Here is a 115,343-nt window from a genome sequence, read left to right as displayed (position 1 = left end):
CGGGCTGGCTATAAGCTGCCCCCTGAATTTGAGGATTCAAGAAAGTTAATTATTGAAGTGCCTGAGGAAAAGCTGAGATTTATCCTGGCGAAGCCGATGGATGTACCGACATATGTGGAGCATGGAGTGGCTGATCTTGGTATTGCCGGGAAAGATGTCATGCTTGAAGAGGAGCGGAATGTTTATGAGCTGCTGGACCTTCAAATCAGCCATTGCTATCTGGCTGTGGCAGGTCTACCGAACACAGTCATGAATGAAGTGGCACCTAGAATTGCCACCAAATATCCTGCCGTTGCCTCCTCTTATTTTAGAGAGCAGGGGGAGCAGGTAGAGATTATCAAACTAAACGGATCAATTGAAATTGCACCGATCATCGGACTGACAGACCGGATTGTTGATATTGTTTCTACCGGACAGACACTTAGAGATAACGGTTTAGTGGAATATGAGCGGATTGTTGATATTACCTCCCGTTTAATTGTCAATCCGGTAAGCTACAGGATAAAGCATCGAAGAATTCAGGAAATGGTTGATCGGCTGGATGAAATAATTTCTGCCGGTTCTATCTCGTAAAGCAGGAACACGAGTCCTTTATCACGAATGGGAAAGGAATAACCACTATGCAAATACGATATCTCTCAGACTATTCCATTCCTCGCCCTTCACTGGATCAGGGGAATGAAGAACAGAAGAAAAAAGTTAAGGATATTCTAGAGGATGTCCGCCGCAATGGAGACCGTGCTGTAAAAAAATATACAGCCATGTTTGATCAAGCGGAGCTCGATGCCTTTTTAGTTACGGATGGTGAAGTGGATAAAGCGGTCAGTGAAGTGGATGAAGAGACCTGGAATGTGCTGCATGAGGCCGCTGCGAATATAACGGCTTTTCATGAGCGGCAAATACAGCAATCCTGGATGACCACGCAGGAAAACGGAACAATACTAGGACAGAAGGTTACCCCTCTTGATGCGGTCGGAATTTACGTACCGGGCGGGACAGCAGCCTACCCATCCTCCGTTTTAATGAATGCGATCCCTGCTAAAGTCGCCGGGGTTAAGCGTGTCGTGATGGTGACACCGCCCGGGCCGGATGGTCTTGTGCCAGGAGGGGTGCTTGCTGCTGCGCGTCTGGCAGGCGTCCGTGAAATTTATAAAATTGGCGGAGCCCAGGCTGTCGCTGCTCTTGCTTACGGAACGGAAACGATAGAACGAGTGGATAAAATTACGGGTCCCGGCAATCTGTATGTAGCTCTTGCTAAGCGTGAGGTATTCGGTGTGGTGGATATTGATATGATTGCGGGGCCAAGCGATATTACCGTTCTCGCTGATCATACAGCTGTGGCAAGAGAAGTAGCAGCTGATTTACTGTCACAGGCTGAGCATGGAGAGCTGTCGCAGGCTAATCTCGTTACGACATCAAAGGAGTTGGCTGAGGCTGTTTCAAACGAAGTGGGGTTCCAGCTGGAGGATCTCCCTCGCAAGGAAATGGCAAGTACAGCTATTAATGAGCATAGTGCCATTTATGTGGCAGAAAGTCTTGATGAAGCGGTTGAAGCAGTTAATCGAATCGCACCTGAACATCTTGAAATACAGATGGAGGATGCGATGGAGGTTGTAGGGAAAATCCGTCATGCTGGGGCGATTTTTGTAGGCCGTTACAGCTCAGAGCCAATCGGCGATTATTTTGCTGGACCGAACCACACGCTTCCAACAAGCGGGACTGCCCGTTTTTCAAGTCCGTTATCTGTGGAGGATTTTGTGAAAAAATCCAGCATCATTGCCTATAGTCAGGCAGCATTTATTGAAAATGCGGATAAGGTTGCGCGCTTTGCAAGATTAGAGGGCCTCGAAGCCCACGCACGCGCAGTTGAATCACGTTTCTCCAATAAAAAATATGATTGATTACGTCCAGGGAGGTTCATCTAAATGAGTGGCAACAGAGAAGCATCATTTCATAGAAAAACAAATGAGACCGATATTAGTCTATCCTTCTCGATCGACGGAGAAGGAAAATCAGCTATTAAAACAGCTGTGCCTTTTATGACCCATATGCTGGACCTTTTCACAAAGCATGGTCATTTTGATGTCACCATTGATGCAAAAGGTGATACGGAAGTTGATGACCATCATACAACTGAAGATATTGGCATTGTACTTGGACAGGCGTTGTTGGAATCGCTTGGGGATAAAAAGGGAATTCGCAGATATGGAAATTCCTTTGTGCCGATGGATGAAGCATTAGCTCAAGTGGTAGTGGATTTAAGCAACCGTCCGCACCTTGAAATGAGAGCAGAATTTCCTACAGACCAGGTAGGAACCTTTGATGTAGAGCTCGTTCATGAATTTCTTTGGAAGCTGGCACTTGAAGCAAGAATGAATCTTCATGTTATTGTTCACTATGGCCACAACACCCACCATATGATTGAAGCCATCTTTAAGGCGCTTGGCAGAGCCCTGGATGAAGCAACCACCATCGACCCGCGTGTCAAGGGAGTGCCATCAACGAAGGGGATGTTGTAAATGATCGGAATTGTAGACTACGGCATGGGAAATTTGTTCAGTGTCAGTAAAGCGCTCGAACGGCTTGAGGCTCCCTATATCGTCAGTGATAATAAAGAACAGCTTGCCCATGCAGAGGCACTGATCCTTCCTGGAGTTGGGGCATTTCGCGATGCAATGAAGCTGCTGAATGAAACCGGTCTTGCTTCTTTTATTGTTGAACAGGCGAAGCAGGGCAAGCCGGTATTAGGGATTTGTCTTGGAATGCAATTACTGTTTGAAGAAAGTGAAGAAAACGGACTTCATACGGGTCTCGGACTCCTTAAAGGAAGAGCTGTTCATTTTGATGGCAAAGATGAAAAAGGTGAAGCCTACAAGGTTCCTCATATGGGCTGGAACAAGCTTGAATTTCATCGGGAATCTCCTCTTACAAAGGATGTTGAAGGAGACCATGTATATTTTGTGCACTCGTATTATATTTCAGGGGAGTCCCCTGAGGCTTTAATTGCCTCTGCTGATTATTTTGGCACGGTTCCGGCAGTTGTTGGGAAAGAGAATGTGTTTGGGATGCAGTTTCACCCTGAAAAAAGCGGCGATTTAGGAATGAGTCTATTAGGGAACTATACACGCTATGTAAAAACGATGGAGGCGATTAAATGAGCTTCACAATCTATCCGGCGATTGATATGAGAGACGGGAAATGTGTACGATTAACCCAGGGAGACTATAACCAGGAAACGATCTATGGGGATTCTCCATTTGATATGGCTAAACAGTTTGTTGATGAAGGGGCAGAATGGATTCATATGGTTGACCTTGACGGCGCGAAGAACGGCAAAAGAATCAATGATGAATCTGTGCTCCGGGTTGTTAAAGAACTTCCTGCAAAGGTTCAGGTGGGAGGAGGCATCCGCACGGAAGAGGATGTTGTTCACTATCTTGATCAGGGAGTCGACCGGGTCATTATCGGGAGTCTTGCCGTTACGAATAAAGAGCTTGTGAAAGAATGGCTTGGCAAATACGGAGACCGGATTGCAATTGGACTGGATGCAAAAGACGGTTTTGTGGCAACGCATGGCTGGATTGAAACCTCAACACTGCGTGCAGTGGACCTTGGACAGGAACTCGCTGATGCCGGTGCCAAAACCTTCATTTTCACAGACATTGCCACAGATGGAATGCTTGGCGGACCAAATGTTGATGCTGTGCTTGAATTAGCGGAAGCAACAGGAGCTGAGATTATTGCTTCAGGCGGTGTAAGTTCGCTTGAAGACCTGCGAATTCTTCAGGCAGTTTCCGGCAGCGGGGTAGCAGGAGCGATTGTAGGAAAAGCAATCTATACGAATAAATTTACTGTGAAAGAAGCGGTGGAGGAGGTCTCGTAATGCTGACAAAACGGATTATTCCCTGCCTGGACGTAAAAGAAGGACGGGTTGTGAAGGGAATTCAATTTCTGGAGCTCCGTGATGCAGGAGATCCTGTCGAGCTTGCAAAGGCCTATGACGAGCAGGGGGCAGACGAGCTCGTTTTTCTTGATATTTCCGCTTCACATGAAGGCCGTGAAACGATGGTGGACGTTGTCAGAGACGTAGCTTCACAGCTTGCGATTCCGTTCACAGTCGGCGGCGGCATCAAGACACTTGAAGATATGAAGCGGCTGCTTCGGGCGGGGGCAGATAAAGTTTCCCTAAATACCTCAGCCCTTCTTGACCCGCATCTGATTACAGCAGGGGCAGATTACTTCGGGTCCCAGTGTATCGTTGTAGCAATTGATGCCAAGTGGGATGAAGAGCTCGGAAGCTGGAGAGTTTATACGCACGGCGGCCGTAATCCGCTTGATAAAGAAGCGGTAGCATGGGCAAAAGAAGCGGTTGACCTCGGTGCTGGAGAAATCCTGCTTACAAGTATGGACAGTGATGGCGAAAAGCATGGGTTTAATCTCGCCCTCACAAAAGCTGTCAGCGAAGCGGTGACTGTTCCGGTTATTGCAAGTGGAGGTGCCGGCCGGTCAGAGGATTTTACCGAGGTATTTAAAGACGGGAAGGCAGATGCTGCACTGGCCGCTTCCATTTTTCACTATAAAGAAACGAGCATTGCAGAAGTAAAACAGCACCTAAGAGAAGAAGGAGTGAATGTTCGATGAAGGATGATATTACGCGCATTCGCTTTGACCAAAACGGCTTAATTCCAGCTGTTGTTCAGGATGCAGACACAGGAGAAGTATTGACGGTTGCTTATATGAATGAAGAATCCGTTCAAAAATCAGTCGAAACAAAAGAAACCTGGTTTTGGAGCCGTTCCCGTAACGAGCTTTGGCATAAGGGAGAAACAAGCGGGAATACGCAGCGAATCGTTGAAATGAAGCTTGATTGTGATCAGGATGCTCTTGTCGTGCGTGTCCTGCCGAATGGTCCGGCCTGTCATACAGGCGAGCGCTCGTGCTTTTATGAAACGTTTTTTCAAAATGATGAAGCGGCCGCAGCAGAACAGCCGGGTTCCATTTTATCAAAGCTCGAAAGGCTGATCGCAGAACGGGATGAAGAACGTCCCGAGGGTGCCTACACGACGTATTTATTCGAAGAAGGCGTCGATAAGATCTTGAAAAAGGTTGGCGAAGAGGCATCTGAGGTTATTATTGCCGCTAAAAATCGTGATGCAGAAGAGTTAAAATGGGAAACAGCCGATCTGCTTTATCACACGATGGTGCTGCTTCGGGAGCAAAAGCTTCCATTTTCTGAAGTTCTGAATGTACTAGAGGAACGGCACAATAAGCCTGCAAAATAATCCTCCACAAACTATATAAAGTTTAATTGAGATGAAGATTCCCGGTATGGGGTCTTCATCTTTTTTTAGCTGGTTACCCATTCAGTCCATTTGATCATATGCTGTTAAATAGGGATTTTTGCGAACCTGAAAATGGAATAAGAGGTTTAAATCTTTTTAAAATGATCAATAGTATTTACAACAGCCCAAACGAAAAATATGCTATCATTGATTAGTTACTACAAGTTCGGAGGCTATACATGAAAAAAGGATCTAAGCAAACGGAAATTAAGGGAAAAATATACCCGTTTCATCCAACAGGTGAAAGTTATTATAGAAGAGGCATGGCTATGTATCAACGTGGTCAGTTAGATAAAGCAATCAAATACTTAAAGCGCGCACATGAACTGGAGCCTGAAGAGCCGATGATTCCTCTACAGGTGGCCATCATTGAAACCGAAATAGGCGAGTTCAGCCAGTCAAATGACCGGCTGAAACATATTCTCGACAAACTGGATTCAACCATGACAGAGATCCATTATTTTATGGCCAATAACTTCGCCCACCTCGGATTATTTCAAGAGGCCTATAAACACGCTACTGCTTATTTGTCCCAAAATGAAGACGGAGAATTTGCTGAGGATGCGGAGGATCTTCTGGAGCTCATTTCGCTTGAGGAAGACGAAGAGGAATGGGATGATGATCCTGCTCAGGATGAGTTAATTATTCATCAGGAAAAAGCAGGGGAAATGCTTGCTGAAGGAAAGTTTAAAGAAGCGATTGAACTTTTGGAGGAAGTGGTTGAACGCTTCCCTGATTACTGGTCTGCTTACAATAATTTAGCGCTTGCTTATTTTTATTTTGGCGAGACAGAGCAAGCCACTGCGCTTTTAACAGAGGTGCTTCATCGAAACCCTGGAAATTTGCATGCACTGTGTAATCTGGCTGTTTTTTACCATTACGAGCAGCGTACGGATGAACTCGACCAGCTAATGGATGCTCTTGAACATGTGCGTCCGTTTTTGTTTGAGCACCGGTTTAAGCTTGGGGCTACCTTTGCGCTTGTTGGGCGGCATGAAAAAGCGTATGCCTGGCTAAAAAGCTTAGTGAAGCGGGGCTTTGAAGGAGATGCCGGGTTTTATTTCTGGCTTTCCCATGCAGCCTGGCACTCAGGTCATGAGAAGGTAGCGCGCGATTCCTGGAAGCGGGTTATTGAAGAGCAGCCTGAAAAGGAAGGGCTTGAGCCGTGGAATGGTCAATCGATTAAAAAAGATGATTCTCTTCTCGAATCCATGTATCCTGAGGAGCGTTTATTTGCACTCTATAGAAACGCAGGAAATAACTCGTTGCTTATTAAAAACAATGCGCCTAGCTTTCTTACGTCAGTGGAAAAGGAATACGTTGACCTGCTCAAACAATTGAATGATAAAAAAGCTCAGCCCAGCGCTTCCGGACCATTATATCGTGCGCATGAAGTGGCAGGCAGACTGAACCACTCATTTGACCCATCCCATCAGCCCCATCAAGGGTTATTTTATATGTGGTTTCACATCGTATTTTATGGAGCAAAGGACAATTATCCTTTCACAAATATAAATGCATTGGCAGCATCGGTTGAGTACTTGTGGAAAAAAATCAAAGCCGAGAAAGTTTCTCAAAAAGAAATGGCGCAAAAATACGATATAAACGTTTCGACTATGCGCAAATACCTGAATGAGCTGGAGGCTTATCTGCCTTAAGCAGAATAGTGGACGGGTTTCCCGTTCTGTCTTACGATAAATATGGATTCATTGGAGTTTGGATAAAGGAGTGTAGAAACATGACTGAAGAAAAAATTTATGATGTAGTAATTATCGGTGCCGGACCTGCTGGAATGACAGCTGCCGTTTACACCTCCCGCGGCAATCTGTCTACCCTGATGCTAGAACGGGGAGTACCTGGCGGGCAAATGGCGAACACAGAGGATGTAGAAAATTACCCTGGTTTTGATCATATTCTTGGTCCCGATCTTTCGAATAAAATGTTTGAGCACGCAAAAAAATTCGGCGCTGAATATGCCTATGGTGATGTAAAAGAGATCATCGACGGCAAAGAATACAAAACAATTAAAGCAGGCAAAAAGGAATACAAAGCACGCTCCATCATTCTGTCAACAGGAGCTGAGTATAAAAAGCTTGGCGTACCTGGTGAAAAAGAGCTTGGAGGACGCGGAGTATCCTACTGTGCAGTATGTGACGGAGCTTTCTTTAAAAACAAGGACCTTGTTGTTGTCGGCGGAGGAGACTCAGCTGTTGAAGAAGGTGTCTACCTTACCCGCTTTGCCAATAAAGTAACAATTGTGCACCGCCGCGATAAGCTACGCGCCCAGCAGATCCTTCAAAATCGTGCATTTGATAATGACAAAATCGATTTTATCTGGAACAGCACAGTAAAAGAAATCAATGAAGAAAATGGAAAAGTCGGTTCAGTAACGTTAATGTCTACTCAGGACGGAAGTGAAACGCCGTTTAAAGCAGACGGTGCGTTTATCTATATCGGCATGGTTCCGCTGACAAAGCCGTTTGAATCCTTAAATATTCTGAACAACGAAGGATATATTGAAACAGACAGCACAATGGAGACGAACGTGCCGGGTATTTTTGCTGCGGGGGATGTGCGCGACAAAACCCTTCGTCAAATCGTCACAGCTACTGGGGACGGAAGCATCGCTGCTCAGGCAGTCCAGCATTATGTAGAGAATTTGAAAGAATCTTTGAAAGTTAGCCAATAAATTAATCTTGTCTATACAAAATTTTATTTAATCGTTACTAAGCTGTAACAGCTATGCAACAATAAAGGGGTATAGTGAATTTGTAAGTAATTAACCCCCTTTAGTATATAGATTACTTTCTGGCATGGACGAACCCGGTCCATGCCCTTTTTTTGTGCTTAAATGAATCACAAATCGCTTTCCCGAATACCAATACAAAAGGGGGAGCGAATGTCTCTAATTGTTTGAAGCATTAAAAGAATGTATAATAAATTGAATGAGCAAATTTGAGCAGGTGATAAAATGCAGCGAATAACGAATTGTGTTTATATACAGGACAATAAAGCCTTGCTTCTTCAAAAGCCGAGAAGAGACTGGTGGGTGGCACCGGGCGGCAAGATGGAGCCTGGAGAATCAGTGCGCGATGCGTGCATCCGGGAATACCGTGAAGAAACCGGGATTTATCTTAAAAATCCGGATATAAAAGGAATATTCACATTTATCATTAAGGATGGAAACGAAGTAGTCTCTGAATGGATGATGTTTACCTTTCTTGCTACAGAAGCTGACGGTGTACAGTTAAGTGAATCACCTGAAGGCATCCTGAAATGGCAGCCGCTTGAAGCAATCCAAACGCTGGATATGGCAGAAGGCGACAGACACATATTGGATTATGTAGTCCACGGCCAGGGTGTCATGTATGGCACGTTTACGTATACCAAGGATTTTGAGCTTATTTCATATCGATTAGACCCAAATTAATGGTTCACAATAAAAGGAGGGGTATTCATGTCTGCAGTTAATGATGTAGAACTCGTAATCATAACCGGAATGTCCGGCGCTGGTAAAACAGTGGCTGTACAAAGCTTTGAAGACCTTGGATTTTTTTGTGTGGATAATCTCCCTCCAGCCTTAATGCCAAAATTTTTAGAGCTGATGAAAGAATCCAATAATAAAATGAACAGAGTAGCCCTTGTAATGGATTTACGAGGAAGAGAATTTTTTGATTCTCTTTTTAAAGCGCTCGATCAATTTAATGAATCTGACTATGTAACCCCTAAAATTCTTTATCTTGATGCTGACGATGACGCATTGGTCAGACGCTACAAGGAAACACGACGTTCACATCCTCTTGCACCGCTTGGTCTCCCCCTCCAGGGAATTGAACAGGAGCGTCTGCTTCTTCAGGATTTAAAAGGGCGGGCCCAAATGATTTATAACACATCAGACCTGAAACCCCGTGAGCTTCGTGAAAAAATTCTTGCCGAATTTTCTGCGAATAAACAGTCTTTATTTACTGTAAATGTAATGTCCTTTGGCTTTAAATACGGTATACCGATCGATGCAGATCTGGTATTTGATGTTCGATTTTTACCTAATCCTCATTATATCGACCATATGCGCCCGCAAACCGGTCTTGATGAAGAGGTCTCGACCTATGTAATGAAATGGACAGAAACACAAAAGTTTCTGGAAAAAACACTGGATCTTTTAACCTTCATGCTGCCGCAGTATAAACGTGAAGGTAAGAGCCAGCTGGTGGTTGCCATCGGATGCACAGGAGGCCAGCACCGGTCTGTAGCGTTGACAGAGGAGATTGCCCGCTCCTTTGCAAAGGATTACCATACACGGATTACCCATCGTGATATAGAAAAACGCAAGGGGAAAACAAGTTGACGCCTAAGAAATCGCAGCAGGGAAAAGTAGTTGTCATCGGAGGGGGAACAGGGCTTTCTGTTCTTCTCCGGGGATTAAAAAACCATCCTGTCGATATTACAGCAATCGTAACCGTAGCAGATGATGGCGGAAGCTCAGGGCGCATCCGGGAGGATTTAAAAATCCCTCCTCCGGGTGATATACGGAACGTTCTTGCAGCGCTTTCAGATGTTGAACCGCTCGTAGAAGAAATGTTCCAGTACCGGTTTGCGAGTAAGAACGAATTAAGCGGGCATGCTTTAGGCAATCTAATTATTGCGGCAATGACCTCCATTACAGGAGATTTCGCTCATGGAATTCAGGAAATGAGCAAGGTATTAAACGTAAGGGGAACCGTACTCCCATCAGCAAATCAGAGTATTCTGCTGTCTGCTGAAATGGAGGACGGATCAGTGATCAAGGGAGAATCCAAGATCCCATTCTCAGGCAAGAAAATCAGCCGGGTTTTTCTTTCACCTGAACACGTGAAAGCGTTGCCTCAGGCGGTTGAAGCCATCGAAGAAGCAGATATGATTGTCATTGGCCCCGGTTCTCTTTATACGAGTATCCTTCCTAATCTGCTCGTAAAAGAAATTGGGAGAGCCGTCATAAAATCAACTGTTCCGAAGGTTTATATATGCAATCTGATGACACAGGCAGGGGAAACACTCAACTATACTGCAGCTGATCATATTCGTGCGCTTTATAAGCATATGGGTGAACCATTTTTTGATTATGTACTCGTTAACAATGAAGAAATTCCGACAGAAGTGAAATCACTTTATGATAAAGAAATGGCAGAACCCGTACAATTTGATGTCGATCGTCTGCACGGCATGGGGCTGAAGGTAGTTTATGATAAAATTATCACTTACCACAATGGCCTCATTCGTCATGATACCGAGCGGGTAGCTGCAATCATTACAAAATTAATGGAAGAAAAACATAAAAGATCTTCTCATGCTTAACAGAGAGAGGGTATAAGGAAAGGCTGGTGAATGATATGTCATTTGCTTCAGAGACAAAAAAAGAGCTGACTCAGATTGAAGCAGCCGACTGCTGTGCGAAAGCTGAGCTTTCAGCCCTTATCCGTATGAACGGATCTCTTTCCTTCTCCAATCGACTGCTTGTCGTTAACATACAAACTGAAAATGCAGCGATCGCCAGAAGAATTTATACATTGATTAAAAAGAATTATTCCATTCAGGTGGAGCTTCTCGTTCGTAAGAAAATGAGACTAAAAAAGAATAATGTTTATATTGTCCGTGTGGTTGAAAGAGCCGAGGAAATTTTACGGGACTTAAAAATCCTTGATGAAGGCGTCGGCCTAAATCACCAAATTTCTCCTTCCGTGCTCGGGAAAAAATGCTGCCAGCGCGCCTATCTTCGCGGAGCATTTTTAGCCGGGGGTTCTGTTAATAATCCGGAAACCTCTTCCTACCATCTGGAGATTTTCACCTTATATGAAGAACATAATGAATCCGTTTGTAATCTTATGAATACATTCGGGTTGAATGCCAAAACGATTGAACGAAAAAAAGGTTTTATTACGTATTTAAAAGAAGCTGAAAAAATCACAGAGCTTTTCAGTTTAATCGGGGCTCACCAGGCGCTTCTTCGTTTTGAGGATGTAAGAATCGTCAGGGATATGAGAAATTCAGTCAATAGACTGGTCAATTGTGAAACAGCGAACTTAAATAAAACAATCGGCGCTGCACTGCGGCAGGTTGAAAATATACGCTTTATTGAGCGGCATGCCGGCCTCAGTATCTTACCGGACAAGCTCCGGGAAATTGCTGAGCTGAGAGTTGCATATCAGGATGTAACGCTAAAGGAGCTTGGTGAAATGGTTTCCGGAGGCAACATCAGCAAATCAGGAATTAATCATCGCTTGCGAAAGATTGATGAGATTGCAGAAAAGTTACGTAAAGGTGAAATGGTTGAAAATTAAGATTAGCCGCTAGATTTTGTGGTAAAGTGAATGAATACATGCAAATTAACGTAGGATACTACCTTTTAAGGGGGATGTTAAATGAAACAACAGAACGTTACCGTAAAATTGAAATCAGGTCTACAGGCAAGGCCTGCTGCACTATTTGTGCAGGAGGCCACCCGCTACCAATCAGACGTCTTTATTGAAAAAGACGGAAAGAAGGTAAATGCAAAAAGCATTATGGGATTAATGAGCCTGGCACTGGGACCCGGCACGACCTTTACATTACTCACTGATGGTAGTGACGAAGACACTGCACTGCAATCGCTTGCATCGTTTGTTGAGGAAGAGCAATAATAATATAAACAGAACCCCGCTAACTCAAGCGGGGTTTTTTTATGAAGGAAGGGGGGAGTTTATGCAGCTTTGCACTCTTATCTTTTTAACTCTCTTAGATAGAAAATTTAATGGCATTCTCCTCATGCTGCATATCATTCTTTTTATTATTGCAATAAGCACATACTCTTTTAAGAAAAAAGAACATAAAAAAGCCGGTCAGCTTATCTTAAGCTAACCGGCTTAGTAAAAGTTATTATTTTGTTTCTGTAATATCGTTTCTTTCCATGATGTGATCAATTAATCCGTAATCTTTTGCACGAGCAGACGTCATGAAGTTATCGCGCTCTGTATCACGCTGTACAGTTTCGAAATCCTGTCCAGTGCGATCTGCAAGAATTTGGTTTAGTTTATCACGAAGGAAAAGAATACGCTTAGCTGCGATATCAATTTCTGTCGCTTGACCCTGTGCGCCGCCAAGAGGCTGGTGAATCATTACCTCTGCGTTTGGAAGTGCATAGCGGTGACCTTTCTCACCAGCTGCCAGAAGGAATGCTCCCATTGATGCAGCCATACCAATACAGATCGTGTGTACCTTTGGTTTAATAAACTGCATTGTATCGTAAATGGCCATACCGGCAGTAATGCTTCCGCCTGGGCTGTTAATATAAAGGTAGATGTCTTTTTCCGGATTTTCTGCTTCAAGGAAAAGAAGCTGAGATACGATGGAGTTTGCTACATTATCATCAATTCCGCTTCCAAGCATAATAATGCGGTCTTTCAGCAGACGAGAGTAAATATCATAAGCACGTTCTCCTCGGTTTGTTTGTTCAATAACTGTTGGAATTAAATTCATCTTAAATCCTCCTTCTTCTCTCTAAATTAAGTAGTGAGATTATGTATTTAATGATACAACTAAGGTCAAAAAAGGTCAAACAAATTGCTTCCTCTTTCCTCCTTAAGCTATTAGTACCATCATACCCATTAATCTATACGTTTAACAAGTGTGAACCATTACATTTAAACTTCGACATTGTGGTTGCATAAGTAAACATCCTGAATTATAATGGTTAAGTGTCGTGAAGAGAAGCGATTGCTTCTATATTATAGATTTCGAGCTTTGGAGGTTTAAATCCTCTATCTGTTTCCGCTTTTTTTATTCGAGCTGTCGGAGCTGGTCGAGTCGCTTCCGCTTTAAACTAGTTAGTCGAGCTACGGAGGGCAACTCCTCGGATCGTAAGCCACTCAACCCAGCAGGCAAAAAGCGCCTGCAAGTGTTGAATGTCTTACGTCTGTCGGAGCTGAACGCCCTCCTTCGCATCCTTTTTTGCCCTCGTGGTGTAATGGATAACACGTAAGATTCCGGTTCTTGAGATAGGGGTTCGATTCCCTTCGAGGGCGTATATACCATTATGTACGTTGTTTTAAATAAGTAGTCATAAAAACCAAAAACGTTGCTATATCAGCGTTTAAGGGGATTATGACTACTTTTTATTTTGCTTAAGAAAGCTACCAGTTCTATTAGGTTTTTAAAGGTTTCTACACATTTTCTACACATCGACGACAGCAAAATGAACATTTAAGCGAGATCTTCTACTAATCGTTCGTTTTCTTCTGTTAATTGCTCCTTTAGGAGGTGGGAATATACCCTGAGGGTTGTTTCAATATCTCTATGGCCTAAGCGCTTAGAAATAAATTGAACCGAATATTTACGGTAAAGCAGAACGCTGCAGTGAGTGTGGCGTAATCCGTGGAAGGTGATATTTTTTATCTCCAGCGTAGAACATAACTTCTTTAGGATCTTATTAACCCATGCATTTGTAATCACATGAGATTTTTGGGAAGGGTTGAAGAACACCAGGTCATTTACATTGGGAGGAAGGTTTTTAAATAATTCTTTGAAAGCAGCCATAGTAGTTTTATCAACGGTAATCATCCGCTCAGAATCCTCGTTTTTCGTTTTGGTCATTCCTCTTCCTTCTTTATAATCCCAAGTCTTATCCACTTTTATCGTGCTTTCCTTGAAATTAAAGTCTTTTCTGGTCAATCCAACAATCTCAGCGAACCTCATCCCCGTTTTTAATCCCAGCAGTATGGCGTAGTACCCCAGAGAATCATTTAAACGCTCGCTGACAGCTTTAAGAAGCTTCGAGTAGTCATTGTAGTCTAAATACTTCTCATCGGGTTTCTTGGCTTCCACAGAGCCAGTTATAGTGACTCCATATGTGAAGTCCTTAGTGATCAGTTCCTGGAATATAGCTTCTTGAACACATGCTCTAATTTGGGTGTTCACTTTTCTCACAGATTCTTTCGCTCGAGTGCGGCCGTAATCCTTCAGGAAATGCACGTAATCGTCTTTTGTGATGTCTTGAAGGTTCTTGTTCAAAAAGTACTGCTCCACCGTATTGAGCGTGTTCTCATAGCGTTTTTTAGTAGCCGGAGAGACATGGCTTTTATGAAGCTTGATCCAGGACTCAAAGTATTCAGGAAAAGGTGTCTTTGCGAATTGCGGGTTCTTGCCCAACATTAGCGACTTTTCTACTTCAGCTGCTGCTATTTGACACTCCTTTTTAGAAGTAAATCCACCTTTACGTATTGGTTTATATTTGCCGTTAATCATCCGACTGACAGTGTATTGATAAGTCTTTCCAATTTTACTTATACTGGCCATAATCTGTCCTCCGTTTTTTAACTATTGTTTATTAAGAATCACTTCGAGCATCGTTTCGATCTTTACTTTTTCTTCATTGGTCAAAAGCCTGTCTTTATAATAGATATCAGTAAACTGTTGGTTGTTAAGAATATAGTGTAGATCAAAAAACCTTCTTTTTAATTCTTCTTTACTGATGGAGTTTTCTTCTTCAATCCCATCTAAATTAAGTTCAAATGTTACAGATACTATCTTTTGGTTTCCCTCTTTATTCTGATCGGGCTCTGTAATGTAGCCTGCCCAAAGCATTAACTCGTGATAATCGACACCTAAACCATTTGAAAGCTTCCTTATTAATTCCGGTTTTGGAGCGTCCCTTTTACCACTCTCCAGCTGAGAAATATATGCATGGGATACACCTGAGCGGTCGGCAAGCTTCCTCATCGATAATTTCTTTTCTTTTCTCATCAACTTTAATTGTTCTCCAAAATAATCTCCAAAATCATCCCTAAAATTAGTCAATGTGTTACCTCCTTGTAAAGTTGTTCACAGGAAATATTATATCCTAGTGGTAACAAAATTAAAACAAGTTTTAAAATAATTTAAATAATGGTTGCAAAAGTTACCGTTCGGTTGTATTATTAGATTACTGACGGGAGGTGCTATTAAATGTTTGTCTTAATAACAAAAATCAAACAAGGAAGCGTTAGACTGCTCATTGCTAAAAAAGGTATGAGTCATAGAGATTTTGCTAAGTCAATTGGGATTTCTCATTCATACCTCTCTCAACTGGTTAATGGTAAAAGAAAACCCTCTCCATCTACTGCTGGGAAGATTGCTTTAGGACTGAACGTGGATTTGAGTGAAATTTTTTTATACAAAGTGGTAACAAAAGATAACCACCGGGAGGTAAAAGAGAGAAGCGTGGAGGTGAGGTAGGAGATGCAGCAATTAAGTGTAAACCTAATAATCCCCATCCCAGAGGACTCTGTGATTATAAGCCGAGTTGAATGGGATCGGTTGAAGGAGAACGAATTGTCAGGAGTGTACTGGACAATGGCTCTGTTAGAGCAACGGACGGGTAAGAAGCGGCAATGGCTGCAAGAGCACATTCTTTATCAGCCTAAGTTTAAAAAGACACTCAGTAAATTCGTATACTATCCCACATCAAAAGGGGACAAGTGGAGTTTTAACGCAAAAGAGATGGCAAGTTTCTTAGATCGCCATTTCACTGAAATCTATAACGGTGCAATTAAAAAATAAAAAAGGAGTGGGACATATGAAAACTGTAAGTAAAGGCAATAGAAGTGCAAACAACGTGGGCGGGGAGAAAGAAGTTATTGACCTGACACATTTTATTAAGGAGTTAAGAAGACTGGCGGAGGTTAAAACAGCTATTCAAGCCGTCGGTACAGAAGGAATAGAAGTATTGATTCAGGATCAAGTGATTACTAAAGAAGAGATTCAGATGTTGAGTATTTTCACAAAGTCTTCTGGAGGATCTACTCATTCCGTCAGCAGTGAATGTAGGGGGTAGAAAGGTATGGGATTTAAAGAGTGGATTGTCCGCTATAAGGACAGAAATTCAAGACGTGGAGACCTGGCCTATGATATCTATCATGATTCTAAGTTCCCTAGAGGAAGCGATAAAGCAGTTTTGCTTAATTACTTAAAGTGGGTAAGACGTGCTCATCCAGACTGCCTGAAAGCCTTTAGGAGTGCGTGGAGGTCATACAGCCATTTCTTAAAAAAATCTTTTGACGGAGAGCTGGTCCGTGAAAATGATCGATTGCATGCAGAAATCCTTGCGTTAAAAGAGCAGTTAAAAAATAGCCAAAAAAAAGAGCCCTCTGGTGGAGAAGGCTAGCTTTAAAAAGAATTGCATCGAGACCATGCAGTAAGCCGGCAAACAATTCTATGAAGCTAATTGTATTCTATATTCACTGAAAAATCAATTATCTGCATAGAAATTTCAGTTGTTTGTTGGATAAAAAGGTTGTGAATCCATGGCAATTATTGATAGTAAAAACGATTACTTGAAAACAGTTGAGAGAATCCTTCCAGGGGGAAAAGTTTTCAAGTTAAAAGGTTATTCAAACGGAAATACCGATTACCAAAAGGCTAAAAGATCCATTGTTAAAGGCTTTACTACTGATGCAGCTGTCCATTTAAATGACAGCCAGATAAAGCAGCATTTAGACCAGGGCGGCTGGTGTGGCATCCTGATACCTAAAGGATCCATTGTCATCGATGTTGACGATCACGGTTCAGCAGAAAAGCTGCAGCAGCTGCTTGAAGGTGAAGGGGTAAACCATCATGCAATTATGACCCCTAATGGCAGACAGTTTATATTCCAGTGCCGGTCAGAAGTGAATAAGGCCATAAAGCAGGACTCGAAGCTGTTTACCACGATAGGAGTCACGGTTGATACAAGAGTGATGAATAAGGGTTACATAGTGATGCCCTCACCTAACACTGAAAATCGAACGATCATTGCTCAAAGTATGGATGGCGCGGACGAGCTGCCTGAGTATTTACTGCCGATAAGGAGGAAAGCCAGTTTAAAAGACGCTAATTATTCGCTGCCGATCCCTTTGCAGGATGGCAGTAGAAACCAAGAATTCTCCAAGTGGGCAGGGTATCTCCGGGCGTGGGAAGTTCCAAAGAAGCTGCTGATCTACTCAATGAAGTTGATTCACCGATACTTTGTTGAAGATCACGGAACCTTTACAGAAGAAGAAGCACGCGCAACCATCCGGTCTGCAGTTAACTGGCAGCCAGAACAACCGGCCTCCAAGCGTCTCTCAGCTGCGGATGATTTCGATGTTATCCCAACCAATATCGGCTATTTCGAAGGAAAGAAGTTCATCCCTCAATATTTAGCAGAAGAGATTATGGCAGAAAAGCCGATGGTCTTTGAAGGGAAGACACTATTCGCTTATGAAGATGGTGTTTACCGGGAGGTTAGTGACTATGTTATACGCAGCTTGTGTATGGAGAAATTGGGAAAAGATTTCCGAAAAACCTATGCAGACGAAACGATTCATTTTATCCAGGTTGCAACCTTCCGTCCAATTGGGGAGAGATCACCTTCTATTGAATTTATTAACGTGAAAAACGGCTTATTAGACTGGCGAGAGGAAAAACTGCATCCTCATACCCCAGATTATTTTTCTACCAGTCAGCTGCCGATCACTTACAACCCTGAGGCTTCTTGTCCTGGTATCGAAAAATTTTTTAAGAGTGTTGTGCCGCATGATGCAATCCCGCTCGTTGAGGAGTGGTTCGGGTACTGCATGCTGCCGACAGCTAAGTACGGTAAAGCTCTCATGTTGATCGGATCCGGTAGCAACGGTAAAAGTAAATTCATTGATCTGTTTGAAGCTTTTATCGGAGCAGAAAACCTTACGAATGTTCCATTACAAGACCTTGAACATAACAGATTTAAACTGGCGAAGCTTTACGGGAAGCTGGCAAACACATCAGCTGATCTCTCAGCAGAAGCTCTCAAGACATCCAGCACCTTTAAGAATGTAGTGACAGGCGACCGGGTGAGTGCTGAATTTAAAGGAAAAGATAGTTTTGATTTTCGACCCTTTGCACGTTTGATATTTTCTGCTAATGAGCTGCCACGCTCGAGTGACTTAACACCAGGCTTTTTTAGGCGGTGGGTGATCATTCCCTTTCCAAATAAGTTCGGACCAGGTGGAAAGCCGGCGGATCCGGATCTACTGGAAAAGCTGACAGTGGAAGAAGAGTTAAGTGGGCTGCTTAATGTAGCGCTGCAGGGGCTCCTTCGTCTTGAGTTTACCTCTGAATTCACTAATAACAAGACAACCGAGGATGCATTGGAGAAATACAGGAAAGAGATTGATAACGTTGTAACTTTTATTGAGGAAAAGTGCTTGCTGGATCCTGAAAAGGTTACGCCAAAGCAAGAGGTGTTTGCTGAATACCAAAGCTGGTGTATGTCGAGTGGCTATAAGTCACTAGGGAAAGTGAAGTTCTACCATCGGTTTGAGGCGCAAGCAGCTGTGATGGAAGTGAGACTTGATAAACAGAGTGAGCGATCTTACAAAGGGGTGGAAATTGTCTCTTTCTTATAAGGATGAGGCAGTTCCGCCAAAGTTTCCGCCAAAGATTAAGGCTTTCCGCCAAAGTTGCGCCAAAGTTAAAACGGCATCAGTCTTACTGCGGCAACGGTTCCGCCAAAACCGCCAATCTTTTTTAACTCCTTAGAAGATTTTAAAGGTTAAGTAGTTAAGAAGTTTTTAAAACTATTAAAAGTTATAAATGGAGTTGAGATTTTCTGGCGGTTTTGGCGCTGCGTTGATATGACGGGATTTTACCCTCGAAAAACCCCTAAATTTTTGGCGCAACTTTGGCGGTAACTTTGGCGCAGAGTTTAGTAACGCTACTGCTGAGAGATGATGGCGAATGATGGCATATTCGTACCGTTTTTGCTGAGAAATGCTGAGATACCAAACGGAACAGCTCGCAAAATTGATTATGGTTTTTCATGGTATTCAAGCAGAAGAGATACCTAGCAAACCCTAGCATTAAAAGGTTCTTAACCATAGTAGAAAAAGGCACTTAACCCTGTAAATGCAACCCTTCCGATTGGTTGTAGCTTTAAAAAAGGTTGCAACGCTAAACCAAAAAGGTTGCAACGCTAAACCAACAACGTTGCATGAAAAAGAGGGGAAAAGTGCTGACCTGGAAGGAGTGATTTGTATGTAGAGCCCCCTAAGAAATACTAAGAACTTCCGAAACGAACACGGTGTGTAAAAACTATCCAGCAGATTCTCCAGAGTAACCAGAACGGAGGACCGGTCTGCTCCAGCAACATATAGAACTGAGGTGATTCTATGCAACAACCTTGTGAGAGCGCCCCGCAGATCAACCTTTATGATGTTAAGTATTTTGCGGCCGCGCCTGCAGAGGCGGAACGGCTTATTAAAAATAGAAATTTATACTTTGAAGCTCTTTATGAAGATATTTCTCCTGCTTTAACTTACATCAATGAGGAAGAAGGAGTCCTCCAAACACGGGGGAATCGTACCGAGAGCATGGCTCTAATGATTATAGATCAAAAGCAGGGATACGATCGGCGGATTAAGTCTTTACAATGGCGTCAGGAATGCTGGGAGAGCGTTTTGGCTGACTTGAATGATGAAGATCGGTTCAAAAGCATACAAGCCTTTCAGCAGGAGATTTATTTTTCAGATAGTGAGATTGATATGCTGCTTGATAAGCTGGCTAAACCTTTTTCAAAAATGCTTGAAGAACGGGAGAAATGTAAGAGGAAAGCTCATCAGGCAGAGTTGAAGAAGTACCGCGAACTAGAAAGCTTGTGGCTACAAAAAGAAGGTAAAAAGCTAACTGATCCCAATGAAGGGAAACGGCAGTACTTCCTAAAAGGCAGGTTTGTGTATTTAACAGAGGCTGAAATAGAGACCTATGAAAACATGATCCAAAAGAAAGCAAATGAAGCAGCATTTGCGTGGGGTGGCTGGGGTCCCGCTCAAGGCAATTAAAAATTAAGAGACAAGAGGAGAATGGATAATGACTATTAATTTCAATACTACAGACATGCAAAATAAGTGGAAAAATCAACTAAGTAACGCTAAAAAGAATTACAAAAAAGAAAGGCTTGTAAGGGAGTATGACTTAATAATTAACGAAATCGATCGGTATAAAGAGAATATTCAGCAGCAGGCAAATGCGCAATTAGAGCGCAATGAAAACCAGCTGAAAAGTATTGCAAAGCCAAAAGAACCGGAACGGAAAAAAGGTTTAGACATTGAGAATGTTCAACTCCTATCCTATTACGCTAAGATCATTCAATCTAAGCTTTCAGTTGAAGCAGATAACCAAGTATCCTTTTTGAAATTGATCGAGGAAATGCGTAATCACAAGGAGGAAGATATGAAGTGGGCCCTACTGGATAGCTACCATGAAATATTAGCAGCAGGCAGAGCGCTTACAACCAGAATTGAAAATCAGATGGACCAGGCGACTGATAAATCAGTTTCAGGAGGTAACTTCAGCAGAGTTGGGATTGATAGTGAAGTAACTTTTGAGAGCAAGTTAAGAGAGCAGTATGTTGCTGTTAAGCAATCATTAAAGGATCCTGCCCAGGTGAAGCGCGAAGAAGAAAACGAGCAGAACAGAGGGCAGATTGAAAAGGATAATTTTCATATCAATATTAGTCTTAGCCAGGCAGTCGATGCTCTAAATAGTACCAAAGCTAATTATCAACGGGAAAAAATCTTTACTGAGGATGAGAAAAAAGGCCATTACTTTCATTAAAAGCCTACAAAACAGAGAAAGGGGGTGGTGCTGTGGGCTGGGAATCAAGTTTAGCTCAATATTATGGGTTGGCCATAGCTGCTCAGAAAGTCGTTTCGGATAAAAGTTCTATTGAATCTTACATTAAGCATCTTCATTACCGAAAATGGACTGATGTCAATGAAAAGATAGCCCGTTCCTTTCTAAGTGTCTTATGTTTAAGTGTTGTGGATCAATATTTAAAAGGTACGTCAATGGAAGAAAACGCGTCTATGCATCAAATCTCTAAAGACTCAGTTGTAGATTATTTGAAGCTTTCAAGCAGAGTGTTTAAAAAAATAATGGAATAACGAAAGGGGACGATGAGAATGGAAACTAAAAACATACTTACGGAAGGAGGTCTATTCCAATGAATCAAGATTTTAGCGCTAAAATTGGAGCAAACATTAAAGAGTTCACAAGAAAGATGCGTGAAATAGATCGAAAGGTTCGAAAGACAGCGATGGGTGCGACAAAGCCGATCGATGCGAATATAAAGAAGTTCCGTGCAAAGCTGGCTGAGGTTGAGGCTTTGTCTAAATCCATGCTCCATAAAGAGGATAAAGAGATAGGCGCAGATATTTCTGAGTTCATGCGAAAAGCAGCACAGCTCATGACGGTTGCGAAAGCGATGGAACGACGACCGATTACAGTTAGAATCCAAGCGAGAATTGAAAACTTCCAAAATAAGTTGAGTAAGATTGCCACAACCATGCGGAGCTTTGGGGAGGTGAGCGCTGCCACCTTCCAGGGAATTGGGATAGCCATATCTTCTGGAATCGTACCAGTCATTGCTACACTGACCTCAAATATCATGACATTGGGTGCCATGCTTGGCACGGTTGGCGGATCCACCTTTGCCCTGGCATCAGCATTCGCCACAGCAGGGATCGGAGCTGCAGGTTTTGGGGCGATAGCCGTCACTAATCTAAAAGGTGTTTTCGGGGCATCAGAAGAGCTTAAAAAGTTGAATGAAAAACTTGCCCAAGCAGACACAGAAAAGCAGCGTTTAAAGATTCTAAAAGACATAGAACAAGTACAGGCAAGCATTAATAAAGAACAGGCCAAAGCTTTAAAAGCAATGGACAACTTAAAGTCCACCTGGTCAGACATTGCAGGTGCCTATCAGAGTGAGACCATCGATATATTTACGCGCACACTGGGCTTGCTTGAGAAGGTTTTAGTTCGTTTAAAACCAATGTTTGCAGGTGTCATGGATGCTGCCATGAACCTGATGAGCAGCTTGGAAAAGACAATCGACTCCAAACCTCTACAGGACTTTTTCAACTACTTAAATAAATCAGCAGGACCAATGATGGAAACCGTCACAAAAGCCGTGGGAGAGTTTGTCCAGGGCGTACTGAACATGATGGTGGCATTCGGGCCGCTGGCTCAAGCAACGGCAGACGGGTTCTTAAAGATGGGTCAGGGTTTTGCCGATTGGGCAGCTGGCTTGTCGGAGAGCAAGAAGTTTGAGTCATTTGTCAATTACGTTAATGAAAATATGCCCAAAATACGGTCTATCTTCAGTGATGCCATACAAGGGATTATAAATATATTTGCTGCATTCGCTCCATCCTCAGCGGATATGATGACAAGTCTCGAGGATATGATGGAGCGCTTTAAAGAGTGGTCAGCTAATCTGTCACAGAATGAAGGGTTTAAGAAGTTTATCACCTACATTCAAGAGAACGCCCCTAAAGTAGGGCAGCTGATCGGAAACATTACTGATTTTCTTGTGAACTTAGGGATCGCTCTGGCACCGATGGGCTCTAAAGTGCTGGATATGGTGAACGGTTTCCTTGAGTGGACCAATGCCATGATGGAAAGCCATCCGATGGTTGGGAAGATCATTGCAGTCGTTATTACGCTCGCAGGTATGCTGCTCGCCATCATCCCGAACGTAATAGCGTTTGGCACTCTGTTTGCTGGGTCCGGCGCCATGATCGCTAAAGCTGCAACGGTTATAGGTTCAGCTGCAACAGTGATGAGTTCAAGGTTTCTCCTGAGTATGGGCTCGATGATCAAATCAATGTATTTGACCACTTCTCAGATGATAATCACCTCAGCGAAGTTTATCGCGCGTTGGGTCTTAATGGGTGCACAAGCACTTATTCATGCAGCAAGAGTAGCAGCGGCTTGGACACTTACAACAGGAGCCGCAATGGCAAGAGCGGTTGCTTTGATGATCGTAGCTGCAGCACAGATGATTGCAAGATGGGCGTTAATGGCAGGTCAAGCCCTGTTACATGCCGCAAGATTCGCCGCTGCTTGGCTCCTTACAACCGGAGCCGCAATGGCACGAGCGGTCGCACAGATGATCGCAACAGCAGCCATATTTGTTGCACGCTGGACATGGATGGCAGTACAAGCACTCGCTCAGGCAGCACGTATGGCCGCTGCGTGGTTTATCGCACTCGGCCCGATCGGATGGGTAACAGCAGCTATAATCGCACTTGCCATTTTAATCATTGCAAACTGGGATAAAATTTCTACCTGGACGAAAAACACTTGGAATAAAGTGTGGACATGGATTAAGGATACGTGGTCCAAAATCAAGGCGGGAACAATTGCAGGAGCACAGGCAATCCTTTCGACCGTGATCACAAAATTTGCTTCCATTGTCTCGAACGTATCGTCAAAAATGACCGCTGCGAAAAACTATGTTTCAAATAAGTGGCAGGAAGCGAAGAGCGCAGCACAGTCAAAACTGAGCAGTATGTTGACATCCGTGATATCGTTCTTTACGCGAATAGGTACAAATGTTTCGACAAAGATGACCGCGGCGAAAAACTACGTAACGAATAAATGGGAAGAAGCGAAAAGCGCGGCACGTTCAAAACTTTCTGAAATGCTTTCATCGGTTGGAACTTTCTTTACTAACATTGTTTCAAAAGTACGTGAAAAACTATCAGAAGCAGTGCGGATTGTTGGTCAAAAGATCGGTGAAATGCCTGGTAAAGTGCGAGGGTTTGTCAGTGATATGATCTCAGCCGGTAGTGATTTAGTCAGCGGTTTAATTAGCGGAATAAAAAACATGGGGTCAGCGGCGATTGAATCCATTGCCGGGGTTGTCGGCGGCGTCGTTGACAAGGCTAAGAATCTACTCAAAATAAAGTCTCCTTCCCGTGTCATGATGGAAATAGGGAAGTTTGTCGGTCAAGGTTTAGCAAAAGGGGTAACAGGGACAAGTAAGCAAGTAACAGCTGCCGGTGCTTCTCTAGCATCCAAGATCACGAAAGCTATTCAAGCCAAAACAACGACGTTAAAACAAAAAGCGGCATTGCGTAATGTGCAAAGTTATGCGAACCAACAAATTTCCGTATTGAATAACGTTGCTAAACAGCGGGAATCATTAGCAACAAAAATTAAAGCAGCCGGTGAAAAGCTAAACGATGCGTTGAAAGTACGCAATGACTTTGCAAAATCAGTAAAAGAAAGCGCAATGAGCTTTGCGTCTGTCAGCAACATTGACGCAAAAACGGATCTTGATTTATCCACGCAACTTAAAAATAGATTAGCGGCTATTAAGGCGTTTCAGGCAGATGTAACAAGGCTGCAAAAAGCCGGTTTAAATAATACGACTTTGCGTGACATTGTTGACGCAGGAGTTGAAAAGGGCGGGGCGCAGGCTGCAATGCTTGCTAAATCATCCACGGATATCATTAAGGAAATCAATAACACGCAAGCGGCTATTAATAAGGCATCATCAAGCTTTGGGAATAGCACAGCTAATCAGTTTTACGGTCTGGGCGTGGATGCAGCACAGGGCATGGTTAAAGGGTTAGAATCCCAGGCGAAAGCCCTTGAAGCTTCAGCGAATAAGATTTCACAATCGCTTATCAAAGCAGTTAAGAAAAAACTTGATATCCATTCACCTTCGAGAGTATTTGCTGCACTTGGCAGGTACGTAACGAGAGGGTTGGCTGTAGGTGTTGCAGATCGTGCGAAGGTTGCCATTAAAGCTATTTCAGCAGTAGCGCAAGATATGACAAGGGCATTCGCGCCAAAACTTGCGATGGCAGAGATGCAGGCAAACGCGACGCTCACTACGAACATCAAGCGGGCAGACTTGCAAGGGGTTAAACATTCATTCAGCGCTGATATCAACGAGCTCGATCTCCAGCAGCCGGATACAGTCCTGATGGTTGACGGCAAGGAGCTCGGGAAAGTTGTAGCAAAACCAGTTAAAGAGGAGAACGAAAGGTATGAGAACATGGTACGCATCGGAAGGGGGCGACGATAAGCATTGAATAACAGAAACTGTGGTAACAATATGTACAGAGATAAGCAAACGGGAAAATTTCTGAAAGGCAATCGATTTGCTGTTGGAAATAAAGGAAACAGAAAATCTAAATGGGGAAACAGTAATGCGGTAAAGCATGGATTGTACGAGAACTTAGCAGTTTACTTTCTGACGGAGAGTGGTTTTCTTCAGATAAGAAGCAGAAACGGCGGAGTTTTCTTAATCCCGCCAGAGGCTTTTGAAAATCACAGGTTAGGTATGTTGATCCGTGAAGACATTGCTCAGATCCTAGAGCAAAACGGAATCCGATTAGAAGTTTTAAACTAACTAGCATGATAAGTGGGCTGCTCCTCTATTAAAGGTGCAGCTCATTCTCTGTTTAGTAAAAGGGAGTGTACTGACTGACTAAAAGTCGAAAAAATCATCTGCTCTTATATCTGATTTAATTTCCCTCAAGGCGGCCAATAACTTTTTCATAACCGCCGGCGAAGGGACATAGTTTGGGTCGTTACAGAGTTTACTTATCGTCGTTCTTCCTATACCAGTAGCTTGCCTTAAGTCCTCTTGAGAATAGCCTTGTCTATCAATAAATTTTCCCACTTCACTTCTTTTCTTCCCTAAACCTTCCCAGGTGGTCATAATAAACTCTCCTTCGATTAATTTTGAGAAACTATTTCAAAAAGACGAAAACTTTTTTAATAAATTGATCATAACGGACAAGCGGCCCTCAGTATATTGTTCCAAAGAGGTTGCCAAACATCCTTCCAGAAGGATTTCCAGGCTGGAATTTCAATTAGTCATAGAAAAATGGGCTCTTTATTCAATTCAACATAAATTTAAATTGTCCTTTAAGGAGGAACTATACTTCGTATTGAAAGGGTGGCGCTGCTTAATGATTTTTGAAATTTTATCTTCTGCTGCAGTCGGGGGGTTTGTAGGCTATCAAACACTCAAGTCTAGAGGTATGGGGGATGAAGGGAAGAAGATAGCAAGGATTTTTACTAATTCAGGATTAACTGTGAAAGAAAATGGTCACATCAAAACTGCACACCTCCAGAGAAGTACTAAAAAGGAATGGGGGGTGGAATATGCCTTCCGGATCCCATTAGGACTATCGTTCAGTGACTTCGAGAAGCGCATAGACAATATCACTGACGGACTTAATGGTACGGGAACCTTTGATATACACCAGTTCATAAAAGCGATTAGAAAGCTGAAAATAACTAAGTCAATTCTCGATGATGTAAAGGTTCTGTTGGCAAATAAATCAGTGAAGAAGGAAGTAGAGCTCTCTTACAACGGGCTGTTAATTGTGAGAGTGTTTGAATCGACCTTGCCAGAGCGATATACAGCCGATCAGGCAGAATTAGAGCAGCTTCCTGCTTGGAATATCATTGCTGGACGGACGCGTGATAAGATAGTTCTCCATGATTTTGAGGAACATAGCCATTTAATCGTTGCTGGATCCACTGGATACGGAAAATCAGTATTTCTTAAGAATATCATTACGACATTGGTCCATAAGCAACCAAAGCACACAAGGCTTTTTCTTATGGATTTAAAAGGAGGACTTACCTTTAACCGTTATATTTCCTTGGAGCAAACTAAAGGGGTTGCAAAGACACCAGAAGAAGCATTTGAAATGCTTGAATCTGCTCAAGGTTTAATGGAAGAACGGATGAACCACTTACTAAAAAATCAACATGAAGATGTCCAGGAGGCAAAGATCAAGGATCGTTTCTTTGTCATCATCGATGAAGCTGCTGATTTATCTGACCATAAGGAATGCCAGGCGATCATTAAGGATATTGCTCGTAGGGGCCGGGCTGTTGGCTTTCGCTTGGTGTATGCTACCCAATACCCTACAAATGAGACAATCAGCTCTCAGGTGCGCCAAAATTGTTCTGCGCGTATCTGCTTTCGATTGGGTACAGGTGTGGCCAGCCGTGCAGTATTGGATGAAGAAGGAGCAGAGAAGCTCCCGCTTATTAAAGGTCGGGCTATCTATAAAACAGATCGGATCCAGGTCATTCAAACTCCTATACTCGACTGGACAGTAATCGAAGGGTTAATTAAACCGGATGGAGGGTTAAAAAATGACGGTAAGCAGGTTACAGCGAGAAGAGAACATACTCTTATCATTGAAGAAACTACACTTTCTTAGCCGGTCACAGCTTCAGCAGCTGCATCGATTAGGAAGTGTACGGAATGCTAATCGGATCTTAAAAGAGATGAGTGACTATCTCCATTCATTTCGAGTTAATGAAAACGTCTATTACCTAAGCAAGGAAGGAAGGGACCGTGTGGACTGTGACAGAGTTACACGTAAAACGCTCCAGGTCGAGCATTACTTAATGAGAAATGCACTCTATATCCTCTTTAACTGCCCTCATAACTGGCGCAATGAAGTACGGCTGTCTATCCCCTCTAAGGTTTCTGTCGTTGCAGACGCACTTTATGAAACAACCTCAAACTACTACCTCATTGAAATAGACCACCTTCAAAAGATGAAATCCAATCGTGATAAGGTTGCGAAATATCGTCAGCTGATTGAGTTAAATGTATTCAAGAAAACCCCTGTATTGGTTTGGGTGACAACCACTGAATATAGAAAAAAGGAGTTAATTCGTTTGTGTGAAGGGCTGCAGGTACGGATTTATCTTGCTAAAGATCTTTTATAAAAAGGGGGCACCAGATATGTTTAAAAAAGAGAAGATAACGTCTATGTCTTTTAAAGAATTTATGAATAGCAAGAGGCAGCCGGTTACAGAAAACAAGAAGCAAAGGCAGTTGGCCACCGCCTTGATTGTCGGCTCAGTTTTCCTAACCGCTCTCTTTGATCCCACTGCAGCATCGGCAAATGCGGTTGATGGGATGGTGGCAGAGAAGGTTGTAAGAGCGTTTGACCCCGTAATCCAGCTTGTGCAAGCCTTAAGCTACCCAGTGGGATTAACCATGATGCTCGGTGGTGGTTTATTCATGATGATCGGGAATAGTGAAAGAGGGTTAGCGATGATCCAGAAAGCGGGCATGGGGTACGTGTTAATACAAATGCTTCCTTTACTGATGGATTTGCTTGTTGATATTGCAGGATCTATGTAACCAAAAAAGTCTACTTAAGGGATCTGGAGGCCTTAGAGAACTATTTTCACCAAAGACGCAGGTAATCTTGCCACATTACTACAGAATAGAATTTTAAAGATTTTTATACGGATTATCGGAGTAATGCGATTTAGCCAGTAGGAATATATAGTGGGGTAGAAATTAAAAAGGAAATTCCACCTTCCCTGTCGAATATTGGTTGTGCAGAGGGGGAGTAATTATGACAAGAAAACAATTAACATTGTCTGAACAATTGATGCACTCTACGGTAAGAATCGAATGTGTACTTGGAAACGGATCAATTAGTACAGGAACTGGATTTATTTATTACTATTATTTCGGGGAAGTGTTGTTGGCGTTTATAGTAACTAATAAGCATGTAGTGGAAGGAGCGGTTTCATTTAGAACCAGGATAACCTGTGCTGATGAAGATTTGAATCCTCTATTCAAGGAACATTTTATCTGGGAGACGAGTAATTTTGAAAGAGATTTGGTAATGCATCCAGACCCTGACATAGATTTATGTTTAGTATCAATGATTGATCTAGTTGGGAAGATGTCTCATGAGGGTAGGACTCCTTTCATAAGGAATTTAGGCTCGCAATATATACCAATCGAAAACGAATTGTTCGACGGAATAGAAGATATCACTATGATTGGTTATCCAAACGGATTATGGGATCAAATAAATAATTTGCCAATCATAAGAAGAGGAATTACCGCTACTCACTTAAACCGGAATTATAATGGTAAGGAAGAATTCGTAATTGACGCAGCTTGTTTCCCTGGTTCTAGTGGTTCGCCTGTATTTTTGATAGACGAAAATGGATACAACGACAGATCAGGAAACATTATTATAGGTGCTCCAAGATTTAAGTTATTGGGTATTCTATACGCGGGGCCATTAACCACAGCCGAAGGAGAGATCACTGTTCAAAATATCCCTACCAGAAATGTTCCTATAGCAAGAACGAAGGTGATGATGAATTTAGGTTATGTTATTAAATCACATAAACTAAATGATTTTGAAGCTATAGTTGCAGCTAAATACTTATCAAGTTAATTTCTACAAGCATCCCAGTGTGAGGGGTTGCTTTTTTTATGGACAAAGAAGGTTCGTATAAGCACTCCAAACGGGGTGATTTTTGTTTTATATAGATCAAATACAGAGAGATTGACAGCGAAGGGAGGTTGGTATGCTATAAAACGGAGAGGTGTCAGTAAAATGAAAAAGGATTTGATTTTTACCTGGCTGTGATGAGTATCTTCATGTCTGGTTGGCTGATCATGAAGGCAGTATTTTTTATCACCCACAAATGCTTCCCTTGCTGATGGATTGCAGGATCTAAGTAATCAAAAAACCTCTACTGACTGTTAGTAGAGGTCTCGTTTTGTTGGATTTTTTCCTGGTTGGCCTGAAGCAGCTTGGCTATGTCCGTTTCTAAATAAGGGTATTTCTCATGGAAAAATGAAATCGGCACTTTCCCGCTTTCTGTCCAGTATCCCTGTGCTTCTAGTTCCTTGTTTAAGCGTTGTATCCTGGCATAAGCGGTTCGTACTGTTCCGCATCCAAGTATAGCTTGAACATCTTTCGCATCGTAATAAAGTTTGGTCAGCATCTGAAAATCCTCATCTCTATGTATGTGATAAAGTTAAGTCGACGGATAGATTATAGCAGAAGGGGGTATTCTAAATGAATAAAGAAATGACAGAAGAAGTCTTGGCTCGTCTAAAAGAGGACGTTGAGTATTTTGGTGAAAGCGGATTTGACAATACAAACCCAATTAACCGCCATACATCCGTTTTGCGTACGGACTTAGAAATACTGCTTACTGAATATATTAAATTGAAAAAGATCGTCGATAATAAAGAATAACGACTCTTTTCGCTTCACCCTTTCCGGTATTGTTACTTCGAGTAATAGTTGTCGTATGGACAAATTTATAAAACAACACATTTAAGAGGTTAATTAAAATTCCTTTTTTTGAGCAATTTACCATTCCAAGAGCGAAGGTATTTGTCTTAATTACTGTAGTAACCTCTTTTATACCAAGTTGAACAAATACTAAAACCCTTCAAGCATAAAAATTGAAGGGTTTTAGTATTTTAACTTATATAATCGTATATAGAGTATTGGTAGTTATCTTGTTTCGAGTTATTGCTGATAAAATTATCAAATTCTTCTAATGTAAGTACGTCTGTATATTCCTTCATTATATTAAAAGCTTTAATCTCAAATTCACTATCCATTTCAGTATTATTTATGACAACTTTTATATTATTTACATCCCTATCTTGAAAATGTTGTAAATCAAAAAGGAAGGATTTTATCTCAGTGTACAATCTGTTCTCTTGACGATAGTCAAAGCTTAATGCTTTTATAAAAAGATCTCTTTCGCCTAGCTGAACTGAGAAGTCAAAAGGTGTTTGATTAAATTTATTCTGTATCGATGGGTTTCGATTTACTACTTTGTTTAGCTCTTTTTGAGTAAACATTTTTGAAACCAATGTCTTTACCCTGGCAGAATCGATCCTTTCTGATTTCTTTTTATCATAATATAAATACATATCGAATAAATCATTTATATCGCTCTCCAAAGATTCGGTATGAAGAGATCGTATCTCACTAAATTGCAATTGATTCACAAAGAAAACAGTTTCTGATTGTAAGAAGTCACTACTACTTAAACCAGTTCTGTTTTGGGATAGGATCTCCTTTGAGCTAAATTGAATTTCAAGTGATTCAAGCATAGCTTTTATAAGATCACTTTCAATTTCATCATCGAAATGTTTAATTCTACTTAAGTTTTTTGTCCGAAAGAATTTTAAATACTTATCCTTAGGAATATGAACCACTATTCCAATATTAACAAATTCATCACGTAAGATATCCGGGACGTATCGGCAAACAGCATAGTGCATGATTTTAGGCTCCAAAAGAGATTCCTCCTTTCCAATGTGGACATTGCTCATGAAGTAATACCAACAATGACTCGACATTCTCTATTCTATGCCAAATAAATTCAATTAATGCATTTTTCTCAGCAGTACTCAATTCCCAACCTTCAGGAATTATATCAAAGCATTCCTCAATTTTTGTCTTATCAATGTTGCTCAATCTTTGTAATGCTGTATTAAACGGATTGTGACCATTAACATATTTTAATAAAACGCGATAATTATGTCCATGAAAATCTCTTACTAGACAGAATTCTTCATCTTGTATTTGTCTCAAATGAGTTTCATTCCAAAGAGCACCAATCTTAAAGGGATGACTGTGATCTATGGCAACAATTTCTCTTTCCTTCAAGTCGAATAGTATATTTCCTTTGTTTTCTGTCCTGTCATTATTGTAAATGATTTGGTCGAACAAAATTATTGAGGGGATGTCCTCAGTGTTTTTAGCTAAATTTAGATATGGCTGTTGAATTGAAGGCTGGGCCTTTTTTAAAAAATGACTTCCAAAATGAATCCCTGGCTTCACTTCCATTTCTTGCAGCCTTTCGTCGGCATCTATTACTTCTTGTTCAACGTTAATTAAAGCAGCTTGTGGAATAGGTACTCCCATCATAACAGCAATTTGATAACAAATTATTTCGTTAATTAAAACTTTTATGCCATCTGCATTTTGAGAAAACTTTACAACATAAAATCCTTCATCAGTTTTCATTAATGCCGGTTTTGTTTTTCCATTAGTAAAAAATTTTTCAAGTTTCTGAGCATTCTGAGTTGGAATGTCTACTAAATTCAATTTTGTTCTCACACCCTATCCATAGTAAAACCTTAGTCGACATGTAATGATAAGATTTTACCATAGCAGTGGGTAAATTAGACAGCAATATTTCATTTAATTGGTATTAGCTCTTTCTATTGCCAATGAAAAATTTGAATTACCCTTAATTACATACTATAGGGGCTTTTATTGAGAATTGACAACAATTAGTAATTGTTATACGATTATCTGTACTAAAGTGCATAAAACAACACTCCCGAGCGTATAATATCACATTATCTTACTTATAGGTGGTGTGTTATTTGGGAAAGAAAAGGAGGAAACGAAAAATGTTGGGAGTCACTAAAAAAAGACCTACGGAAACAGCTGTTACAAATTCACATGCAGCTCGTAGCAGGTTGGATAAAGAACGCTACAACATGGACCTTTCTTCCAAGATCGACATTGATGCGTTACTTAAAAAGAAGAATATTAAGCCGCTAAATATTGATGAATCTGGCAGGATAAAAATAGATCATTCTGATCCAACACAAGCAAAGCTTGCTGAGGATTGGCTCCGTGAATAGACCACTTCATGCAGGAGCTATTATTGATACCTATATGGAGTATGGTGGGGGACGTATAGATAATTACGGGCGGGCTGGTAAAAACAGGCCCGCTCTCGTTCTGAGTGTTGATAAAAATATTATGGTGCTCTTGGCAGTCAAAATTACGGGATCAGGACCAACTGAAGACTTCAAAAACAGGATTGAAATAAAAGAGTGGGGAAGAGCCGGTTTGTCCAAAAAGTCTTATGCAGACTTGGACGAAGTCTTGCCAATAACCGGTGATTTTTCAAAACTAAAAGTTACAGGCAGACTCATGACTGGTGATTTTAGAAAGATTCTCCATGCATACATAACTCTACAAAATGAATAAATTCTACAGATTTTCTACACTTTTGTAAATGGAAATACAATTATATCAAGCATTGATCGGTCTAATCAAACTCCCTTCGAGGGCGTATATACCATTATGTACGCACAAAATTAAACAGCTGTCATCAATGAGCGCTAGCCAGTGTTCATTGATGACAGCTGTTTTTTCTTTAAAATGATAACTTTATAATCTCAAGATAATCACATTTAGCTTTTGTAAAGTTGACTGTAGTGGAGGGCGGGAACTCCGGGAGGATTAAGCGGGAAGGCTGAGATCCACTTGCGTTAGCAAGTTAGCTCAACTCCCGCCCTCCGGAAAGCCTCCGCCCGCAACGGAAATCAACCCTCGTATAAAAGAAACACTTCCTAACACAAATTTACTATTACCCTCATCTGTATATAGCCTTAATCTTATTCCTGTGATTGATTCACAGCCTAATGATACACTAGTATATATCAAAATTCTGAAACCATCAGAAACGGGGGATCCAAATGCCAAAAGGACTGCACGGAAGAAAAGTCGTCATCGGCGGCGGACGTAAGATAGAAGAAATAAGCACCTTGATCGAAAAGCAGGGAGGCATTCCGATCAGCCGTCCTCTCCAGGGAACCGTATTTTTAGCAGAAAAAGAAGTAGAGCCTTCTTTAAGAAAACTCGTATACGAAGGAGCCGATCTGCTGATTTTCACAACAGGCATTGGATTTGAAACCCTCCTAAGATTATCAAAGGAGCTTGGTTTTGAAGAAGCATTTTTACATAGAATAAAGCACACGCCGGTTGCATCAAGGGGTTATAAAACGCTGAATGCATTAAGACGTACCGGAATTAAGCCAGTGGCAGTTGACGAAGACGGCACCACCCAGGGCCTCATTAGGGGATTGGAGGGTATCGATTTATCAGGCAAGCACATCATCGTTCAGCTCCATGGGGAATCCGCACCAGCGCTGATGGATTTTCTAAAAAGCAGGGGAGCTGCAGTTGAAACCATTCTGCCGTATCAGCATATCCCGCCCGAGCAGGAAACCATTGACCTCCTCTGCCAGGAACTTTTAGATGGAAAAGTGGATGCAGTCTGCTTTACAACGAAAGTACAGGTACACTCTCTTTTTGCATATGCAAGGGAGAAAGGGATTTCCGATCAAATTTCATACGCCTTAAAAAGTTCCGCTGTTCCTGTAGCAGTAGGGAAAGTAACAGCCGAAGCCCTGCGCGAAGAAGGCATTAATGAATATGTAATCCCCGAGCACGAGCGGATGGGCGCCATGATTGTAGAGCTTTCCAATTACTTTGATCAATAAAATTACTTTACTATTACCAAAAATCTTTTTCGAGATCTTTTCGCCAGCATTAAAATTTCAAAGAACATCATAAAGTACTACGAGTTGATTGCAGCGGAAATCAGCCCAGGTTTTGAAGAAAAATTTTTATTCTAAATAACAGCGCTATTCTTAACACTAAAATTTAGAAGAACATAATAATTTTACTTACGAGTTGATTGCAGTGGAGGGCGGGGACTCCGGGAGGAATAAGCGGGAAGGCTGAGATCCACTTTCGCTAGCAAGTTAGCTCAGCTCCCGCCCTCCGGAAAGCCTCCGCCCGCAGCGGAAATCAACCCCCATTTAGATGAAATACACTAAATTAAAGGAGCGTTCCAATTGAAGGTAGAATTCTACACCCGCCCTAACTGTGGACTATGTGATGAAGCAAAGCTAATGCTTTCACTCGTACAGGAGGAAGTACCATTTACACTTATCGAGCATAATATAGAAGAACGGGATGACTGGACTGAAGAATACGGCTTACTGATCCCTGTGGTAAAAGTGGACGGAGAAGTGGTGCAATATGGAAAAGTGGATTATGTAACGCTTAGTAAACGTTTGCAGAAAATCACTTAACTTTATCGCTTGAAACCTTTAAAAATCCCTGTTATGATGAACCTTGTAGCAGGGATCTTTTTTTTACTCCGAATGGGACATTTTTTGTCTTGCGGGGACAATTTTAGTCCAGCCTGTTAATTTACTTATTAATGGGGAATAGTAAAAAAATAACCACCAACTTATAAAAGGAGCTTTTTTATGCCAGGGTTTATTGACATCCAAAAGCGATTGGTGCCGGACCTGCTGGATGAGTTACAACGTAGATATCACATTTTGCGATCTGTTCGATTTCTGCAGCCTGTAGGGAGAAGGAGCCTGGCTCAGTCTCTCGGTATGACCGAGCGGGTATTGCGGAGTGAAGTCGAATTTCTCAAATCACAGGATCTGCTTCGAATTCATTCATCCGGGATGAGCCTGACAGAAGAAGGGCTTGATATCTTATTGCCGCTTGAACGCTTGATGAATGAAATAGCGGGTATAAACGTAATGGAGGAAGCGGTAAGAGATAAGCTTGGTGTTAAAAAGGTTTTAATCGTACCTGGCAACAGTGACGATTCTCCGTGGGTGAAAGAGGAGCTTGGACGTGCTGCTGTTAAAAGCATGAAAGCATGTGTGAGTGACCGTACCATTATCGCTGTAACAGGCGGTACGACAATGTCAGCCGTTGCTGGAATGCTTACACCGGATTTTGCTTCGCCTGATATGTTATTTGTACCGGCAAGAGGCGGTATCGGGGAAGAAATTCAAAACCAGGCAAATGTTATTTGTGCCACAATGGCTCAGAAATCAGGAGCCAGACACCGTGTCTTATACGTTCCTGATCAGGTAAGCAGGGAAATGTATGAGTCCATTATGAAAGAGCCATCGATTAATGAAGTTATGGGGTTAATCACTTCTGCATCAATCGTTCTTCACGGCATTGGCGACGCTGCCACAATGGCAAAGCGCCGAAATACAAGTGAAGAAGACCTTCAGACGATTTTAGAAGGGGAAGCAGTGGGAGAAGCTTTCGGCTATTATTTCGATGTGCATGGCAAAATTGTTCATAAAGTGAAGACAATTGGTCTTCAGTTAAAGGATCTGGCTTCGATCCCCAACGTTTTTGCTGTTGCGGGAGGACCATCCAAGGCAAATGCCATCCAATCATATTTTAAAGGTGCACCGCATTCATCTTCAACATTGATTACAGATGAAGGTGCAGCAAAAGAGCTTTTGAAAGGGACATCCCTTTTAAAATAGATAAAATTCATCCCCAACATTATTAAGGAGGAACTTATTCATGACAGTTAAAATTGGTATTAACGGATTTGGACGTATTGGTCGTAACGTATATCGTGCTGCTTTAAATAACCCGGAGGTGGAAGTTGTAGCTGTTAATGATTTAACAGATGCAAATATGCTTGCACATCTTCTTAAGTATGATACTGTTCACGGAACTCTTGACGCTGAAGTTACAGTAGACGGAGACGATCTAGTTGTAAACGGTGAAAAAATTAAAGTTCTTGCTGAACGCGATCCTGCACAGCTTCCATGGGGCGACCTTGGCGTACAGGTAGTAATCGAATCAACTGGCCGTTTCACTAAGCGCGCTGACGCTGCGAAGCACCTTGAAGGCGGAGCGAAAAAAGTTATTATCTCTGCACCAGCTTCTGATGAAGATCTTACACTTGTAATGGGTGTTAACGAAGATAAATACGATGCTGATAACCACCACGTTATCTCGAATGCATCTTGTACGACTAACTGCCTGGCTCCATTTGCAAAAGTGCTTAACGACAAGTTCGGCATTAAACGCGGTATGATGACAACTGTTCACTCATACACAAATGACCAGCAAATTCTTGACCTTCCGCACAAAGACTATCGTCGTGCGCGTGCAGCTGCAGAAAACATCATTCCAACATCAACTGGTGCTGCTAAAGCTGTTTCTCTTGTACTTCCAGAGCTTGAAGGTAAATTAAACGGTATGGCTATGCGTGTACCAACACCAAACGTATCACTTGTTGACCTTGTAGCTGAATTCGATCAGGACGTAACTGCTGATCAAGTAAATGAAGCACTTAAAGAAGCTGCTGAAGGCGATCTTAAAGGAATTCTTCAGTACAGCGACGAGCCGCTTGTATCTACTGACTACAACGGCAACACTTCTTCTTCAATCGTTGATGGTCTTTCTACAATGGTTCTTGAAGGAAACATGGTAAAAGTACTTTCTTGGTATGACAATGAAACTGGCTACTCAAACCGTTGTGTTGACTTAGCTGCTTTCATGGCTGAAAAAGGACTATAAAATACAGCCCTGATTTAGAGGAGATTGTTTGGTTTTAACCACTCAATCCTCTATAATAAGAGGGGATTACGGGGAGTGGGGAGTGATCCCCCTCCCTTTTTTCAAAGTACCCCTCAACCCACCATAAGGAGGCCTTTTGCAATGAACAAACAGAGCATGAGAGAAATTGATCTTAAAGGGAAACGCGTTTTTTGCCGTGTAGACTTTAACGTTCCAATGAAGGATGGAAATGTTGCGGATGATACACGTATCCGCGCAGCACTTCCGACGATTCAACATCTGACAGATGCTGGAGCAAAAGTTATTTTAGCCAGCCACCTTGGCCGCCCTAAAGGAGAAGTAGTGGAAGAGCTTCGTCTTACACCTGTCGCTGAGCATTTAGGCGATCTTTTAGGAAAAGACGTTAAAAAAGTGGACGAGGCGTATGGAGAAAAAGCACAAAACGCTGTAGCTGAGCTTGAGGATGGAGACGTTTTGGTACTTGAAAACGTCAGATTCTACCCGGGTGAAGAGAAAAATGACCCGGAATTAGCGAAGGAATTTGCAGCACTTGCTGATGTGTATGTGAATGATGCTTTTGGCGCAGCTCACCGCGCACATGCTTCGACTGCAGGAATTGCTCAGTACTTACCGGCTGTATCGGGCTTATTGATGGAAAAAGAACTTGATGTACTTGGCAAAGCTCTTTCAAATCCTGAGCGTCCATTTACAGCTATTATCGGCGGAGCAAAGGTAAAAGATAAAATCGGTGTAATCGATAATCTTTTGGACAATGTCGATAATCTGATTATTGGCGGCGGACTTGCTTACACATTCTTAAAAGCGCAGGGCTATGAGGTTGGTAAATCATTATTGGAAGAAGACAAAATTGATTTAGCTAATCAGTTTATTAAAAAAGCAGAAGACAAGGGCGTAAAATTCTACATGCCTGTAGATGTTATTGTTGCGGATGATTTTTCTGACAGTGCAAATACCAAGGAAGTAGGAATCGATTCAATTCCTTCTGATTGGGAAGCACTGGATATCGGACCAAAAACACGCGAGCTTTACAGCGATGTAATTAAAGACTCCAAGCTTGTTATTTGGAACGGACCTATGGGTGTATTTGAGCTTGAAACATTCGCAAACGGAACAAAAGCAGTAGGACAAGCCCTGGCAGATGCAGAGGATACATACTCTGTCATCGGAGGAGGAGACTCAGCTGCTGCGGTTGAAAAATTCGGCCTTGCAGATCAAATGAGTCACATCTCAACAGGTGGCGGTGCTTCTCTTGAGTTTATGGAAGGCAAGGAACTTCCAGGCGTTGTCGCTCTAAACGATAAAGAGTAGTCATAACAAGTTGGATCCGTAAAGGTTATCCTTTACGATAACCATAAATATTGTACTAACTAAGAAAGGACGTTGAGTATGCGTAAACCAATTATTGCTGGAAACTGGAAAATGAACAAAACAGCTTCAGAAGCACGATCTTTTACAGAAGAGGTTGCATCGAAGGTCCCTTCTAATGATAAAGTGGAGTCTGTTATTTGCTCCCCGTCATTATTTTTAGAAAGCCTTGTGAATCTTACTTCAGATTCACCTGTAGCAATCGGGGCGCAGAATATGTACTTTGAAGAGAGCGGTGCTTTCACCGGTGAAACAAGCCCGGCGGCACTTAAGGATCTTGGTGTTCAGTATGTCATTCTTGGCCACTCAGAACGCCGTGAGCTTTTCAATGAAACAGATGAGTCTGTAAACAAAAAAACGAAGGCAGCATTTGCACACGGCCTTGTACCGATCGTTTGTGTTGGAGAGACATTAGAGCAGCGTGAAAACAACGAAACAAAAGATTTTGTCGGCGGTCAGGTTAAAGCAGCTTTAGAGGGCTTATCTGATGACCAGGTAAAACAGACGGTTATTGCTTATGAGCCGATCTGGGCAATTGGGACCGGAAAATCTTCTACAGCACAGGATGCAAATGAAGTTTGTGCACATGTGCGCTCAGTAGTTGCAGAGCAATTTTCACAGGAAATCGCTGATGCAGTGCGCGTTCAGTACGGCGGTAGTGTGAAGCCTGCAAACATTAAAGAATATATGGGCCAAAGTGATATTGACGGAGCACTTGTTGGTGGTGCAAGCTTAGAAGCGGAGTCTTTCCTCCAATTACTGGAGGCTGGTGCAAATGACTAAAGCACCTGTTGCCTTAATTATTCTTGATGGGTTCGCTCTTCGGGATGAAGTAGAAGGAAATGCTGTTGCGCAAGCCAGCAAACCGAATTTTGACCGTTACTGGGCAAACTTTCCCCACAGCACACTGATCGCAAGCGGTGAAGCAGTGGGCCTTCCGGAAGGTCAAATGGGCAACTCTGAGGTTGGGCATTTGAACATTGGGGCGGGGCGTCCTGTGTATCAGAATTTAACCCGTATTAATATTTCCATCCGCGACAAGGATTTTTTCTCTATCCCTGAATTTCTTTTAGCGGTTGAAAATGCTAAGCGTCACAACAAACCCCTCCATATTATGGGGCTGCTTTCTGATGGCGGTGTTCACAGCCATTATAACCACCTCTTTGCCTTGTTGAAATTAGCTAAGGAGCATGGACTGACGAAGGTATTTGTTCATGGCTTCCTAGACGGACGCGACGTTGGTCCTACAACGGCATTGAAGTTCATTAAAAACACAGAGGCTCAAATGGATGAGCTTGGTGTGGGAGAATTTGCTTCCATCTCAGGCCGCTATTATGCGATGGATCGAGATAATCGCTGGGAGCGTGTTGAAAAAGCATACCGTGTAATGGTAGATGGTGTTGGTCCGGCCCACGCCTCTGCTATAGAAGGTGTTGAAGCTTCCTATGAAAAAGAAGTTCACGATGAATTTGTAGAGCCTTTTGTCATTGAAAAGGATGGAGAACCGGTTGGCCGTATCCAGGATAATGACTCTGTTATTTTCTTTAACTTCAGACCAGACCGCGCCATCCAGCTCTCAGCCGCTTTATCAGACCCTGGGTTTGACGACTTTGATTTAGGCCGCTACAAGCCGATTGATCTTCAATTTGTGACCTTTACGCATTACAGTGAAAGGGTTCAGGCTGATGTAGCATTTAAAAAAGAAGACTTGAAGAATACTGTAGGGGAAGTGTTATCTGCTAATGGGCTGACTCAGCTGCGCATTGCAGAAACAGAAAAATATCCACATGTTACGTTCTTTATGAGCGGCGGACGTGAGGAAAAATTCCCTGGTGAAGAAAGAATCCTGATTGATTCACCTAAAGTGGCAACCTATGACCTGAAGCCTGAGATGAGCGCTTATGAAGTGACGGATGCGTTGCTTGATGAGATTACAAATGATCGTTTTGACGCGATCCTGTTAAACTTTGCGAATCCGGACATGGTCGGCCACAGCGGCAAGCTTGAACCAACGATTAAGGCAATCGAAGCAGTTGATGAATGCCTTGGCAAAATCGTTGATTTGATCCATGATAAAGGCGGCTATGCAATTATAACTGCCGATCATGGAAACTCAGATGAAGTCAGAACGCTTGAAGGAACCCCTATGACGGCTCACACGACAAATCCCGTGCCGGTGATCGTAACAAAACAGGGTGCTGAACTTCGCGATGGCGGAATTCTGGGTGACCTTGCACCAACCTTACTTGATCTATTGAAAGTAGAACAGCCTGAAGAAATGATAGGCGAATCATTAATTAAAAAATAACTCATATAAAGGAGAGTTTTACATGCCATTTATTACTGATGTATATGCCCGCGAAATTCTTGATTCACGCGGCAACCCAACAATCGAAGTAGAAGTTTATACAGAAAGCGGTGCATTTGGCCGTGCACTAGTTCCATCAGGCGCTTCAACTGGAGAGCACGAAGCAGTTGAGCTTCGCGATGGAGACAAAGGACGTTACCTTGGTAAAGGTGTTCTTAAAGCAGTAGAAAACGTAAATAATGTTATTGCTCCTGAATTGATCGACAGCTTCTCTGTTCTTGATCAGGTTTCAATTGACCAGGCAATGATCGCACTTGACGGCACTGAAAACAAAGGTAAACTAGGCGCTAACGCAATTCTTGGCGTTTCTATGGCAGTTGCACATGCTGCTGCTGACTACCTTGATCTTCCACTTTATCAGTACCTTGGAGGCTTCAATGCGAAACAGCTTCCAGTACCGATGATGAATATCGTTAATGGCGGCGAGCACGCGGATAACAATGTTGATATTCAGGAATTCATGGTTATGCCTGTTGGAGCTGAAACGTTCCGTGAAGCACTTCGCATGGGAGCAGAAATCTTCCACGCACTTCGTTCAGTTCTTCAAGGAAAAGGCCTAAACACAGCTGTAGGTGATGAAGGTGGATTTGCTCCAAACCTTGGATCAAATGAAGAAGCACTTTCAACCATCATCGAAGCGATTCAAAAAGCCGGCTACAAGCCAGGAGAAGAAGTTCTTCTTGCAATGGACGTGGCTGCTTCTGAAATTTATAACAAAGAAGACGGCAACTATCACCTTTCTGGTGAAGGCGTTGTTAAAACATCAGCTGAAATGGTTGACTGGTACGCTGAACTTGCTGACAAGTATCCAATCGTTTCAATCGAAGATGGTCTTGACGAAAACGACTGGGACGGCTTCAAGCTCCTAACAGATCGCTTAGGCGACCGCGTTCAGCTTGTTGGAGACGACTTGTTCGTTACAAATACAACGAAGCTTGCACAAGGAATTGAGCAGGGAATTGGTAACTCAATCCTGATCAAAGTTAACCAAATCGGCACATTGACTGAAACATTTGATGCAATCGAAATGGCAAAACGCGCTGGCTACACTGCAGTTATCTCTCACCGTTCCGGTGAAACTGAAGATGCGACCATTGCTGATATCGCTGTAGCTACAAATGCTGGTCAAATCAAAACTGGTGCTCCTTCTCGTACAGACCGCGTTGCTAAATACAATCAGCTTCTTCGCATCGAAGACCAGCTGGCTGAAACTGGCGGTTACCTTGGAGCGAAAACGTTCTATAACCTGCGCTAATTAGTGCAAAAAATATCCCGATTCTCAGCGCATTCCGGCTGACTGAGAACACAAGAAAACACCGTATCCTTCTCAGGGGATACGGTGTTTTCATGTTGTATTATAAAAGCTTTACCCATTTTGAGCCGGTGTAACATTCACCAATATAATCAGAAGTCTCCGACACAGAATAAGCAGCTGTAGACGCGGAGGCAGCTTCTAATGCTCCCGTTCCAACGACATTTTCTTTTAGATATAAATGACCGTTAACAAGATAACAAAAGCCATTTGCGACAAGATCGACTTCAATGACACCGCTAAACAGTTTGTCCCTTGCTGAAAGCTCAAGAAGCAGTGGTTTTTGGAGTGTATTAATCCAGCCGAGGGAACCATTTCTGCACAGCTTAACAATGACGATTAATGGCACGCTGTAGGAGTTGACGGAGAGAGTCAGCTTTTTCTCAACCCAGGAGCATGAAGTAGCCAGAGAGACAATTTTATCAGGAGCCCTGCATTCTCTTTTAAGCTGTTTAATTGACTTGCCCGAAATTTCTGCTGCTCTTATAAGGGCCTGTTCATGAGTCAACTCAATTGCATAATCGATCTTTGAATTTCGAATGGTCTTTAATTCTTTTTCGCTTAAGGGGCTAAACGGCTGGGCAGGATCAATAAAGGTGTGTTTTTTCTTTTTAGATGCTTCGACTAGTTTTTTAAGCACTGGTAAATGGGAGAACAGAATACTTGTCATGATGATGCCAACTGCCAGTTTCTTCATAAGTAGTTTGCCCCTATTCTTTATGTGTTACTTATATGTATATTCAGGGCATGGTTATTTCAGTATAAGTTTTTGAAAATTGGCTGTGATTTCTGTTTAAAGCGTTTGTTTTCCTCGGGGGTTCAGGGCTTGTGAATATAAATAAAGAGCTAGAAACAAATTCTCTAACTCTTTAGCCCGGCTCACTGCGCTTCAGGGGGACGCTTTCCGCGGGGCGGGGCCTTTCGCTAACTTGCTATAATGCCTTTGACTGCCTCTACATTTCCATTAAACGTTTTTATTACATTGTCAACGAGAATAGCCTGATTCATTGCGCTCACCTCTTCCGACAGAAGTGTCGATCATTTACTGATTATAGTTTAGTCCTATTAGTACGGATTTACAATCGTGGATGTTGTCTTATTATGTTAGATGGGGATAAAGGTTATTCTTCTCCTATTGTGTACAGGGAAGCGCTGTGATAAAATTGATTCATTGTGATGTTCGTTGCAGGAGGTGGGACTCATGGAAACTTTATTAACAGTGTTGTTGGTTATTACATGTATTTCGTTGATTGTTGTTGTATTATTGCAATCCGGTAAAAGTGCTGGTCTATCAGGTGCGATCTCAGGCGGTGCTGAGCAGTTGTTTGGTAAACAAAAAGCGCGTGGAATTGACTTAGTATTGAACCGTATTACAATTGTGCTAGCTGTGTTATTTTTCGTTTTGACGATTTCAGTAGCTTATGTAGTTCAATAATAAATTTGCGTCCTGATCAAATTATTTGGTCAGGCTTTTTTGTTTTTATTAAAAATTTTTGGGTTAAATGATTTCTTGCTCTAAATGTGGGTTGATTTCCGCTGCAGGGGCATGCTTTCCGCGGGGCGGGGCTTGAGCTAACTTGCTGCTGCAAGTGGATCTCAAGCTCCCGCTTCATCCCGCGGGATCAGCCCCTTCCGCTGCAATCAACTTGCAGGTAAACTTTAATGATCTTTGGAATTTGCATGTTAAAGGGTCTCGTATTCTAACACCACTTCTGCTTTGGTTGTGGTAGAGGAATGTACTCTAAATAGGGGTTGATTTCCGCTGCAGGGGCATGCTTTCCGCGGGGCGGGTGCTTGAGCTAACTTGCTAGCGCAAGTGGATCTCAAGCACCCGCTACATCCCGCAGGAGTCAGCCCCTTCCACTTCATCAACTTGCGAATAAACTTAAAATGATCTTCGGAATTTGCATAGAACCAAATTTTGTTTTGAAAGTAAAGGTTATCTGTATAAGTAAGTGGGTTTTTTAGAACTATATAATAAGGATGAAAAAAGGCTGGTGAAGGGGTTAAATCAGATGAATGGCGTTTCGGGCTGTTCTTTACTAAAATAGTAGTATTGATTTGACTATACAGGAGTGGATTATAGATGAAATTGAATTTGCCGAAGCCATTTACATTTGAAGGAGGAAAGCGGGCTGTTCTGTTGCTGCATGGATTTACTGGTAATTCTTCAGATGTGCGTATGCTTGGCCGCTTTTTAGAGAAAAATGGGTATACCTCACATGCACCTCATTATAAAGGTCATGGAGTGCCGCCTGAGGAGCTTGTGAAAACAGGACCTGCGGATTGGTGGAAGGATGTTATGCGCGGGTATGATCATTTGAAGAGTCTGGGGTATGATGAAATTGCCGTTGCAGGTCTTTCATTAGGAGGCGTATTTTCGCTTAAATTAGGTTACACTGTACCTGTGAAGGGTATTGTTACGATGTGTGCTCCGATGTACATAAAGAGCGAAGAAGTGATGTATAAAGGGGTCCTTGAGTACGCCCGAGAGTTTAAGAAATACGAGGGTAAAGAAAAAGACCAGATTGAAAGCGAAATGGAGAAATTCGCCCAAACTCCTATGGAGACACTTAAGGCTCTGCAGGCATTGATCAAGGATGTCCGAAACTCGGTGGATATGATTTATACGCCGACGTTTGTCGTACAAGGACGCCATGACCACATGATCAATATGGATTCTGCTAATATTATCCATGACGGTGTTGAAACGGATGATAAGAAATTGAAATGGTATGAAAAATCAGGCCATGTGATCACGCTCGATAAGGAAAAGGAGCAGCTGCATCAGGATGTGCTTGAATTTCTTGATGGGCTTGACTGGTCTGAAGACAAATAAGTAAGTACCCAATTGCAGCAGAGGAGGGTTTGGCCAATGGATGATAAGACAAAAAAGATGATGGACAATCTGTTAACCTTTATGCGTGAAGAAGCGTATAAGCCGCTAACAGTCCAGGAGCTCGAGGAATCATTTAAGATTACAGACTCGGATGAATTCAGGGATCTGGTAAAGGCACTGGTCGTTTTAGAGGAAAAAGGACATATTGTCCGCACAAGAAGCAACCGCTACGGGCTTCCGGAAAAAATGAACCTTGTACGCGGAAGACTTTCAGGACATGCGAAAGGGTTTGCCTTTTTAATCCCTGAGGAGCAGGGCCAGGACGATGTATTTATTCCACCGAACGAGACCGCTAATGCTATGCACGGCGATACCGTTTTAGTTCGTGTCTCCAAGGAATCGTCTGGAGATCGCCGCGAAGGAACTGTCGTAAGAATTCTAGAGCGTGGCGTAAAGCAGGTTGTCGGGACCTACACAGAAAGTGCGAACTTCGGTTTTGTAATTCCCGATGATAAAAAAATGACAAGCGATATCTTTATTCCGAAAAATGCGAACAAAGGAGCAGTTGAAGGACATAAGGTAATCGTACAAATTACGGCTTATCCTGATGGCAGAAAAAGTGCTGAAGGGGAAGTATCAGCCATTCTTGGACATAAAAATGATCCAGGTGTTGATATTTTATCCATTATCCATAAGCACGGAATAGAAGTAGAATTCCCGGATGAGGTATTAAAGCAGGCCAACGAAGTGCCGGATGAGATTGATCCTTCAGATTTGGACGGACGCCGGGATTTACGGGAAGAAGTAGCCGTAACGATTGACGGGGCGGATGCAAAGGATCTAGATGATGCGATTTCCCTCAAAAAGCTTGATAACGGCAACTACCTGTTAGGGGTTCATATTGCCGATGTCAGCCATTATGTTACTGAAGGCTCTCCGCTTGATGAAGAAGCCTATGATAGAGGCACGAGTGTTTATTTAGTTGATCGAGTAATCCCGATGATTCCTCACCGTTTATCAAATGGGATTTGCTCATTGAACCCGCGTGTGGACAGATTGACGCTTTCCTGTTCAATGGAAATCGATCAAAACGGCGGAGTCGTAAACCATGAAATTTTCCAAAGCGTTATCCGTACAAATGAACGTATGACGTATGGGGATGTTAACTCAATCCTGGTTGATAATGATGAAGCGTTAATTGAAAAATACAAACCGCTTGTTCCGATGTTTCAGGAGATGGAAAAGCTCGCAGCGATTTTGCGCGGTAAGCGTTTTGGACGCGGAGCGATCGATTTTGATTTCAAAGAAGCAAAGGTGCTTGTTGATGAAGAAGGTCATCCAACAGATATCGGCATCCGTGAACGCTCTGTTGGGGAAAAGCTGATTGAGGAATTTATGCTTGCAGCCAATGAGACAGTAGCAGAGCATTTCCACTGGATGAACCTGCCTTTCATCTACCGTATTCACGAGGATCCGAAGGAAGAAAAGCTTCAGAGGTTCTTTGAATTCATCACCAATTTCGGGTTGGTTGTAAAAGGCTCCGGTAATGAAATTCATCCGCGAGCTCTTCAGGAAATCATTGATGATGTGACAGGGCGTCCAGAAGAAATGGTTGTTTCTACTATGATGCTTCGTTCGATGCAGCAGGCAAAATACGATGAAAACAGTCTTGGTCACTTTGGTCTTGCGACAGAATTTTACACTCATTTCACATCCCCGATCAGACGATATCCGGATCTAATCGTTCACCGCTTAATCCGTACGTACCTGATTCATAAAAAGGTTGATGAAAGAACACAGCAAAAATGGAATGCAAGACTTCCTGAAATTGCCGCCCATACCTCAGGCCGGGAACGCCGTGCAGTAGATGCTGAGCGTGAAACGGATGAGCTGAAGAAAACTGAATACATGCTTGATAAGATCGGTGAGGAATTTGATGGTGTAATCAGTTCTGTCACAAACTTTGGTATGTTTGTTGAGCTTCCAAACACGATTGAAGGACTTGTCCATGTCAGCTATATGACGGATGATTATTACCGCTTTGACGACCGTCATATGGCGATGATCGGTGAGCGGACAGCCAATGTGTTCCGTATTGGCGATGAGATCACTGTACGTGTCATCAATGTAAATAAGGATGAACGCGCCATTGATTTTGAAATTGTCGGGATGAAGGGAACACCAAGACGCGAGCGCCGTGATTCCGCAAGAGTCATTCAAAGCGGAGGCCGTGGAGGCTCACGCTCAGGTTCTGATTCTAACAACAAAAAGCCGCGCAAAGGCGGAGAACGTCCTTCTGATGCTTCTTCAGAAAAACGGAAAAAGAAAAAGCAGAAGTTTTATGAAGGAATTCCAAGCAGTGCGAAGAATAAAAACAATAAGAACCAAAAAAGCCGCAAGAAAAAGCGGAAATAATGTATGATGAGCATGCGGCAGTGTACTTTCACTGCCGCATTGCCCGCTAGAAGGAGGAGTCACTTATGCCAAAGGGTTCTGGAAAGGTAGTGGCGCAGAATAAAAAAGCCAGCCACGATTATTTCATTGAAGAAACGTATGAAGCAGGGATTGTGCTAAGAGGCACTGAGATCAAATCAATCCGCAACGGCAGAGTTCAACTAAAAGATTCATTTGCCCGGATCAGCAACGGAGAGGTTTTCTTAAACAATGCCCATATCAGTCCATACGAGCAGGGGAACCAGTTTAACCATGATCCGCTGCGTGAACGAAAGCTATTACTTCACCGCCAGCAGATTAATAAATTAATAGGCGCCACAAAACAGCAGGGCTATTCCATTGTTCCTTTGAAAATGTATTTGAAGGACGGTTTTGCCAAGGTGCTGATCGGTCTTGCAAAGGGTAAAAAGAATTATGACAAGCGTGAATCTCTTAAGAAAAAAGAAGCCACCCGTGAAATGGCACGCGCATTTAAAGATAGCCAGCGATAAGCGAAGTAGTTGAAAAAATCGCAGGATATGGTATACTATTTATAGTCGCAAATGCGGCAATGCAGCTTAAGTTCCCATTTTACTTGGGAATCCCGTACAAGAAAGCAGATCACATCTTCTTTCTTCCTTGATCAAGGGGACGTTACGGATTCGACAGGAATGGTTCGAGCTTAAGTCGCGAGCCGGAGGGATCGTCTTCGTCATCAACGTCAACACAAATAGTTAACAACAAACAAGATTTAGCTCTAGCTGCCTAATACGCACTTGAGGCCTCACCTGTCTATCGCCCATGTAGACCTGAATGAGGCTCACTTATCAGTGGGATACGCTGTTCGGCCACCATCTGAGGTCGACTGAAGAGACCAATCAGATTAGCCACTTGGACGCCTGTCAATCGGCATAAGAGCTGGCGAAATGCGAATAGATTGAATACGCTCGTAGACGCTTAAGTGTGAAAGTTTCTGGACGTGGGTTCGACTCCCACCGTCTCCATATTTAATAATGTGGAGCATCAAAAAGAGTACAATCTGTTAAAACCCTTGCTTATCAAGGGTTTTTTATTTTGTGAAAAATGTATTTGTGTGATCAATCCAGATCTTTGCTTGTGTTCTCTGGAAGTGAGTTGATGTTATTTTTTGTTAAAAAAGGGGATGGATTAGTGTTATAATTCTTCTACTGAATGGAGGGATCCAGTGAAAAGGTTAATGAATCTAACTACGGTATATATTGTGGCGGGCATAATTGCCATTGGTTTTTTATTTATTTTCCCAATGATAGAAACATTAAAGGCTCGAGCTCAGGGCGTAAGTTATTATACAAATAACATTGAAAACTATCACATTAATTCCTACCCAATTGAAGGTGAATACACGGTGGATATTGACATGAATAACCTGGAAAATAATCAAGGAAAAGTGCTTTTTGACGATGGTGAAAACCAAGTTTACGTTTCGAAGGTTATTGCTCAAACTGAAGGCGGGTATGAATTGTTCTTTTCTCCAAGTGCGACTTATCGTACAGGCGGAGCAACAGAAGTTTCAGGTGTGGCATATTCCTATTCAAATAATCGTCTATTAAACGAATTTAAGGCAGACGCAAAAGCCTCCTATAACGATGAGACAATTGAATTAAAGCCTTCTAGTTTTACTCCAGATGAGTTTAGCTTTTATATGGAGCCGCAAGGCGATCTGAGCAGCGAAGTGCAAGAAGAAGTGATAGAAGTGGCAGTTTCAAATTTATATATAAATTATTGGACAAAAAAGTAGTTTTCTTTTAACGCAAAAAAAAGCTGACGGGCAGCTCTTTAATTAGTCCATATATTTTGTAATAGGTTTTGGGTTTGTATGACCTACATACATCACCTCACCATCAAACTCATAGGTAATGAGAATAGTATCCTCTTCGATCATTTTTTCAGAGGAATAATCGATTTCACCCGTTTCACCTGTCGTGATCTTGAAGTTAAATACTCTATGATAGGCTACTTTCTCCGCTTCTTTGGGTATTTCTTCATTTTTATCTATTCTTTCTTCAAATTCCCCCGGTTCCTCGTTCATGATGTATCTGAACCTAAGGGACATTTTAGATTCCATGTTTGTCTCATCAAATTCATCAATCGCCTCTGCTTCATACCAGTCAAAGTACGTATTATTTTTTTCATCATCTGAAAGTGGCAGCTGTTCTATCGCATTTTTTATCACTTCTATTACTGAAGCCACATGTACTTCTTCTCCGGACTGATTGTACACAGTCAGTTTGTCTTCCTCTGTTTCAACGATTATAAATTCTCCCTGTTCAGAATAAGCGATCGCTCCATCCATATCCACATTGTATTTTTGTTCTACTTTAGAAATAGTGGAGGATTGCTGCAATTCAATCAATGCCACTTTAATATGACCTATTCCTAGAAAAGGCAGGATGCAGGCAACTAACGTACTAAAGAAGATGATCGATATCTTCTTTTCCCAGGAAATAGGATTTAAGAACGAAATAATGAAAATACTCGCAACAAAAACCACTAGTACAAAAAAAATTGAAGCAAATACTGAACTTAGCCCCCAGGGATCATTTGATGGGTCGGATGGATATTGAGAATAAAAAACAAATAGTCCCATTGCAAAAATAATGAAAATTCGGAAGAATTGAGTTTTTAAAAGTTTAATAAGAATACCCCCTTTTCAAAAAAATGTATGTATCATTCCTACTTCATTATATCCTTTTAAGATCTTCCTGTTCTTTTATTTACCAAAAAATAATTGGCTGTAATTATAGCTAATTATTCTACTTTGCTGCGGCAGAGAACTAAAATTAAAGAGAGTCTAAGTCTTGACTTTCCACATCCTTCCGCTATAATTTAAAGGAAATTCCGATTAATTTTATAGGTTTTAATGAATTAAGGCAGGTGGAGGTATGTTTTTAACGATTAACAATTTGAATAAATCCTTTATAAATAAAGGCAGCTCAGAGCTTGTCCTTTCAAATATTAACCTAGATGTAAGAGAAGGGGAGTTTGTTTCAATTCTTGGTCCTTCCGGGTGCGGCAAATCAACACTGCTATCGATTGTAGCTGGTTTGACATCTGCTTCAGAAGGAAACATCGAGCTTTCAGGAACTCCGATTAAAGGACCCGGGAAAGAAAGGGGAATGGTTTTTCAGCAGGCGGCCTTATTTCCATGGCTCACCGTTTTGGAAAATGTTATGTTTCCTCTATTGCCTGTGATGTCAAAAAAAGAAGCAGCCGAAAAAGCGAAACACTATTTACAAATGGTTCAGTTAGGCTCTTATACGAATCATTCACCTCATGAAATTTCAGGAGGCATGCAGCAGCGTGTTGCAATTGCACGTGCTCTTGCGATGGACCCCGCTCTATTATTAATGGACGAACCCTTTGGTGCACTGGACGAACAAACCCGTTCACGGCTGCACGAAATTTTAGAAAATATTTTCATTGAAACAAAGAAAACCATTTTATTTGTCACTCATAGTATTGCTGAATCGTTAAAGCTTTCTGACCGGATCGTTGTAATGGGCACTCAGCCTGGAACGATTTTGGACATTATTGAACTGGACTTTCCGAGACCCCGCTCCCAATCCAAGGAAGAACTATTATCTTATGAAGAAAAAATTCAGGCGTTATTAAAATCTGAGATTGATAAGGTAACGGAAAAGGAGCAGAAGCATGCAGCCAGCCGTTAAACGAATCATTTTTTATGTACTGCTTTTTGCTCTCTGGGAGGGAGCGGTTTATGTCTTTGAAGTGTCGCCGGCGTTGCTGCCTGCCCCTTCAGATGTTTTTGTTTCACTTTATGAAGGCTTCAGCAACCGCACATTGATTTATGATCTGGGTGCGAGTTTTCGTAGATTATTTCTTGGACTTGCCATTGCACTACTACTAGGTGTCCTGCTTGGTGTTTTATTAGCGAAATCAAAAACAGCAGATGAAACGCTTGGATCTCTTATCCTGGCCCTTCAATCTGTCCCAAGCATCGTCTGGCTTCCTTTGGCAATCATGTGGTTTGGACTGAATGAAACTGCGGTTATCTTCATTGTTGTTCTAGGAGCAACGATTGTGATGACGATTAATATACGGACAGGAATCATTAATGTTCCTCCGCTCTTTATAAAAGCAGCGAAAACGATGAACTATCGCGGACTCCGGTTATTTACAAAAGTCACGATGCCGGCATCTATTCCTTATGCAGTCACTGGGCTGCGCCTTGCCTGGGCATTTGCCTGGCGGGCACTGATGGCTGGTGAGCTATTAAGTGCAGGTCCGGGACTCGGCTATTCCTTAAGGTTTGCTTCAGATTTTGGCGATATGGCCCGGGTAATTGCCATTATGATCTTAATCATGCTGATTGGCATTATCGTTGATTTATTATTTTTCCAGCGTGTTGAAAGAAAGGTCCTTAGAAAATGGGGACTTGCTACAGACTAATTTTTTGGAGGTACAATTATATGAAAAAGAATTTCCGTTTATTATTCCTGCTTGCAGCATTCACGGCGTTAGCGCTGTCTGCTTGCGGTTCAGACAATTCATCCGGCTCCAGTGATGAAGTGGTTATTGGTTATTTTCCAAACATAGACCATGTTCCGGCAATGGTTGCTAAGGAAAAAAAATATTTCGAAGATGCACTTGGGGAAGATAAAACAGTTACCTACAAAACATTCCCTGATGGCGGAGCATTTATGACTGCCTTAAAAACAGGTGATATAGATGCAGGATTTGTTGGACCGGGACCTGTGATGAACAATTACGCAAATGGTGCAGACGTTAAAATCATTGCAGGGGCTTCATCAGGCGGGACCGTTGTTGTTGCCAGTGAACAAAGCGGGATCGAAAGTGTGGATGACATTGAAAATAGCACCTTTATTACGCCGGGAGTTGGGTGTACACATAATGTACAAATGGAAACATCACTTAAAGAGCAAGGCATTACATCAGCACGGATCGGCGGAACTTTAAAGCATGTGACAGGAAACCCCGCACAATACCAGTCCATGTTTGAGTCAGGTAAAGTGGACCTTGCTGCAGTTCCTGAGCCATGGGCTTCAACACTTGTAGAAAATGGAGCAAAAATCATTGTCGATACAGATGAAATTGCTTACGGCAAAACACTTCCGAACACCGTTTTAGTTACGAGCGGAAAACTTCTTGAGGAACAAAATGAAATGATTCAGCAAATTGCTGAAGCTCATGAAAAGAGCATTCAATTCATTAACGAAAATCCTGAAGAAGCTCAAACGATTGCAATCGACTCAATTGAAGACATCACAAATCAGCGCATGGATGAATCTATTATTGCAAGTGCGTGGGAACGCGTAACCTTCACGTCTGAGGTTGACTCGGATGTTATTCAGGCTTTTGCAGATTCATCATACGATCTTCAATTTTTAAACGAACAGCCTGAATTAAGCGATCTTGTTATGACTGATAGCGTAAAGCTGACCAGTGCGCAGCAATAAGTTTACCCCTTAATAGATCAAAAAAGTAATTAAAAGTGAACATCTAAAAGGAACCGGGTAAAAGATGCTGGGACGACACACATTTGTCGTCCCAGCATCTTTTTTTGATGTTTTCTTTACCCAAAAGAAGAGTATAGACAACCAAAAGGCATGAATAAAAGGAGGAAACGAAAATGGATTCAATCGAATTCTCATATATCACTGTCAATGGTGTGACCCTACATACAGCCACTGCAGGACTGAAAGAGGGACCGCTTGCCATCTTGCTTCATGGCTTTCCAGAGTTTTGGTACGGCTGGAGAAAGCAGATCGAGCCATTAGTAAATGAAGGCTACCGTGTTGTTATACCAGATCAGCGCGGATATAACCTGAGTGATAAGCCGGAGGGGGTCGAAAGCTATCAGCTTAATGTCCTGAGAGATGATATTGTAGGAATAATAAGGTATTTTAACCGAGAAAAATCAGTGATCATTGGACATGACTGGGGTGGAATCGTAGCCTGGCATTTAGCTGCTACAAAGCCTGAGTATGTTGAAAAGCTGCTGATATTAAACAGCCCTCATACCGGAATAATGAAAAAGGGGATAATGAAAAATCCGCTGCAAATCTTTAAAAGCTCGTACATTTTATTTTTCCAAATCCCGGAGCTTCCGGAAAAAATGCTGTCCGCCAATCAGTATAAATCTTTACGAAAATCGCTGACTGACTCCAGCGATCACGAAACCTTTGACGAAAAAGAGCTTAAGCATTATACCAAAGCCTGGTCACAGCCCGAAGCAATTACATCGATGCTGAACTGGTACAGAGCACTACGGTTCGAAGCAGACAGCCCTTCAACGATCGATGTCCCGGTCAAAATCATCTGGGGCTATAGAGACTCTTTCCTCTCAAAGGAGCTAGCTGAAGAAAGCGCAAAGCAATGCACCAACGCAGACATCGTCCTTGTCGATGCAACCCACTGGGTCCATGTGGAACAGCCGGAAATCGTCAACAAGTTTATGCTGCAGTTTCTTTCCGCTCCGTAAATAGGCTTTATTTTGCTCGATTTTATAAAGATTACTCATACATTTAGAGACATTCACTCTTCACAATATAAATTTGAAAAACCAAATAAATTCCCCACCGAGTTGATTGAAGTGGAAGGGGCTGACTCCCGCGGAAAGCATGCCCCTGAAGCGGAAATCAACACGCGATATTTAAAGGCATTAACTCCCTAACACTCCTATTTTAAAGAACCAAACAAATTCCCCACACAGATGATTGTAGTGGAAGGCGGGGACTCCGAGAGGATTAAGCGGGAAAGCTGAGATCCACTTGCTTTAGCAAGTTAGCTCAGCTCCCGCCCTCCGGAAAGCCTCCGCCTGCAACGAAAATCATCCATCATTTAAAGCACACACTCATAACACTAAGGTGAAATAAGAACTTATCCTTTAAATCTCCCCCCAAATGTTATATAATATCGGGTGATGCAAATTAACCGTAACGACTACAACCAACATTAAAATAGATCGCTTTGTCACTGAACTATAACAAATTTGTCTATACTAAAACAGCAGACAAATTCGAAAAGAGGGTTTTATCATGAACAAAACATCCATCTATGGATTAACATCAGACCAGCTCACAGCCTGGCTGACCGAGCGCGGTCAAAAAAAATTCCGCGCAGCCCAGGTTTGGGACTGGCTCTATAAAAAACGCGTAACCGACTTCTCCCAAATGAAAAACGTTAACACCGAATGTATCGCACTTCTCGAGGAAAGCTTCTACATTCAATCCCTTAAAGAAGAAGTCGTACAAAAATCAGAAGACGGCACGATCAAATTCCTATTCAAGCTCCAGGACGGCAACCTGATCGAAACTGTCCTCATGCGCTTCAATTACGGTTTATCCGTATGTGTAACAACACAGGTCGGCTGTAACATCGGCTGTACATTCTGTGCAAGCGGACTGCTGAAAAAGAACCGTGACCTTTCAGGCGGTGAAATCGTTGAGCAGATCATGAACGTACAGCACCATTTAGACAGCATGGGCAAAGACGAACGTGTCAGCCACATCGTTGTTATGGGTATTGGAGAGCCGTTTGATAACTACTCAAATATGATGGATTTCTTCCGTGTCATCAATGATCAGAAGGGGCTTTCAATTGGAGCACGTCATATTACCGTATCAACAAGCGGGCTTGCCAATAAAATTTATGACTTTGCTGATGAAGATATCCAGATTAATCTGGCTGTATCACTTCACGCGCCAAACAATGAATTGCGTACACAGATTATGAAAATCAACCGAGCGTATCCACTTGAAAAGCTGATGCCGGCAATTGATTATTACCTGGAAAAAACAAACCGCAGAATTACATTTGAGTACATTTTGCTTAAGGATGTCAACGATCATAAAGAAGAAGCGATTCAGCTTGCCAACCTGCTAAGCAATAAACGCCACCTTTCTTATGTGAACCTGATTCCGTATAACCCGGTAGATGAGCATAACCAATACGAGCGAAGCACGAAAAAAGCGATCGTTGAGTTTTATGAAACGCTTCTAAAACGCGGCATTAACTGTGGTGTGCGTGTAGAGCAGGGCTCTGATATTGATGCAGCCTGCGGACAGCTTAGAAGTAAACAGATTAAAAAGGATAAAGTAACGAATTAAACGATAAAAAAGCTCAGAGCGATTTCGCGCTCTGAGCTTTTTTGAGTCCTTACCTATTCCAAATTCGCGTGATTCCCATACATTTTCCCGCTATCAAGACCCTGTTTTTCCATAAAGCGCAGAATGAGCGCATCATAGAACACAAGCAGGGTTTGCTCAAACAGCGAGCCCATTGGCTGGATCGTTTTATAATCACTTTCTGACTGATCCTTTGGAGAACCGGGCAATGTAACAGTAAAGGTTGCAAGAGAACCGATCGTTGACTGAGGATAAATGGTTGCAGCAACGATCGTGCCGCCGACCATGGTGGCTTTTTCCGCAATTGATACAAGGCTTTTTGTTTCACCTGATCCTGAACCGATAATTAATAAATCATCCTTTGTAAAGGTAGGCGTAACGGTTTCACCGATGACATAAGCGTCTATGCCCAAATGCATCATTCGCATAACAAAGGCTTTGGCCATAAAACCGGATCGTCCGCCTCCTGCCACAAATACCTTTTTAGCGTTCAAAATTCCATCAACTAATCTCTCAGCCTCTTCGTCAGAAATTAAGCCAACCGAATTTTGAAGTTCTTCACTTATCGTTGCAGCAAATTCTGTTGTCTTCATATCAGGCACTTACCCTTGTTTGATAAGTTCTTGCATAGCTGAGGCTGCAGCTTTCTTATCTTCCTGTCCGGTAATTCCGCCACCAACAATCACGAGGTCAGGCTTAACCTTTATGACTTCAGGAAGGGTGTCGAGCTTTATACCGCCGGCAATTGCCGTTTTAGCATTTTTTACAACATCTTTAATCGTTTGAAGATCTTCAAATGAATTCTTTCCTGCTGCCTGAAGATCATAGCCTGTATGAACACAGATATAATCAACACCTAATGCGTCAATTTCCTCTGCACGCTTTGCAAGATCCTTCACTGCGATCATATCAACAAGGACCTTCTTGCTCTGTTTTTTAGCTTCTTCTACAGCACCTTGAATAGATGCGTCTTCCGCTGCGCCAAGAATGGTAATGATATCAGCGCCTGCTTTTGAAGCCTGGCCGACCTCGTAGCCTGCTGCATCCATGATTTTAAGATCTGCTAGTACTTTCAAATTAGGGAATGCTTCTTTAACCTGCTTTACTGCAGTTAGTCCTTCATTTATAACGACAGGCGTACCGATTTCAACAATATCGATATGCTCCTCGACTTCTTTAACCAATTCGATTGCTTCCGGTATGTTGACTAAATCTAATGCTAATTGCAGTTCCATTTCCGCGTCACTCCTAATAGATTCTTAGTTATAGTTCAAATAAATGAACCATTAGAGCAAGTATACTAGGTACTTTTTTAAATTAAAAATATGCACTCTTAAGGTACATAGTGCTAAAAAGTATACTGTCTGATACAATAGGCTTTGGAGGGATTTAGATGAACCGAATGCAAAATAAGAAGTTTAATTGTGAGAAGGAATTAACTCTTTCTGTGATTGGAGGGAAATGGAAAATGCTTATCTTATGGCATCTTGGCAAGGAAGGGACTAAGCGTTTTGGGGAATTGAAATCACTTATGCCCGGGATTACCCAGAGGATGCTGGTGAATCAGCTTCGGGAGCTTGAACAGGATCAGATTGTTCATCGTGAGGTTTATCCGGTTGTTCCGCCAAAGGTAGAATATTCTCTCACAGTGAATGGGGAAAGTCTGATGCCGATTCTTGACGCAATGTATACCTGGGGAAAAGACTATACAGCGAATGTTGTAGAGAAGAACAGTCAAAAATCCCTGCTTAATTGAAAATATTTTCATTATATAATACGAATCTCACAAAAGAGGTTCGTTTTTTTGTGCCTATTGGTATAATTGACTAACAAGAGTAAAGAGAGTTTTTAACTTTATTTTATTTCGTTAAAAGGAGTCCAGCTATGAGGTATAAACGAAATGAAGCGTTTCGCTTCTCATTTGATCATCCTATTGATGGGCAATTTTCCATCTATGAAATTAATGGGAAAGAGCTTCGTACAGGTGAAGGGAAAATGAAGGTGCTTGATCTTAGCCCAAGCGGTGCCAGAATTCAGTCAGGTCTCAGCATTCCTTTTACCGAGAATCAATCCATTAAAATTCTGCTCCATTTTTATTTAAATGATAGTTTTATGATTTTCAGAGGTAAAATTGTTTGGGGAAAAACAGACAACCATATAAATACCTACGGTGTTCAATTTTTGAATAATGAAAACCTGCAGGAAGAAATCATTAGACAGTTAAAGGTGTATGTGAAAGAACAGTAAAAAATTGAATAAGAAGACAGAAGGCTGTCTCCTCATGCGGGAGACAGCTTTTTTATGTTAGTAAAGTATTAGGTAATGACCTTAACATGATATTTCCTTTGCCTTGGACCATCAAATTCACAGAAATAAACTCCCTGCCATGTTCCGAGCAGAAGTTCGCCGTCCTGGATCGTTAACGTCTGGGCGTGACCGACTGTACTTGTTTTTAAATGGGCCGCTGTATTACCTTCCCCGTGCATGTCCATTTTATGCTCCCATGGATAAACCTCGTCAAGCCGCATCAGCATATCCGTTTTTACATCAGGATCAGCATTTTCATTAACGGTAATTCCTGCTGTTGTATGAAGGGAGGTAACAACAGCAACGCCATCCTCAATGTCATTCTCCTTTAGAAAGCGCTGAATTTCATCCGTAATATCAATCATTTGATCTCTTGAATTTGTGCGAAGATGAAAAGTTTTATGCATCTTATTTATCCTTCCTTTCTATTTTCATTTCTCCTTATCAGTGTAACTCATTGAAATCAAGAACCATATAGTAAGGAGAGAGGTGTCGTGATGAAAAGGCTTATTGATTTTTCATTTTCCAGTATTCTCCTTGTTGTATTGCTTCCCCTATTTGCTCTTCTTTCCCTTTTACTGTATTGCTGCCTGGGATCTCCTATCCTCTTTAAGCAAACACGTTCCGGGCTTCACGGCCATCCATTTGTGATTTACAAATTCAGAACGATGACCAATGCAGTTACGTTGGAAGGTAAGCCTCTTTCAGATAAGGAAAGACTTACCCGCCTGGGGATATTTATGCGGAAATATTCACTTGATGAAATTCCTCAGCTAATCAATGTGTGGAAGGGGGATATGAGCTTTATCGGCCCAAGGCCTCTGCTAATGGAATATATTCCCTTGTATAACCAGAAGCAGGTTAAACGGCTGTTTATTAAACCAGGATTAACCGGCTGGGCGCAAGTTAACGGACGAAACGCTATTTCATGGGAGGAAAAGTTCGAACTGGACGTCTGGTATGTAGAAAATCGAACTTTTCAACTTGATGTAAAAATTTTGTGTATGACCATACTCAGAGTTTTTCAACCGGTTGGAATCAGTCATCCTGCTTCTGCTACGATGAAACGCTTTACCGGATCAAAAAAAGAGCCTTCAGCATAATGTAAAAAACAATTGGTATCTGTAAGTATTTTTTGAAAGAAAGGAAGAAGAAAATGAAAGAAGAAAAATTAAGTTTCTCTCGATTTTTTTCTATTGTATTACAAAGAGTATGGATCGTTATTGTTTTTACAGTGGCTGCAGTTATTGCGAGTGCTTATGTTTCCTACCAGGTAATTGAGCCAACGTATGAATCAAAGGTGGATATTCTGATTGCAGGAAAACAAACAAAAGAAAGTCCCGTTTTAACAGGTCACATCGACGACTCCTTAAAGCTGGTTAATACGTATCAGGATATTATAAAAAGCCCCTATATTCTCAATGATGCAAAAAAACGCCTGCAAAATGACGGTCATATGATTAATTTTGATGAAGATGATGTGTTTGTATCAAGTAAGCAGGATTCTCAGGTCGTTCAGCTGCGGGTTGAATACTCAAGCCCTCTTGAGGCTTCACTGATTGCAAATGCGATTTCCTTCTCCTTTGATCAAAAAGTCCAGCATATTATGAACTTATCTGAAAAGAATTCCAAGGTGTTAAATAAAGCAACTGTAAATCATGATCCTATTTTCCCTCAACCGCTTCTCATTATTGGCATCACTTTTGTATTGTCGTTTATCTTCTCCCTCTGGCTGACATTTGCTGTTCATCGTTTCAGAAAGAACTAAGAAAAAGCCATTCCAGGTCAGTAGGAAAAATTGAAAATGCCTGGTAAGGAGTTTGTAGCGTAATGCCTGGTAGAGAAAATCCATCAAGCCTATTTATTGTTTCAGCGTGTTCAGCAGCCATTAGTTTTATTACGGGAATTTGGATACGAAATATTCTGGGTCCTGAAGAATACGGATTGTGGCTGATCTATTCACTGTTTTTAGTATATGGCTATTATTTGCAGTTTGGGATTTTGGAAGGATTCAGCAGAGATGTACCCCGTGTTTTGGGGCAGGGCAACACAGGTCAGGCAATCAAAATAAGAAGCACCGTTTACACATGGATGTTCCTCTCGTCAGGAGGCTCCATTCTTGGTGTACTTGTTTTACTTGTCCTTCCTTTAACATATACCGAAACGGCTCTAGGCATTATCGCCATGCTTCTTGTCCCGATTCAAAACCTTGTCCTGTTTTATAACCACTATTATTTAACGAGTCAGCAGTTCTCAAAAGTGGCTGTGATCCAGTTGATCATCGGTTCTGTCCAATATGTCATTATGGCGTTATGCGCTTTACTCTTTGGGATTTACGGGCTGTTTTTAGGGGTGTTCATTGGAAGCTTAGCTGCTCTAGTATACAGCAGGATAAAACTGAAACAAAAACCGGCAATGAAGATTGATAAGAAACTGCTGAAAAAAATGCTCGCCTACGGATTCCGAATCACATTGATTGGACTGCTGCTCAGTCTATTTACTACAATGGACCGGCTGCTCGTCTTTACGTTTTATGATTCTGAATCGGTCGGGCATTATGGAATGATCGCTTTTATTTATCAGGGAATCATGGTGCTTCCGGCTGTATTCCACCAGGTCATGTATCCTAAAATCAATTACCATTACGGGTTAACGGGTGATAAGAAAGCCCTGATGCCAATTATTCTTCAACCGACCATTTTGCTGTCTTATGCCAGCCCGGTTTTATTAGGGATTGCATTCTTTGGATTTCCATGGTTTGTCGAGCTTTTAATGCCGGAATTTGTATCCGGTACAACGGCAGCAAGGATCGTTATCGTTGGTTTGTTTTTTTTCCTATGGGCAATGCTTTACGCCCATTATCTGACCGTCGTTCACAAGGAATGGAGTTACTTTAAAGTATTGTGCTGTGGCATTTTGATTAATTTAATTTTAAATCTGTTCATGATACAAAACGGATTTTTCATCAATGGAGTAGCTCTTGGTACTGCTATATCCTATATGGTTTATCCTCTTTTGTTAATGTTTGTTTGTTTTCGGGATATGGAACTGAATTGGAAGGAATACCTGCGGCACTTTACGATTGTTCTGCTTCCATTTGTCGTCATGGTCAGCCTTTTAATCGGAATAGAACAAACACAAATTCATTTCCTGCTTCAAATCGTCCTATATTTAAGCAGTTACAGCATCTTTTTAATTTTATCATCAAGGAAAATTAACTTTTTGCTGCTTCTAAAAGGTCAAAGCTTTCCGCTTCTGGACAAAATTAAAGCCAGATGGAAAAAAACGGACCATTAACAGCTGGTGCAACCTCCAGCTAATACAGTATTCAGCGCCTGTTTAAAATGGGCGTATGAATCTATATCGTCATTATGTCCACCAAAGATTGGTAGGTGATTAAATGCCAAAACTAAGTTTTATGACCGATCGGGTGCAATGGCTTACGTTTATCATTGGCTTAGCTGTATTCAGCGGGGCGCTCGTGGCATTTATCGGTCCCACAGGAGGAATGTATTTTTTAATCGTTTTAGTATCCACTCTAATTGCCATCGCATTTTCTGCTTTTTTTAAACATCCATCATTTATTCTGAAAATTATCTTTTTAGCTGTTTCAGTCCGGATAGTCCTCTTTATTCTGTTAAAGCTTTACTCTTATCAGTCAGGACTGGACGGATTTTTCCCGGGTGATATAGATGCACTTGCGTATCACGGCGATGCGGTTAAAGCGTTGGCAACTCATTCCTGGACGGAGGCTTTGCAAGGGAATTTAAACTACACCATTTTTGTCGCGTATCTTTATAACCTCTTTGGAATTGATATGAATATCCCGCAGCTTATTAATCTCGGGGTTTCAGTTATTATTGTTCCCCTTCTGTATGAGCTGGGTGCACGGGTAGGAGGCGAGAAGGCAGGAACTGCTGCCGCGTTATTATGGAGCCTGTTCCCAAGCGCTATCTTCTGGTCCATTTCTCTTTTAAAGGATGCTTTTGTGGTGGTAGGAATGGTTCTGGCAGGCTTTTTTGTTCTGGCGCTTAGCAGGAAAAAGATTCAGGTTAGTGATTTACTGATTGGTCTAAGCGGGATCGTCATGATCAGCTACATGAGGCCTCAGTTTCTGCTCGCCATTTCGCTTCCGATCGTGATCTACCTTGCTATTCAGTTTTTTAGAGGAAGAAGCAGCTTTCTTCGTAACGTCTTTTTAATTCTTGCAGCTGTAGCGGTCTTCAGTATTACAACTGCAGGAGACATCGTTGTTCAGACCTTGGGAAGTTCCACGTCTGAATCAGGCGTTCAGCGAATTAATGAAATTGCTCTGGATGGCGGCTCAGGAATCCATCTTGTTACACTTTTTCCAGCTGAAGTCCGCTGGCTGGTTCAGCTGCCGTTTTCCATTTTCGCACCATTTCCGTGGCAATGGTTTTCGTTTAGCCAGGCAATTTATATCATGTCAGCCTTTGAAATGCTTTGCTGGTACGTTCTTTATTATTATATTTGGAAAAACCGTGAAGACATTTTCGCTAACCACAACGGAAAAATGATTTTTCTTTATGCATTTTCAATTTTTATTGCTGTTTCCTTCAGCTTGCCAAATATCGGGTCAATCTATCGTTACAGGCTGGCGGCTATGGCACTATTATTACCGCTGATTTTCTTCAAAAAGCTTGGATTCAATAGGAGAGCTGGTTCCACGTGAAGAGAAGAATCTTATTTGTGACCACCATTTCCCGAACAGCAGAAGCATTTTTACTTCCGCATATCCGCTATTTCCTTGATAGAGGATTTGCAGTGGGGGTTGCAGCAAATATGGATGACGGATCGATTGATCAGCTAAAGGCGTTAGGTGTCTGCCTTCACCATGTGCCGTTCAGCCGGTCTCTCTTTCACCCGGGCAATATCAAGGCTTTTTTTAAAATAAGGAGCGTGAGCAAGAATTATTCGATCCTTCATCTGCATACGCCGATTGCTTCTTTTTTAACCAGAATGGCAGCATTGAAACAGCATATCACGATTTACACGGCACATGGCTTTCATTTTAATGAGCAGGAAGGCTTTATAAAAAACGCTATTTTCAAGCTGGTTGAAAAAATAGCGAGCTATAAAACGTCAAAGCTGGTTGTAACCAATACAGATGATTTAAAAGCAGCAAAGGAGTTGTTTAAAAACACATCTATCAGCCATGTACATGGTGTTGGAGTTGATACGGATATTTTTTTTCCAAAAAAGACGACGCCGGGAGAGAAAGCCTTTCTCAAACAGCAGCTAGGTATACTGCCGGATAAAAAAGTCATTACTCATATTGCTGAGCTTAATGAAAACAAACGTCAAATAGATGTGATTGAGGCCTGTGAAAAGCTGAAAAAATCACGTTCTGATTTTGTTTTTCTTCTGATCGGAAAAGGAGATAAGAAGGAGGAGCTTGAAAAGGAAATTAAAGAGAGAGGTCTTGAAAATGAAGTTAAATGTCTCGGCTTTGTCCGTGATATCCCGTCTATTCTAAGCATCACAGATATTGGTCTGCTTGTTTCTCTGCGCGAAGGGCTTCCGCGATCGTTAATGGAAATGATGGCAATGGAAGTGCCTGTCATCGCAACGGACATAAGAGGGATCAGGGATTTAGTTGTGAATGGTCATAACGGCTTTTTAATCCCGGTTAAATCCCCATCTAGACTGAGTGAGTATTGCAGCATATTGCTTAAATTCCCCGCAATTGCAAAACGTTTCGGAAAGCAGGGAAGAAAAAAAGTAAACCAGCACTACGCTTTGCCAATCATTCTTCAAGAAATGGAAGCTGTTTATAACGAATTGCTTGAAGACCTTGAGGAATAAATTTTAATAAAAATTGCTGAAGGGCGGCGGATGACTTGGTGAAAAACCTTATTATATTTGGCTGCGGCGGTCATGCGAAAGTGATAGTGGATATCATTGAGCATCTGCCGCATTTTCGTGTACTGGGAATGATTGATGACAGTCCGAATCGATTTTCACGCTTTCAAGGGTATCCGGTTCTAGGCGATACATCCTCCATTAAAAGCATCAAGGACCCGGTTGATGGCGGGGTAATTGCAATAGGAGAGAACTGGACGAGAAGAAAAGTAGCTGAAGAGATTAAAAAATTTGATCCTGATTTCAACTTCGTCACCATCATTCATCCGACAGCCTACATCAGTCCGCGTTGTCAAATTGGGGAAGGATCCGTCGTAATGGCAGGAGGCATAGTGAACAGCGATGTCATACTCGGCAGGCATTGTATCGTAAATACACTGGGTTCTGTTGCTCATGATTGCATGATGGGAGACTTTTCAAGCGTAGGACCGGGCACACATTTGGGGGGGAACGTCATTGTCGGAGGAAATTCCGCTATTGCCCTGGGAGCGCGTGTTCTTCATGGGGTGACGATCGGTGATCACACAGTTATTGGAGCAGGAGCTACTGTAACGAAGGACTTTGGGGATTGTATAGTGGCTTACGGCTCACCAGCAAAATTCGTTCGTTTTCGTGAGAAAGAGGAGCCATTCTTATAAGCTGGGAGGATTAAGTATGAAAAGAATAATAATGATGAGGTCTCCAAAAGCTTATTTGCCTCAAATTGACGCGTCTATTCGGTATTTTAATAATAAAGGCCTGGGGTTTAAACTGGTTGATTCGGATGAAGCAGACGTCTTTATCCCCACAGAATGGGATGCGATCTGGAGCTTTCCGGGCATCATTTATAAAAATAAATCCATCCCGCAAATCCATGAATACGCTTCTTTATCTACAGGCATATTTCCTGATATGAAAAATAGGATAAAAAGAAGCATCAATACTAAGCCTGCTTTAAGAATTTTTTTAAATGAATTTGTCCAAAAGGGAATGAATTTTTCAGATGGGATCGTTTCACTTCAGCGTGATATGGGAGTAGATGATCTTTTTTTTCGTTATCAGGATACGGTTAAATCCTACGACTGTGTTTATGTTGGAGCCATAACAAAATCACGAGGCATTAATCGCCTGCTTCAGCATTTTAAGAAGCAGAAGGAAAAGCGGTCCCTGCTCATGATCGGAGCTGTTCAGGATGATCTTTTTCTTGAATTTAAGGACGTCAGCAATATCACATTTACCGGAAGTATTCCCTATGAAGACGTTCCGAAATATGCATCTCAGGCTGTTTACGGCATTAATTATATGCCTAATAAATATCCGTATAACCTGCAAACATCAACCAAATTGCTTGAATACCTGGCGATGAATTTAAAGATCATTTCAACAGATTACTTGTGGGTCCAACACTTTAAGAAAAAGCACGGATTGTCCTTCATAACGGTTAATGAAGCGCTGGATAATCTTGATCGTCAGCTGGACAAAAGCGAGCCTCAGCCCCTAAATGAAAAGCTGATTCATTCACTTAATTGGACCAACGTGATAAAAGAAGCAGGAATTGAAGAACAATTAAGTAAGCTGCTTTAAAAAAAGCCTGCTTCCACTCCACTACATTCTTTGTGGTCCAATACAACGGAGGAAAGTGATGTGAATAAAGATGGCGCATAAAAGTGAAAGGATTTATCTTTCTTCCCCGCACATGGGTTCAGCAGAGCAGCTTTTTATCGCTGAAGCCTTCGATACAAACTGGGTGGCCCCGGTAGGACCTCATATTACAAAGTTTGAAGAAGAAGTAGCCTCCTACACAGGTACTGCGGGAGCTGTTGCACTTACATCGGGAACAGCTGCCATTCATTTAGCTCTCAGAGCACTCGAAGTAGGTGTGGGGGACATCGTTTTTTGTTCAACCTTTACTTTTGTAGCAAGCGCTAACCCCATCGTTTATCTTGGAGCTGAACCTGTATTTATTGATTCAGAGCCAATAAGCTGGAATATGAGTCCCCAGGCACTCAAGCGTGCATTTGAAGCAGCCCAAAAAAACAGTGCAATGCCAAAAGCAGTAGTTGTCGTGAATTTATATGGCCAAAGCGCAGACTATGATGAAATTACAAAGCTGTGTGATCAGTATAATGTTCCAATTGTGGAGGATGCTGCTGAATCACTTGGAGCTATGTATAAGGGGAAAGCCAGTGGTTCATTTGGCAGATTCGGCATTTTTTCCTTTAACGGAAATAAAATTATCACCACCTCAAACGGAGGGATGGTAGTGTCAGACGATCTGGACGCCCTCAGAAAAATACGTTTCTGGTCAACCCAGGCAAAGGACAGTACGAAATATTATCAGCATAGTGAAATCGGCTACAATTACCGTTTAAGCAATGTACTGGCCGGAATTGGACGCGGTCAGCTGCTTGTGCTTGATGACAGGGTGGAAGCCAGAAGAAAAGTCTTTAAACGCTATGAAGAAGGTTTTAGCGGATTACGGGGAATTCACTTTATGGAGGAAGCTCCTTTTGGAAGAATGACAAGATGGCTTACTGCCCTAAAGCTTGATCCGGCCATCATTGCTGTTTCGCCGGAAGAAATAATTGAAAAGCTTGAGTCAAAGAATATTGAGGCAAGGCGAGTATGGAAGCCGATGCACCGGCAGCCGCTGTATTTGCACTGCAATTATTTTCCTCATGAAGAGGACGGCAGCGTATCAGATGAATTGTTTAATCAGGGACTTTGTCTTCCTTCCGGCTCAAATTTATCTCCTCATCAGCAAAACAAAGTAATTAGCGCGATTCTGCAGGAAATCATCTAACGTAATCTGCATTCAAATCCCTCTACTTTTCCCCCTTTTCCTCCAGACTTTATCAGGACTAGTGACCGCTCCCTGCACCTTAGGAAAGAAAGGTGATCCTGTGGATATTAAGAAGAAAATACACAATGAAATTGAAAGCTTTACGTGCCCATTTGACTACCGGATTGCTACTGTCGGTACAACCGCTAGGGATTCGCTGTCATTTGCCGTTCTTCCTAGAAGATCTGCTTTAGGCTATGAAGCCATTAATTTTCTTGTTATCAGCCCTGAAAACGCGAAAGAAGTTTTTTCTCTGCTTGATCATCAGGTTCACTATGTTTTTGTGGATATTGAATCTAAAAAAGATATTAAGCTAATGGAAATTGCCAGACAAACAATTCGTAAAGCGCGAATTGTTTCATACAAACCGAATGATACGACGCTTGAAGCAGCAGATCTATTCCTTCGCCATTATTTTAAGGATGACATTGAAGGGAAGAACATTTTGATTTATGGGGCAGGCAACCTGGGCTCGAAGCTCGCTTTAAGGCTTGCTGAGCGGGGGGGCTGTGTTTTTTTAAACTCAAGAAATGAGGAGAAAACGAAGGAAATTATAAAAGTGTTGAATTACCTTCTTCCAAAGTTTACAAATAATAAAATCAATTGGGTGAATCTGAGCGCTGAGCCTGAGGTGCAGCTGGATTGTTTAATTTCCTTTACTTCATCATCACATGTTATTCCTCCTGAGTTTTCACGGTTTTTAAAAGAGGGCGCCTTAGCATTGGATGGGGGGATTAATAACTTTACTCCACAATTTATTTTAAAAGCGGGAGAGCGAAAGATTATTAGCTACCGGCTTGATGTCAGGGCTGCATTTCCACACTCGGTGCTGTTCTTAGTTCCTTATATTCAGGAGTTTTATTCTGCCATCCAGGGTGAGAAAAAGCTGAATGGCCGTACCCGTCTGGTTGCAGGAGGGGTTATTGGAAATGAAGGAGATATTGTAGCAGACCGGATCCAAAACCCTACACAGATTGTAGGGGTGGCTAATGGAGTAGGGGGGCTAAAAGAAGAAAAAGATTATACTGGGGAAGATGTAAAGCATGTTAACAGCCTGCTTCAAGTCATAAAGAAAAAAAGTTAAGCCTCAGCTGTCTGATTAATGAACGGGGTTCATTCATTAATCAGACGGCTGGAGGCTCTTTTTTATACATGCTGCTGAAGCTATGACTATTCATGGTCAGTCAACTGATAGGAAGGGATGATTTCTTTTAGGAGCGACTTAATAACTGATTTTCCCTGATTGAAATCGTTGTTTAGACAATCCTCCAATTTTTTAATTCTCTCCGGCATATTATACGCATGAATATCTACTTGCTGAGCGATAAAGATTAATTCATGCTTTGATGAGCTGTTACCTTCCTCTGCTGACAGCAGTTCCTCATATAATTTTTCCCCTGGACGCATTCCGGTGTATTGAATCTTAATGTCCTTGTCCGGAACAAGACCTGAAAGGGTAATCAGATTTTTTGCCAGATCACTTATTTTCACCGGCTCGCCCATATCGAGGACAAAGGTTTCACCGCCTACAGACAGACCGCCTGCCTGGATGACTAATTGAACCGCTTCGGGAATCGTCATAAAATAACGGGTCATATCAGGATGTGTAATTGTTAGAGGGCCTCCATTTAAAATCTGCTGCTTAAAAAGCGGTATGACACTTCCTCTGCTCCCTAAAACATTGCCGAAACGAACGGCTGCGTAATTGGTCGGGCTATAAGAATTGATGTGCTGAATATAAAGCTCTGCAATCCTTTTCGTTACGCCCATAATGCTTGTAGGATTTACGGCTTTATCAGTTGAAACGAGAACAAATTTTTCAGCCCCGCTTTCATGAGCGCATTCAGCCATAATCCTTGTGCCAAATACATTATTTTTAATTGCCTCAGTCGGATTATATTCCATTAGCGGTACATGCTTGTGTGCTGCAGCGTGAAAGACCACATGAGGCTTGTAATCGTTGAAAACACTTTGGATCCGTTTGCGATCCTGGATATTACCAATGGCGGGATAAATGTTTTGTGATGGGAATTTACTTCTTAATTCTCTTTCGATTAAATAAATACTGTTTTCACCGTGCCCCAAAAGAACAAGCTGTTCGGGGTGAAACTGAGCAATCTGTCTGCAAAGCTCAGACCCAATGGATCCGCCTGCGCCGCTTACAAGTACGGTTTTTCCCTTTAAATAGCTTGCAATAAGCTCTAAATCAAGTTCGATCGGTTCTCTCCCCAGCAGATCCTCCACCTTTACCTCGCGTAAGGTTGTTGTAACTCGACCGTTAATAATATCATTAATTTTCGGTAGAATTTTAACGTCTATTTTATGATTTTTGCACATTGAAACGATCGAGGATATTTCCTGTCCGGATGCAGAAGGAATGGCGATAATCACAACCTCGATTTTAAGCTTTTTGATAATATGATGAATTTCATCTATTGAGCCCGCAACCGGGATGCCGTAGATCTCTGCATGATGCTTATCCGGAGCATCATCAACAAAGGCAATTGGATAAAGCGGGGAGGTAGAGGATTTTCTCAGTTCGTTTAGCACAAGACGCCCTGCATTTCCCGCTCCAACGATCAGCGTCCGTTTTCCGCTTTTATTTCCAGTTTGCTTCATGCTGTAATGCACACGAAAGCATATTCGGATAAAGGAGACGCCAAATACTATAAAAACCCAGCTAAGCAGGAAAACTAAAAAGGGCAGAGAATAACCAGTAAGCAGGCTAAGAGCAAGTTGGGAACCAAAGCAAATGATAAAAGAAATTACCGCTGCTTGAAAAATAAGATAAAACTCATGGTGACTGACAAAACGCCAAAAATTTCTGTAGACATTAAAATAAAGAAAGGCACCAATAAATGTTGAAGAATAAATGACGAATAAGTAGATTGACTCAAAAAAATAATCCATTGGATGGCCGACCAGGAACATAACACTGCTAATAACAGCTAGTAAAATAATGAAAGTATCCATAAGACTTGAAACCACGATCCGATTCCTGCTTTTCAACCTAATTCCTCCATTAAAAATACTGCCTTTTACAATCTCGTAACCTACTTACTTTATATGTGTATTCAAAGGAATTTGTGAGGGATTTATTAGAAAAAGGGCAGATAAAGCTCATGCTTCAAAGCGGGAACAACATGTCATCAAATACTGATGAAACCGCTTTAATTAGCGGAAATATTAATATATTCTGAATTCTATTGCGATTCATGTCACAAGTTAGTATGATATGACATACAAAGTCACGATTTTTCTGATCGTCTGACGAAATTGCATTGAAGAAAGGATGTATATAATGGTAAAAAAGGATATGCGTATTCGAAGCAAGGTAATCAGTGAAGGGGTAAACCGGGTTCCAAACCGCTCCATGCTCAGAGCTGTAGGATTTAAGGATGAGGATTTTAAAAAACCGATGATCGGCATTGCCAGTACCTGGAGTGAAGTAACCCCGTGTAATATACATATTGATCAATTAGCCGTTCAGGCAAAGGCAGGAGCGAAGGATGGCGGAGGCGCCCCGATGATTTTCAACACGATTACAGTCTCTGATGGGATCTCAATGGGTCATGAAGGAATGTTTTATTCTCTTCCAAGCAGAGAAGTAATTGCCGATTCCATTGAAACGGTAGCCAATGCAGAACGTCTGGACGGTGTCGTAGCAATTGGCGGCTGTGATAAAACAACGCCTGCTTGTGTTATGGCAATTGCACGGATGAATATTCCGTCAGTTTACGTTTACGGCGGTACAATACAGCCTGGTAAGCTCGATGGAAAAGATATCGATATCGTTTCATCCTTTGAAGCGGTAGGGCAGTATCAGGAAGGCCTTATCGACGATGAACAGCTGTACAAAGTGGAATGTAATGCGTGTCCAGGCGCAGGAGCGTGCGGAGGAATGTACACAGCCAACACGATGGCAGCAGCAGTTGAAGCGCTGGGCATGAGTATTCCGGGCTCTTCATCAACCCCTGCTATAAATGAATACAAGGAATCAGAGTGCCGTCAGGCCGGGGAGCTTGTTGTTTCCTTGCTAGAAAAGGAGATTTATCCAAGAGATATTATGACAAAAGAGGCTTTTGAGAATGCCATTACAGTCGTTATGGCACTCGGAGGGTCTACGAATGCTATTCTTCATTTACTCGCGATGGCTCATTCTGCTGAGGTTGATTTAACATTGGATGATTTCGAACGCGTACGTGAAAAAGTTCCTCATCTTGCTGATCTAAAGCCAAGCGGTAAATACGTTATGCAGGACCTTTACGAGGTTGGAGGGGTGCCGGCTGTTATGAAGCTGCTTCTGGAACAAGGGATTCTTCACGGGGACTGTCTGACTGTTACAGGAAAAACAGTTGCTGAAAACCTGGAGCTTGCTTCTCCTTTAAAAGAAGGACAGGATATTATCAGACCGTTTAATGAGCCGTTTAAGAAAACAGGTCCACTTGTAGTGTTAAAAGGGAATCTTGCACCAGATGGAGCCGTAGCAAAAATGTCAGGCCAGAAAATCAGCCGTTTCGAAGGGCCGGCACGAGTCTTTGACAGTGAAGATGACGCGGCTAAGGCAATTGAAGAAAACAAGATTAAAGAAGGAGATGTACTGGTCATTCGCCATGTTGGTCCAAAAGGCGGACCGGGAATGCCAGAGATGCTCTCCATAACAGCCATGATTGTCGGACGCGGGCTTGGAGGCAAGGTTGCCTTAATGACAGATGGCCGTTTCTCCGGAGGCTCTCACGGCTTTGTTATTGGGCATGTTTCACCTGAGGCTCATGTTGGAGGTCCAATTGGCCTTCTTAAAGAAGGGGACACGATTACGATAGACAGTGATTCCCAGGAAATTAACTTTAACATATCAGAGTCTGAGCTTGAACAGCGGGCAAAAGCATGGATAAAACCGGCACCTAAATACACTAAAGGCATGCTGTCAAAATATTCGCGCCTTGTGTCTTCTTCATCTAAAGGAGCAGTTACAGACTTGTATGAAGAATAATCCAAATTAAGTTAAATTTAAAGCTGCTGCAGCCTTTCAGGTGCAGCAGCTTTATTTTGTCATGTGATTATGAGCAAGTTCTTGGGGATTCTCAACAATCTATGCTTATATGGTAGTAATGACAATAAAAAGCCGGGAGAGATGATGATGAAAGTACACATTTGGTCAGACTATGTTTGCCCGTTTTGCTACATTGGAAAAAGAAAATTTGAACAGGCTCTTGATCGGTTTAAGCATAGCGATCAGGTTGAAGTGATCTACAAAAGCTTCGAATTAGATCCAAATGCTCCAATGGATGCTGTGAAGGATATGTACGAGACCCTTGCAGAAAAATACCAGATGAGTTTGGATAAGGCGAAGGAAATGACAAGAGGTGTCGCAGCACAGGCAAAAGAAGTTGGGCTTGATTATGATTTTGACAAAATGAAGCGTACAAATACACGTGATGCACATCGTCTCACACATTACGCTTCAACGCAGGGAAAAATGCAGGAATTGACTGAACGTCTGCTAAAAGCCTATTTCCTTGAAGGCAAACATATTGGAAGCCATGATACGCTCGCTCAGCTGGCGGAGGAAGCGGGACTCAATAAAGACGAAGCTGTCCGTGTTCTCTCATCAAGAGAGCATAATGATCAGGTGGAAAAGGATATTAATGAAGCTTCTAAAATAGGAGTAACAGGTGTGCCATTCTTCGTGTTTGGCGGCAAGTATGCTGTATCAGGCGCTCAATCTCCTGATGTGTTTTTAGAAGTGCTGGAGAAGGTTTGGGAAGAAGAAAATGGTTCCGGATTGATTCATGTAGGCGAAAATAATGAGAAGGATAAAGACTGCTCTGATGGGTCCTGCTCTATCTAAAAAAATCCCCCGTATGGCCTGCTTGAAAGCAGTCATATGGGGGATTTAGTTTATTATGAAACTTTATTATGCTCCTTGCGGATATCATCCCAGCACTCTGTATTTTTGATGCCTAGCTTTCCAGGGCTGAAGGTAGGGTCAAGACCATTCCTGCGCTGTGACTCGTAATCTTTTAAAGCTGTTACAGCAATCTTCGTTAATAGAAGGATTCCTATAAGGTTGATAACGGTCATCAGTGCCATAAATACATCAGCAAGAGCCCAAACAAGACCAAGTCCTGCATAAGACCCGAACATAACAAGCGCCATTGTCAGTAAACGATATACATTTACAGCGACTTTGCTTTTCTTAATAAATTCGATATTCGTTTCGCCATAATAGTAACTTCCGATAATCGAGCTAAAAGCAAACATGAAGATAGCAGCTGCTACAAAGATCCCTGCCCAGTCCCCAATTTGAATGCTTAATGAGCTTTGAAGAAGCTGAATTCCTTCAAGCCCGGATGCCTGGTAATCGGTGTTTACAAGTATGATAAAGGCTGTTGCAGAACAAACAATCAGCGTATCAACATATACACCAAGCGTCTGAATGAACCCCTGTTTGGCAGGGTGGCTTACGTTTGCTGTCGCAGCAGCATTTGGCGCACTACCCATACCGGCTTCATTGGAGAACAACCCACGCCGCACACCTTGCATAATTGCAGCACCGATACCGCCGCCAAGAGCCTGTTCAAAACCAAATGCACTGCTGATAATTGTGCTGAAGACAGCAGGGATTTGAGAGAAGTTCATGACGATAACCACCAAAGCAATTGCTACATAAAGAACAGCCATGACTGGCACGATGACACTTGAGAAGTTAGCAATGCGGTGTACGCCGCCAAAGATAATCAGTCCAGTTAATACGGTTACAATTCCGCCGACAATCAGACGGTCGATACCAAATGCACTTTCAAAAGCCAGAGAAATTGTATTACTTTGAACAGAATTAAAGATCAGGCCAAAAGTGAAGGCGATTAACACGGCAAAGATGATGCCAAGCCATCTTTTGTTTAGTCCTTTTTCTATATAATACGCCGGTCCTCCACGATAAGCCGATCCATCACGTATTTTATAGATCTGCGCGAGTGTACTCTCGATAAAGCTTGTCGCACCCCCCAGAATTGCCACAACCCACATCCAAAATACAGCTCCAGGTCCCCCTACGACAATCGCAACGGCAACCCCTGCTAAATTTCCTGTCCCAATCCTTGTTGCTGCACCAATAGAAAAAGATTTAAAAGAGCTGATTCCTTTCATCCCATCAACGACAACTGATTTGTCGCCTAAAACTCTAATCATTTCTTTCAAATAACGAAATTGTACAAAACGGGTAATAATTGTGAAAAACAGACCGGCTCCTAAAAGGCCGCCAATTACAACGTAGGTCCATAAAAAATTATTAGCCCCATCAATTAATGCCTGCATTACCAAATCACTCCTTTTTATTTGAATTATCTGAATATTGAACAATATACACATATTTAAACCTTAAGTAAATAGTAAAATAAGGAAATTGCGTGTGACTAAATGCTTCGTTTACTTTAAATAAGAAGAAAGGTAATTAAAACGTGCAATTTATTGCACGTGAATTTCCAGTCAGATTTTAGCTTTAAGTCAGTAGATTGGACTAATAAATCGTTTGCATTCTCTAAAAATTACCATTAGTAAGTCGAAATATTCCGATTTTTACATGTCGAAAAATTTTTTGAAAAAAAAAAGACGAACCCGAAAAAACGAGTTCGTCATCACGATTAGGACTGAAAAAATGTTTTAATCAGCCGCTGGTATTTTTCATTAGAAAGCTGAAGTGCTGGTTTTCCGGATTGATTGATCAGTTCTTTCGTGTTTGTATCATCAAAGGTGACTGTCCGGGAAAGATAAGAGTGGAAGACGCTCATTGGCTCGTTAATCACTGCGTCCTCAGGGGTTAAATCAGCAGAGTTATTTGTAAGTGAAAGCTGATGCACACCGCTAATGTCAATGATCCATTCCATAACCTGATCATTTTTTGGGGCATGATTATTGGCGATATGATAAATCATTCCCGGATTTGCATAAAGTGCAGCTGCCGTCAAAACATCTACTACATAATTAACAGGCACTACATTATTGGAAGCTTCTCCATTACAAAGAAGGCGAATGCTGCGATCCGAATCGATTCTTCCTCTTATGATGAGCTTCTTTAGCAGCATAATGGCTTTTAAGAGCCCGTATAAAGCAAATGTTGTATCTGCTTCTCCTGTGTTGGAATCACCCACAATAATAGCCGGTCTGAAAATGCTGATCTTCAGCTTTTCACGCTCCTGCCAAACCAGGTGTTCCGCATGGCTTTTGCTTTCTTCGTAATCATTAACAAATGAACGATCAAGCGAATGCAATTCTTCTTTTCCAAAATCCTGCATCCCAAGTGTATAGGCAGTGCTGATATGATAGAAAGCAGGAATATCTATGCTTTTTGCTAAATCCAGCGCATGTTGTGTTCCTTGCACATTCACAAAAAACGTTTTCTCCCGATCTGCAGGGTCAAACGACAAAAAGGCTGCAGTATGATAGAGGATATTAATCTTTCCTTCAAGCTTGTTTTGAACATCCGGATCAATTCCAAGCATTTGCTGTGTTATATCCCCAATAACAGGATGAACCCGGCTCTGCTGCTCTTTTGATATGGATGACATAATTTGATCTTTTTTTTGCGCACTTCGGACAAGCGGGTAAATCGTATGTCCTTCCTCCAGTAGAGAATGAACTAACTTTGTGCCGACAAATCCTGTCGCACCGGTAATCATAATATTCATAGTGATCTCCTTTGTGTCTAAGCTGCTCACATCAGTATAGCAGATGATCTTAAAAACCATAAGCGCTAACTAAACGCTTTTTAGCGGGAAAATAAGGTATACTAAACAGAAGAGGTGAATCAAGTGAAGGAATTTTTATCCCTTGGGATATCTGAAGAATTAAGCAGTAAATTAGAAAAGCAAATGATTTTGACCCCTACACCTGTACAGGAAAGAACGATACCGCTCCTGCTCGAAGGAAGAGACGTATTAGCACAAGCTAAAACAGGGACAGGAAAAACGATTGCTTATTTAACGCCCCTGCTTCAAAAAATAAACGTTGAAAAAAATGAATTGCAGGCACTAATTCTTGCACCGACCCGGGAGCTTGCTATTCAAATAACAGAGGAATGCAAAAAATTGCAGGATGACGCGGTGGCTTCGTCAGTACTTTCGATCTATGGCGGGCAGGATATGGATAGGCAAATGAAAGCCCTCAAACGGGGTGTACACGTAGCCGTAGCTACACCAGGAAGACTGCTGGATCATCTCCGAAGAGAAACCATTAATCTTTCAACGGTTTCCATGCTAGTCATCGATGAAGCAGACCAAATGCTCCATTTTGGCTTTCTTGAAGATGTAGAAGACATTATTGAAGAAACCGGCACGGATCGGCAGATGGGTTTATTTTCAGCTACTTTATCAAAAGACATTCGAAAATTGGCTAAGCGCTATATGACCAGTCCGGAAACGATCCACATTCGGGACGATTCAAATTTGGTGGAGGAAATAGAGCATTATGCAATTGAGGTAAGTGACCGTGAGAAGCTTGGCGCTTTATGTACAACTATAGATGAGACACGGCCATTTTTAGGCATCATCTTTTGCCGTACGATCAGGAGAGTCAGCAATTTATATGGAGACTTGAAATCCCGCGGGTATCTTGTCGGAGAACTGCATGGGGATCTTTCTCAATCTAAAAGAGAAACAGTAATGAAACAGTTTAAAACCGCCAAGCTGCAGCTGCTTGTAGCGACGGATGTTGCTTCGAGAGGGATCGATATTGAAGGAATCACACATGTCTTTAACTATGATGTACCTGAGGATACGGAAAGCTACATTCACCGTATTGGACGTACAGGAAGAGCAGGGGAGGCAGGAGTTGCTTTTACCCTGGCAGCACCAAAGGACAAAGAGCTAATGCGGAATATTGAGCAGGGCATTCAATACGAAATTCCACGTAAAGAAGTAGAAGTTAATGCCGCTGAATATGACCGGCACGATAAAGGAAACGAATCAAAAAGAAACTCCATGAGTGCGAAAGAAAAAAAAGAAGATAAGATTGAAAAAAACAAAAAAAGACAGCAGCGCTACAGAGGCGGCCACACTGCCCCTAAGCCGGCACTTGAAAAAAGAAGGAAGAGATAAAAAGACACACAGCCTGAAATTAGGCTGTGTGTTTTTTGCAGTTATACGGTTACTAGTAAACTTCTTAATAAATTAAGAGCCTCCAGCTTTTCTGCGGGTGTTGGCTACTTTTTTATGCTGCTGGCTTCTCATCTTCTTTTCGTTTCCCGCTCCTTGAACAGAAGAATTGCTTTGAGAATTTTTTTTCTTATTGGCAAGCTGCTGTTTAACAAGATCCTGCAAGCTTACTTTTTTTTGGTCACTCATGAATCCCACTCCTTTTTATGTAGGTGAAATAAGTATAAATCATTCTGGCTGGCAAAGGAAGCTTCTGAAGTACAGTTGATCACATAGAGAGTTCAGAGCAGCCTGTTTCTTTTTTCTTCACGAATTATTCATTATACTGATCTAAACAAGAACATTCTGCGTTAGCTTTCTAGATGATTATTGAAAACAGGAGATCGTGAGGTGAGAGGTGTTGAAGAAGACAATTCTGTTATCAATGTTAACCGGCTTAATCGTTTTTATTATAGGTTACGGCGCAATTGTTGCAGCTGAAAATTGGGGAGAGCCGGAAGCTTCAATTAATTCAGAAGAAACGGTCGAAGCTGATGCCCTGCCTTCTCCTGATGCTGAAGGAGATGAAATGCTTGGTTCAGTTGAAAATCAAAAGGCAGGGGATTCGAAGGAAGAATTTCCAATCCTTGAACGGGACCGTGAACGCTTTGAAAAATTACTGGCTGAACAGACACCCGAGACGGCATCCATTACACCTGCTGCCATAAGTATTCCCGCTCTTAACATAGAAGCACCTATCATTGAGATGGGGATTTTAGATGATGGTGCAATGGAGGTTCCGGAAAACGTCGATGAAGTTGGTTGGTTTAAGCCGGGAATAAAACCGGGGGACGTGGGAAATGCAGTGCTTGCCGGGCATGTTGACAGCTATGATGGACCAGCAATATTTTTTGAACTGCGCAGCCTCGAGCCTGGTGATGAAATAATTGTAACTGCTGAGGATGGTGAAGCTCTTACCTTTTCTGTTAAGGCATTGGAATCATATCCTACTGATGGGGCGCCAATCAAAGAAATATTCGGCCCCTCAAGCTCAAAAGGACTAAATTTAATTACCTGCACAGGCTCTTTTAATCGTGAGACCGGACAATATCCAGACCGTCTGGTAGTCTATACTGAGCTTGTTGAAGAAGAGGCAGAAGAGATCGAGTATATCCCTTACCCGCCATCTCATGTTGAAATTACAGGGAAACAGCTTTCCTGGCATGCAGTCCGGGATGCTGAGATCGTAGGCTACAGAACTTATAAAGAGCTGGAAGATGGGACAAAAGAACAGGTGAGCAGTGTCAGCTACTATGAACGTAAAAGTATTACGATCGATGATCCTGGTGCAAGCTACCATATTACTTCTGTTTCAATAGATGGTAAAGAATCTGAGGCTGCTGCACCTGGAAGTGAATAATTTAGTAAATACCGTTATTGCATACAAAAAGGAGAAGCCCGCGGGCTTCTCCTTTTTGTTAGTAAAACTAATTTCTTTACTGGTACTGCCCTGATTTCCTTAGCTCTTTTCCTCTTCTTCTGAATCTTAAAAAGACTAGGTAAAGCATTGGTACAATGACCAGGGTCAGCAGGGTTGAAAATGAAATTCCAGAAATAATTGTAATGGCGAGAGGGGTAAATAAAGCATCGCCGCTTACTGCAACTGGAATTAACGCAACAATTGACGTAATAGCTGTCAGCAGTATTGGGCGAATCCTTACTCGCCCTGACTCAATAACCGCTTCTTTAACATTCATGCCATTGCTGAGTCCCTGTTCAATAAAGTCAATTAGGACAACTGAATTTCTAACAACAATACCTGTAAGGGAAACCATCCCCATGACTGCAAGGAAGCTGATTGGAGTCTGTGTAACAAATAGCCCAAGTATTGCTCCTGCTATAGCCAGGTAGACAGCAACCAGAACTAGCAGCGGCAGAGAAAGAGAATTGAATTGGAAAGCAATGAGCACATAAACCAGGAAAACCACGATTGTAAATAAAATAACAATCTCAGAGAAAAAGTCGTCCTGAGCTTCGTTCTCGCCTCCAATTACCAGGCTATACTCATTATTATCCATTGTACCCCTAACAGACTCAACGATTTCTTCCACCTTAGAATCAAGGCTTTCAACATCGCCAGGGAAGGCACGGATGGTTACCGCACGTTCACCATCTTCATGTGGAATGCGCTGAAGCTGCTCGGTTTCCTCAACAGTTACTAATTCATCAAGTGAAACGAAAGAAGGAGGTCCTTCAGGAGGGCCCTGCTGCTGAACAGGAAGCTGAATTGTACTCAAATCGATCTCACTGCCAGCCTCCACACGATCAACCACTACTCTCATTTCCCGTTCTGTTACTCCATCATCAAAGCTGTCCATCGGTATGCCTTCAGTCACAAGTCGAATCTGCTGACTGATGTCCTGAATGGTAATGCCAAATTCATTTAACGCATCACGATCTGGCACATAAGAGAGAGTAGGCTCTTCTGCTCCGATATTATCAATGACTAAATCGACACCTAATTCATTGATTTCCTCCATGACCGTATCTCGGAGGGAAAGTAAATCATCTAGCTCAGGCCCTTTCACTGTAACGGTCACAGGAGCACCAGCCGGAGGTCCCTGCTGAATCGTTTCCATAAAAATAATCGCATCCGGATAGCTGCTTCTTAAGTCATCAGTCCACTCATCAATTAAACCTTGTGCTGTCTGGTTTTCCCGGTCTACCCGTACCGCCAGCTGTCCAGTATAATCTCCGGTTGTATCCAGTGAGCTATTAAATAAATTTGGAAGACCTGTACCGGCAAAAATTGAAATTTCCGTTACACCATCATCCTGATAAAGTGTTTCTTCTATTTCCTGCATCGTGTTCAATGTTTCTTCAAGAGGGGTTCCAATTGGCAAAGTAACATCAATCGTGACCTCTTCACGATCGGCGTCCGGGAAAAATTCGAATGGAGTAAGAACCACGAGCCCAAATAGAGCTGTTGTGAGAATTAGTCCGATAAAAGCTGTGAGAAACGGCTTTTTTGCTGTATTCACAAGCACTTTATCCGCGTAAAAATCAGAAATCCAATTTAAAGGTTTTCCAAGGAGCCCCGGTGAATTCGAGATTTTTTTCTTTGATGTCCGGTAAAAGCTATACCGCATCATTGGTACAAAAACAAGCGCGACAATTGTAGAAGCGATAATGGTTGTAATGAGAACAGTCGGCAGCGCCCGGATAAAAGCACCGTTTCCTCCTGACAGGAAGACTAGCGGTAAAAAGGTAAAGACAATAGCAAGGGAAGAGGTCACAATAGATACCCAGACCTCTTTAACACCTGTTATCACACCTGCCAGAGCTTGATCTCCATTCTTAAATCGCCGCTGGATATTGTCGTTGACCACAATGGAATCATCGACAAGAATTCCAAGAGCGATAATCACTCCAATAACAGAGATCTGGTTTAAGTCGACCCCGGCAAACGGAAGGGGAATAATACCTATTAACACTGATAGGGGAACAGCTAACGCAACAACAATCGCTCCTCCTACAGTCAATCCAAGGGAGCTTGTAACGATAACAGCTAAAACAGCAATAGCAAGCGATAAAAACAAGCCATCAAATATCGTATTAACAAGATTTGCTTGTGAATAATAAGGAACAAGCTCAATATCTGCCGGCAAGCTATCCTCCAGTTCTGCCATTTTGGCAGTTACGGCTTCATCCACGCTTGGAATATCCTGACCTTCATCAAGATATGCAGTAAATGAGACTGCCGGAGTTCCGTCAAATGTAATAAGATCTTCTGTGTCAACAGGAGAAAGCTCAACAGAGCCGATATCCCCGATCGTTACGGCATCTCCATCCGGAGATTGCCCCACAACCACAGCTTCCATGTCTTCTACGGAATCATAGGATTCAATCGCAAGCTGATAAACGGTGCCCTCAGATTCCTGTTTGCCAAGAGGCACGGGGTTGAATTCATTTTGAACGGCGTCAAGTACATCCGGAAAAGCAAGACCATTCTCGCCAAGTTCTTCAGAATCGATGGATAGAATGATTTCGTCAGGCATTATCCCTTTTACGGTAACGTCTGAAACCCCTGGAACTGAAGAGATCTCTTCATCCCAATCTTCCATTAAAGGCTCAAGGTCCGTAAAAGCATCCCGGTTTTCGCTTGTCAGCATATAAGAAACAATCGGAAAACTTCCTCCTGCTTCATCAATTGAAGGAGTGAGGACTTCTTCTGGAAAAGAGGCTGCCGCATCTGAAACCTGCTGTCTGATGGAAGAAAATACTTCCTGCGTGTCAGCTCCTTCTTCTATCGTCACAATAACAGATGAAAAGCCTGCAGCTGATGAGGAGGAGACTTCTTCAATACCTTCCACAGCTGTTAAATTCCGTTCGATAGGATTGGTGACTGTACGCTCCACAGTTTGTGGTGTAGCACCGGGATAAACGGTTGATACTGTTCCGATATTGATTTGTGTTTCAGGAATTTCCCTTTGTGGAAGCTGAATAAAAACCATGATACCTACAATGATGGATAGTACGAATAAGACCATAAATATTTTTGTTCTTTTTAGCATCCACGCATACATTCTGCCGCCTCCTTTGATGTGAGCTTTAGCCGGTTTTAAGAGAGCCATTTTCTCTTTACGGGTTAAGTGATTTTGGTGTTAATTTAGTGGGTGGGGTGTTGCAGTTAAAAGTTCCTGTGGAAGAATTAGTTTACCCTTTCTTTTTCTATTCTTTACGTTTTCGACAGTAGTGTCAAGAATAAGCCGGCTGAGGAATGTGTTTTTTGAGATTATACGGGTGTTCCCTTGTTTTAGAGGCTGGAAACCATGGACGAATGCTGCTTGGATTTTGAATGTTACGGGTGAATACCGATTAAAATGGCGTGTTGATTTCCATTGCAGGGGGACGCTTTCCGCGGGGCGGGGCTTGAGCTAACTTGCTGTCGCAAGTGGATCTCAAGCTCCCGCTTCATCCCGCAGGAGTCGCCCCCTTCCACTGCAATCAACTCCTAGTAGTTTTGTTTGATTCTGAAAAATTAGCATGTTACGGGTAAATACTTTCTAAAAATATCACTCTCAATTAAAAAAAGCCGCCGTGATTTGGCAGCTTTGGTTTATTCCCACTCCACCTGTATAGCTGAGAGGGAAGGGATCAGGTAATCGGAGGTTGCCTGAAGGGTTTGACGCATGCTTTCATGCTCGTGAACGGAAATGCTTTTACAGCCGGCAGCTCTTGCCATCATGGAATCTACAATGCTGTCTCCTACCATGAGGAGTTCATGGGATGGGACGGTGAAGTCCCGGCAGACTCTTTCAAGCATGTCCGGAGAGGGCTTGCCATGGCTTACGACTTCAGGTGTTACAATGAAATCAACTTTTCGTTCAAAGCCTAATAGCTTTAAGCATTCATAGGTCCTTGCGTATTGATCGGAAGTCACAACGCCAATTACATATCCTGCATCTTTTAAATTGGTTAATAGCTCTGCTGCTCCTTCAGTAGGAACAAAGGATTTTGAAATATCCAGTGCAGCATTACTTTCTTCAAGAAGGCGGGTTGCAAGAGCCATGCTTGTGACCCATGGGTTTTTCGTGAGCTGATAGAGCAGAGCGGTAATTGCAATTCTTTCCTCCTGCTCACCAGCAATGGCAAGCATTCCGTGATGGTCGACTTTATCCTTCTCAACCCCCATCATTTCATCCCATGCTTTGGCATGTTTAGAGCCGGCAATTTCAATAAAGCGTTTTTTTCTTTCTTCATTTAATGCCAACCAAAAGGGTTCAGCCTGAAATAAAGTCCCGTCTTTATCAAATGCAATTACTGAAGCTGAAACTGCTTCATCATTTACTTTAATTGTTCTTTTACTCAATCTGAACCTCTCCAATCAAAACAGATTCTTGTAGTTGTATGTATTTTACACGTATTTACCCTGAAAAGATAACGTTATACTTCAAATGAATTCAAAAAAAAACGGCCTATTGGGCCGTTATTTTTGCTCTTCTAGAAAAGAAGTAACCTGTTCAGGTGTTTTGGCGTGAGCTGAGTGAAGATGTGCCAGTTTTTTGCCGTCTTTGAAAATAAGCAGGCTTGGAATGCCCATAACATTATTTTGATCAGCAATCTCAGGAAGTTCATCCTTGTTCAGGGTATACCATTTGTACTCATTATATTCTTCTACAATTTCATCAATGAACATATCCATCCGTCTGCAATCCGGGCACCAGTCAGCGGTGAATTTTACTATAACCGGTTCATTTCCTTCTGTTACTTCATTAAATAAATCAGCATTTTTTATTCCTTGCATCGTTCATCCCTCCATTTCTTTGATCATAATCGTTTTTTAAAAAAATATCAAAAAATCAGTTCAGAAACTTTGGTACGCAGAGGGACCTAAATAGTGATAATGATTCTCAAAGTCATTGACGGATAGACAATTGTCCTCTAGACTATAAGGAGAATAGTTAAAGAAGTCCTGCTTGCGAAGGATCTTTCATCAAAAGATATACGCTTTTGGAGGAAAGGAAAAGGAGAATCAAAGAGTATGCTGCAGACGAATATGTTAACGCTTGGATATGGAGATTCAATTATTATAGAAGAACTGGATTTGAAAATTCCAAAAGGCGAAATTTCTGTCCTGATTGGAGGAAATGGCTGCGGAAAGTCGACATTACTTCGGTCAATGGCTCGCTTACTGAAACCGCAAAGCGGGGAAGTTACGTTAAACGGCAAGGAAATTAACCGTTACTCCACCAGAAAAGTGGCTCAGCAAATGGCGATTCTTCCTCAATCCCCAACAGCGCCGGAAGGCTTAACCGTCCTGCAGCTGGTTAAACAGGGCAGGTACCCATACCAGGGGTTTCTTCAGCAATGGTCAAAAGACGACGAGACGAGTGTTCAGCGTGCCCTTCAGGCAACTGGCATGGAGGAGCTGCAGGACCGATTTGTCGATGAGCTTTCCGGCGGACAGCGCCAGCGTGCCTGGATTGCTATGACACTTGCTCAGGATACAGATATCATCCTGCTTGATGAACCTACTACTTATTTAGATATGACCCATCAGATCGAAATTCTGGATCTGCTGTTTGAACTGAATGAAAAAGAAAACCGTACAATAGTAATGGTGTTGCATGATTTAAACCTTGCATGCCGTTATGCTCATAACTTAATTGCAGTGAAAGACAGAACCGTCTATAAGCAGGGAAGACCTGAAGATGTTATCAGCTGCGATATGGTAAGGCATGTTTTCCATATGAACTGCCAGGTTACTGTTGATCCGCTTTTTGGTACCCCATTATGTATTCCTCACGGGAAAGGGAGATGTATTGTTCAACAGGCCCCTATTACCGCAGCAGCCGCGCAATAGTGTTCAAACCGTCTATTCAGGCGGTTTTTATTTTTAATAGGGGTAATTGCTTACAGGAAGAAAGCTTCAGCTTATAAATTCAAGCGGGAAGGGTGAAAAAAATGGATACAAAAGAACTTAGCAATCAGCTCGAGGCAATGGTTGACAAGTACGCTGAGCTGTTAATAGGGGAAAAAGATGAAGAGTCGGTTGAAAAAATCAGACAGTGGATTCTTTATAATCATATTGCGAAAGCCACGCCTGCTTTGGCAAAGCATTGGAACTCCCTTTATCCTGAAGGGAAAGAAGAAATGAAGAAGGTTGTCCTAGAGATTCAGAAAAAGAACAAGGAATTAAAAGCTAAAGAAGAATGAAGAAGAGGATGTTGATATAGCAATCAATTTAGAAACGCGAGGTGAACGGAGCGGAAGGTGGCGACTCCTGCGGGATGTAGCGGGAGCTTGAGATCCACTTGCTAAGCAAGTTAGCTCAAGCCCCGCCCCGCGGAAAGCGTCCGCCTGAAGCGCAGTGAACCGGACGAAAGAGGTGAGACAAGCATTTGGCCTTACTAATCAAAACTTTTTAGTGCAAAGGCAGTTTAGTCAGGTCACTTTTTGCTTTTTGTGCAGCCTGCTGAAGAGCTTGAGGCGTTTCAGGGGTAAGCGTGTACCAGCCCTGCTGCTGCATCATTTGAAAAAGCTTATGCTGCTGATTTTGGTTTTCACGGCAGATTGATGCCAGCATGTCGTATAAAGGCTGGGTGCTTGCTTCATTTAAAGCTGTGCTATAGGAAACATTCATATGTTTTTCCAAAATCAGAACATCTGTTGACCAGTCCTGCTCTGTCATTGAAGAGGGTGTTTTCATTCCGCCTGCTGCCGAATGGGTAGTTGATTGCTGCATCGTTTTTTCCTCCTTATTGCATCTGCGCAGAAGACTGCGTATTCGATGCCAAGAAATTTGTAATCATTTCATAATGGGTTGAGTGCATTCTGCAGGCAGCTTCAAGCTCTTCTTTTACCTGAGGCGTTTGGCATTGAGTTGCAGCAAAATGAATTTTTTTTGCAGCCAGCAGATTCCATGCCAGAATATCTTCTAGGTACATGGCGTCTTTTGTAGACAATGAGTGAGATTGCATTTTAGTGTAGCCTCCTTTTTTGTTCTCCTTTACGTTTTCCAGAACCGTTTATTTTATACACTTTTATATTCAAATCTTAGGACAAATGATAGAATAAAGAAGATTCGTGTAACGATTTCTTATTTTCTGAATACAGAGAGCGCTTGCAGGATGATTTTTGCTATCAGGGGGTTTATTATGGAACGAGTGATGCGTGACTTCTTTTTGTTCCTATCTAAAAACAAGCCAATGACGAAGGTGGCTAAACAATACGGACTTCGCTTTGGTGCTGCCAGATTTGTGGCAGGCGAAACAGTCGAACAAGCAGTAGAATCCATTAAAGCCTTAAATAAAGAAGGTCTTTGCGTCACACTGGACTGTCTGGGCGAATTTATTGACAACGAGCAGGAAGCTGAAGAGATGACGGAGCTTTGTATAGAAGCGGTCCGTGCAATAGGTGTGTACGAGCTGGACTCACAGCTTTCCTTAAAGCTAACCTCGATGGGGCTTGATCTGTCGGAGTCAGTGGTGCTGGAGAATATGAGAAGAATTATGGATGTAGCTGTAGAAAACAATGTGTTTGTTACGATAGACATGGAAGACTATGAAAGATGTCAAAAGACACTTGATGTGTTTACCCAGCTAAAGTCGGAATACGAAAACATTGGTACAGTAATCCAGGCCTATCTATACCGTACAGAAGGCGATATTGAAGCGTTAAATGCTTTTTCTCCTAATCTTCGTCTCGTTAAAGGCGCTTATAAGGAATCACCTGAAGTTGCTTTTCCGGAAAAGAAGGATGTAGATGAGAATTTTAAAAAGATCATCAAAATGCATCTGCTTAATGGGAATTACACAGCAATTGCAACGCATGATGATCAAATCATCAATTATACAAAAGAGCTTGTAAAAGAGCATAATATTCCTTCAGATCAATTTGAATTTCAGATGCTTTATGGAATTTGTGCAGAACGTCAGCATGAGCTCCATAGAGAAGGCTACAAAATGAGAGTGTATATGCCTTTTGGAACGGATTGGTATGGCTACTTTATGCGGCGTCTGGCAGAGAGACCTGCCAATGTGGCGTTTGTGGCCAAGGGAATTATAAACAAATAGAAAAGAGTCGGCTGGCAAACATCCAGCCGATCATTTTTTGAAAATTTCAAGATCTTTTATTGCGAAAAGATGGAAAATCAATTATCATAAAAGAGTAAAGTAACTCGTATATTTTTTTAAACAAAAAATGAATGAGGATTCATTCAAAAAAAGAATGATTGCTGTTAAACAGCCGCGCCTCATTCGAAATAAAGTCTAAGGAGGAATCAGTTTTGGTGAAACATATTCAAAAAGCTGCCGTTATAGGATCCGGCGTAATGGGTTCAGGGATTGCAGCTCATTTAGCGAATATTGGTATTCCAGCGATGTTACTTGATATCGTGCCTCAATCTTTAACGGAGCAGGAGCAGGCAAAAGGGTTAACGCTTGAGGATAAAGAAGTCCGGAACAGGCTGAGTGAAGGAGCTATTCAAAAGCTTTTTAAGCAAAAGCCTGCACCGCTTTCAGTAAAGGGCAATGCTGCATTAATTGAGGCGGGAAATCTTGAGGATGATCTCGATCGTTTAAAAGAAGCTGATTGGATCATCGAGGTGGTCGTTGAAAATCTTGAAGTGAAGAAAAAGGTTTTTGAGCTGGTTGAAAATCATCGCAAAGAGGGCAGTATTATAAGCTCTAATACTTCTGGTATATCAATCGAAGCAATGGTTGAGGGACGGTCTGAGGACTTTAAACGGAATTTCCTCGGCACACATTTCTTTAATCCGCCCCGCTATTTAAAGCTGCTCGAGATCATTCCAACGCCGTATACTGATCCGGAAGTCATCTCGTTTATGAAGCAATTCGGTGAGGACACTCTCGGTAAAGGCGTCGTACTGGCAAAGGATACACCAAACTTCATTGCTAACCGCATCGGCACTTACGGACTTTTGGTTACCGTGCAGGAAATGTTAAAGGGCGGCTATGGAGTGGGGGAGGTTGATTCCATCACTGGACCCCTAATCGGACGACCGAAAAGTGCGACATTCCGAACACTTGATGTTGTAGGACTTGATACATTCATTCACGTAGCCAAAAATGTGTACGATCAGGTTGAAGGAGAAGAAAAGGTAGTGTTTGATGTGCCTGACTTTATGCTTAAAATGAGAGATAAAGGCTGGCTGGGAAGCAAATCAGGGCAGGGATTTTTCAAAAAAGAAGGCAAAACGATTCTTGAATTAAACCCTGACACAATGGAATACGGGGAACGAAATAAATTGCGCGCAGCTTCTGTTGATCTGGCAAAGCAGGAAAAAGGACTGCCGAATAAAATGAAAGCGCTTGTATATGCAAAGGATCGTGCAGGAGAACTGTTATGGTCTATTCTTTCTCCGGTTCTGCTTTATTCAGCAGAACTTCACGGGGAAATAGCTGATGATATTGTCTCGATTGACCGTGCAATGAAATGGGGCTTCGGTTGGGAGATGGGTCCATTTGAAACCTGGGATGCAATAGGCATTGAGCGGACCGTTGAAAAGATGAAGCAGGAGGGCAAAACTATTCCTGCGTGGATAGAAAATATGATTACTGAAGGCCATACCTCCTTCTATAAAGAAGAGAACGGGGATCAGTTCTTTTACCATAATGGAAGCTATCAGCTCACAGAAGAAAATGAAAAGGCAATCAATCTGAAGCGGTGGAAGAAAAAGAACGGGATTATCAAAAAGAATACGGGCGCGAGTTTAATCGACCTCGGTGACGGTGTTGCTCTTCTTGAATTCCACTCCCCAAGCAATGCAATTGGAATGGATATTATTCAAATGGTCAATTTTGCGGTTGAAGAGGTTTCGAAAAAATATAAAGGTCTCGTAATCGGGAATCAGGGCAAGAATTTTTGCGTAGGGGCCAATCTTGGCATGATTTTAATGGAAGCGCAGGATGATAATGTTTTTGAAATTGAAATGGTGGTCAAGCAATTTCAGCAGGCAATGATGAAATTAAAGTACAGCTCATTTCCTGTAGTCGCCGCTCCATTTGGCATGACACTCGGCGGAGGTGCGGAGGTATGCCTGCCGGCTGATTATATCCAGGCTTCTCCTGAAACGTATATGGGGCTTGTAGAAGTAGGCGTTGGACTGATTCCTGGCGGTGGAGGCAATAAAGAGCTTTATTTAAATTACTATAACAGTCTCCCAAAAGGTGTTGACTTTGATCTGCAGAAGGTGGCAAATAAAGTTTTTGAAATGATTGCAATGGCAAAGGTTTCAACCTCCGGGGCAGAAGCGAAGGAAAATCACTTCCTGACAGAGGCGGACGGAATAAGTGCGAATGGAGATCATCTTCTGTATGATGCCAAACAGGCTGTTCTCCATCTTGCTCAGCATTATGCACCGCCGGTCAAACAGCAGGTGCCGGTCGTTGGAGAAACAGGTTATGCCATGCTTCTTCTTGGGGCGCAATCAATGTACAGATCAGGTTTTATTTCTGAACATGATTTAAAGATTGCTAAAAAGCTGGCCTACGTGATTGCAGGAGGAAAGGTGCCATTTGGAACAGAGGTGGATGAGGAATACCTGCTCACACTCGAGCGTGAAGCCTTCTTAAGTTTAATACAAGAGCCGAAGTCACAAATGAGAATGCAGCATATGTTAATGAAGGGAAAACCGCTGCGTAATTAAGTAGAGACCACATTAAAGTTTAAGGGGGAGCACAATGCGTGAAGCAGTCATAGTAGCCGGTGCAAGAACACCGGTAGGAAAAGCCAAAAAAGGATCTCTTGCAACCGTGCGTCCTGATGATTTGGGAGCACTTGCTGTAAGAGAAACATTAAAACGCGCGGGAAATTACGATGGAGATATTGATGACTTAATCATCGGCTGTGCGATGCCTGAAGCAGAGCAGGGCATGAACATGGCAAGAAATATTGGCGCACTTGCAGGACTTTCTCACACAGTTCCAGCGATTACGGTTAACCGTTACTGCTCATCGGGGCTGCAGTCCATTGCGTACGGTGCAGAAAGAATTATGCTCGGCCATGCGAATACCGTAATCGCAGGCGGTGCTGAATCGATGAGTCTTGTTCCGATGATGGGGCATATTGTACGCCCTAATATCCGGCTTGCAGAAGAAATGCCAGAATACTATATGAGTATGGGGCATACGGCAGAAGAGGTAGCAAAAAAATATGGAATTACACGTGAGGATCAGGATGCATTTGCGGTAAGAAGTCATCAAAAGGCAGCGAAGGCACTGGCTGAAGGGAAATATGACGAAGAAATCGTTCCGGTTGAAGTAACGCTTCGATCGGTAGATAAAAATCATAAACTGCAGGAGCATACTTTCAGCTTTTCCCAGGATGAGGGAGTGCGGGCAGAATCAACCGTTGAATCACTTAGCAAGCTGCGTCCGGCATTTTCCCGAACAGGTTCTGTTACGGCAGGTAATGCCTCGCAGACGAGTGACGGTGCTGCAGCAGTAATGATTATGGACCGCGAGAAGGCAGAATCCTTGGGACTAACGCCTATCGCAAAATTCCGTTCGTTCGCAGTTGGTGGAGTCCCGCCGGAAATCATGGGAGTTGGCCCGGTGGAAGCAATACCAAAAGCTTTAAAGCTCGCAGGTTTATCTCAATCAGATATTGATTTGTTTGAACTGAATGAAGCGTTTGCTTCTCAGGCAATACAGGTCATCCGTCAGCTTGGGCTGAATGAAGACATCGTGAACGTAAACGGAGGGGGGATCGCGCTTGGACACCCTCTCGGATGTACAGGAGCAAAGCTGACTTTGTCCCTGCTTCATGAATTAAAAAGAAGAAAGCAGCAATTTGGTGTAGTCACGATGTGTATTGGCGGGGGCATGGGAGCCGCCGGTGTTTTTGAAATGATCAACTAAAACATCAAAGGGGAAAAGGGAGGAAATAACGATGGCAAACGAAACAACATCCATGATTAAGGGCGGTAGCTTTTTAATTGAAGATATTGAAGCTGCACGTATGTTTACACCGGAGGATTATACAGATGAACAAAAAATGATCGCAAAAACAACAGAAGACTATGTTCTAAATGAAGTAGTTCCACAGGTAGAGCATATTGAAAACCACGAGTTCGACCGCTCAGTTAAGCTGTTAAAATCAGCTGGAGACCTTGGGCTTCTTGGAGCAGATGTTCCTGAAGAATATGGCGGTCTTGGTCTTGATAAGGTAAGTTCTGCCTTAATTGCAGAAAGAATGTCACGCGCTGGAGGATTTTCGATCACACACGGCGCCCATGTCGGAATTGGATCACTTCCGATTGTCTTATTTGGTAATGAGGATCAAAAACAAAAGTATCTGCCTGCGTTGGCTACAGGAGAAAAAATTGCTGCTTATGCTCTGACAGAGCCCGGATCAGGTTCAGATGCACTTGGCGCAAAAACAACGGCAAAGCTCAATGAAGCAGGTACACATTACGTCCTGAACGGAGAAAAACAGTGGATCACAAATGCAGGCTTTGCTGATGTATTTGTTGTATACGCTAAAATTGATGGAGAGCAGTTTTCCACCTTTATTATTGAGCGGGAGTTTCCTGGTGTTTCTGTTGGGGCTGAAGAGAAGAAGATGGGTATTAAAAGCTCATCTACCCGCACATTGATTTTATCTGATGCCCAGGTGCCGGTTGAAAATCTTCTCGGAGATGCCGGAAAAGGCCATATTATTGCTTTCAACATTTTAAATATTGGGCGCTATAAGCTGGGGGTAGGGACAGTTGGTGCTTCTAAACGCGCACTTGAGCTTACAATTAAATATACAAATGAGCGTCAGCAATTTAAAACGCCAATCTCTTCTTTTAATTTAACGAAAGAAAAGCTTGCAGGTATGGGAGCTAAGCTTTATGCCACAGAAAGCTCTGTCTACCGTACAGTAGGACTTTTCGAAGACCGCATGAGTCAGCTTTCTGATGAAGAAATTAAGAATGGAACAGAAGTGGCAAAATCAATTGCAGAGTACGCTATTGAATGCTCTTTAAATAAAGTGTTTGGTACAGAGACGCTCGATTATATTGCAGATGAAGCGGTACAGCTGCATGGAGGCTACGGCTTTATGCAGGAATACGAAGTAGAGCGCATTTACCGTGATTCAAGAATTAACCGGATCTTTGAAGGTACAAATGAAATTAACCGCCTTCTCGTTCCAGGTACTTATTTACGTAAGGCAATGAAGGGCGAACTGCCGCTTTTCCAAAAGGCACAGGCGCTTCAGGAAGAGCTAATGACGATGATGCCTGAGGAGATCAGTGATGAGCCTTTAGCACAGGAGGCTTATCTGGTTAAGAATGCGAAAAAGATTGGTCTTCTTGCTGCAGGCTTAGCTGCTCAAAAATATGGGAAAGCCCTTGAAGCAGAGCAAGAGGTGCTGGTAAATATTGCTGATATTGTTTCTCTTGCGTATGCAATGGAATCGGCTTTACTTCGCACACAAAAGGCTGTTGCGAAAAATGGAGTTGAAAAGAATCAGCAGAAAATCCTTTACACACAAATCTTCTGTCAGGAAGCATTTAATGAAATTGAAGCTCATGCAAAAGAAACGGTTATCGCTGTTGAAAGCGGAGATACACTGCGTATGATGCTTTCCGCTCTTCGTAAATTTACCCGGTACACTCCGGTTAACCTCATTCCGAAAAAGCGTGAAGCAGCTGCGAAATTAATCGCTGCAGAGAAATTCACCGTGTAATACGATTTTTATCACAGCCTGACGGGGTAAAACTCCGTCAGGCTTTTTCTTTTGACATACTAAACTGCAGAAGTTATTATGTTTAATAGATTAAACGTTTAAAAGTTTAAACTAATAAACAATTCAGGAGATGATTAAATATGACCGTTTTAATTACAGGTGCATCAAGCGGAATCGGCGAGTCACTGGCAGTCAAATATGCGATGGAAGGACATCCGTTGATTATCACCGCAAGAAACAAGGATCGGCTGGATGTGTTAGCAAGCACGCTGATCAAGCGGTACGGTGTAGCTGTTACTGCCATTGAAAGTGATTTATCCAGTAAAGGTTCAGCTTTAAAATTATTCAATAAAATAACGCAAAGCGGATTAACAGTAGAAGTTCTCATTAACAATGCTGGTGTGGGGTTGTTTGGGGAGTTTCATAAAACAGACATGGAAAAAGAAGAAGCCATGATTCAATTAAACATAACCTCGTTGACTGAGTTGACTAAATTATTCGGCAGAGAAATGGTTAAAAAAGGGGAAGGTAAAGTCTTGAACATTGCGTCTACTGCGGCTTTTTTCCCGGGTCCTTTAATGAGTGTATATTATGCTTCAAAAGCGTATGTAAAATCCTTCAGTCATGCACTATCAAACGAATGGAGAGAGCACGGGGTTCAAGTATCGGTATTATGTCCAGGACCAACTGGCACAGGATTTAAGGATGCGGCGGAGCTTGGGGATTCAAAATTATTTCAAAAAGGAATAATGTCTGTGGAAGCAGTGACCGAGCATGCCTATAAAGAGTTCACTGAGGGTAAAGAAGAGATTATTCCGGGTGCGATGAATCGTATTCAAACACGTTTTGGAAAGTTCATTTCCAGTAAAAAAGCGGCTTCCATTGTAAGAAAAACGCAAGAACGAGTATAATATTGTGTATGAATAGAGGTGACAGCTATGGGAGAACAAGCCATGGAGCAATTACGTGCATGCATTCCATTATTTCAGGCATTAAGTGACACGTACCGCCAGGATATTATCTTGCTTCTGACAAAAAACGATACAATGACTGTGAATGAAATTACATCTAATTTAACCCTTTCCCGTCCTGCCGTTTCCCACCATTTAAAAATACTTCGTGAGCAGGGCATTTTAAAAATGGAACAGCAAGGGACCCAGCGTTACTACTCTCTTGCTTTTGAGGATGCAATTGAGCAGTTAAAGCAATTAATTATTACAGTAGAAGATCGTTGTTACTGATCTGCTGATTAATCTATAATAAATATGCACTGACACAGCGATAACAACTAAGAATGAGGTGGTCAAAATGGCAATTACGTATTATACCTATCCTAAATGCGGAACATGCAGAAAAGCTAAAAAATGGCTTGATCAAGAAGGTGTACCTTATGATGAAGTAAATCTGACAGAAGCTCCTCCCTCAGCATCAGAGCTCAAAAGCCTTTATGAAAAAAGCGGACTTGATATTAAAAAATTCTTTAACACTAGTGGTATGAAATACCGTGAGCTTGGCTTGAAGGACCGGCTGTCTTCCATGTCTGATGATGAAAAGCTTGAGATGCTTGCCTCAGACGGAATGCTCATAAAGCGTCCATTAACAACCGATGGCGAAACTGTGACTGTCGGCTTTAAGGAATCCGAATTTGAGGAGTACTGGAAGAATTAATCCTAAGTGAAACATTCCTTGTATTCAGGCTTTATCTATGCAAAAATGAAAGTGTAAAATGTACGCAGATTGAAAGTGGAGGGAATAAAATGAGTTCACCTAAAGAATTACGTTATTCTGAAGAGCATGAGTGGGTAAAAGTAGAAGACAATAAAGCACGCATTGGCATTACTGCATTCGCACAGTCCGAGCTTGGTGATATCGTATTTGTAGAACTTCCGGAAGTAGGCGATGAGCTAAAAGCAGATGAGCCTTTTGGCAGTGTGGAATCCGTTAAGACGGTTTCAGAATTATATGCGCCTGTAAGCGGCAAAGTTGTTGAAGTCAATGAAGAACTTAGCGACAGCCCTGAATTTGTCAACGAATCACCATTTGAAAAAGCATGGATGGTTGTTGTTGAACTGGCTAACCCTGACGAAGTAGAAGAGTTAATGACTGCAGAAAAATACGATGAAATGACCCAGGAAGACTAAGCACTACATACCGAAGCCGCTGTCCTTATTTGTTGGACTGCGGCTTTTTTGTCCCCAGCCGCTGCTCCGTATGCATCTTTTTCAGCAGAACTACAAATAATAAAGGATAAAAGCCTCTTTCTAGTGGTTGCTGTTTGCATTTCTAAAAGAAACAAGCGAAAATAAAAGCAGCATCATATACTACTAATCATTGGATCAATAACGCAAAATTTGACCACTATTGGATGATAGGGTGTGAGTCAGGATGGATGACGGGTATGATAAAGTCATAATTGTAGAAGGAAAGTCTGACAAGCGGAAGGTTTTGCCGCTTATTCGGGAATCGGTTGATATTATTTGTACAAATGGGACCATCAGCTTTTCAAAAATGGATGAATTGATTGACGAGCTGTCCAACCGGGACGTTTATATTTTAGTGGATGCAGACGAAGCGGGAGAAAAGCTTCGCAAACAGCTTAAAAGAGAATTCCCCGATGCTGAGCATTTATATATTGACAGGGCTTATCGCGAGGTAGCCACAACACCTTCAAAATATTTAGCTTCACTGCTTTTAAGTGCCAACATTGATGTGTATACAGAGTTTCTGGAAAAAAGGATGAATTTATAAATGATTAATGAATGGAATCTGGAGCATTTAAACGATAAACTGGATAATACGCAAAACACCGCATTGTATTTGTATACACCTATGTGTGGAACCTGCAAATTAGCCGGTCGGATGCTTGAGGTTACTGCTGCTGCCTTAAACAGCTATGATATAGGAAAAGCGGATTTAAATTTTGTTGAATCGCTTGCTGAACTTTATCAAATCGAAAGTGTGCCCTGCCTATTAATCTGGAAAAACGGGGAACTCACTGATAAGATTTATAAGTTTGAATCTGTACCTAATCTATTTGACAAACTGCAAAGTAATCTTTAAAGGATTAAGGCTTTGCAGAGTAGTTTGAAACCCCCTAAGCATCAAGACAATCCTGGCGCAGCATCACCGTTAAAACCGTCTTTAATGGCGGTTTTTCTTATGGAGTTACTTTCCATAAAACATTTATTGTTGACAGGAAAATTAAACACATGATACTATGACTCTCGTACTGTAAAAACGCATGAGGATGTGCATTCGCTCCCGGCGTAATAAATTTAATATTCGATGCTCTTATAGAGAGTGGTGGAGGGATGTGCCCGATGAAACCCGGCAACCGACAGTCTATGACTGGAAAGGTGCCAATTCACACAGGTTAAACTAACCTGGGATATGAGAGAAGGGACGTTACTTTTCAGCGCCTTTCTGCTTATATGCAGAAAGGCGTTTTTAATTGCTGTTTTACCATAGCATGAATAAGAGAAAGAAGGTGATGGTGTGATTTCCATCTCAAATGCAAAAAAAATATTTAAGACAAGGCATGGAGAAATAACCGCAGTGGATGATGTTAGTTTGTCGATTCACGAGGGAGAAATTTTTGGAATTATCGGCTATAGTGGTGCCGGCAAAAGCACATTAATCCGAATGCTGAATGGACTGGAATTACCGACATCAGGAACCGTTGATGTTAACGGGAAAGTGATATCAGGGATTAATTCCAGAGACCTGCGGAAGGCAAGACAAAAAATAAGTATGATCTTTCAGCATTTTAATTTGCTATGGTCCCGAACCGTGCGGGAAAATATAGCCTTTCCTCTTGAAATTGCAGGTATCAGCAAGAGCGAAAGAACAAAAAAGGTAGAAGAGCTGATCGAGCTAGTTGGACTTGATGGGCGAGGAGATGCATACCCCTCCCAGCTAAGCGGCGGACAAAAGCAGCGCGTTGGCATTGCACGTGCCCTTGCCAATGATCCGGAGGTTCTGCTCTGCGATGAAGCGACTTCAGCACTTGATCCTCAAACGACAGATTCTATCCTGGAATTACTGGTCGATATAAATAAGCGTCTCGGGCTGACAATTGTTTTAATAACGCACGAGATGCATGTTATCCGAAAAATTTGTCATCGTGTAGCAGTAATGGAAGCAGGACAGGTTGTCGAGCTTGGGGATGTTTTGGATATTTTTAAGCAGCCTAAGGAATCGATTACAAAACGATTTGTCCAGCAGGTAACAGAGCCTGAAGAAACAAAGGATACGATCGAACATTTGTTAAATGAATACAAGGATGATCTGGTTGTAAAGCTGACCTTTGTCGGGGAATCAGCAGAGCAGCCCGTTATTACAAATCTAATTCGCTCTTTTGATATTCAGGTAAATATTTTGCAGGGGAAGGTTTCGCAAACCCAAAACGGAGCATATGGAACACTGTTTCTGCATTTAAGAGGAAATTCGGATGAAGCCAAAAAAGCTGTTAACTACCTCGAACAAGCCTCCGTTGGCGTGGAGGTGATTACAAATGATTGAACAAATTTTTCCTAATGTGAACTGGGAAACAATGTGGGAAGCAACTTATGAAACGATTTATATGACAACCTTATCAGTAGCTATAACAGCGGTCTTAGGGATCCTGCTCGGACTCTTACTGTTTTTGACTTCTAGAGGTAATATTTGGGAAAATAAAGCGGTCTATGTGATTACAAGCGTGCTCGTAAATATTTTTCGCTCCATTCCCTTCATTATCTTAATTGTCCTATTAATTCCTTTTACAAGATTTTTGCTGGATACGATCAGAGGGGCAAATGCAGCATTACCGGCACTTATAATTGGAGCAGCTCCATTTTACGCTCGGATGGTTGAGATAGCCTTAAGAGAAATTGATAAAGGGGTAATAGAGGCAGCCCGTTCTATGGGTGCAAGTATGAGTACGATCATTTTTAAAGTGCTGCTGGCCGAATCAAAGCCTGCCCTTGTTTCAGGGATCACTGTCACAGCTATCGCATTAGTGGGTTATACGGCTATGGCGGGCGTGATTGGTGCAGGGGGGCTTGGAAACCTGGCGTTTCTCGATGGATTCCAGCGCAGCAGAGATGATGTAACATTAGCAGCAACGATCATCATTTTACTTATTGTGTTTGTTATTCAGTTTATCGGTGATTTCTTTACCAATCGTCTCGATAAACGTTAATAATACTAACTTAATTAAAAGGAGAAATCATCATGAAAAAATGGTTAACAGGAACAATTTCAGCAGCAAGTATATTGGTTTTAGCAGCATGCGGGTCTTCAGAAGAAGAAGCTTCGATTAGCGGTGAATTAGATCCGGATAACCCGGTCGAACTTACAGTCGGCGCTTCTAATGTTCCCCATGGAGAAATTTTAGAAGAAGCTCAGCCTCTTTTATTAGAAGAAGGAATTGATTTGAAAATTGAGACCTACCAGGATTATATCCTGCCAAACACTGACCTGGACTCAGGTGATATAGACGCTAACTACTTTCAGCATGTGCCTTACCTTGATTCCGTTTTAGCAGAAGAAGGAAACGATTATGATTTTGTCAGCGCCGGTGCAATACATGTGGAACCGATCGCTGTTTATTCACAAAAATACGATTCATTGGACGAGCTTCCGGATGGCGCAACCATTCTAATGAGAAATGCAGTAGGGGAGCACGGACGAATTTTATCAGTATTTGAAAAAGAGGGACTTATCAAGCTTGACCCTGAAGTAGATAAAGTAACCGCTTCTTTTGATGACATCGTGGAAAATCCTAAAAACCTGAATTTCGAAGCAGATTATGAAGCTTCTTTGCTCGTACAGCTTTATGAGAATAACGAGGGAGATGCTGTGGTGATCAATTCCAACTATGCAATTGATGCAGGAATCAGCCCGGTAAATGACTCGATTGCACTTGAAAGCCAGGATTCTCCTTATGGAAACATTATTACGGTAAGAAGTGGCGATGAAGATACAGAAGTTATTCAAAAGCTTGTAGAGGTATTACGCTCTGAGGAAATACAAACCTTTATCGAAGAACGCTATGAAGGCTCAGTAATTCCTGTATCAGGTGAATAATAAATAGTAAATGCCCCTGCTTCGCCATCGTGCGAGCAGGGACTTTTTGGTCTTACTTAATATTGAAAGAAAAATACGAATGACTTAGTTAAACCTGCACATATTAACACCATCCTATGTAAAAGAGGTGTTAATAATGGAAGATCAGCATATTCAGGATGAAGATGTATTTACCCTAAAAGAAGCAATTGGCGAGTTAAGTGAAAGAATACCGAATGTGATGAAGCCTTATCATTCTTTCACAGAAGAATGCTTTAAAGAAGGCGAGCTTACCAAAAAAGAAAAGCATCTGATTGCGCTTGGCATCAGCCTGGCAGCACAGGATGAATACTGTGTTCATTATCATGTAACTGGCTGTATTGACAATGGAATTACCCCGGAACAGATCCGTGAGGTCTCTGCAGTGAGTGCAGCTGTTCAGGCAGGAGCTGTAATGGCTCAAGCAGCAACAGAGGTTGAATGGACACTTAATTCATTTGAGGAAAATGAAAATCATTAAAAAATTCCAGAAAACTGGTTTATAAAAAAATAGACCGGGTAAAACAACTGTGTACAATGAAAGCATGCCACGTGAAAAAAAACGAAAAGGAATGATTCATTATCCATAAGATCAACATGGAGTACACAGGTGATATGGAAAAAGCAATGCAAAGTTCTCATGGTGTAGGGTACGAAACTTACATGACAAAGCACGATGTACGTATGGAAGTTGAAATGAGACGTGAAGAGGACTATAAAAAGGAACAGCAATTACTTCAAGAGCTTGATCCTCAGCTCCATAATAAACTATAATAAGTAACAGAGAAGAAAGTCAGTGTTTATTACACTGGCTTTTTTTCTAGTTAAGGACGGCCCTTATTTACACTAAATGAAATTCTCGAATAACAGTCGGTAAATTTGATTCTAGTTTTAATTTGTTATAAGATTAGAATGAGAATAAAGTGAGAATGGGTAGTCCATTTAATAATGCTTAAACGGAGGTAATAAGACTATGGCTTCAACATTAATCATTAAAGATCTTCATGTTGAAATAGAGGGCAAGGAGATATTAAAAGGTGTAAACCTTGAGCTCGATAGCGGTAAAATTCATGTCATTATGGGACCTAACGGAACAGGTAAATCAACACTTGCTGCTGCGATTATGGGACACCCAAAATATGAAGTAACACAAGGTGAAGTACTTCTGAACGGTGAGAATGTACTTGAAATGGAAGTGGATGAACGCGCTCAGGCCGGCTTATTCCTTGCTATGCAGTATCCAAGTGAAATTACCGGTGTTACAAACGCTGACTTCCTTCGCTCTGCGATCAACTCGCGCCGTGAGGAAGGACAGGAGATTTCTCTTATGAAGTTCATCAAAGAGCTTGATAAAAACATGGACTTCCTTGAAATGGATCAGGATATGGCTCAACGTTACCTGAATGAAGGCTTCTCAGGCGGAGAGAAAAAACGTAATGAAATCCTTCAGCTGATGATGATTAAACCGGAATTCGGGATCCTTGATGAAATCGACTCAGGTCTTGATATTGACGCACTTAAAGTCGTGTCAAAAGGGATCAACAAAATGCGCGGAGAAGATTTCGGCTGCCTTATTATTACACACTATCAGCGTCTGCTGAACTACATCGAGCCTGACTTTGTTCACGTAATGATGCAGGGCCGTGTGGTTAAATCAGGCGGACCAGAGCTTGCTCACCGTCTTGAGGCAGAAGGATATGACTGGATTAAGCAAGAACTGGGAATCGAAGACGAAACTGTTGGCCAAGAAGCGTAACCGTTAGGAGGATAAGTATGACGACTCAAACAAATTTCCAAGTTGATCAGCAAGCGGTAGAGGCTTTTTCAAAAAGCAATAACGAGCCTGGCTGGCTGTCGTCCCTTCGACTGGACGCACTTGCAAAAGCAGAGGATCTTCCTCTGCCAAAGCCGGATAAAACGAAAATTGCTAAATGGAACTTTACTCAATTTACAAATCATGCAGTAGACAGTGAAGTCTATTCTTCACTTGAAGAACTGCCTGAACGCATTAAAACGCTAATTGATGCTGATACACAGAAAAACCTGTACATTCAGCGTAATAACACGCCTGCATATTTAACGATTTCTGAAGAGTTGAAAAGTCAGGGAGTTATTTTTACAGATATTTTAACGGCTGCTAAAGAGCATCCTGAGCTTGTGGAAAAATACTTCATGACTGACGCAGTAAAAGTTGATGAGCACAAGCTGACAGCTTTACATGCCGCTTTAGTAAACGGCGGAGCATTTTTATATGTGCCAAAAAACGTAGAGGTAGCTGATCCGATCCAGGCGGTTTATATTCATGACCACCCTGGCGCTACTCTGTTTAACCATGTATTAGTAGTAGCAGACGATAATAGCTCTGTTACCTACGTCGAGTCTTATCTTGCAACTGATGACATTAAAGAATCTGTTGTTAATATTGTTTCTGAAGTTGTTGCCAAACAAAACGCACGTGTTGTTTACGGTGCAGTGGATAATTTGGCTGCAGGTACGACAACCTATGTAAACCGCAGAGGAATTGCCGGCCGTGATTCACGGATCGACTGGGCTCTTGGAATGATGAATGACGGAGATACAATCTCTGAAACCATTACGAAGCTGATTGGCGATAATTCATATGGTGATACGAAAATGGTTGTGGTCGGAAGAGGCAGCCAGAAGCAAAACTTTACGACGAATATTACTCACTGGGGCAAAAACTCTGAAGGATATATCTTGAAGCACGGCGTTATGAAAGACGCTGCATCATCCATTTTTAATGGAATAGGAAAAATCGAACACGGCGCCACAAAAGCAAATGCTGAGCAGGAATCACGCGTTCTTATGCTTAGTGAAAAAGCCCGTGGTGACGCCAACCCGATTCTTCTTATCGATGAAGATGACGTAACAGCAGGTCACGCAGCATCTGTGGGCCGTGTAGATCCTATGCAGCTTTTCTATCTGATGAGCAGAGGAATTTCAAAGCATGAGGCAGAACGTCTTGTGATCCATGGATTCCTTGCACCGGTTGTAACAAAGCTTCCTATCGAAGGAGTAAAAAGACAGCTGAGTGAGGTAATCGAAAGGAAAGTTCAGTAATGAATGTAAATGAAATCCGCAGACAGTTCCCCATACTCGATCAGGAAGTTAATGGTCATCCGCTGGTTTATCTGGATAGCGCAGCGACCTCTCAAAAGCCGCTGTCTGTGATCCAGACATTAGATGAATATTATAGAGGCTACAATTCCAATGTACACCGCGGCGTTCATACGCTTGGAACAAGAGCAACCGACCGTTACGAGGGTGCACGGGAAAAAGTGCAAAGGTTTATTAATGCTTCCTCAACGGAAGAAGTTATCTTTATGCGTGGAACGACAACTGCCATTAACACTGTGGCACAAGGCTATGGACGTGAGAATGTTAGGGAAGGCGATGAAATCGTCATTACCCACATGGAGCACCACAGCAATATTATCCCGTGGCAGCAGCTGGCAAAGGCAACAGGAGCAGCGCTTAAATATGTTCCTCTTCAGGAGGACGGCACACTGTCACTTGAGGATGTTCGCGAAACGATTACACCAAATACAAAAATTGTTGCTATGACGATGGTTTCCAATGTACTTGGCACAATGAACCCAATCAAAGAAATTACTGAAATTGCCCATGAAAATGGCGCAATAATGGTTGTTGACGGTGCTCAGGCAGCTCCTCATACGAAGGTTGATGTGCAGGCGCTTAACTGTGATTTCTTTGCATTTTCAGGTCATAAAATGGGCGGTCCGACAGGGATCGGCGTATTATATGGTAAAAAGAATCTTTTAAACATCATGGAGCCGATCGAATTTGGCGGGGAAATGATTGATTTTGTTGGCTTATACGAGTCAACATGGAAAGAGCTTCCCTGGAAATTCGAAGGTGGCACTCCGATTATTGCCGGAGCAATTGCACTTGGTGCTGCCATTGATTTCCTTGAGGAAGTTGGTCTGGACGCGATTGAAGAGCATGAACATCAGCTTGCTGCCTATGCGCTGGATAAAATGGCGCCCATTGAAGGCATGACGATCTATGGGCCAAAGGATCCGCAAAAACGGGCAGGGCTGGTTACCTTTAACATGGAAGGTGTCCACCCGCATGATCTGGCAACCGTCCTTGATTCTGAAGGAATTGCCATTCGTGCAGGTCATCACTGTGCACAGCCATTAATGAAGTGGCTGAATGTTTCTTCAACAGCCCGTGCAAGCTTTTACCTCTACAATACTGAAGAGGACATTGACAAGTTTGTGGCCGGACTTTTGAAAACAAAGGAGTATTTTAGCGATGTCTTTTAATAATCTTGATACTTTGTACCGACAAGTCATTATGGATCATTATAAAAACCCGCGCAATAAAGGTGCAATTGAGGATGGAAATGTTACAATTGATATGAACAATCCCACATGCGGTGACCGCATCCATTTAACCCTTGATGTTAAAGACGGTGTGGTGCAGCAGGCAAAGTTTGACGGGGATGGCTGTTCAATTTCAATGGCTTCTGCTTCAATGATGACACAGGTGGTCAAGGGACAAAACGTAGATACAGCTTTGAAAATGTCAGCGATTTTTTCCGATATGATGCTTGGCAAGGAGTACGATGATTCCATCGACCTTGGCGACATCGAAGCCCTACAGGGTGTGGCGAAGTTTCCTGCTCGTATTAAATGTGCAACGCTAGCCTGGAAGGCCATGGAAAAAGGAATTGACCAACAGTAATAAAAAGGAGGAATCACGATGGCGAAGAAAATGCCTGAAGTGGGCGATTATAAATATGGATTCCATGATAAAGACGTCTCCATTTTCCGTTCGAAGCGTGGGCTGACAAGAGAAATTGTTGAAGAAATCTCACGCATGAAAGATGAGCCTCAGTGGATGCTCGACTATCGTTTGAAAGCATTAGAGCAGTTTTATAGCATGCCAATGCCACAATGGGGAGGCGACATGAGCGGGTTGAATTTCGATGAAATCACGTACTATGTTAAGCCTTCTGAAAAAAGTGAGCGCAGCTGGGATGAAGTACCGGAGGAAATCAAGCGTACATTTGATAAGCTTGGAATTCCTGAAGCAGAGCAAAAGTATTTAGCTGGTGTTTCTGCTCAGTATGAATCTGAGGTTGTGTATCACAATATGAAAGAAGAACTTACGAATTTAGGGATTGTGTTCAAAGACACAGACTCAGCTCTTCGTGAGAATGAAGAAATTTTCAAAGAACATTGGGGAACAGTAATTCCTTCCCGGGATAACAAATTCTCTGCACTTAACTCGGCTGTATGGTCGGGCGGATCATTCATCTACGTGCCAAAAGGCGTGAAAGTTGATACACCGCTGCAGGCTTACTTCCGTATTAACTCTGAGAACATGGGACAGTTTGAGCGTACATTAATTATTGCGGATGAAGGCTCAAGTGTTCATTACGTAGAAGGATGTACAGCTCCTGTTTACACAACAAACTCACTTCATAGTGCGGTTGTTGAAATCATTATTAAAAAAGATGCTTACTGCCGTTATACAACCATCCAAAACTGGGCGAACAATGTGTTCAATCTGGTAACGAAGCGTGCTGTATGTGATGCAAACGCCACAATGGAATGGGTAGATGGCAACATCGGCTCTAAATTAACAATGAAATACCCTGCAGTTATCCTTCGGGGTGAAGGTGCTCGCGGTATGACATTATCAATCGCTTTAGCAGGTAAAGGGCAGCACCAGGATGCAGGAGCTAAAATGCATCACCTGGCGCCAAATACCTCTTCTACGATTGTGTCAAAATCCATTTCCAAGCAAGGCGGTAAAGTAACCTACCGCGGAATCGTACACTTTGGACGTAAAGCGCACGGAGCCCGTTCAAATATCGAGTGCGATACGCTGATCATGGATAACCAGTCAACTTCTGATACTATTCCGTACAACGAGATCTTAAATGACAATATCTCTTTAGAGCACGAAGCGAAGGTTTCAAAAGTATCTGAAGAGCAATTGTTCTATCTTATGAGCCGTGGAATCTCAGAAGAAGAAGCAACAGAAATGATCGTAATGGGCTTCATCGAGCCATTTACAAAAGAACTTCCAATGGAATATGCCGTTGAAATGAACCGTCTGATTAAATTCGAGATGGAAGGTTCGATCGGGTAATAGAAGAAGTAAAGGAGGCGAACTTAAAAGTTTGCCTCCTTTTATTTTGTTGAATTGTAGAGGGAGTAAATAAACATTCTTTCTATAGATTAAATCTTTAAGTATTAGTATTTGAATGGTGCTAAAAATGCTAATGGTGAGTAGTAATTCGTTTATTCTAAAGAACAAACATATTCTTAATTTAGTAAATACGAAATGATTATTGCATGGCAGCCGTCAAATTAATAGTTTACTAGAGAAGCAGCAGGGAATAGTTTTGCAATCAATCTTTTACTAATGGGGGAGTTATTTTGAATAAAATGATTGTTATTCCAGTTTTATTTTTACTCAGTTTAATGCTGGCAGCTTGTAACAGTGAAAGTGAAAATGGATCAGATAATGAAGGAGAGTCGAATCCGACCGGCCAGAAAGAAGAGACTCCTGTTGAGGTGGATGAAGAAGACGCAGGCTCTCAGGAAGATGAATCAGAAGAAGCGAACTATACAGAAGAAAATGTAAAAGGAGATTACATAATTTATAGTGAGCGAGCTGATGAGCTTGGTTTACTGTATTATTTCACTCGTACAGCTGAGGATTTGCCACATCAGGAACTTTTACACAGATCATTAGTTGAAAGTGATACGTCTTTACGTAACCTCTTTTCAGCTGTAACAAACTTTGAAGTTCAAGGAACTGCTGCTAATTTCTATTATAACGAGGATGATAATTTAAGCATGGCGTCAACGGAGTCGGAAGAATTTTGGGAGGTCCTGAACGAGTTGGGCTTTAGATTCGGGATTGAAGAATTTAACCTCTTAAACCAGGATGGGGAAAGAGGGCTGACGTTTGCAGAAAATTATTGGGAAGAACCGGTCAAGATTGAACCTGAGCCTAATAGGGGATATTACGTAGTTTCTGCTGAAAATTCGGAGCGGGGTGAGCTTACCTATGTAAGTGCTGCTGTGGCTGGAGAAGAAATATATGATGACAATGGTGAGTTACTTGATTTTGGTCAAACGGTAGAAGCCATGGCTGAGGTTGAGAGCGGCGAACCATTTTACTACGCTGGCATTTTCGAAGGCATGGAAATTGAGGAAGCCATAATTGAAGAGAATCAAGCGATTGTCAGATACCGTGTAAATGATGGAGTACAAGCATCAGAACAGGAACGCATAGACTTTGAACAGGTTCTTCAATTAACAGCACTCGACTTTCAGGTTCAGGGACTCAAGATTGTAAACGAATCAGACAAGATCGTTTCAACTTATCCATTAGTAGAAACAAAAAACGCTGATATGAATGCTGATAGAGAGCAGGAAGAAAGCAGCAAAATGACTGAAGATGAAGCGATAGAAAAGGTTTTTAATTATTTGGAAGCACAGGAAGACGTTAATTTAGATGATATTCAATTAATGATCCAGGATACAGAAGGTAATGAAAATGAATTTACTGTTCAAGCATTTGTTTTTTCAGGGGAAGAAGAGGATGAGGCCCAGATGACAAATACATTAGGGTGGTATTCAGTTGATAAAAATACAGGTGAAGTAGAAGCAACGGATTATTAGAGGAAAGAAGACGAAGCGATAAGCTCGTCTTTTTTTGTATTGAAAGAAAAGCTTGAGATCCACTTGCGTTAGCAAGTTAGCGCAGGGCCCCGCCCCGCGGAAAGCATGCCCCTGCAGCGCAAATCAGCACGTTAAATAAAGACGCATTGTAAACTAAAGCCTTCTCCCATTATCGATCAATTGTATTATGGTACAATGATAATACCTTCAATATGGCAGGTGATAAAATGATTTATGTCGGTTTAACAGGATGGGGTGACCATCCGGATGTATATCAGGCAGGCTCTAAGAACAAGGATAAATTAAAAGATTACGCAGGGCATTTTCCAATCGTGGAGCTGGATGCTTCTTTTTATGCCGTTCAGCCGCAGCGAAACACTGAAAAATGGGTAAAAGATACACCTGACTCCTTTTCTTTTATCGTTAAAGCCTATCAGGGGATGACTGGACATCAGCGCGGTGAAATACCGTTTGACTCAAAAGAAGAAATGTTTTCTGCTTTCGTTCAATCATTAAAGCCTTTCATTGAGCATGGAAAGCTTGGAATGGTTCTGCTGCAGTTTCCTCCCTGGTTTGATTGTCAAAAGGACAATGTAGAATACATACGCTATTGCCAGGAACGATTAACGGATCTCCCACTGGCAATTGAATTTCGAAACCAGACGTGGTATCAGTCTGAATTTAAAGAACAGACTTTAGCGTTTTTAAAATCGAACAGCTGGATTCATACAGTGTGCGATGAGCCTCAGGCAGGTGAAGGGTCCATTCCGATTGTTCCCATTGCCACAAATGATCATTCAACCCTTGTCCGTCTGCATGGAAGGAATTTTCATGGGTGGACGAAAAAAGGCAATGGAGATAAATGGAGAGAAGTTCGATACTTATATGATTATAATGAGCAGGAGCTCGTTGAATGGGTAAACATTATTAAACAGCTGGAAAAGCAATCAAAAAACGTTTTTGTAGTGTTTAATAATAATTCCGGAGGACATGCCGCAAAGAATGCCAAACAGCTGATCAGGCTGCTTGACATTGATTATTCGGGGCTTGCTCCGAGGCAGCTGGATTTATTTTAAGCGTGGAGATGAAAGATGAATGGAATGGGTAATTTTAGTTTTGATTGGACTTGCTGGAGGAACGATTGGATCCCTGATCGGCCTTGGCGGAGGGATTATCGTTGTACCTGCATTACTGTTTTTTGGTTCCACTTTAGGCTTGATCAGTGGTATTACTCCACAAACTGCAGTCGGAATATCGATGGTCGTTATGATTGTTACAGGACTGTCTTCAACACTTTCCTATTTGAAAAACAAAACAGTGGATCTTAAAAGCGGACTTTTATTTTTTATTGGCAGCGGACCGGGGACGATTTTAGGAGCATTGATTAATCGTACATTGACGCTGGATTCCTTTCATTTAACATTTGGTATTTTTATGATTTTTATTTCGTTTATTCTTATGATCAGGGATCGCTTAAAACCAATTAAACGATTCCAGACAACTTCTTACCAGCGTCATTTTACCGATCCGCACGGTACAACCTACCAATACGGTTTTCCGCCTCTGCTTGGAGTACTTATTGCATTTGCTGTCGGGTTTGCTTCCGGGTTATTTGGTATAGGCGGAGGGTCTATTATGGTGCCGGTTATGATCATGGCTTTTTTATTTCCGCCTCATGTAGCCATCGGGACCTCCATGTTCATGGTATTTTTATCTTCTATTACCGGGTCAGCGTCACATATCTTTTTAGGAAATGTAAACTGGCTATATGTAGCAGCTCTTGCGCCTGGAGCCTGGATCGGCGCTAAAGCAGGAGCCGCGATAAATAAGAGTATGCAATCGGATAAGCTGGTGTTAGTCCTTCGAATCTTTCTGGTCCTGCTCGGGATCCGTTCGATCATTGAAGGGATTATGTCATAGTGAAAAAGGGAGGCATATCTCCAGATGAAGGAAAGAATCTATTTTTACCATACGAATGATTTGCACAGCCATTTTGAAAACTGGCCGAGAATAAGGGATTATCTGGCTGCACAAAAGAAGCAGCATAAAGAAAAAGGAGAAGATGTGTTTCTCTTTGACATAGGTGACCATACAGATAGATGGCATCCCCTTACAGAAGGCTCAAAAGGGAGGGAAAACATTCATCTGTTAAATGAGCTTGGGTACGATGCAGTTACTATAGGAAATAATGAAGGTATTACTTTTTCCTATGAAGACTTAAACCATCTATATGATGATGCAAAATTTCCTGTAGTACTTGCAAACCTCTTTAATTCAAACGGACATCGACCGGATTGGGTCTATCCAACCTATATAACACAAACAGCTAAAGGAACAAAGATTGGCATTGTGGCTGTAACTGCCGAATACCCGGCTTTTTATGACCGGCTGGGCTGGATAGTTACACCTGCACGGGATGAGCTGAAGGCACAGGTGCGGGTTTTAAAGAAAAAGGTGGACGTGGTTGTTTTCCTCTCTCATCTCGGTATTCGAGAGGATGAGTGGGTGGCGGAGGAATGCCCTGAAATCGATGTGATTATGGGGGGCCATACTCATCATATTCTGGAGCGGGGGAAGATTCATAACAAAACGCTTATAACTGCAGCCGGAAAGTACGGTATGTTTGTGGGGGAAATAGCGATTGATTTTGACCACACCACTCATACCGTTTCAAATCGAAGTGCTAATCTAATTGATACAGCTGCACTCCCTGCCTCCTTAAATGAAGAAGAGGAAATCAAAGGATGGATGGAGTCAGGAAAACAGCTTCTTTCTTCAGTTGAGGCATCTCTCACTGAGGATTTGCCTCATGATCCTTTTGATTCGTTGTCTCCTCTTGGGTCTGTTCTAGGAGATGCGCTCTTAGAATGGTGTGATGCTGACTGTGCATTATTAACAGGAGGCCTGCTGCTGGATTCGCTGACTAAAGGTCCGGTTACTGCATATGAGTTGCACCGGATTCTGCCACATCCAATTAATCCATGTACTGTTTATTTAAATGGCAGTGAGCTAAAGGAAGTTCTGCGTGAAGCGCAAAAGAAAGAATGGCCGGCTACAGTCGTAAAAGGGCTGGGCTTTCGGGGAACAATTTTAGGAGCTTTCATTTATAAAAATATTTCGTGGGATAACCACCATTTCTATATTCAAAACGAGAAAATTGATCCTGATCGGCTATACAGTGTAGCCACTGTAGACATGTTCACATTCGGTTATTTTTTTCCGCAAATGCAACGGGCAAAAAAAGAGTACTTTATGCCGGAATTTTTACGGGATATATTAAAAAACAAGCTGAAGGAAATGCAGGCGTAATCGGGAAACTCCTTAAATATCCTGTCTCCTGTCTTCAGGGAAGCATCAGGATTTCTCTTCTATTCAGATTATAGGAAAATTGCCCATTTCTTCGCATATAATGAAGCGAAGGAGGGCGTTTTTTGTGAAGTGGAGACCCCGAAATACATTTCGGCCAATACCAATCAGATATGTTTGGCTGCTCTCTATGATTTTATTTATTGGTTTTACCTCACTTGGTCTGCTTATGATTAATACCGGAATTAAGCCTACCTTAATGATTTATGCTGAATCACAAACAAAAAAAATCGGAGCTCTTGTAATAAGCAAGGCTGTTAACCGTGAAGTGGCCAATATAATGGATATAAATGAAATTATTGAAAATGTGCCCACTGATTCAGCAGAAATGGTTACCACTCAATTTAATACGGAAATTATTAATCGTGTTCAAACTGAAACGACACAGCTGGTACAGGCACATCTTCGTGCAATCGAACGGGGGGATACAAGTATTCTTCGCTCATTAACAGATCTCAATATTGAGATTGAGGAATCAGGAGAGATGGAAGGGATCGTTTATACCGTGCCCTTAGGCCAGGCGACGAATAACGCTTTACTTGGAAATCTCGGTCCCAGAATTCCGATCCGATTCCATGCAGTAGGAGATGTCACGTCAAATATAAAATCGGTTATTAGTGAATTTGGGATAAATAATGCATTTGTTCAGATTAATATTCATTTGGTTGTAAACGTTCAGATTATTGTTCCGTTTGCAACCAAAGTAACCACCATTGAACAGGATATACCAGTGGCGATGGGCATGATCAGAGGACAGGTTCCTGAAATCTATAATGTAGGGGAAGGAATGTCCCCTTCCTTAGAAGTACCGCTTCCCACTCCATAATATCTTGATTTAAAAGCAATAGACTGCTATTATAAATAAGTAAAAAGAATAAAACCACATCATAATCCGATGGGGTAGAGGAGCAGCTTTTAAGAGTAGGCGGTGTAAGGATGACAACAATGATCACCGGTGAAAGGGCAAGCTGCCGAAATAATAGCATCAGTCGGGGTGTTATTATTGGGGTTGTCCTGAACAAGGATAACACTCTCATGGCATATCAATTTATGTTATGAGGAGCTACAGATCGTGATGGAGCATACATTCATTACTAACTAACCGGGTAATGGTAGAGACCTCTATCATTACCCTTTTTGTGTTTTCGAACGATATGCCCCAGATACCCTATCAAGATAAAAGGAGGACATTATGGAAGGAACCTGGTTATCTCTTTTACCGCCTGTCGTTGCCATATTGATGGTTATTCTGACAAGGAGAGTTTTATTATCGCTTGGAGCAGGAATCATAACAGCGGCATTGCTGCTTGTTGATTTTTCTCCTATTGGAACCGCTGAGACGTTATGGCTGTCGTTTAGCGGAGTTTTTTGGGAATACGGAGAAGCCGGGGAAGCCGGTGCACTTAATCTCTGGAACATTTTTATCATGCTATTTTTACTTATCCTAGGTGTTATTACAGCATTTATTAACATCTCCGGAGGAGCAAGAGCATTCGGAGAGTGGGCAATGAAACGCGTGAAGACACGTGCGGGAGCTCAAGTGCTGACGGCTTGTCTTGGTATTATCATTTTCATTGATGATTATTTTAACAGCCTTGCAGTGGGACAGGTTGCCAGACCGCTTACCGATCGCCACCGGGTGTCCCGTGCCAAGCTTGCTTATTTAATTGATTCCACTGCAGCACCTGTCTGCGTGGTTTCACCAGTATCAAGCTGGGGCGCTTATATTATTGCTGTAATAGGAGGAATCTTAACTACTCATTCTATTACAGATTACACTCCATTCTCAGCGTTCATGCAGATGGTTCCAATGAATCTATACGTATGGTCGGCTCTTGGAATTGTTTTTATTGTGGCATTCCGTGGCGTTGACTTTGGACAAATGAGAAAGCATGAAAACCGTGCGATTGAAACCGGGAAAGTATATGATGAAACAAAAGACATCCCAGGCGAGCTTAAAAATGACCTGCCTACGAGCAGTCATGGTACAGTTGGTGACCTGATCTGGCCAATCATTGCCTTAGTAACAGGAACGGTTGCTGCCATGATGTGGACAGGCAGTCAGCTTTATTTGGAAGACACCGGCAATTCAGCTACACTCCTTCAAATGTTTGAATACACAGATGTAGCAAAATCGCTTGTCTACGGAGCATTATTTGGTCTTTTAATATCGATCGGTTTCTTCATTCGTCAAATTAACCGGTCAAATAAAATTGGCGGCACTGAATTTTTCCTCGGGCTTAAAGAGGGAATCAAGTCAATGCTTCCAGCTATCTATATCCTGGTTTTTGCCTGGATGATCGTTGGGTTAATAGGGGATCTGGAAACGGGTGAATACCTTGCAGGCGTAGTAGAAGCTGCTGATCTTAATATAGCCTGGCTGCCGGTTCTGCTATTCCTTGTTGCAGGTGTAATGGCATTTTCTACAGGAACTTCGTGGGGGTCATTCGGTATTCTGCTGCCGATTGCCGGCACTATAGCTGCAAGCACAGATATTTCTCTGCTGCTGCCGGCACTTGCTGCTGTTCTGGCTGGAGCGGTATTTGGCGATCACTGTTCACCAATTTCCGATACTACAATTCTTTCTTCAACCGGTGCAGGAAGCAACCATATTGACCACGTTATTACCCAGGTGCCATATGCCGTAACTGGTGCAGTCATGGCTTCCCTCGGTTATATTGTACTTGGCTTTACAGGCAATACCTGGCTGGCTCTGGGCCTGGTTGTTGTGCTCCTTGCCGCATTTGCGTTAATTATGGGGCGTAATCCCGATAAAGCAAGAGTCGTATCAGCTAAAGAAGGTCTGGACAGTAACTAATAGAAAGAATACTGACGATTTAAGCCGCTGGATCTCTCCGGCGGTTTTTTTGTTTTGCTGAAAAAGTGATTTTTTGTATTCATGATAAATAAGCAAAGTTTGATAAAATTTGTAATCGTACTCTTTATAAAACGAGTAAGCAGAAAGGACTTTAGACCTGCGAGCTGTTTTATTCATATATGTATAAAGTATTTATACCATACCTTTATATGATCTGGATTCCCTTAAAACCAAGAAGTTTTATCGGAGATGTTCTATGCTGCTATAATTTTAAATTTATATTAAATAGTTCTTTTACAATTAGGCACCAAGTGCTATACTATTTTTAGATTATCAGAAATAATCTGAATATATAAAAACTTCTGACGCAAATTGGAAGTTAATTAGGGGGGAAAAAGATGAATCGTCAACAGTGGGGGACGCGTGCAGGATTTATCTTAGCTGCGGTTGGTTCAGCTGTAGGACTGGGGAATATTTGGCGATTTCCTTATGTTGCCTACGAAAATGGTGGAGGAGCATTTTTAATTCCATATTTATTTGCACTCTTAACAGCAGGTATTCCGATTTTAATTATGGAATTTACACTCGGCCATAAATACAGAGGATCAGCTCCGCTTTCATTCTTTCGTGCTGGCGGCAAAAGAGCGGAATGGCTTGGCTGGTGGGGCGTTCTGGTGGCCTTTGTCATTTCTACGTACTATGCAGTAATTATTGCGTGGGCTATGCGCTACACTTTATTTTCATTTAATCTCGCATGGGGAGATGACACCGAATCATTTTTATTTGCCGACTTCCTCAAGCTTGATGTGGCACCAGGAGAAACCGGCGGAATTGTGTGGGGAGTTTTAATCCCGTTAATTCTTGTTTGGGTTATTACGCTTGGGATTCTTCTTAAAGGAGTTAAAAAAGGAATTGAGATCGCAAACAGAATCTTCATTCCAACACTCGTAATCCTATTTTTAATTATTGTGGTTCGGGCGGTTACATTGGAAGGTGCTGCTACTGGTTTAAATGCATTTTTCGAGCCGAATTTCAGTGAAATTATGAACCCGTCGGTATGGGTTGCAGCTTATGGACATATTTTCTTCAGTTTATCTATTGCATTTGCTATTATGATTACTTATTCAAGTTACTTGCCGAAAAAATCGGATATTACAAACAATGCGTTTATTACAGGGTTTGCAAATTCAGGTTTTGAATTGCTCGCAGGGATTGGAGTCTTTGCGGCTCTTGGATTCATGGCAACTCAATTGAGTGTACCAGTTGATGAAGTAGCTTCAGCAGGGGTAGGACTCGCTTTCGTAGTCTTTCCGCAAATCATCAATCAGTTTCCTGGCTTTAACGGATTCTTTGGCGTGCTGTTCTTCCTGTCACTTACGCTTGCCGGGTTGACGTCACTTATGTCGATCACTGAAACCTATGTAGCAGGTGTTACGGAAAAATTCGGCGTCACCCGTAATAAAGCCGTAATTCTAGGCGGCGGACTTGCTGCTACAATTTCGATCCTTTTCGCAACTCAGGGCGGATTATTCTTCCTTGACCTGGCTGATTACTACATTAACCAGTTTGGTGTTGCAGCAGTCGGACTTGTAGAAGTGATCATGGTCGTATGGATCCTGAGAAAAACAAACACGCTTCAGACACATGCAAATCTTACTTCCGATATTCATCTTGGAGGATGGTGGAAGATCTGTCTTGGATTTGTTACACCAGTCGTACTTGGCTATATGATGTTTGGCCTGTTGAAATTAAACATTCTTCAGCAGTTTGATAACGATACTGGAAACTATGAGGGATACAGTAATGCGTTTACTTTGTTTGGAGGAGTCGCAGTTGCAGCGTTCGCGCTGATTGCCGGAATCCTCTTCTCAATTGGTAAATGGGGGAAAAATTATTCTGACTTTAAGGATACGAACTAAGGGGGTTTACACTATGTCAGCAAGTGCAATTGTTATGATGATTATTGGGGTTACCCTTCTATGGGGAGGCTTGGCGGCAAGTATTACAAACGCCGTAGTTAAATCCAAAAAAACAACTTAATCCTAAAGCTTCAAGCCTGCATCCCTGCAGGCTTTTTTCATGCTTAAAATACGCTGTACTGTCTTGTTTTCATCAGATTACTGTGATAAAGTGACAATGATAAACTGTTTACATAATAAGTATTTTGCCTATTGATTTGATACCTCAAACGGTTTCGTACCATGGACCAATTAGATGGGAGAGAAAACAATGAGTACAACAACGAAAGATGGATATTTAAGAAAGCCTGAATGGTTAAAAATAAAATTAAATACCAATGAAAATTACACAGGCCTTAAAAAAATGATGCGTGAAAAAAATCTTCATACAGTATGTGAGGAAGCTAAATGCCCTAATATTCATGAATGCTGGGGGATTAGAAGAACAGCTACCTTTATGATTCTTGGGGATGTTTGTACGCGTGCATGCCGTTTTTGCGCAATTAAAACAGGTCTGCCAACAGAGCTTGACCTGGCAGAGCCGGAGCGCGTGGCAGATTCAGTTCAACTAATGAACTTAAAGCATGCTGTAATTACAGCTGTAGCAAGAGATGATTTAAAGGACGGCGGAGCAGCAGTTTTTGCTGAAACGGTCAGTGCAATTAAAAGGAAAAATCCTTTTACAACAATAGAAGTTCTGCCTTCTGATATGGGCGGGATTTATGACAACATAAAAACGCTTATGGATGCAAGACCTGATATTTTAAATCATAATATTGAGACCGTTGAAAGACTGACTCCAAGGGTCAGAGCAAGGGCTAAGTACCATCGTTCATTGGAGCTGTTAAAGCGTTCGAAGGAGCTGCAGCCGGATATTCCTACAAAATCAAGCCTAATGATCGGTCTTGGCGAGACCAAGGAAGAAATCATACAGACCATGGATGATCTCCGGGCGCATGATGTGGATATCATGACGATTGGGCAGTACCTTCAGCCAACGAAAAAGCATTTACCGGTAATTAAATACTATACACCACTGGAATTCGGGGAATTGCGTAAAATTGCAATGGGCAAGGGCTTTAAGCATTGTGAAGCCGGACCGCTTGTTCGTTCTTCCTATCATGCAGATGAGCAGGTAAATGCTGCTTCCAGAGCGCGCCAGGCACAAGGCGAAAAGACGGAGCAGGCAAAATAATATAATTCAAAGAAGCAGCAGATTAAGCATCTGCTGCTTCTTTTATTCCCTTAATATCCATTGCAGCCGGAGCAAGATCAACCGGATCTTCAGTCATATGTGACCGGCTTTCCTCATCTTTTGTTTCTCCGTTCGCATTTTCGCCTTCATCCACACGGAACCCTTGCGGTGAGCTTTCTCTCATCAATTCAATGGTAGAAGCAATAGCTGTTTCCATTTCTTCATCTGTTAAGTGGGTTTGTGCAAGACTTTCCACATTAACACGTAGAGCAGGATCATCCGTT

General features: G+C 42.1%; 118 protein-coding genes, 1 tRNA gene, 1 other RNA gene and 2 riboswitches (2 of these 122 cut by a window edge). Of the genes, 98 read left to right on the top strand and 22 right to left on the bottom strand.

What is annotated here, in order from left to right:
* The 15 genes from hisG to C4B60_RS21470 all read left to right on the top strand — a co-directional run.
* Nucleotides 1–573: the 3' portion of an ATP phosphoribosyltransferase gene (hisG, locus tag C4B60_RS11475; RefSeq protein WP_104058147.1), read on the top strand. The gene continues 66 nt to the left of window position 1, outside the view; the window shows 573 of its 639 coding nt (coding positions 67–639); the start codon falls outside the window, past its left edge; the stop codon is at nucleotides 571–573.
* 47 nt (nucleotides 574–620) lie between these two features.
* On the top strand, nucleotides 621–1,901 hold the full coding sequence (hisD, locus tag C4B60_RS11470) for a histidinol dehydrogenase (RefSeq protein ID WP_104058146.1): 1,281 nt from the start codon (nucleotides 621–623) through the stop codon (nucleotides 1,899–1,901).
* 24 nt (nucleotides 1,902–1,925) lie between these two features.
* Complete coding sequence (gene hisB / locus C4B60_RS11465; protein WP_104058145.1) at nucleotides 1,926–2,519, top strand: imidazoleglycerol-phosphate dehydratase HisB; 594 nt, start codon at nucleotides 1,926–1,928, stop codon at nucleotides 2,517–2,519.
* Complete coding sequence (gene hisH / locus C4B60_RS11460; protein WP_104058144.1) at nucleotides 2,520–3,158, top strand: imidazole glycerol phosphate synthase subunit HisH; 639 nt, start codon at nucleotides 2,520–2,522, stop codon at nucleotides 3,156–3,158.
* Nucleotides 3,155–3,883: a 1-(5-phosphoribosyl)-5-[(5-phosphoribosylamino)methylideneamino]imidazole-4-carboxamide isomerase gene (gene hisA / locus C4B60_RS11455; RefSeq protein WP_104058143.1), complete on the top strand. Its 729-nt coding sequence runs from the start codon at nucleotides 3,155–3,157 to the stop codon at nucleotides 3,881–3,883. The genes hisH and hisA overlap by 4 nt, the downstream gene beginning before the upstream one ends.
* Nucleotides 3,883–4,641 carry an imidazole glycerol phosphate synthase subunit HisF gene (gene hisF / locus C4B60_RS11450; RefSeq protein WP_104058142.1) on the top strand — a complete coding sequence of 253 codons (759 nt, stop codon included), beginning with the start codon at nucleotides 3,883–3,885 and terminating at the stop codon, nucleotides 4,639–4,641. Before hisA ends, hisF begins: the two co-directional genes overlap by 1 nt.
* A complete protein-coding gene (gene hisIE / locus C4B60_RS11445) occupies nucleotides 4,638–5,282 on the top strand; it encodes a bifunctional phosphoribosyl-AMP cyclohydrolase/phosphoribosyl-ATP diphosphatase HisIE (protein WP_104058141.1) in 645 nt (214 codons plus the stop codon). Before hisF ends, hisIE begins: the two co-directional genes overlap by 4 nt.
* Nucleotides 5,283–5,521: 239 nt before the next feature.
* Nucleotides 5,522–7,000, top strand: a complete 1,479-nt coding sequence (locus C4B60_RS11440) for a tetratricopeptide repeat protein (protein ID WP_104058140.1) — start codon at nucleotides 5,522–5,524, stop codon at nucleotides 6,998–7,000.
* 80 nt (nucleotides 7,001–7,080) lie between these two features.
* Nucleotides 7,081–8,031 (top strand): thioredoxin-disulfide reductase, encoded by a 951-nt coding sequence (gene trxB / locus C4B60_RS11435; protein WP_104058139.1) that lies wholly within the window; start codon nucleotides 7,081–7,083, stop codon nucleotides 8,029–8,031.
* 282 nt (nucleotides 8,032–8,313) lie between these two features.
* A complete protein-coding gene (locus tag C4B60_RS11430; protein WP_104058138.1) occupies nucleotides 8,314–8,772 on the top strand; it encodes an NUDIX hydrolase in 459 nt (152 codons plus the stop codon).
* Nucleotides 8,773–8,799: 27 nt separating this feature from the next.
* Entirely contained in the window at nucleotides 8,800–9,687 is an 888-nt protein-coding gene (gene rapZ, locus C4B60_RS11425; protein ID WP_104058137.1) for an RNase adapter RapZ, read from the top strand.
* Nucleotides 9,684–10,673, top strand: coding sequence for a gluconeogenesis factor YvcK family protein (locus tag C4B60_RS11420; RefSeq protein ID WP_104058136.1), 990 nt, complete (start codon nucleotides 9,684–9,686; stop codon nucleotides 10,671–10,673). Before rapZ ends, C4B60_RS11420 begins: the two co-directional genes overlap by 4 nt.
* 35 nt (nucleotides 10,674–10,708) lie before the next feature.
* The gene (gene whiA / locus C4B60_RS11415) at nucleotides 10,709–11,656 is read left to right on the top strand and encodes a DNA-binding protein WhiA (RefSeq protein ID WP_104058458.1); all 948 of its coding nucleotides are present in this window, start codon (nucleotides 10,709–10,711) and stop codon (nucleotides 11,654–11,656) included.
* Between the two features lie 81 nt (nucleotides 11,657–11,737).
* Complete coding sequence (locus tag C4B60_RS11410; RefSeq protein WP_104058135.1) at nucleotides 11,738–11,995, top strand: HPr family phosphocarrier protein; 258 nt, start codon at nucleotides 11,738–11,740, stop codon at nucleotides 11,993–11,995.
* Between the two features lie 61 nt (nucleotides 11,996–12,056).
* Nucleotides 12,057–12,212 carry a hypothetical protein gene (locus C4B60_RS21470; RefSeq protein ID WP_167578644.1) on the top strand — a complete coding sequence of 52 codons (156 nt, stop codon included), beginning with the start codon at nucleotides 12,057–12,059 and terminating at the stop codon, nucleotides 12,210–12,212.
* 18 nt (nucleotides 12,213–12,230) lie between these two features.
* Here C4B60_RS21470 and clpP read toward each other — a convergent pair whose 3' ends face one another.
* On the bottom strand, nucleotides 12,231–12,830 hold the full coding sequence (gene clpP, locus C4B60_RS11405; RefSeq protein ID WP_104058134.1) for an ATP-dependent Clp endopeptidase proteolytic subunit ClpP: 600 nt from the start codon (nucleotides 12,828–12,830) through the stop codon (nucleotides 12,231–12,233).
* 473 nt (nucleotides 12,831–13,303) lie between these two features.
* On the opposite strand from clpP, the gene C4B60_RS11400 reads away from it, so the two are divergent.
* A tRNA-Arg gene (locus tag C4B60_RS11400) sits at nucleotides 13,304–13,375 on the top strand.
* 178 nt (nucleotides 13,376–13,553) lie between these two features.
* On the opposite strand, the gene C4B60_RS11395 is transcribed toward C4B60_RS11400, so the two are convergent.
* Together C4B60_RS11395 and C4B60_RS11390 are read right to left on the bottom strand one after the other, a co-directional pair.
* A complete protein-coding gene (locus tag C4B60_RS11395; protein ID WP_104058133.1) occupies nucleotides 13,554–14,645 on the bottom strand; it encodes a tyrosine-type recombinase/integrase in 1,092 nt (363 codons plus the stop codon).
* 21 nt (nucleotides 14,646–14,666) lie between these two features.
* Nucleotides 14,667–15,146, bottom strand: coding sequence for a helix-turn-helix domain-containing protein (locus C4B60_RS11390; RefSeq protein WP_245153951.1), 480 nt, complete (start codon nucleotides 15,144–15,146; stop codon nucleotides 14,667–14,669).
* A 147-nt stretch (nucleotides 15,147–15,293) separates the two neighbouring features.
* Here C4B60_RS11390 and C4B60_RS11385 point away from each other — a divergent pair, with 147 nt between their 5' ends.
* The 10 genes from C4B60_RS11385 to C4B60_RS11340 all read left to right on the top strand — a co-directional run bounded on the left by C4B60_RS11385 (nucleotide 15,294) and on the right by C4B60_RS11340 (nucleotide 25,527).
* Nucleotides 15,294–15,563 (top strand): helix-turn-helix domain-containing protein, encoded by a 270-nt coding sequence (locus C4B60_RS11385; RefSeq protein ID WP_104058132.1) that lies wholly within the window; start codon nucleotides 15,294–15,296, stop codon nucleotides 15,561–15,563.
* A 3-nt stretch (nucleotides 15,564–15,566) separates the two neighbouring features.
* A complete protein-coding gene (locus C4B60_RS11380; RefSeq protein WP_104058131.1) occupies nucleotides 15,567–15,887 on the top strand; it encodes a DUF771 domain-containing protein in 321 nt (106 codons plus the stop codon).
* A gap of 16 nt (nucleotides 15,888–15,903) precedes the next feature.
* Nucleotides 15,904–16,161, top strand: coding sequence for a hypothetical protein (locus C4B60_RS11375; RefSeq protein WP_104058130.1), 258 nt, complete (start codon nucleotides 15,904–15,906; stop codon nucleotides 16,159–16,161).
* 6 nt (nucleotides 16,162–16,167) lie between these two features.
* The gene (locus tag C4B60_RS11370) at nucleotides 16,168–16,491 is read left to right on the top strand and encodes a YozE family protein (RefSeq protein WP_104058129.1); all 324 of its coding nucleotides are present in this window, start codon (nucleotides 16,168–16,170) and stop codon (nucleotides 16,489–16,491) included.
* Between the two features lie 139 nt (nucleotides 16,492–16,630).
* Entirely contained in the window at nucleotides 16,631–18,730 is a 2,100-nt protein-coding gene (locus tag C4B60_RS11365) for a phage/plasmid primase, P4 family (RefSeq protein WP_104058128.1), read from the top strand.
* A 762-nt stretch (nucleotides 18,731–19,492) separates the two neighbouring features.
* Nucleotides 19,493–20,161, top strand: coding sequence for a hypothetical protein (locus C4B60_RS11360; RefSeq protein ID WP_104058127.1), 669 nt, complete (start codon nucleotides 19,493–19,495; stop codon nucleotides 20,159–20,161).
* Nucleotides 20,162–20,189: 28 nt separating this feature from the next.
* Entirely contained in the window at nucleotides 20,190–20,936 is a 747-nt protein-coding gene (locus tag C4B60_RS11355) for a hypothetical protein (protein ID WP_104058126.1), read from the top strand.
* Between the two features lie 32 nt (nucleotides 20,937–20,968).
* Nucleotides 20,969–21,265, top strand: a complete 297-nt coding sequence (locus C4B60_RS11350) for a hypothetical protein (protein ID WP_104058125.1) — start codon at nucleotides 20,969–20,971, stop codon at nucleotides 21,263–21,265.
* 59 nt (nucleotides 21,266–21,324) lie between these two features.
* Nucleotides 21,325–25,200 (top strand): phage tail protein, encoded by a 3,876-nt coding sequence (locus C4B60_RS11345; RefSeq protein WP_104058124.1) that lies wholly within the window; start codon nucleotides 21,325–21,327, stop codon nucleotides 25,198–25,200.
* Between the two features lie 3 nt (nucleotides 25,201–25,203).
* The gene (locus tag C4B60_RS11340) at nucleotides 25,204–25,527 is read left to right on the top strand and encodes a hypothetical protein (protein ID WP_104058123.1); all 324 of its coding nucleotides are present in this window, start codon (nucleotides 25,204–25,206) and stop codon (nucleotides 25,525–25,527) included.
* Between the two features lie 78 nt (nucleotides 25,528–25,605).
* Here the strand turns inward: C4B60_RS11340 and C4B60_RS11335 are convergent, their stop codons facing one another.
* Nucleotides 25,606–25,839, bottom strand: a complete 234-nt coding sequence (locus C4B60_RS11335; protein ID WP_104058122.1) for a helix-turn-helix transcriptional regulator — start codon at nucleotides 25,837–25,839, stop codon at nucleotides 25,606–25,608.
* A 253-nt stretch (nucleotides 25,840–26,092) separates the two neighbouring features.
* Between C4B60_RS11335 and C4B60_RS11330 the strand changes: the two genes are divergently transcribed.
* From C4B60_RS11330 to C4B60_RS11315, 4 genes are all read left to right on the top strand, one after another.
* On the top strand, nucleotides 26,093–27,364 hold the full coding sequence (locus C4B60_RS11330; protein WP_104058121.1) for an FtsK/SpoIIIE domain-containing protein: 1,272 nt from the start codon (nucleotides 26,093–26,095) through the stop codon (nucleotides 27,362–27,364).
* Nucleotides 27,342–27,881: a replication-relaxation family protein gene (locus C4B60_RS11325; RefSeq protein ID WP_245153950.1), complete on the top strand. Its 540-nt coding sequence runs from the start codon at nucleotides 27,342–27,344 to the stop codon at nucleotides 27,879–27,881. The genes C4B60_RS11330 and C4B60_RS11325 overlap by 23 nt, the downstream gene beginning before the upstream one ends.
* Before the next feature lie 16 nt (nucleotides 27,882–27,897).
* The gene (locus C4B60_RS11320) at nucleotides 27,898–28,302 is read left to right on the top strand and encodes a hypothetical protein (protein WP_104058119.1); all 405 of its coding nucleotides are present in this window, start codon (nucleotides 27,898–27,900) and stop codon (nucleotides 28,300–28,302) included.
* Nucleotides 28,303–28,522: 220 nt separating this feature from the next.
* On the top strand, nucleotides 28,523–29,365 hold the full coding sequence (locus C4B60_RS11315) for a S1 family peptidase (RefSeq protein WP_104058118.1): 843 nt from the start codon (nucleotides 28,523–28,525) through the stop codon (nucleotides 29,363–29,365).
* Between the two features lie 301 nt (nucleotides 29,366–29,666).
* Here the strand turns inward: C4B60_RS11315 and C4B60_RS11310 are convergent, their stop codons facing one another.
* Nucleotides 29,667–29,921: a hypothetical protein gene (locus tag C4B60_RS11310; protein WP_209020085.1), complete on the bottom strand. Its 255-nt coding sequence runs from the start codon at nucleotides 29,919–29,921 to the stop codon at nucleotides 29,667–29,669.
* A gap of 74 nt (nucleotides 29,922–29,995) precedes the next feature.
* Here C4B60_RS11310 and C4B60_RS11305 point away from each other — a divergent pair, with 74 nt between their 5' ends.
* Nucleotides 29,996–30,178 (top strand): hypothetical protein, encoded by a 183-nt coding sequence (locus tag C4B60_RS11305; RefSeq protein WP_104058117.1) that lies wholly within the window; start codon nucleotides 29,996–29,998, stop codon nucleotides 30,176–30,178.
* Nucleotides 30,179–30,408: 230 nt separating this feature from the next.
* Here the strand turns inward: C4B60_RS11305 and C4B60_RS11300 are convergent, their stop codons facing one another.
* A complete protein-coding gene (locus C4B60_RS11300; protein WP_167578643.1) occupies nucleotides 30,409–31,239 on the bottom strand; it encodes a DUF3037 domain-containing protein in 831 nt (276 codons plus the stop codon).
* On the bottom strand, nucleotides 31,229–32,053 hold the full coding sequence (locus tag C4B60_RS11295) for a HipA family kinase (protein WP_104058115.1): 825 nt from the start codon (nucleotides 32,051–32,053) through the stop codon (nucleotides 31,229–31,231). The genes C4B60_RS11300 and C4B60_RS11295 overlap by 11 nt, the downstream gene beginning before the upstream one ends.
* Before the next feature lie 311 nt (nucleotides 32,054–32,364).
* On the opposite strand from C4B60_RS11295, the gene C4B60_RS11290 reads away from it, so the two are divergent.
* From C4B60_RS11290 to eno, 10 genes are all read left to right on the top strand, one after another.
* Complete coding sequence (locus C4B60_RS11290) at nucleotides 32,365–32,601, top strand: hypothetical protein (protein ID WP_104058114.1); 237 nt, start codon at nucleotides 32,365–32,367, stop codon at nucleotides 32,599–32,601.
* Nucleotides 32,594–32,953, top strand: coding sequence for a type II toxin-antitoxin system PemK/MazF family toxin (locus C4B60_RS11285; RefSeq protein ID WP_104058113.1), 360 nt, complete (start codon nucleotides 32,594–32,596; stop codon nucleotides 32,951–32,953). The genes C4B60_RS11290 and C4B60_RS11285 overlap by 8 nt, the downstream gene beginning before the upstream one ends.
* 491 nt (nucleotides 32,954–33,444) lie before the next feature.
* Entirely contained in the window at nucleotides 33,445–34,251 is an 807-nt protein-coding gene (locus C4B60_RS11280; RefSeq protein ID WP_104058112.1) for a uroporphyrinogen-III synthase, read from the top strand.
* A gap of 357 nt (nucleotides 34,252–34,608) precedes the next feature.
* On the top strand, nucleotides 34,609–34,848 hold the full coding sequence (locus C4B60_RS11275) for a glutaredoxin family protein (protein WP_104058111.1): 240 nt from the start codon (nucleotides 34,609–34,611) through the stop codon (nucleotides 34,846–34,848).
* A gap of 180 nt (nucleotides 34,849–35,028) precedes the next feature.
* On the top strand, nucleotides 35,029–36,069 hold the full coding sequence (locus C4B60_RS11270; RefSeq protein ID WP_104058110.1) for a sugar-binding transcriptional regulator: 1,041 nt from the start codon (nucleotides 35,029–35,031) through the stop codon (nucleotides 36,067–36,069).
* Between the two features lie 40 nt (nucleotides 36,070–36,109).
* The gene (gap, locus tag C4B60_RS11265) at nucleotides 36,110–37,117 is read left to right on the top strand and encodes a type I glyceraldehyde-3-phosphate dehydrogenase (RefSeq protein ID WP_104058109.1); all 1,008 of its coding nucleotides are present in this window, start codon (nucleotides 36,110–36,112) and stop codon (nucleotides 37,115–37,117) included.
* Nucleotides 37,118–37,258: 141 nt separating this feature from the next.
* Nucleotides 37,259–38,446: a phosphoglycerate kinase gene (locus C4B60_RS11260; RefSeq protein WP_104058108.1), complete on the top strand. Its 1,188-nt coding sequence runs from the start codon at nucleotides 37,259–37,261 to the stop codon at nucleotides 38,444–38,446.
* Between the two features lie 78 nt (nucleotides 38,447–38,524).
* Nucleotides 38,525–39,286, top strand: a complete 762-nt coding sequence (gene tpiA / locus C4B60_RS11255) for a triose-phosphate isomerase (protein WP_104058107.1) — start codon at nucleotides 38,525–38,527, stop codon at nucleotides 39,284–39,286.
* Entirely contained in the window at nucleotides 39,279–40,811 is a 1,533-nt protein-coding gene (gene gpmI / locus C4B60_RS11250) for a 2,3-bisphosphoglycerate-independent phosphoglycerate mutase (protein WP_104058106.1), read from the top strand. The genes tpiA and gpmI overlap by 8 nt, the downstream gene beginning before the upstream one ends.
* A gap of 22 nt (nucleotides 40,812–40,833) precedes the next feature.
* Nucleotides 40,834–42,126: a phosphopyruvate hydratase gene (gene eno, locus C4B60_RS11245; RefSeq protein WP_104058105.1), complete on the top strand. Its 1,293-nt coding sequence runs from the start codon at nucleotides 40,834–40,836 to the stop codon at nucleotides 42,124–42,126.
* Nucleotides 42,127–42,226: 100 nt separating this feature from the next.
* Here the strand turns inward: eno and C4B60_RS11240 are convergent, their stop codons facing one another.
* Nucleotides 42,227–42,880 (bottom strand): hypothetical protein, encoded by a 654-nt coding sequence (locus C4B60_RS11240; protein WP_104058104.1) that lies wholly within the window; start codon nucleotides 42,878–42,880, stop codon nucleotides 42,227–42,229.
* A gap of 504 nt (nucleotides 42,881–43,384) precedes the next feature.
* Between C4B60_RS11240 and secG the strand changes: the two genes are divergently transcribed.
* From secG to C4B60_RS11210, 6 genes are all read left to right on the top strand, one after another.
* Nucleotides 43,385–43,618 (top strand): preprotein translocase subunit SecG, encoded by a 234-nt coding sequence (secG, locus tag C4B60_RS11235; protein WP_104058103.1) that lies wholly within the window; start codon nucleotides 43,385–43,387, stop codon nucleotides 43,616–43,618.
* 651 nt (nucleotides 43,619–44,269) lie between these two features.
* Nucleotides 44,270–45,022, top strand: a complete 753-nt coding sequence (locus C4B60_RS11230) for an alpha/beta hydrolase (protein ID WP_104058102.1) — start codon at nucleotides 44,270–44,272, stop codon at nucleotides 45,020–45,022.
* Between the two features lie 36 nt (nucleotides 45,023–45,058).
* Nucleotides 45,059–47,437, top strand: coding sequence for a ribonuclease R (rnr, locus tag C4B60_RS11225; RefSeq protein WP_104058101.1), 2,379 nt, complete (start codon nucleotides 45,059–45,061; stop codon nucleotides 47,435–47,437).
* Between the two features lie 65 nt (nucleotides 47,438–47,502).
* Nucleotides 47,503–47,967, top strand: a complete 465-nt coding sequence (gene smpB, locus C4B60_RS11220; RefSeq protein WP_104058100.1) for an SsrA-binding protein SmpB — start codon at nucleotides 47,503–47,505, stop codon at nucleotides 47,965–47,967.
* 135 nt (nucleotides 47,968–48,102) lie between these two features.
* Nucleotides 48,103–48,462: a transfer-messenger RNA gene (ssrA, locus tag C4B60_RS11215) on the top strand.
* Between the two features lie 197 nt (nucleotides 48,463–48,659).
* On the top strand, nucleotides 48,660–49,232 hold the full coding sequence (locus tag C4B60_RS11210) for a hypothetical protein (protein ID WP_104058099.1): 573 nt from the start codon (nucleotides 48,660–48,662) through the stop codon (nucleotides 49,230–49,232).
* 42 nt (nucleotides 49,233–49,274) lie between these two features.
* Here the strand turns inward: C4B60_RS11210 and C4B60_RS11205 are convergent, their stop codons facing one another.
* Nucleotides 49,275–50,081, bottom strand: a complete 807-nt coding sequence (locus tag C4B60_RS11205; protein WP_135122111.1) for a hypothetical protein — start codon at nucleotides 50,079–50,081, stop codon at nucleotides 49,275–49,277.
* A 295-nt stretch (nucleotides 50,082–50,376) separates the two neighbouring features.
* On the opposite strand from C4B60_RS11205, the gene C4B60_RS11200 reads away from it, so the two are divergent.
* The 5 genes from C4B60_RS11200 (at nucleotide 50,377) to rlmN (ending at nucleotide 55,584) form a co-directional block, all read left to right on the top strand.
* The gene (locus C4B60_RS11200; RefSeq protein ID WP_104058097.1) at nucleotides 50,377–51,162 is read left to right on the top strand and encodes an ABC transporter ATP-binding protein; all 786 of its coding nucleotides are present in this window, start codon (nucleotides 50,377–50,379) and stop codon (nucleotides 51,160–51,162) included.
* Complete coding sequence (locus tag C4B60_RS11195; protein WP_104058096.1) at nucleotides 51,146–51,904, top strand: ABC transporter permease; 759 nt, start codon at nucleotides 51,146–51,148, stop codon at nucleotides 51,902–51,904. The genes C4B60_RS11200 and C4B60_RS11195 overlap by 17 nt, the downstream gene beginning before the upstream one ends.
* Nucleotides 51,905–51,924: 20 nt before the next feature.
* Nucleotides 51,925–52,932, top strand: coding sequence for an aliphatic sulfonate ABC transporter substrate-binding protein (locus tag C4B60_RS11190; protein ID WP_104058095.1), 1,008 nt, complete (start codon nucleotides 51,925–51,927; stop codon nucleotides 52,930–52,932).
* A gap of 173 nt (nucleotides 52,933–53,105) precedes the next feature.
* Entirely contained in the window at nucleotides 53,106–53,957 is an 852-nt protein-coding gene (locus C4B60_RS11185) for an alpha/beta fold hydrolase (RefSeq protein WP_104058094.1), read from the top strand.
* Between the two features lie 556 nt (nucleotides 53,958–54,513).
* A complete protein-coding gene (rlmN, locus tag C4B60_RS11180) occupies nucleotides 54,514–55,584 on the top strand; it encodes a dual-specificity RNA methyltransferase RlmN (RefSeq protein WP_104058093.1) in 1,071 nt (356 codons plus the stop codon).
* 53 nt (nucleotides 55,585–55,637) lie between these two features.
* On the opposite strand, the gene hxlB is transcribed toward rlmN, so the two are convergent.
* On the bottom strand, nucleotides 55,638–56,195 hold the full coding sequence (hxlB, locus tag C4B60_RS11175; protein WP_104058092.1) for a 6-phospho-3-hexuloisomerase: 558 nt from the start codon (nucleotides 56,193–56,195) through the stop codon (nucleotides 55,638–55,640).
* 9 nt (nucleotides 56,196–56,204) lie between these two features.
* Complete coding sequence (hxlA, locus tag C4B60_RS11170; RefSeq protein ID WP_104058091.1) at nucleotides 56,205–56,837, bottom strand: 3-hexulose-6-phosphate synthase; 633 nt, start codon at nucleotides 56,835–56,837, stop codon at nucleotides 56,205–56,207.
* A 158-nt stretch (nucleotides 56,838–56,995) separates the two neighbouring features.
* Here hxlA and hxlR point away from each other — a divergent pair, with 158 nt between their 5' ends.
* Nucleotides 56,996–57,358, top strand: a complete 363-nt coding sequence (hxlR, locus tag C4B60_RS11165) for a transcriptional activator HxlR (protein ID WP_104058090.1) — start codon at nucleotides 56,996–56,998, stop codon at nucleotides 57,356–57,358.
* 128 nt (nucleotides 57,359–57,486) lie between these two features.
* Nucleotides 57,487–57,849 (top strand): PilZ domain-containing protein, encoded by a 363-nt coding sequence (locus tag C4B60_RS11160; RefSeq protein WP_104058089.1) that lies wholly within the window; start codon nucleotides 57,487–57,489, stop codon nucleotides 57,847–57,849.
* Between the two features lie 68 nt (nucleotides 57,850–57,917).
* Here C4B60_RS11160 and C4B60_RS11155 read toward each other — a convergent pair whose 3' ends face one another.
* Nucleotides 57,918–58,316, bottom strand: a complete 399-nt coding sequence (locus C4B60_RS11155; RefSeq protein ID WP_104058088.1) for a secondary thiamine-phosphate synthase enzyme YjbQ — start codon at nucleotides 58,314–58,316, stop codon at nucleotides 57,918–57,920.
* A gap of 90 nt (nucleotides 58,317–58,406) precedes the next feature.
* On the opposite strand from C4B60_RS11155, the gene C4B60_RS11150 reads away from it, so the two are divergent.
* The 9 genes from C4B60_RS11150 (at nucleotide 58,407) to C4B60_RS11110 (ending at nucleotide 67,697) form a co-directional block, all read left to right on the top strand.
* Nucleotides 58,407–59,012, top strand: a complete 606-nt coding sequence (locus C4B60_RS11150; RefSeq protein WP_104058456.1) for a sugar transferase — start codon at nucleotides 58,407–58,409, stop codon at nucleotides 59,010–59,012.
* 53 nt (nucleotides 59,013–59,065) lie between these two features.
* The gene (locus tag C4B60_RS11145) at nucleotides 59,066–59,677 is read left to right on the top strand and encodes a YveK family protein (protein ID WP_104058087.1); all 612 of its coding nucleotides are present in this window, start codon (nucleotides 59,066–59,068) and stop codon (nucleotides 59,675–59,677) included.
* A 62-nt stretch (nucleotides 59,678–59,739) separates the two neighbouring features.
* Nucleotides 59,740–61,206: an oligosaccharide flippase family protein gene (locus C4B60_RS11140; RefSeq protein ID WP_104058086.1), complete on the top strand. Its 1,467-nt coding sequence runs from the start codon at nucleotides 59,740–59,742 to the stop codon at nucleotides 61,204–61,206.
* 103 nt (nucleotides 61,207–61,309) lie between these two features.
* Entirely contained in the window at nucleotides 61,310–62,602 is a 1,293-nt protein-coding gene (locus C4B60_RS11135) for a hypothetical protein (protein ID WP_104058085.1), read from the top strand.
* A complete protein-coding gene (locus C4B60_RS11130; RefSeq protein WP_104058084.1) occupies nucleotides 62,599–63,735 on the top strand; it encodes a glycosyltransferase family 4 protein in 1,137 nt (378 codons plus the stop codon). Before C4B60_RS11135 ends, C4B60_RS11130 begins: the two co-directional genes overlap by 4 nt.
* A 38-nt stretch (nucleotides 63,736–63,773) precedes the next feature.
* On the top strand, nucleotides 63,774–64,430 hold the full coding sequence (locus C4B60_RS11125) for an acetyltransferase (protein ID WP_167578642.1): 657 nt from the start codon (nucleotides 63,774–63,776) through the stop codon (nucleotides 64,428–64,430).
* A 16-nt stretch (nucleotides 64,431–64,446) separates the two neighbouring features.
* Nucleotides 64,447–65,355: a glycosyltransferase gene (locus tag C4B60_RS11120; protein ID WP_104058082.1), complete on the top strand. Its 909-nt coding sequence runs from the start codon at nucleotides 64,447–64,449 to the stop codon at nucleotides 65,353–65,355.
* 70 nt (nucleotides 65,356–65,425) lie between these two features.
* The gene (locus tag C4B60_RS11115; protein WP_104058081.1) at nucleotides 65,426–66,574 is read left to right on the top strand and encodes a DegT/DnrJ/EryC1/StrS family aminotransferase; all 1,149 of its coding nucleotides are present in this window, start codon (nucleotides 65,426–65,428) and stop codon (nucleotides 66,572–66,574) included.
* 100 nt (nucleotides 66,575–66,674) lie between these two features.
* Entirely contained in the window at nucleotides 66,675–67,697 is a 1,023-nt protein-coding gene (locus C4B60_RS11110; protein WP_104058080.1) for a Rossmann-fold NAD(P)-binding domain-containing protein, read from the top strand.
* Nucleotides 67,698–67,783: 86 nt separating this feature from the next.
* Here C4B60_RS11110 and C4B60_RS11105 read toward each other — a convergent pair whose 3' ends face one another.
* The gene (locus tag C4B60_RS11105) at nucleotides 67,784–69,622 is read right to left on the bottom strand and encodes a polysaccharide biosynthesis protein (protein WP_209020084.1); all 1,839 of its coding nucleotides are present in this window, start codon (nucleotides 69,620–69,622) and stop codon (nucleotides 67,784–67,786) included.
* Between the two features lie 292 nt (nucleotides 69,623–69,914).
* On the opposite strand from C4B60_RS11105, the gene ilvD reads away from it, so the two are divergent.
* Nucleotides 69,915–71,606, top strand: coding sequence for a dihydroxy-acid dehydratase (gene ilvD / locus C4B60_RS11100; protein WP_245153949.1), 1,692 nt, complete (start codon nucleotides 69,915–69,917; stop codon nucleotides 71,604–71,606).
* Nucleotides 71,607–71,753: 147 nt separating this feature from the next.
* Nucleotides 71,754–72,464, top strand: a complete 711-nt coding sequence (locus C4B60_RS11095; RefSeq protein ID WP_104058079.1) for a DsbA family oxidoreductase — start codon at nucleotides 71,754–71,756, stop codon at nucleotides 72,462–72,464.
* 53 nt (nucleotides 72,465–72,517) lie between these two features.
* Here the strand turns inward: C4B60_RS11095 and C4B60_RS11090 are convergent, their stop codons facing one another.
* Nucleotides 72,518–73,930 (bottom strand): alanine/glycine:cation symporter family protein, encoded by a 1,413-nt coding sequence (locus tag C4B60_RS11090; protein WP_104058078.1) that lies wholly within the window; start codon nucleotides 73,928–73,930, stop codon nucleotides 72,518–72,520.
* Between the two features lie 326 nt (nucleotides 73,931–74,256).
* Nucleotides 74,257–75,300: an SDR family oxidoreductase gene (locus C4B60_RS11085; RefSeq protein WP_167578641.1), complete on the bottom strand. Its 1,044-nt coding sequence runs from the start codon at nucleotides 75,298–75,300 to the stop codon at nucleotides 74,257–74,259.
* Nucleotides 75,301–75,423: 123 nt separating this feature from the next.
* On the opposite strand from C4B60_RS11085, the gene C4B60_RS11080 reads away from it, so the two are divergent.
* Nucleotides 75,424–76,707: a DEAD/DEAH box helicase gene (locus tag C4B60_RS11080; protein WP_245153948.1), complete on the top strand. Its 1,284-nt coding sequence runs from the start codon at nucleotides 75,424–75,426 to the stop codon at nucleotides 76,705–76,707.
* A 72-nt stretch (nucleotides 76,708–76,779) separates the two neighbouring features.
* Here the strand turns inward: C4B60_RS11080 and C4B60_RS21465 are convergent, their stop codons facing one another.
* Nucleotides 76,780–76,953: a hypothetical protein gene (locus C4B60_RS21465; protein ID WP_167578640.1), complete on the bottom strand. Its 174-nt coding sequence runs from the start codon at nucleotides 76,951–76,953 to the stop codon at nucleotides 76,780–76,782.
* Between the two features lie 211 nt (nucleotides 76,954–77,164).
* Here C4B60_RS21465 and C4B60_RS11075 point away from each other — a divergent pair, with 211 nt between their 5' ends.
* Nucleotides 77,165–78,163, top strand: a complete 999-nt coding sequence (locus tag C4B60_RS11075; RefSeq protein ID WP_104058076.1) for a class F sortase — start codon at nucleotides 77,165–77,167, stop codon at nucleotides 78,161–78,163.
* A gap of 76 nt (nucleotides 78,164–78,239) precedes the next feature.
* Here C4B60_RS11075 and C4B60_RS11070 read toward each other — a convergent pair whose 3' ends face one another.
* The 3 genes from C4B60_RS11070 to C4B60_RS11060 form a co-directional block, all read right to left on the bottom strand.
* Nucleotides 78,240–81,329, bottom strand: coding sequence for an efflux RND transporter permease subunit (locus C4B60_RS11070; RefSeq protein WP_104058075.1), 3,090 nt, complete (start codon nucleotides 81,327–81,329; stop codon nucleotides 78,240–78,242).
* A gap of 533 nt (nucleotides 81,330–81,862) precedes the next feature.
* Complete coding sequence (locus C4B60_RS11065) at nucleotides 81,863–82,615, bottom strand: HAD family hydrolase (protein WP_167578639.1); 753 nt, start codon at nucleotides 82,613–82,615, stop codon at nucleotides 81,863–81,865.
* Between the two features lie 117 nt (nucleotides 82,616–82,732).
* Entirely contained in the window at nucleotides 82,733–83,050 is a 318-nt protein-coding gene (locus C4B60_RS11060) for a thioredoxin family protein (protein WP_104058073.1), read from the bottom strand.
* Between the two features lie 237 nt (nucleotides 83,051–83,287).
* Between C4B60_RS11060 and C4B60_RS11055 the strand changes: the two genes are divergently transcribed.
* Both C4B60_RS11055 and C4B60_RS11050 read left to right on the top strand, forming a co-directional pair.
* On the top strand, nucleotides 83,288–84,109 hold the full coding sequence (locus C4B60_RS11055) for an ABC transporter ATP-binding protein (RefSeq protein ID WP_104058072.1): 822 nt from the start codon (nucleotides 83,288–83,290) through the stop codon (nucleotides 84,107–84,109).
* A gap of 101 nt (nucleotides 84,110–84,210) precedes the next feature.
* Nucleotides 84,211–84,462 (top strand): DUF2573 family protein, encoded by a 252-nt coding sequence (locus C4B60_RS11050; protein WP_104058071.1) that lies wholly within the window; start codon nucleotides 84,211–84,213, stop codon nucleotides 84,460–84,462.
* A gap of 208 nt (nucleotides 84,463–84,670) precedes the next feature.
* Here C4B60_RS11050 and C4B60_RS11045 read toward each other — a convergent pair whose 3' ends face one another.
* Both C4B60_RS11045 and C4B60_RS11040 read right to left on the bottom strand, forming a co-directional pair.
* Entirely contained in the window at nucleotides 84,671–84,991 is a 321-nt protein-coding gene (locus tag C4B60_RS11045) for a spore coat protein (RefSeq protein ID WP_104058070.1), read from the bottom strand.
* Nucleotides 84,992–85,004: 13 nt separating this feature from the next.
* The gene (locus tag C4B60_RS11040; RefSeq protein WP_104058069.1) at nucleotides 85,005–85,226 is read right to left on the bottom strand and encodes a hypothetical protein; all 222 of its coding nucleotides are present in this window, start codon (nucleotides 85,224–85,226) and stop codon (nucleotides 85,005–85,007) included.
* A 177-nt stretch (nucleotides 85,227–85,403) separates the two neighbouring features.
* On the opposite strand from C4B60_RS11040, the gene C4B60_RS11035 reads away from it, so the two are divergent.
* The 29 genes from C4B60_RS11035 to lipA all read left to right on the top strand — a co-directional run bounded on the left by C4B60_RS11035 (nucleotide 85,404) and on the right by lipA (nucleotide 115,059).
* On the top strand, nucleotides 85,404–86,321 hold the full coding sequence (locus C4B60_RS11035) for a proline dehydrogenase family protein (RefSeq protein ID WP_104058068.1): 918 nt from the start codon (nucleotides 85,404–85,406) through the stop codon (nucleotides 86,319–86,321).
* 215 nt (nucleotides 86,322–86,536) lie between these two features.
* Nucleotides 86,537–88,915, top strand: coding sequence for a 3-hydroxyacyl-CoA dehydrogenase/enoyl-CoA hydratase family protein (locus C4B60_RS11030; protein ID WP_135122122.1), 2,379 nt, complete (start codon nucleotides 86,537–86,539; stop codon nucleotides 88,913–88,915).
* Nucleotides 88,916–88,949: 34 nt separating this feature from the next.
* Nucleotides 88,950–90,128, top strand: coding sequence for an acetyl-CoA C-acetyltransferase (locus C4B60_RS11025; protein ID WP_104058066.1), 1,179 nt, complete (start codon nucleotides 88,950–88,952; stop codon nucleotides 90,126–90,128).
* Between the two features lie 31 nt (nucleotides 90,129–90,159).
* Nucleotides 90,160–91,944, top strand: a complete 1,785-nt coding sequence (locus C4B60_RS11020; protein ID WP_104058065.1) for an acyl-CoA dehydrogenase family protein — start codon at nucleotides 90,160–90,162, stop codon at nucleotides 91,942–91,944.
* A 140-nt stretch (nucleotides 91,945–92,084) separates the two neighbouring features.
* Entirely contained in the window at nucleotides 92,085–92,855 is a 771-nt protein-coding gene (locus C4B60_RS11015; protein ID WP_104058064.1) for an SDR family NAD(P)-dependent oxidoreductase, read from the top strand.
* A gap of 27 nt (nucleotides 92,856–92,882) precedes the next feature.
* Entirely contained in the window at nucleotides 92,883–93,185 is a 303-nt protein-coding gene (locus C4B60_RS11010; protein ID WP_104058063.1) for an ArsR/SmtB family transcription factor, read from the top strand.
* A 67-nt stretch (nucleotides 93,186–93,252) separates the two neighbouring features.
* A complete protein-coding gene (locus C4B60_RS11005) occupies nucleotides 93,253–93,612 on the top strand; it encodes an arsenate reductase family protein (RefSeq protein ID WP_104058062.1) in 360 nt (119 codons plus the stop codon).
* Between the two features lie 89 nt (nucleotides 93,613–93,701).
* Complete coding sequence (gcvH, locus tag C4B60_RS11000) at nucleotides 93,702–94,085, top strand: glycine cleavage system protein GcvH (protein WP_104058061.1); 384 nt, start codon at nucleotides 93,702–93,704, stop codon at nucleotides 94,083–94,085.
* 244 nt (nucleotides 94,086–94,329) lie between these two features.
* On the top strand, nucleotides 94,330–94,692 hold the full coding sequence (locus C4B60_RS10995) for a toprim domain-containing protein (RefSeq protein ID WP_104058060.1): 363 nt from the start codon (nucleotides 94,330–94,332) through the stop codon (nucleotides 94,690–94,692).
* Nucleotides 94,693–95,004: a thioredoxin family protein gene (locus C4B60_RS10990; RefSeq protein ID WP_104058059.1), complete on the top strand. Its 312-nt coding sequence runs from the start codon at nucleotides 94,693–94,695 to the stop codon at nucleotides 95,002–95,004.
* Nucleotides 95,005–95,232: 228 nt separating this feature from the next.
* A riboswitch (SAM riboswitch) is annotated at nucleotides 95,233–95,341 on the top strand.
* A 98-nt stretch (nucleotides 95,342–95,439) separates the two neighbouring features.
* A complete protein-coding gene (locus C4B60_RS10985) occupies nucleotides 95,440–96,465 on the top strand; it encodes a methionine ABC transporter ATP-binding protein (protein WP_104058058.1) in 1,026 nt (341 codons plus the stop codon).
* Complete coding sequence (locus tag C4B60_RS10980) at nucleotides 96,458–97,126, top strand: methionine ABC transporter permease (protein WP_104058057.1); 669 nt, start codon at nucleotides 96,458–96,460, stop codon at nucleotides 97,124–97,126. The genes C4B60_RS10985 and C4B60_RS10980 overlap by 8 nt, the downstream gene beginning before the upstream one ends.
* 32 nt (nucleotides 97,127–97,158) lie before the next feature.
* Complete coding sequence (locus C4B60_RS10975) at nucleotides 97,159–98,013, top strand: MetQ/NlpA family ABC transporter substrate-binding protein (RefSeq protein ID WP_104058056.1); 855 nt, start codon at nucleotides 97,159–97,161, stop codon at nucleotides 98,011–98,013.
* A 136-nt stretch (nucleotides 98,014–98,149) separates the two neighbouring features.
* Nucleotides 98,150–98,512: a carboxymuconolactone decarboxylase family protein gene (locus C4B60_RS10970; protein ID WP_104058055.1), complete on the top strand. Its 363-nt coding sequence runs from the start codon at nucleotides 98,150–98,152 to the stop codon at nucleotides 98,510–98,512.
* 116 nt (nucleotides 98,513–98,628) lie between these two features.
* On the top strand, nucleotides 98,629–98,805 hold the full coding sequence (locus tag C4B60_RS21460; RefSeq protein ID WP_167578638.1) for a YuzK family famiily protein: 177 nt from the start codon (nucleotides 98,629–98,631) through the stop codon (nucleotides 98,803–98,805).
* A gap of 199 nt (nucleotides 98,806–99,004) precedes the next feature.
* On the top strand, nucleotides 99,005–99,787 hold the full coding sequence (gene sufC, locus C4B60_RS10965) for a Fe-S cluster assembly ATPase SufC (RefSeq protein WP_104058054.1): 783 nt from the start codon (nucleotides 99,005–99,007) through the stop codon (nucleotides 99,785–99,787).
* Nucleotides 99,788–99,804: 17 nt separating this feature from the next.
* Nucleotides 99,805–101,112 (top strand): Fe-S cluster assembly protein SufD, encoded by a 1,308-nt coding sequence (gene sufD, locus C4B60_RS10960; RefSeq protein WP_104058053.1) that lies wholly within the window; start codon nucleotides 99,805–99,807, stop codon nucleotides 101,110–101,112.
* Nucleotides 101,112–102,341: a cysteine desulfurase gene (locus tag C4B60_RS10955; protein WP_104058052.1), complete on the top strand. Its 1,230-nt coding sequence runs from the start codon at nucleotides 101,112–101,114 to the stop codon at nucleotides 102,339–102,341. The genes sufD and C4B60_RS10955 overlap by 1 nt, the downstream gene beginning before the upstream one ends.
* Nucleotides 102,331–102,762, top strand: a complete 432-nt coding sequence (gene sufU / locus C4B60_RS10950) for a Fe-S cluster assembly sulfur transfer protein SufU (protein WP_104058051.1) — start codon at nucleotides 102,331–102,333, stop codon at nucleotides 102,760–102,762. Before C4B60_RS10955 ends, sufU begins: the two co-directional genes overlap by 11 nt.
* Before the next feature lie 18 nt (nucleotides 102,763–102,780).
* The gene (gene sufB, locus C4B60_RS10945) at nucleotides 102,781–104,178 is read left to right on the top strand and encodes a Fe-S cluster assembly protein SufB (RefSeq protein WP_104058050.1); all 1,398 of its coding nucleotides are present in this window, start codon (nucleotides 102,781–102,783) and stop codon (nucleotides 104,176–104,178) included.
* A gap of 290 nt (nucleotides 104,179–104,468) precedes the next feature.
* Entirely contained in the window at nucleotides 104,469–105,722 is a 1,254-nt protein-coding gene (locus C4B60_RS10940; protein WP_104058049.1) for a hypothetical protein, read from the top strand.
* Between the two features lie 227 nt (nucleotides 105,723–105,949).
* The gene (locus C4B60_RS10935) at nucleotides 105,950–106,798 is read left to right on the top strand and encodes a DUF72 domain-containing protein (RefSeq protein WP_104058048.1); all 849 of its coding nucleotides are present in this window, start codon (nucleotides 105,950–105,952) and stop codon (nucleotides 106,796–106,798) included.
* Between the two features lie 19 nt (nucleotides 106,799–106,817).
* Nucleotides 106,818–107,642 (top strand): sulfite exporter TauE/SafE family protein, encoded by an 825-nt coding sequence (locus C4B60_RS10930; RefSeq protein WP_104058047.1) that lies wholly within the window; start codon nucleotides 106,818–106,820, stop codon nucleotides 107,640–107,642.
* A 24-nt stretch (nucleotides 107,643–107,666) separates the two neighbouring features.
* Entirely contained in the window at nucleotides 107,667–109,031 is a 1,365-nt protein-coding gene (locus C4B60_RS10925; protein WP_104058046.1) for a bifunctional metallophosphatase/5'-nucleotidase, read from the top strand.
* 124 nt (nucleotides 109,032–109,155) lie between these two features.
* Nucleotides 109,156–109,914, top strand: coding sequence for a sporulation protein YunB (gene yunB / locus C4B60_RS10920; RefSeq protein WP_245153947.1), 759 nt, complete (start codon nucleotides 109,156–109,158; stop codon nucleotides 109,912–109,914).
* Between the two features lie 67 nt (nucleotides 109,915–109,981).
* Nucleotides 109,982–110,162: riboswitch (Lysine riboswitch) on the top strand.
* 118 nt (nucleotides 110,163–110,280) lie between these two features.
* Nucleotides 110,281–111,906: a Na+/H+ antiporter NhaC family protein gene (locus C4B60_RS10915; RefSeq protein WP_104058044.1), complete on the top strand. Its 1,626-nt coding sequence runs from the start codon at nucleotides 110,281–110,283 to the stop codon at nucleotides 111,904–111,906.
* Between the two features lie 398 nt (nucleotides 111,907–112,304).
* Nucleotides 112,305–113,825 (top strand): sodium-dependent transporter, encoded by a 1,521-nt coding sequence (locus C4B60_RS10910; protein WP_104058043.1) that lies wholly within the window; start codon nucleotides 112,305–112,307, stop codon nucleotides 113,823–113,825.
* 13 nt (nucleotides 113,826–113,838) lie between these two features.
* Nucleotides 113,839–113,946, top strand: a complete 108-nt coding sequence (locus C4B60_RS10905; RefSeq protein WP_104058042.1) for a methionine/alanine import family NSS transporter small subunit — start codon at nucleotides 113,839–113,841, stop codon at nucleotides 113,944–113,946.
* A 189-nt stretch (nucleotides 113,947–114,135) separates the two neighbouring features.
* Nucleotides 114,136–115,059, top strand: coding sequence for a lipoyl synthase (gene lipA / locus C4B60_RS10900; protein ID WP_104058041.1), 924 nt, complete (start codon nucleotides 114,136–114,138; stop codon nucleotides 115,057–115,059).
* Between the two features lie 22 nt (nucleotides 115,060–115,081).
* On the opposite strand, the gene C4B60_RS10895 is transcribed toward lipA, so the two are convergent.
* Nucleotides 115,082–115,343, bottom strand: the 3' end of a protein-coding gene (locus C4B60_RS10895; RefSeq protein WP_104058040.1) for a YhcN/YlaJ family sporulation lipoprotein. The gene runs 410 nt beyond the window's last position; the window shows 262 of its 672 coding nt (coding positions 411–672); its start codon lies off the right edge, out of view; it ends in the stop codon at nucleotides 115,082–115,084.

This window comes from Jeotgalibacillus proteolyticus (assembly GCF_002926065.1).
Classification (GTDB): domain Bacteria; phylum Bacillota; class Bacilli; order Bacillales; family Jeotgalibacillaceae; genus Jeotgalibacillus; species Jeotgalibacillus proteolyticus.
Note: the sequence above shows the minus strand (reverse complement) of the source record. Positions and strands in the feature narration are given on the sequence as shown.

Bases quoted from the DNA above. Each gene is read 5' to 3' on its own strand.
- C4B60_RS11195 (WP_104058096.1), top strand. From the start codon at position 51,146: ATGCAGCCAGCCGTTAAACGAATCATTTTTTATGTACTGCTTTTTGCT.
- clpP (WP_104058134.1), bottom strand. From the start codon at position 12,830: ATGAATTTAATTCCAACAGTTATTGAACAAACAAACCGAGGAGAACGT.
- C4B60_RS11020 (WP_104058065.1), top strand. From the start codon at position 90,160: ATGGCAAACGAAACAACATCCATGATTAAGGGCGGTAGCTTTTTAATT.
- C4B60_RS11360 (WP_104058127.1), top strand. From the start codon at position 19,493: ATGCAACAACCTTGTGAGAGCGCCCCGCAGATCAACCTTTATGATGTT.
- sufU (WP_104058051.1), top strand. From the start codon at position 102,331: ATGTCTTTTAATAATCTTGATACTTTGTACCGACAAGTCATTATGGAT.
- C4B60_RS11085 (WP_167578641.1), bottom strand. From the start codon at position 75,300: ATGAATATTATGATTACCGGTGCGACAGGATTTGTCGGCACAAAGTTA.
- C4B60_RS11205 (WP_135122111.1), bottom strand. From the start codon at position 50,081: ATGGGACTATTTGTTTTTTATTCTCAATATCCATCCGACCCATCAAAT.
- C4B60_RS11370 (WP_104058129.1), top strand. From the start codon at position 16,168: ATGGGATTTAAAGAGTGGATTGTCCGCTATAAGGACAGAAATTCAAGA.
- C4B60_RS11305 (WP_104058117.1), top strand. From the start codon at position 29,996: ATGAATAAAGAAATGACAGAAGAAGTCTTGGCTCGTCTAAAAGAGGAC.
- hisA (WP_104058143.1), top strand. From the start codon at position 3,155: ATGAGCTTCACAATCTATCCGGCGATTGATATGAGAGACGGGAAATGT.
- whiA (WP_104058458.1), top strand. From the start codon at position 10,709: ATGTCATTTGCTTCAGAGACAAAAAAAGAGCTGACTCAGATTGAAGCA.
- hisD (WP_104058146.1), top strand. From the start codon at position 621: ATGCAAATACGATATCTCTCAGACTATTCCATTCCTCGCCCTTCACTG.
- C4B60_RS11260 (WP_104058108.1), top strand. From the start codon at position 37,259: ATGAACAAACAGAGCATGAGAGAAATTGATCTTAAAGGGAAACGCGTT.
- C4B60_RS11160 (WP_104058089.1), top strand. From the start codon at position 57,487: ATGAGGTATAAACGAAATGAAGCGTTTCGCTTCTCATTTGATCATCCT.
- C4B60_RS21465 (WP_167578640.1), bottom strand. From the start codon at position 76,953: ATGAGTGACCAAAAAAAAGTAAGCTTGCAGGATCTTGTTAAACAGCAG.
- C4B60_RS11330 (WP_104058121.1), top strand. From the start codon at position 26,093: ATGATTTTTGAAATTTTATCTTCTGCTGCAGTCGGGGGGTTTGTAGGC.
- C4B60_RS11440 (WP_104058140.1), top strand. From the start codon at position 5,522: ATGAAAAAAGGATCTAAGCAAACGGAAATTAAGGGAAAAATATACCCG.
- trxB (WP_104058139.1), top strand. From the start codon at position 7,081: ATGACTGAAGAAAAAATTTATGATGTAGTAATTATCGGTGCCGGACCT.
- C4B60_RS11140 (WP_104058086.1), top strand. From the start codon at position 59,740: ATGCCTGGTAGAGAAAATCCATCAAGCCTATTTATTGTTTCAGCGTGT.
- C4B60_RS11045 (WP_104058070.1), bottom strand. From the start codon at position 84,991: ATGCAGCAATCAACTACCCATTCGGCAGCAGGCGGAATGAAAACACCC.
- hxlA (WP_104058091.1), bottom strand. From the start codon at position 56,837: ATGGAACTGCAATTAGCATTAGATTTAGTCAACATACCGGAAGCAATC.
- eno (WP_104058105.1), top strand. From the start codon at position 40,834: ATGCCATTTATTACTGATGTATATGCCCGCGAAATTCTTGATTCACGC.
- C4B60_RS10990 (WP_104058059.1), top strand. From the start codon at position 94,693: ATGATTAATGAATGGAATCTGGAGCATTTAAACGATAAACTGGATAAT.
- C4B60_RS11005 (WP_104058062.1), top strand. From the start codon at position 93,253: ATGGCAATTACGTATTATACCTATCCTAAATGCGGAACATGCAGAAAA.
- ilvD (WP_245153949.1), top strand. From the start codon at position 69,915: ATGGTAAAAAAGGATATGCGTATTCGAAGCAAGGTAATCAGTGAAGGG.
- hisH (WP_104058144.1), top strand. From the start codon at position 2,520: ATGATCGGAATTGTAGACTACGGCATGGGAAATTTGTTCAGTGTCAGT.
- C4B60_RS11430 (WP_104058138.1), top strand. From the start codon at position 8,314: ATGCAGCGAATAACGAATTGTGTTTATATACAGGACAATAAAGCCTTG.
- sufD (WP_104058053.1), top strand. From the start codon at position 99,805: ATGACGACTCAAACAAATTTCCAAGTTGATCAGCAAGCGGTAGAGGCT.
- C4B60_RS11200 (WP_104058097.1), top strand. From the start codon at position 50,377: ATGTTTTTAACGATTAACAATTTGAATAAATCCTTTATAAATAAAGGC.
- gcvH (WP_104058061.1), top strand. From the start codon at position 93,702: ATGAGTTCACCTAAAGAATTACGTTATTCTGAAGAGCATGAGTGGGTA.
- C4B60_RS11185 (WP_104058094.1), top strand. From the start codon at position 53,106: ATGGATTCAATCGAATTCTCATATATCACTGTCAATGGTGTGACCCTA.
- C4B60_RS21470 (WP_167578644.1), top strand. From the start codon at position 12,057: ATGCAGCTTTGCACTCTTATCTTTTTAACTCTCTTAGATAGAAAATTT.
- C4B60_RS11010 (WP_104058063.1), top strand. From the start codon at position 92,883: ATGGGAGAACAAGCCATGGAGCAATTACGTGCATGCATTCCATTATTT.
- C4B60_RS11145 (WP_104058087.1), top strand. From the start codon at position 59,066: ATGAAAGAAGAAAAATTAAGTTTCTCTCGATTTTTTTCTATTGTATTA.
- tpiA (WP_104058107.1), top strand. From the start codon at position 38,525: ATGCGTAAACCAATTATTGCTGGAAACTGGAAAATGAACAAAACAGCT.
- gpmI (WP_104058106.1), top strand. From the start codon at position 39,279: ATGACTAAAGCACCTGTTGCCTTAATTATTCTTGATGGGTTCGCTCTT.
- C4B60_RS11095 (WP_104058079.1), top strand. From the start codon at position 71,754: ATGAAAGTACACATTTGGTCAGACTATGTTTGCCCGTTTTGCTACATT.
- C4B60_RS11345 (WP_104058124.1), top strand. From the start codon at position 21,325: ATGAATCAAGATTTTAGCGCTAAAATTGGAGCAAACATTAAAGAGTTC.
- sufB (WP_104058050.1), top strand. From the start codon at position 102,781: ATGGCGAAGAAAATGCCTGAAGTGGGCGATTATAAATATGGATTCCAT.
- C4B60_RS11410 (WP_104058135.1), top strand. From the start codon at position 11,738: ATGAAACAACAGAACGTTACCGTAAAATTGAAATCAGGTCTACAGGCA.
- C4B60_RS11155 (WP_104058088.1), bottom strand. From the start codon at position 58,316: ATGCATAAAACTTTTCATCTTCGCACAAATTCAAGAGATCAAATGATT.
- C4B60_RS10925 (WP_104058046.1), top strand. From the start codon at position 107,667: ATGAAGGAAAGAATCTATTTTTACCATACGAATGATTTGCACAGCCAT.
- C4B60_RS11070 (WP_104058075.1), bottom strand. From the start codon at position 81,329: ATGTATGCGTGGATGCTAAAAAGAACAAAAATATTTATGGTCTTATTC.
- C4B60_RS11240 (WP_104058104.1), bottom strand. From the start codon at position 42,880: ATGAAGAAACTGGCAGTTGGCATCATCATGACAAGTATTCTGTTCTCC.
- C4B60_RS11150 (WP_104058456.1), top strand. From the start codon at position 58,407: ATGAAAAGGCTTATTGATTTTTCATTTTCCAGTATTCTCCTTGTTGTA.
- C4B60_RS11035 (WP_104058068.1), top strand. From the start codon at position 85,404: ATGGAACGAGTGATGCGTGACTTCTTTTTGTTCCTATCTAAAAACAAG.
- C4B60_RS11290 (WP_104058114.1), top strand. From the start codon at position 32,365: ATGTTGGGAGTCACTAAAAAAAGACCTACGGAAACAGCTGTTACAAAT.
- sufC (WP_104058054.1), top strand. From the start codon at position 99,005: ATGGCTTCAACATTAATCATTAAAGATCTTCATGTTGAAATAGAGGGC.
- C4B60_RS11320 (WP_104058119.1), top strand. From the start codon at position 27,898: ATGTTTAAAAAAGAGAAGATAACGTCTATGTCTTTTAAAGAATTTATG.
- C4B60_RS11315 (WP_104058118.1), top strand. From the start codon at position 28,523: ATGACAAGAAAACAATTAACATTGTCTGAACAATTGATGCACTCTACG.
- C4B60_RS11050 (WP_104058071.1), top strand. From the start codon at position 84,211: ATGGATACAAAAGAACTTAGCAATCAGCTCGAGGCAATGGTTGACAAG.
- hxlB (WP_104058092.1), bottom strand. From the start codon at position 56,195: ATGAAGACAACAGAATTTGCTGCAACGATAAGTGAAGAACTTCAAAAT.
- gap (WP_104058109.1), top strand. From the start codon at position 36,110: ATGACAGTTAAAATTGGTATTAACGGATTTGGACGTATTGGTCGTAAC.
- C4B60_RS11270 (WP_104058110.1), top strand. From the start codon at position 35,029: ATGCCAGGGTTTATTGACATCCAAAAGCGATTGGTGCCGGACCTGCTG.
- hisB (WP_104058145.1), top strand. From the start codon at position 1,926: ATGAGTGGCAACAGAGAAGCATCATTTCATAGAAAAACAAATGAGACC.
- C4B60_RS11190 (WP_104058095.1), top strand. From the start codon at position 51,925: ATGAAAAAGAATTTCCGTTTATTATTCCTGCTTGCAGCATTCACGGCG.
- C4B60_RS10975 (WP_104058056.1), top strand. From the start codon at position 97,159: ATGAAAAAATGGTTAACAGGAACAATTTCAGCAGCAAGTATATTGGTT.
- C4B60_RS11120 (WP_104058082.1), top strand. From the start codon at position 64,447: ATGAAAAGAATAATAATGATGAGGTCTCCAAAAGCTTATTTGCCTCAA.
- C4B60_RS11385 (WP_104058132.1), top strand. From the start codon at position 15,294: ATGTTTGTCTTAATAACAAAAATCAAACAAGGAAGCGTTAGACTGCTC.
- C4B60_RS11025 (WP_104058066.1), top strand. From the start codon at position 88,950: ATGCGTGAAGCAGTCATAGTAGCCGGTGCAAGAACACCGGTAGGAAAA.
- rapZ (WP_104058137.1), top strand. From the start codon at position 8,800: ATGTCTGCAGTTAATGATGTAGAACTCGTAATCATAACCGGAATGTCC.
- hisIE (WP_104058141.1), top strand. From the start codon at position 4,638: ATGAAGGATGATATTACGCGCATTCGCTTTGACCAAAACGGCTTAATT.
- C4B60_RS10995 (WP_104058060.1), top strand. From the start codon at position 94,330: ATGGATGACGGGTATGATAAAGTCATAATTGTAGAAGGAAAGTCTGAC.
- C4B60_RS11310 (WP_209020085.1), bottom strand. From the start codon at position 29,921: ATGCTGACCAAACTTTATTACGATGCGAAAGATGTTCAAGCTATACTT.
- C4B60_RS10955 (WP_104058052.1), top strand. From the start codon at position 101,112: ATGAATGTAAATGAAATCCGCAGACAGTTCCCCATACTCGATCAGGAA.
- C4B60_RS10935 (WP_104058048.1), top strand. From the start codon at position 105,950: ATGATTTATGTCGGTTTAACAGGATGGGGTGACCATCCGGATGTATAT.
- hxlR (WP_104058090.1), top strand. From the start codon at position 56,996: ATGAACCGAATGCAAAATAAGAAGTTTAATTGTGAGAAGGAATTAACT.
- C4B60_RS11060 (WP_104058073.1), bottom strand. From the start codon at position 83,050: ATGCAAGGAATAAAAAATGCTGATTTATTTAATGAAGTAACAGAAGGA.
- smpB (WP_104058100.1), top strand. From the start codon at position 47,503: ATGCCAAAGGGTTCTGGAAAGGTAGTGGCGCAGAATAAAAAAGCCAGC.
- C4B60_RS11015 (WP_104058064.1), top strand. From the start codon at position 92,085: ATGACCGTTTTAATTACAGGTGCATCAAGCGGAATCGGCGAGTCACTG.
- C4B60_RS11355 (WP_104058126.1), top strand. From the start codon at position 20,190: ATGACTATTAATTTCAATACTACAGACATGCAAAATAAGTGGAAAAAT.
- C4B60_RS11280 (WP_104058112.1), top strand. From the start codon at position 33,445: ATGCCAAAAGGACTGCACGGAAGAAAAGTCGTCATCGGCGGCGGACGT.
- C4B60_RS11230 (WP_104058102.1), top strand. From the start codon at position 44,270: ATGAAATTGAATTTGCCGAAGCCATTTACATTTGAAGGAGGAAAGCGG.
- C4B60_RS10930 (WP_104058047.1), top strand. From the start codon at position 106,818: ATGGAATGGGTAATTTTAGTTTTGATTGGACTTGCTGGAGGAACGATT.
- C4B60_RS10980 (WP_104058057.1), top strand. From the start codon at position 96,458: ATGATTGAACAAATTTTTCCTAATGTGAACTGGGAAACAATGTGGGAA.
- lipA (WP_104058041.1), top strand. From the start codon at position 114,136: ATGAGTACAACAACGAAAGATGGATATTTAAGAAAGCCTGAATGGTTA.
- rlmN (WP_104058093.1), top strand. From the start codon at position 54,514: ATGAACAAAACATCCATCTATGGATTAACATCAGACCAGCTCACAGCC.
- C4B60_RS11335 (WP_104058122.1), bottom strand. From the start codon at position 25,839: ATGACCACCTGGGAAGGTTTAGGGAAGAAAAGAAGTGAAGTGGGAAAA.
- C4B60_RS11040 (WP_104058069.1), bottom strand. From the start codon at position 85,226: ATGCAATCTCACTCATTGTCTACAAAAGACGCCATGTACCTAGAAGAT.
- hisF (WP_104058142.1), top strand. From the start codon at position 3,883: ATGCTGACAAAACGGATTATTCCCTGCCTGGACGTAAAAGAAGGACGG.
- C4B60_RS11375 (WP_104058130.1), top strand. From the start codon at position 15,904: ATGAAAACTGTAAGTAAAGGCAATAGAAGTGCAAACAACGTGGGCGGG.
- C4B60_RS11395 (WP_104058133.1), bottom strand. From the start codon at position 14,645: ATGGCCAGTATAAGTAAAATTGGAAAGACTTATCAATACACTGTCAGT.
- C4B60_RS10905 (WP_104058042.1), top strand. From the start codon at position 113,839: ATGTCAGCAAGTGCAATTGTTATGATGATTATTGGGGTTACCCTTCTA.
- C4B60_RS11135 (WP_104058085.1), top strand. From the start codon at position 61,310: ATGCCAAAACTAAGTTTTATGACCGATCGGGTGCAATGGCTTACGTTT.
- C4B60_RS11380 (WP_104058131.1), top strand. From the start codon at position 15,567: ATGCAGCAATTAAGTGTAAACCTAATAATCCCCATCCCAGAGGACTCT.
- C4B60_RS10915 (WP_104058044.1), top strand. From the start codon at position 110,281: ATGGAAGGAACCTGGTTATCTCTTTTACCGCCTGTCGTTGCCATATTG.
- C4B60_RS10910 (WP_104058043.1), top strand. From the start codon at position 112,305: ATGAATCGTCAACAGTGGGGGACGCGTGCAGGATTTATCTTAGCTGCG.
- C4B60_RS11055 (WP_104058072.1), top strand. From the start codon at position 83,288: ATGCTGCAGACGAATATGTTAACGCTTGGATATGGAGATTCAATTATT.
- secG (WP_104058103.1), top strand. From the start codon at position 43,385: ATGGAAACTTTATTAACAGTGTTGTTGGTTATTACATGTATTTCGTTG.
- C4B60_RS11365 (WP_104058128.1), top strand. From the start codon at position 16,631: ATGGCAATTATTGATAGTAAAAACGATTACTTGAAAACAGTTGAGAGA.
- C4B60_RS10970 (WP_104058055.1), top strand. From the start codon at position 98,150: ATGGAAGATCAGCATATTCAGGATGAAGATGTATTTACCCTAAAAGAA.
- C4B60_RS21460 (WP_167578638.1), top strand. From the start codon at position 98,629: ATGGAGTACACAGGTGATATGGAAAAAGCAATGCAAAGTTCTCATGGT.
- C4B60_RS11090 (WP_104058078.1), bottom strand. From the start codon at position 73,930: ATGCAGGCATTAATTGATGGGGCTAATAATTTTTTATGGACCTACGTT.
- rnr (WP_104058101.1), top strand. From the start codon at position 45,059: ATGGATGATAAGACAAAAAAGATGATGGACAATCTGTTAACCTTTATG.
- C4B60_RS11115 (WP_104058081.1), top strand. From the start codon at position 65,426: ATGGCGCATAAAAGTGAAAGGATTTATCTTTCTTCCCCGCACATGGGT.